This is a genomic window from Roseateles asaccharophilus (assembly GCF_031458115.1).
GTDB lineage: Bacteria > Pseudomonadota > Gammaproteobacteria > Burkholderiales > Burkholderiaceae_C > Pelomonas > Pelomonas asaccharophilus_A.
In genome coordinates, this window is sequence record NZ_JAVDXV010000001.1 from 1 (window position 1) to 112,386 (window position 112,386).

Annotated in this window: 101 protein-coding genes and 1 other RNA gene (1 of these 102 only partly in view); 69 read left to right on the forward strand and 33 right to left on the reverse strand. The window is 68.7% G+C overall.

Annotated elements, in window-relative coordinates; translation table 11 throughout:
- Window positions 1-1,214, reverse strand: a 1,214-nt coding sequence (locus J2X21_RS00005) for a CHASE domain-containing protein (protein ID WP_310323337.1), incomplete at its 3' end; no start/stop codon positions are given.
- Between the two features lie 88 nt (window positions 1,215-1,302).
- On the opposite strand from J2X21_RS00005, the gene J2X21_RS00010 reads away from it, so the two are divergent.
- On the forward strand, window positions 1,303-1,848 hold the full coding sequence (locus tag J2X21_RS00010) for a DinB family protein (protein WP_310323340.1): 546 nt from the start codon (window positions 1,303-1,305) through the stop codon (window positions 1,846-1,848).
- A 9-nt stretch (window positions 1,849-1,857) separates the two neighbouring features.
- On the opposite strand, the gene J2X21_RS00015 is transcribed toward J2X21_RS00010, so the two are convergent.
- Window positions 1,858-5,475, reverse strand: a complete 3,618-nt coding sequence (locus J2X21_RS00015) for an indolepyruvate ferredoxin oxidoreductase family protein (RefSeq protein ID WP_310323342.1) — start codon at window positions 5,473-5,475, stop codon at window positions 1,858-1,860.
- A gap of 109 nt (window positions 5,476-5,584) precedes the next feature.
- Between J2X21_RS00015 and J2X21_RS00020 the strand changes: the two genes are divergently transcribed.
- On the forward strand, window positions 5,585-6,055 hold the full coding sequence (locus J2X21_RS00020) for an Lrp/AsnC family transcriptional regulator (protein ID WP_310323346.1): 471 nt from the start codon (window positions 5,585-5,587) through the stop codon (window positions 6,053-6,055).
- 29 nt (window positions 6,056-6,084) lie between these two features.
- Complete coding sequence (locus J2X21_RS00025; RefSeq protein ID WP_310323348.1) at window positions 6,085-7,101, forward strand: sensor domain-containing diguanylate cyclase; 1,017 nt, start codon at window positions 6,085-6,087, stop codon at window positions 7,099-7,101.
- A 142-nt stretch (window positions 7,102-7,243) separates the two neighbouring features.
- Here J2X21_RS00025 and ccsB read toward each other — a convergent pair whose 3' ends face one another.
- The 3 genes from ccsB to J2X21_RS00040 all read right to left on the reverse strand — a co-directional run bounded on the left by ccsB (window position 7,244) and on the right by J2X21_RS00040 (window position 11,491).
- Window positions 7,244-8,593 carry a c-type cytochrome biogenesis protein CcsB gene (ccsB, locus tag J2X21_RS00030; protein WP_310323351.1) on the reverse strand — a complete coding sequence of 450 codons (1,350 nt, stop codon included), beginning with the start codon at window positions 8,591-8,593 and terminating at the stop codon, window positions 7,244-7,246.
- A 146-nt stretch (window positions 8,594-8,739) separates the two neighbouring features.
- Window positions 8,740-10,812 carry a cytochrome c biogenesis protein ResB gene (locus J2X21_RS00035; RefSeq protein WP_310323353.1) on the reverse strand — a complete coding sequence of 691 codons (2,073 nt, stop codon included), beginning with the start codon at window positions 10,810-10,812 and terminating at the stop codon, window positions 8,740-8,742.
- Window positions 10,813-10,870: 58 nt separating this feature from the next.
- Window positions 10,871-11,491, reverse strand: a complete 621-nt coding sequence (locus J2X21_RS00040; protein ID WP_310323355.1) for a c-type cytochrome — start codon at window positions 11,489-11,491, stop codon at window positions 10,871-10,873.
- 69 nt (window positions 11,492-11,560) lie between these two features.
- On the opposite strand from J2X21_RS00040, the gene yihA reads away from it, so the two are divergent.
- On the forward strand, window positions 11,561-12,310 hold the full coding sequence (gene yihA, locus J2X21_RS00045; protein ID WP_310323357.1) for a ribosome biogenesis GTP-binding protein YihA/YsxC: 750 nt from the start codon (window positions 11,561-11,563) through the stop codon (window positions 12,308-12,310).
- A gap of 3 nt (window positions 12,311-12,313) precedes the next feature.
- Here the strand turns inward: yihA and J2X21_RS00050 are convergent, their stop codons facing one another.
- The gene (locus J2X21_RS00050; protein ID WP_310323359.1) at window positions 12,314-14,359 is read right to left on the reverse strand and encodes a DUF1631 family protein; all 2,046 of its coding nucleotides are present in this window, start codon (window positions 14,357-14,359) and stop codon (window positions 12,314-12,316) included.
- A gap of 209 nt (window positions 14,360-14,568) precedes the next feature.
- Here J2X21_RS00050 and J2X21_RS00055 point away from each other — a divergent pair, with 209 nt between their 5' ends.
- Complete coding sequence (locus J2X21_RS00055) at window positions 14,569-15,402, forward strand: MipA/OmpV family protein (protein ID WP_310323362.1); 834 nt, start codon at window positions 14,569-14,571, stop codon at window positions 15,400-15,402.
- A 78-nt stretch (window positions 15,403-15,480) separates the two neighbouring features.
- On the opposite strand, the gene groL is transcribed toward J2X21_RS00055, so the two are convergent.
- The 3 genes from groL to J2X21_RS00070 form a co-directional block, all read right to left on the reverse strand.
- Entirely contained in the window at window positions 15,481-17,130 is a 1,650-nt protein-coding gene (groL, locus tag J2X21_RS00060) for a chaperonin GroEL (RefSeq protein WP_310323364.1), read from the reverse strand.
- A 53-nt stretch (window positions 17,131-17,183) separates the two neighbouring features.
- Window positions 17,184-17,474 carry a co-chaperone GroES gene (gene groES / locus J2X21_RS00065; RefSeq protein WP_056874394.1) on the reverse strand — a complete coding sequence of 97 codons (291 nt, stop codon included), beginning with the start codon at window positions 17,472-17,474 and terminating at the stop codon, window positions 17,184-17,186.
- Between the two features lie 238 nt (window positions 17,475-17,712).
- Window positions 17,713-18,387, reverse strand: a complete 675-nt coding sequence (locus J2X21_RS00070) for a PEP-CTERM sorting domain-containing protein (RefSeq protein WP_310323368.1) — start codon at window positions 18,385-18,387, stop codon at window positions 17,713-17,715.
- A gap of 155 nt (window positions 18,388-18,542) precedes the next feature.
- Here J2X21_RS00070 and J2X21_RS00075 point away from each other — a divergent pair, with 155 nt between their 5' ends.
- The 5 genes from J2X21_RS00075 to J2X21_RS00095 all read left to right on the forward strand — a co-directional run bounded on the left by J2X21_RS00075 (window position 18,543) and on the right by J2X21_RS00095 (window position 22,669).
- Window positions 18,543-19,460 (forward strand): LysR substrate-binding domain-containing protein, encoded by a 918-nt coding sequence (locus J2X21_RS00075; RefSeq protein WP_310325382.1) that lies wholly within the window; start codon window positions 18,543-18,545, stop codon window positions 19,458-19,460.
- Between the two features lie 108 nt (window positions 19,461-19,568).
- The gene (locus J2X21_RS00080; RefSeq protein ID WP_310323370.1) at window positions 19,569-20,453 is read left to right on the forward strand and encodes an amino acid ABC transporter substrate-binding protein; all 885 of its coding nucleotides are present in this window, start codon (window positions 19,569-19,571) and stop codon (window positions 20,451-20,453) included.
- Between the two features lie 66 nt (window positions 20,454-20,519).
- Window positions 20,520-21,257 (forward strand): amino acid ABC transporter permease, encoded by a 738-nt coding sequence (locus J2X21_RS00085; RefSeq protein ID WP_310323373.1) that lies wholly within the window; start codon window positions 20,520-20,522, stop codon window positions 21,255-21,257.
- A complete protein-coding gene (locus J2X21_RS00090; RefSeq protein ID WP_310323376.1) occupies window positions 21,257-21,925 on the forward strand; it encodes an amino acid ABC transporter permease in 669 nt (222 codons plus the stop codon). Before J2X21_RS00085 ends, J2X21_RS00090 begins: the two co-directional genes overlap by 1 nt.
- Window positions 21,926-21,934: 9 nt before the next feature.
- Window positions 21,935-22,669: an amino acid ABC transporter ATP-binding protein gene (locus J2X21_RS00095; RefSeq protein ID WP_310323379.1), complete on the forward strand. Its 735-nt coding sequence runs from the start codon at window positions 21,935-21,937 to the stop codon at window positions 22,667-22,669.
- A 61-nt stretch (window positions 22,670-22,730) separates the two neighbouring features.
- Here the strand turns inward: J2X21_RS00095 and J2X21_RS00100 are convergent, their stop codons facing one another.
- Complete coding sequence (locus J2X21_RS00100; protein ID WP_310323382.1) at window positions 22,731-23,600, reverse strand: DUF4394 domain-containing protein; 870 nt, start codon at window positions 23,598-23,600, stop codon at window positions 22,731-22,733.
- Window positions 23,601-23,677: 77 nt separating this feature from the next.
- Window positions 23,678-24,436, reverse strand: coding sequence for an SDR family NAD(P)-dependent oxidoreductase (locus tag J2X21_RS00105; protein WP_310323384.1), 759 nt, complete (start codon window positions 24,434-24,436; stop codon window positions 23,678-23,680).
- An 89-nt stretch (window positions 24,437-24,525) separates the two neighbouring features.
- Between J2X21_RS00105 and J2X21_RS00110 the strand changes: the two genes are divergently transcribed.
- Window positions 24,526-25,443: a LysR substrate-binding domain-containing protein gene (locus tag J2X21_RS00110; RefSeq protein WP_310323386.1), complete on the forward strand. Its 918-nt coding sequence runs from the start codon at window positions 24,526-24,528 to the stop codon at window positions 25,441-25,443.
- Between the two features lie 7 nt (window positions 25,444-25,450).
- Here J2X21_RS00110 and J2X21_RS00115 read toward each other — a convergent pair whose 3' ends face one another.
- The 4 genes from J2X21_RS00115 to J2X21_RS00130 are packed head-to-tail and all read right to left on the reverse strand — an operon-like array spanning window position 25,451 to window position 30,075.
- On the reverse strand, window positions 25,451-26,653 hold the full coding sequence (locus J2X21_RS00115; protein WP_310323388.1) for a toxic anion resistance protein: 1,203 nt from the start codon (window positions 26,651-26,653) through the stop codon (window positions 25,451-25,453).
- Entirely contained in the window at window positions 26,650-27,303 is a 654-nt protein-coding gene (locus J2X21_RS00120; protein WP_310323390.1) for a hypothetical protein, read from the reverse strand. The genes J2X21_RS00115 and J2X21_RS00120 overlap by 4 nt, the downstream gene beginning before the upstream one ends.
- A gap of 7 nt (window positions 27,304-27,310) precedes the next feature.
- A complete protein-coding gene (locus J2X21_RS00125; protein WP_310323392.1) occupies window positions 27,311-28,951 on the reverse strand; it encodes a substrate-binding and vWA domain-containing protein in 1,641 nt (546 codons plus the stop codon).
- Window positions 28,951-30,075, reverse strand: a complete 1,125-nt coding sequence (locus J2X21_RS00130) for a hypothetical protein (RefSeq protein WP_310323394.1) — start codon at window positions 30,073-30,075, stop codon at window positions 28,951-28,953. Before J2X21_RS00130 ends, J2X21_RS00125 begins: the two co-directional genes overlap by 1 nt.
- A 72-nt stretch (window positions 30,076-30,147) precedes the next feature.
- Between J2X21_RS00130 and pyrC the strand changes: the two genes are divergently transcribed.
- Genes pyrC through J2X21_RS00155 form a run of 5 tightly spaced genes read left to right on the forward strand, consistent with a single transcriptional unit; the run spans window position 30,148 to window position 35,144 of the window.
- The gene (gene pyrC / locus J2X21_RS00135; protein ID WP_310323396.1) at window positions 30,148-31,191 is read left to right on the forward strand and encodes a dihydroorotase; all 1,044 of its coding nucleotides are present in this window, start codon (window positions 30,148-30,150) and stop codon (window positions 31,189-31,191) included.
- Window positions 31,188-32,084, forward strand: a complete 897-nt coding sequence (locus J2X21_RS00140) for an NYN domain-containing protein (protein WP_310323398.1) — start codon at window positions 31,188-31,190, stop codon at window positions 32,082-32,084. The genes pyrC and J2X21_RS00140 overlap by 4 nt, the downstream gene beginning before the upstream one ends.
- The gene (locus J2X21_RS00145; protein ID WP_310323400.1) at window positions 32,084-32,785 is read left to right on the forward strand and encodes a DUF3025 domain-containing protein; all 702 of its coding nucleotides are present in this window, start codon (window positions 32,084-32,086) and stop codon (window positions 32,783-32,785) included. The genes J2X21_RS00140 and J2X21_RS00145 overlap by 1 nt, the downstream gene beginning before the upstream one ends.
- Before the next feature lie 11 nt (window positions 32,786-32,796).
- Window positions 32,797-34,152: a S1 family peptidase gene (locus tag J2X21_RS00150; protein WP_310323404.1), complete on the forward strand. Its 1,356-nt coding sequence runs from the start codon at window positions 32,797-32,799 to the stop codon at window positions 34,150-34,152.
- Window positions 34,153-34,160: 8 nt separating this feature from the next.
- The gene (locus tag J2X21_RS00155) at window positions 34,161-35,144 is read left to right on the forward strand and encodes an FHA domain-containing protein (RefSeq protein ID WP_310323406.1); all 984 of its coding nucleotides are present in this window, start codon (window positions 34,161-34,163) and stop codon (window positions 35,142-35,144) included.
- On the opposite strand, the gene cysK is transcribed toward J2X21_RS00155, so the two are convergent.
- Window positions 35,145-36,062, reverse strand: a complete 918-nt coding sequence (gene cysK / locus J2X21_RS00160; protein ID WP_310323408.1) for a cysteine synthase A — start codon at window positions 36,060-36,062, stop codon at window positions 35,145-35,147.
- A 40-nt stretch (window positions 36,063-36,102) separates the two neighbouring features.
- Here cysK and rnpB point away from each other — a divergent pair.
- From rnpB to J2X21_RS00180, 4 genes are all read left to right on the forward strand, one after another.
- Window positions 36,103-36,442, forward strand: an RNA gene (gene rnpB / locus J2X21_RS00165) — RNase P RNA component class A.
- Window positions 36,443-36,632: 190 nt separating this feature from the next.
- The gene (locus J2X21_RS00170) at window positions 36,633-38,204 is read left to right on the forward strand and encodes a methyl-accepting chemotaxis protein (RefSeq protein WP_310323411.1); all 1,572 of its coding nucleotides are present in this window, start codon (window positions 36,633-36,635) and stop codon (window positions 38,202-38,204) included.
- Window positions 38,205-38,305: 101 nt separating this feature from the next.
- Window positions 38,306-39,514 carry a multidrug effflux MFS transporter gene (locus J2X21_RS00175; protein WP_310323413.1) on the forward strand — a complete coding sequence of 403 codons (1,209 nt, stop codon included), beginning with the start codon at window positions 38,306-38,308 and terminating at the stop codon, window positions 39,512-39,514.
- 43 nt (window positions 39,515-39,557) lie between these two features.
- A complete protein-coding gene (locus J2X21_RS00180; RefSeq protein WP_310323416.1) occupies window positions 39,558-40,436 on the forward strand; it encodes a carbonic anhydrase in 879 nt (292 codons plus the stop codon).
- Between the two features lie 153 nt (window positions 40,437-40,589).
- On the opposite strand, the gene J2X21_RS00185 is transcribed toward J2X21_RS00180, so the two are convergent.
- Genes J2X21_RS00185 through J2X21_RS00195 form a run of 3 tightly spaced genes read right to left on the reverse strand, consistent with a single transcriptional unit; the run spans window position 40,590 to window position 45,107 of the window.
- The gene (locus J2X21_RS00185) at window positions 40,590-42,905 is read right to left on the reverse strand and encodes an ATP-binding protein (RefSeq protein WP_310323419.1); all 2,316 of its coding nucleotides are present in this window, start codon (window positions 42,903-42,905) and stop codon (window positions 40,590-40,592) included.
- 35 nt (window positions 42,906-42,940) lie between these two features.
- The gene (locus J2X21_RS00190) at window positions 42,941-43,525 is read right to left on the reverse strand and encodes a chalcone isomerase family protein (RefSeq protein ID WP_310323421.1); all 585 of its coding nucleotides are present in this window, start codon (window positions 43,523-43,525) and stop codon (window positions 42,941-42,943) included.
- A 25-nt stretch (window positions 43,526-43,550) separates the two neighbouring features.
- Window positions 43,551-45,107: a methyl-accepting chemotaxis protein gene (locus tag J2X21_RS00195; protein WP_310323423.1), complete on the reverse strand. Its 1,557-nt coding sequence runs from the start codon at window positions 45,105-45,107 to the stop codon at window positions 43,551-43,553.
- Between the two features lie 471 nt (window positions 45,108-45,578).
- Between J2X21_RS00195 and mraZ the strand changes: the two genes are divergently transcribed.
- The 15 genes from mraZ (at window position 45,579) to ftsZ (ending at window position 62,910) form a co-directional block, all read left to right on the forward strand.
- Window positions 45,579-46,010 (forward strand): division/cell wall cluster transcriptional repressor MraZ, encoded by a 432-nt coding sequence (gene mraZ / locus J2X21_RS00200; protein WP_310325385.1) that lies wholly within the window; start codon window positions 45,579-45,581, stop codon window positions 46,008-46,010.
- 8 nt (window positions 46,011-46,018) lie between these two features.
- Window positions 46,019-46,960, forward strand: coding sequence for a 16S rRNA (cytosine(1402)-N(4))-methyltransferase RsmH (rsmH, locus tag J2X21_RS00205; protein ID WP_310325387.1), 942 nt, complete (start codon window positions 46,019-46,021; stop codon window positions 46,958-46,960).
- Window positions 46,961-46,964: 4 nt separating this feature from the next.
- Window positions 46,965-47,228, forward strand: a complete 264-nt coding sequence (gene ftsL, locus J2X21_RS00210) for a cell division protein FtsL (RefSeq protein ID WP_310323425.1) — start codon at window positions 46,965-46,967, stop codon at window positions 47,226-47,228.
- Entirely contained in the window at window positions 47,225-49,009 is a 1,785-nt protein-coding gene (locus J2X21_RS00215) for a peptidoglycan D,D-transpeptidase FtsI family protein (RefSeq protein WP_310323427.1), read from the forward strand. Before ftsL ends, J2X21_RS00215 begins: the two co-directional genes overlap by 4 nt.
- Window positions 49,010-50,476, forward strand: a complete 1,467-nt coding sequence (locus J2X21_RS00220; RefSeq protein WP_310323429.1) for a UDP-N-acetylmuramoyl-L-alanyl-D-glutamate--2,6-diaminopimelate ligase — start codon at window positions 49,010-49,012, stop codon at window positions 50,474-50,476.
- Window positions 50,477-50,481: 5 nt separating this feature from the next.
- On the forward strand, window positions 50,482-51,852 hold the full coding sequence (locus J2X21_RS00225) for a UDP-N-acetylmuramoyl-tripeptide--D-alanyl-D-alanine ligase (protein WP_310325389.1): 1,371 nt from the start codon (window positions 50,482-50,484) through the stop codon (window positions 51,850-51,852).
- The gene (mraY, locus tag J2X21_RS00230; protein ID WP_310323431.1) at window positions 51,842-53,020 is read left to right on the forward strand and encodes a phospho-N-acetylmuramoyl-pentapeptide-transferase; all 1,179 of its coding nucleotides are present in this window, start codon (window positions 51,842-51,844) and stop codon (window positions 53,018-53,020) included. The genes J2X21_RS00225 and mraY overlap by 11 nt, the downstream gene beginning before the upstream one ends.
- A gap of 115 nt (window positions 53,021-53,135) precedes the next feature.
- Window positions 53,136-54,827, forward strand: coding sequence for a UDP-N-acetylmuramoyl-L-alanine--D-glutamate ligase (murD, locus tag J2X21_RS00235; protein WP_310323433.1), 1,692 nt, complete (start codon window positions 53,136-53,138; stop codon window positions 54,825-54,827).
- Window positions 54,828-54,865: 38 nt separating this feature from the next.
- Complete coding sequence (ftsW, locus tag J2X21_RS00240; protein WP_404666566.1) at window positions 54,866-56,080, forward strand: putative lipid II flippase FtsW; 1,215 nt, start codon at window positions 54,866-54,868, stop codon at window positions 56,078-56,080.
- Entirely contained in the window at window positions 56,077-57,156 is a 1,080-nt protein-coding gene (gene murG / locus J2X21_RS00245; protein WP_310323436.1) for an undecaprenyldiphospho-muramoylpentapeptide beta-N-acetylglucosaminyltransferase, read from the forward strand. Before ftsW ends, murG begins: the two co-directional genes overlap by 4 nt.
- Window positions 57,153-58,541, forward strand: coding sequence for a UDP-N-acetylmuramate--L-alanine ligase (gene murC, locus J2X21_RS00250; RefSeq protein WP_310323438.1), 1,389 nt, complete (start codon window positions 57,153-57,155; stop codon window positions 58,539-58,541). The genes murG and murC overlap by 4 nt, the downstream gene beginning before the upstream one ends.
- Window positions 58,538-59,509: a D-alanine--D-alanine ligase gene (locus J2X21_RS00255; RefSeq protein WP_310323440.1), complete on the forward strand. Its 972-nt coding sequence runs from the start codon at window positions 58,538-58,540 to the stop codon at window positions 59,507-59,509. Before murC ends, J2X21_RS00255 begins: the two co-directional genes overlap by 4 nt.
- Window positions 59,506-60,333, forward strand: coding sequence for a cell division protein FtsQ/DivIB (locus J2X21_RS00260; RefSeq protein WP_310323443.1), 828 nt, complete (start codon window positions 59,506-59,508; stop codon window positions 60,331-60,333). Before J2X21_RS00255 ends, J2X21_RS00260 begins: the two co-directional genes overlap by 4 nt.
- A gap of 8 nt (window positions 60,334-60,341) precedes the next feature.
- On the forward strand, window positions 60,342-61,571 hold the full coding sequence (gene ftsA, locus J2X21_RS00265) for a cell division protein FtsA (protein ID WP_310323445.1): 1,230 nt from the start codon (window positions 60,342-60,344) through the stop codon (window positions 61,569-61,571).
- Between the two features lie 94 nt (window positions 61,572-61,665).
- Window positions 61,666-62,910, forward strand: a complete 1,245-nt coding sequence (gene ftsZ / locus J2X21_RS00270; RefSeq protein WP_310323447.1) for a cell division protein FtsZ — start codon at window positions 61,666-61,668, stop codon at window positions 62,908-62,910.
- A gap of 61 nt (window positions 62,911-62,971) precedes the next feature.
- Here the strand turns inward: ftsZ and J2X21_RS00275 are convergent, their stop codons facing one another.
- Complete coding sequence (locus J2X21_RS00275) at window positions 62,972-63,793, reverse strand: alpha/beta fold hydrolase (protein ID WP_310323450.1); 822 nt, start codon at window positions 63,791-63,793, stop codon at window positions 62,972-62,974.
- 17 nt (window positions 63,794-63,810) lie between these two features.
- On the reverse strand, window positions 63,811-64,506 hold the full coding sequence (locus J2X21_RS00280; protein WP_310323454.1) for an SDR family oxidoreductase: 696 nt from the start codon (window positions 64,504-64,506) through the stop codon (window positions 63,811-63,813).
- 109 nt (window positions 64,507-64,615) lie between these two features.
- Between J2X21_RS00280 and J2X21_RS00285 the strand changes: the two genes are divergently transcribed.
- The 4 genes from J2X21_RS00285 (at window position 64,616) to J2X21_RS00300 (ending at window position 68,390) form a co-directional block, all read left to right on the forward strand.
- The gene (locus J2X21_RS00285) at window positions 64,616-65,179 is read left to right on the forward strand and encodes a TetR/AcrR family transcriptional regulator (RefSeq protein WP_310323456.1); all 564 of its coding nucleotides are present in this window, start codon (window positions 64,616-64,618) and stop codon (window positions 65,177-65,179) included.
- 101 nt (window positions 65,180-65,280) lie between these two features.
- Window positions 65,281-67,239 carry a sensor histidine kinase gene (locus J2X21_RS00290; protein ID WP_310323458.1) on the forward strand — a complete coding sequence of 653 codons (1,959 nt, stop codon included), beginning with the start codon at window positions 65,281-65,283 and terminating at the stop codon, window positions 67,237-67,239.
- Window positions 67,240-67,258: 19 nt separating this feature from the next.
- The gene (gene lpxC / locus J2X21_RS00295) at window positions 67,259-68,194 is read left to right on the forward strand and encodes a UDP-3-O-acyl-N-acetylglucosamine deacetylase (protein ID WP_310323460.1); all 936 of its coding nucleotides are present in this window, start codon (window positions 67,259-67,261) and stop codon (window positions 68,192-68,194) included.
- A 10-nt stretch (window positions 68,195-68,204) separates the two neighbouring features.
- Window positions 68,205-68,390, forward strand: a complete 186-nt coding sequence (locus J2X21_RS00300; RefSeq protein ID WP_310323461.1) for a hypothetical protein — start codon at window positions 68,205-68,207, stop codon at window positions 68,388-68,390.
- A gap of 243 nt (window positions 68,391-68,633) precedes the next feature.
- Here the strand turns inward: J2X21_RS00300 and J2X21_RS00305 are convergent, their stop codons facing one another.
- The gene (locus J2X21_RS00305) at window positions 68,634-70,118 is read right to left on the reverse strand and encodes a carboxypeptidase M32 (RefSeq protein WP_310323464.1); all 1,485 of its coding nucleotides are present in this window, start codon (window positions 70,116-70,118) and stop codon (window positions 68,634-68,636) included.
- The gene (locus tag J2X21_RS00310) at window positions 70,115-70,612 is read right to left on the reverse strand and encodes a YqaA family protein (protein WP_310323466.1); all 498 of its coding nucleotides are present in this window, start codon (window positions 70,610-70,612) and stop codon (window positions 70,115-70,117) included. The genes J2X21_RS00305 and J2X21_RS00310 overlap by 4 nt, the downstream gene beginning before the upstream one ends.
- Before the next feature lie 59 nt (window positions 70,613-70,671).
- Between J2X21_RS00310 and dusB the strand changes: the two genes are divergently transcribed.
- From dusB to ruvC, 11 genes are all read left to right on the forward strand, one after another.
- Window positions 70,672-71,721: a tRNA dihydrouridine synthase DusB gene (gene dusB, locus J2X21_RS00315; protein WP_310323468.1), complete on the forward strand. Its 1,050-nt coding sequence runs from the start codon at window positions 70,672-70,674 to the stop codon at window positions 71,719-71,721.
- Window positions 71,722-71,742: 21 nt separating this feature from the next.
- Window positions 71,743-71,994 (forward strand): helix-turn-helix domain-containing protein, encoded by a 252-nt coding sequence (locus J2X21_RS00320; RefSeq protein WP_310323470.1) that lies wholly within the window; start codon window positions 71,743-71,745, stop codon window positions 71,992-71,994.
- A gap of 116 nt (window positions 71,995-72,110) precedes the next feature.
- Window positions 72,111-73,688: a bifunctional phosphoribosylaminoimidazolecarboxamide formyltransferase/IMP cyclohydrolase gene (purH, locus tag J2X21_RS00325; RefSeq protein WP_310323472.1), complete on the forward strand. Its 1,578-nt coding sequence runs from the start codon at window positions 72,111-72,113 to the stop codon at window positions 73,686-73,688.
- A 113-nt stretch (window positions 73,689-73,801) separates the two neighbouring features.
- Window positions 73,802-75,211 (forward strand): coniferyl aldehyde dehydrogenase, encoded by a 1,410-nt coding sequence (locus J2X21_RS00330; RefSeq protein WP_310323474.1) that lies wholly within the window; start codon window positions 73,802-73,804, stop codon window positions 75,209-75,211.
- Window positions 75,208-76,857 (forward strand): GMC family oxidoreductase, encoded by a 1,650-nt coding sequence (locus tag J2X21_RS00335; protein WP_310323476.1) that lies wholly within the window; start codon window positions 75,208-75,210, stop codon window positions 76,855-76,857. The genes J2X21_RS00330 and J2X21_RS00335 overlap by 4 nt, the downstream gene beginning before the upstream one ends.
- Before the next feature lie 2 nt (window positions 76,858-76,859).
- Window positions 76,860-77,171, forward strand: coding sequence for an antibiotic biosynthesis monooxygenase family protein (locus J2X21_RS00340; protein ID WP_310323479.1), 312 nt, complete (start codon window positions 76,860-76,862; stop codon window positions 77,169-77,171).
- A gap of 40 nt (window positions 77,172-77,211) precedes the next feature.
- A complete protein-coding gene (locus J2X21_RS00345) occupies window positions 77,212-77,736 on the forward strand; it encodes a GNAT family N-acetyltransferase (RefSeq protein ID WP_310323481.1) in 525 nt (174 codons plus the stop codon).
- A gap of 2 nt (window positions 77,737-77,738) precedes the next feature.
- Window positions 77,739-78,125, forward strand: a complete 387-nt coding sequence (locus tag J2X21_RS00350) for a GFA family protein (protein WP_310323482.1) — start codon at window positions 77,739-77,741, stop codon at window positions 78,123-78,125.
- Between the two features lie 40 nt (window positions 78,126-78,165).
- The gene (locus J2X21_RS00355) at window positions 78,166-78,816 is read left to right on the forward strand and encodes a lysophospholipid acyltransferase family protein (protein WP_310323483.1); all 651 of its coding nucleotides are present in this window, start codon (window positions 78,166-78,168) and stop codon (window positions 78,814-78,816) included.
- A complete protein-coding gene (locus J2X21_RS00360) occupies window positions 78,816-79,811 on the forward strand; it encodes a phosphatidate cytidylyltransferase (protein WP_310323485.1) in 996 nt (331 codons plus the stop codon). Before J2X21_RS00355 ends, J2X21_RS00360 begins: the two co-directional genes overlap by 1 nt.
- A complete protein-coding gene (ruvC, locus tag J2X21_RS00365) occupies window positions 79,808-80,356 on the forward strand; it encodes a crossover junction endodeoxyribonuclease RuvC (protein WP_310323488.1) in 549 nt (182 codons plus the stop codon). Before J2X21_RS00360 ends, ruvC begins: the two co-directional genes overlap by 4 nt.
- A gap of 196 nt (window positions 80,357-80,552) precedes the next feature.
- Here ruvC and J2X21_RS00370 read toward each other — a convergent pair whose 3' ends face one another.
- Both J2X21_RS00370 and J2X21_RS00375 read right to left on the reverse strand, forming a co-directional pair.
- Window positions 80,553-81,038 carry a PEP-CTERM sorting domain-containing protein gene (locus J2X21_RS00370; RefSeq protein WP_310323491.1) on the reverse strand — a complete coding sequence of 162 codons (486 nt, stop codon included), beginning with the start codon at window positions 81,036-81,038 and terminating at the stop codon, window positions 80,553-80,555.
- An 11-nt stretch (window positions 81,039-81,049) separates the two neighbouring features.
- Window positions 81,050-84,127 carry an ExeM/NucH family extracellular endonuclease gene (locus tag J2X21_RS00375; RefSeq protein ID WP_310323493.1) on the reverse strand — a complete coding sequence of 1,026 codons (3,078 nt, stop codon included), beginning with the start codon at window positions 84,125-84,127 and terminating at the stop codon, window positions 81,050-81,052.
- 105 nt (window positions 84,128-84,232) lie between these two features.
- Here J2X21_RS00375 and J2X21_RS00380 point away from each other — a divergent pair, with 105 nt between their 5' ends.
- The 6 genes from J2X21_RS00380 to J2X21_RS00405 all read left to right on the forward strand — a co-directional run bounded on the left by J2X21_RS00380 (window position 84,233) and on the right by J2X21_RS00405 (window position 90,178).
- Complete coding sequence (locus J2X21_RS00380) at window positions 84,233-85,648, forward strand: sodium:solute symporter (RefSeq protein WP_310323495.1); 1,416 nt, start codon at window positions 84,233-84,235, stop codon at window positions 85,646-85,648.
- A gap of 6 nt (window positions 85,649-85,654) precedes the next feature.
- Entirely contained in the window at window positions 85,655-86,071 is a 417-nt protein-coding gene (locus J2X21_RS00385) for a hypothetical protein (protein WP_310323499.1), read from the forward strand.
- Between the two features lie 108 nt (window positions 86,072-86,179).
- On the forward strand, window positions 86,180-86,356 hold the full coding sequence (locus tag J2X21_RS00390; RefSeq protein WP_310323502.1) for a hypothetical protein: 177 nt from the start codon (window positions 86,180-86,182) through the stop codon (window positions 86,354-86,356).
- Window positions 86,357-86,409: 53 nt separating this feature from the next.
- Complete coding sequence (locus J2X21_RS00395) at window positions 86,410-86,613, forward strand: hypothetical protein (protein ID WP_310323504.1); 204 nt, start codon at window positions 86,410-86,412, stop codon at window positions 86,611-86,613.
- Between the two features lie 39 nt (window positions 86,614-86,652).
- Entirely contained in the window at window positions 86,653-88,428 is a 1,776-nt protein-coding gene (locus tag J2X21_RS00400) for an ABC transporter ATP-binding protein (RefSeq protein WP_310323507.1), read from the forward strand.
- A gap of 28 nt (window positions 88,429-88,456) precedes the next feature.
- The gene (locus J2X21_RS00405; protein WP_310325396.1) at window positions 88,457-90,178 is read left to right on the forward strand and encodes an ABC transporter ATP-binding protein; all 1,722 of its coding nucleotides are present in this window, start codon (window positions 88,457-88,459) and stop codon (window positions 90,176-90,178) included.
- Here J2X21_RS00405 and J2X21_RS00410 read toward each other — a convergent pair.
- Both J2X21_RS00410 and J2X21_RS00415 read right to left on the reverse strand, forming a co-directional pair.
- Window positions 90,175-91,416 (reverse strand): patatin-like phospholipase family protein, encoded by a 1,242-nt coding sequence (locus J2X21_RS00410; RefSeq protein ID WP_310323511.1) that lies wholly within the window; start codon window positions 91,414-91,416, stop codon window positions 90,175-90,177. The genes J2X21_RS00405 and J2X21_RS00410 overlap by 4 nt on opposite strands.
- Before the next feature lie 19 nt (window positions 91,417-91,435).
- Window positions 91,436-92,059 (reverse strand): phasin family protein, encoded by a 624-nt coding sequence (locus J2X21_RS00415; RefSeq protein ID WP_310323513.1) that lies wholly within the window; start codon window positions 92,057-92,059, stop codon window positions 91,436-91,438.
- A gap of 174 nt (window positions 92,060-92,233) precedes the next feature.
- Between J2X21_RS00415 and J2X21_RS00420 the strand changes: the two genes are divergently transcribed.
- The 4 genes from J2X21_RS00420 to J2X21_RS00435 all read left to right on the forward strand — a co-directional run bounded on the left by J2X21_RS00420 (window position 92,234) and on the right by J2X21_RS00435 (window position 99,778).
- Entirely contained in the window at window positions 92,234-94,225 is a 1,992-nt protein-coding gene (locus J2X21_RS00420; RefSeq protein WP_310323515.1) for an SDR family oxidoreductase, read from the forward strand.
- Window positions 94,226-94,280: 55 nt separating this feature from the next.
- On the forward strand, window positions 94,281-97,943 hold the full coding sequence (locus J2X21_RS00425; protein WP_310323518.1) for a M48 family metalloprotease: 3,663 nt from the start codon (window positions 94,281-94,283) through the stop codon (window positions 97,941-97,943).
- Window positions 97,944-98,006: 63 nt separating this feature from the next.
- Window positions 98,007-98,549: a GNAT family N-acetyltransferase gene (locus J2X21_RS00430; protein WP_310323520.1), complete on the forward strand. Its 543-nt coding sequence runs from the start codon at window positions 98,007-98,009 to the stop codon at window positions 98,547-98,549.
- Complete coding sequence (locus J2X21_RS00435) at window positions 98,546-99,778, forward strand: saccharopine dehydrogenase family protein (protein ID WP_310323522.1); 1,233 nt, start codon at window positions 98,546-98,548, stop codon at window positions 99,776-99,778. Before J2X21_RS00430 ends, J2X21_RS00435 begins: the two co-directional genes overlap by 4 nt.
- Before the next feature lie 36 nt (window positions 99,779-99,814).
- On the opposite strand, the gene J2X21_RS00440 is transcribed toward J2X21_RS00435, so the two are convergent.
- From J2X21_RS00440 to J2X21_RS00455, 4 genes are all read right to left on the reverse strand, one after another.
- Window positions 99,815-100,273, reverse strand: a complete 459-nt coding sequence (locus J2X21_RS00440) for a DUF1203 domain-containing protein (protein ID WP_310323524.1) — start codon at window positions 100,271-100,273, stop codon at window positions 99,815-99,817.
- A gap of 228 nt (window positions 100,274-100,501) precedes the next feature.
- Window positions 100,502-100,993, reverse strand: coding sequence for a hypothetical protein (locus J2X21_RS00445; protein WP_310323526.1), 492 nt, complete (start codon window positions 100,991-100,993; stop codon window positions 100,502-100,504).
- Window positions 100,994-101,045: 52 nt separating this feature from the next.
- Window positions 101,046-101,516, reverse strand: a complete 471-nt coding sequence (locus J2X21_RS00450; RefSeq protein ID WP_310323528.1) for an outer membrane lipoprotein — start codon at window positions 101,514-101,516, stop codon at window positions 101,046-101,048.
- Window positions 101,517-101,627: 111 nt separating this feature from the next.
- Window positions 101,628-102,185, reverse strand: a complete 558-nt coding sequence (locus tag J2X21_RS00455; RefSeq protein WP_310323529.1) for an HNH endonuclease — start codon at window positions 102,183-102,185, stop codon at window positions 101,628-101,630.
- A 353-nt stretch (window positions 102,186-102,538) separates the two neighbouring features.
- Between J2X21_RS00455 and J2X21_RS00460 the strand changes: the two genes are divergently transcribed.
- The 8 genes from J2X21_RS00460 (at window position 102,539) to J2X21_RS00495 (ending at window position 111,085) form a co-directional block, all read left to right on the forward strand.
- Window positions 102,539-103,261: a TetR/AcrR family transcriptional regulator gene (locus J2X21_RS00460; protein WP_404666540.1), complete on the forward strand. Its 723-nt coding sequence runs from the start codon at window positions 102,539-102,541 to the stop codon at window positions 103,259-103,261.
- A 38-nt stretch (window positions 103,262-103,299) separates the two neighbouring features.
- The gene (locus tag J2X21_RS00465; RefSeq protein WP_310323531.1) at window positions 103,300-105,090 is read left to right on the forward strand and encodes an acyl-CoA dehydrogenase C-terminal domain-containing protein; all 1,791 of its coding nucleotides are present in this window, start codon (window positions 103,300-103,302) and stop codon (window positions 105,088-105,090) included.
- A gap of 37 nt (window positions 105,091-105,127) precedes the next feature.
- The gene (locus tag J2X21_RS00470) at window positions 105,128-105,553 is read left to right on the forward strand and encodes a DUF2147 domain-containing protein (protein WP_310323534.1); all 426 of its coding nucleotides are present in this window, start codon (window positions 105,128-105,130) and stop codon (window positions 105,551-105,553) included.
- Between the two features lie 83 nt (window positions 105,554-105,636).
- Window positions 105,637-108,033 carry a 3-hydroxyacyl-CoA dehydrogenase/enoyl-CoA hydratase family protein gene (locus J2X21_RS00475; RefSeq protein ID WP_310323536.1) on the forward strand — a complete coding sequence of 799 codons (2,397 nt, stop codon included), beginning with the start codon at window positions 105,637-105,639 and terminating at the stop codon, window positions 108,031-108,033.
- A gap of 9 nt (window positions 108,034-108,042) precedes the next feature.
- A complete protein-coding gene (locus tag J2X21_RS00480; RefSeq protein WP_310323538.1) occupies window positions 108,043-108,546 on the forward strand; it encodes a DUF4442 domain-containing protein in 504 nt (167 codons plus the stop codon).
- Between the two features lie 11 nt (window positions 108,547-108,557).
- A complete protein-coding gene (locus J2X21_RS00485) occupies window positions 108,558-109,772 on the forward strand; it encodes an acetyl-CoA C-acyltransferase (protein ID WP_310323540.1) in 1,215 nt (404 codons plus the stop codon).
- 4 nt (window positions 109,773-109,776) lie between these two features.
- Entirely contained in the window at window positions 109,777-110,310 is a 534-nt protein-coding gene (locus tag J2X21_RS00490; protein WP_310323542.1) for a DUF1569 domain-containing protein, read from the forward strand.
- A 10-nt stretch (window positions 110,311-110,320) separates the two neighbouring features.
- A complete protein-coding gene (locus J2X21_RS00495) occupies window positions 110,321-111,085 on the forward strand; it encodes an enoyl-CoA hydratase (RefSeq protein WP_310323544.1) in 765 nt (254 codons plus the stop codon).
- Window positions 111,086-111,087: 2 nt separating this feature from the next.
- Here the strand turns inward: J2X21_RS00495 and J2X21_RS00500 are convergent, their stop codons facing one another.
- Window positions 111,088-111,249: a DUF1328 domain-containing protein gene (locus J2X21_RS00500; protein WP_293800107.1), complete on the reverse strand. Its 162-nt coding sequence runs from the start codon at window positions 111,247-111,249 to the stop codon at window positions 111,088-111,090.
- A gap of 135 nt (window positions 111,250-111,384) precedes the next feature.
- Here J2X21_RS00500 and J2X21_RS00505 point away from each other — a divergent pair, with 135 nt between their 5' ends.
- Window positions 111,385-112,119, forward strand: coding sequence for an SGNH/GDSL hydrolase family protein (locus J2X21_RS00505; protein ID WP_310323551.1), 735 nt, complete (start codon window positions 111,385-111,387; stop codon window positions 112,117-112,119).
- On the opposite strand, the gene J2X21_RS00510 is transcribed toward J2X21_RS00505, so the two are convergent.
- On the reverse strand, window positions 112,071-112,386 hold the 3' portion of the coding sequence (locus tag J2X21_RS00510) for an acyl-CoA thioesterase (RefSeq protein WP_310323554.1). It continues 89 nt past the right edge of the window; the window shows 316 of its 405 coding nt (coding positions 90-405); its start codon lies beyond the right edge, outside the window — the gene reads right to left on this strand; the stop codon is at window positions 112,071-112,073. The genes J2X21_RS00505 and J2X21_RS00510 overlap by 49 nt on opposite strands.

Sequence of the window (112,386 nt, forward strand, 5' to 3'; positions counted from 1 at the left end):
CCCTCGGCCCGCGTGTCGGGGGACCCCGGGTTGACGCGGTCTTGGGCCCTCCCGTTGCGGTGCTTGGTGTGGGTTTTGCCCCCCGCTTTCGGGGGGGGGCGGCCCCCCCGGCCCCCCCGCGCCAGGTCGGCCGTCATGCCGCGCGCGAGATGCTCGGCGCGCGCGCGGCCCGCGGCCAGCAGATAGACCGTCACGGCCAGCAGCAGGCTCAGCAGCGTGCCGCCTATCTGTATGCCCATGCCCGACAGGCCGATCAGCTGCCGGGCCGCGGTCTGCGACAGCGCGGCCTGCAGCTGGAACTGCCGGCCGGCGATGTCGAACAGTCGGGTGTCGGCCATGGGCGCTTCGTCCAGCGTGTAGTCGTCCACGTCGCCGGTCGGCAGCATGGCGCCGGCATGGGCCGCCAGCAGCGGCATGAACTGGCCGTCGACCTGGCGCACCGACAGCTTCAGGTCCAGCAGCGTGGCGGCCTGCGCGGCCACGCCGTCCAGCAGCTCGCTGGCCACCAGCGGCGCGTACAGCAGGCCCAGCAGCGCCGCACGGCGCTTCTCCGGCGTGCCGGGGTCGTAGCCGTCCTGGTAGACCGGCACCAGCAGCAGGAAGCCTGGCCCCTTCAGCGGGGCCTGGATCAGCGGCGTGGGACTGGACAGCGTGGTCTGCCCACTGTCGATGGCCTGCTCTATGGCCTGGCGGCGCACCGGCTCGGCGCCCGAGTCCAGCCCCCAGGCGGGCAGGTTGTTGCTGGGCGGCGCGATCTGCGAGACGACGTACAGCACCGGTTCTGACCCCGAGCCGTGCACGCGGAACTCGGTGCCGTCGTCACGGCGCTGCGCGGCGACGAAGGCCGGCAGCGCGCTGCGCTCCACGCGCTCGATGAAGCCGAAGCCGCGCACGCCGGGGAACTCGCGGGCCAGGTCGCGCGACGCCACATAGGCAGCGAACGCGCTGCGCTTGAGGCGGCCATCGGTCGCCGCCATGGCGCCGCGCGCACCCTTCAGGCCGTACACGGGCATGGACAGGCGCTTGACGAGGTCGGCCTCCAGCCGCTCGATCTGGCGGTCCTGCAGGCCGCGCGCTTCGTCGCGTGCATTGCGTTGCTGCCAGATCACGGCGCCGGCGGTCAACGCAAGGCCCAGTGACAGCACGACGGCCGCGGCCACCCACGCGGTCGGGCTGACCATCTCGGGACCGGTGTAGCCGTCTCCTATGCGCAAGCTCGTCTCTTTCTGGTGGCTGGCGTTGCGGGCCATTGAAGCATGTCCGGGCGGCCGCGTCAGCCCTGCAGCGCACAATCGGGCGGCCATGAACCTGCACCTCATCCAGGCCCGCGCCAACCGCCTCGCCAACCGCCGCCTGCTGGGGGCCGTGGCCACGTTGTCCGATGCCGACTTCCACGCGCCGCGCACCGGATTCTTTCCCAGCCTGGCGGCGACGCTGAACCACGTGCTGGCCGTGGATCACTACTACATCGCCGCGTTGCACGGCGAGGTGGACATGGTGCAGCGCTGGTCGCGCTACGAGCCGTCGACCACCGCGGCGGCGCTGGCGCGGCGCCAGGACGACAGCGATCTGCGCCTGATCGCGTTCTGCGAGGGGCTGCAGCCTCAGGATGACGAACGCGTCATCACGTTCGACCGCGGCGAAGGCCTCGCCACGGGCCCGCGCGACCCGCTGGGGCGGGTGCTGGCGCACCTGTTCATGCACCAGACCCACCACCGCGGCCAGGTGCACGCGATGCTGTCCGGCACCGCGGTGAAGCCACCTCAGCTGGACGAGTTCATCATGCTGGGCGACGCGGCGAACCGCCGCGTCGACATGGCGGCGCTGGGTTGGTCCGAGCCGGTCTGAGCCTCGGCCTCAGAGCTCGGCCACGCCCTTCACGCGCACCGGCAGCGTGACCGGCTGCGCCACCACCTCCACCGCGCGGCCGTGGAAGCGGTCCAGCAGCGTCTGCCACTGCTTCTTCACCGCCACGACGTTGGCATGCTTCACATGGCCATAGCCGCGGATCTTCTCGGGCAGACGGGCCAGCTCGACGGCGGTGTTCAGGTTGTCGGCAGTCAGTGAGGCCAGGATCTCATCGACCAGTTGTTCGTAGTCGACGATCAGCTGGCGCTCCATGCGGCGCTCGTCGGTCTTGCCGAAGAGGTCCAGCGCGCCACCGCGCAGGCCCTTGAACTTCGCCAGCCACTTGAAGGCGGTGAAGGCCCAGCTGCCCAGCTCTATCTTCTTCGCGCGGCCGTCGGCGCCGGGCTTGGCGAGCAGCGGCGGCGCGACGTGGAAGCTCAGGGACTCCCAGTTCTCGAACTGGTCCTTCATCGCGGCCATGAAGCGGCCGTCGGTGTACAGGCGCGCAACCTCGTACTCGTCCTTGATGGCCAGCAGCTTGGCGTAGTAGCGGGCGACGGCCTGGGTCAGGCGCTGGCCTTTGCCGAGCTGCGCCTCCGCGGCGCGCACACGGTCCACCAGCGCGCGGTAGCGGGCGGCGTAGGCCGAGTCCTGGTAGTCGGTCAGGAACTGAGCACGCCGCTCGATCAGGCCGTCAGGCCCGTCGAGCTGGTCGAAGTTGAAGAGCTTGACGACGTTGACGTCGCCGGCCAGCCTAGGAATGGCATCCGGCGCGGCGATGGCCAGGCGGCCCAAGGCAAAAGCAGTCTTGTTGTTCTCCACGGCTACGCCGTTCAGTTCGATGGCGCGCATCAGCGCGGCCTCGCTGACGGGGATCAGCCCGCGCTGCCAGCAGGCGCCCAGCATGATGATGTTGCTGGGCAGCGTGTCGCCCATCAGGCGCTGCGAGATGTCTTGCGCGTCGATGGTGTTTAACAAGCCCCTCGTCTGCGAGTACGCAGCCGGCCCCCCGAGGGGGCCAAGCCCTTCTTGGGAGCGGCCCGGCGAAGGGCTTGAGGCCTCCTGCTCGCCGACAGCGAACTTCATCTTGGCCAGCAGCGAGTCGCCCTGCAGCGACGCGTCCGGGTTGCGCACGAAACCGGCGGTGGGCAGCTCATGCGTGTTGGCGAGGATGACCGTGCGGCCGGCCTTCACCGTGCCCAGCGCGTCGGGTGATGCGCCCACCACCATGTCGCAGGCCAGCAGCACGTCAGCCTGCTGGGTGTCGATGCGCACCTGGTTCAGCAGGTCCAGCGTGGGTGCCACGCGCACGAAGCTCAGCACTGCGCCGCCCTTCTGCGCGAAGCCCATGAAGTCCAACACCGAGGCCTGCTTGCCCTCCAGATGGGCCGCCATCGTGACCAGCGCACCAACGGTGACGACACCCGTGCCGCCCACGCCGGTGACCAGCATGTCGAACGGGCCCGTCCAGTTCCAGGCCGCGGGTGGCCGGATGGCGGCGATCTCGCGGGCCAGGTCTTGCGCGGTGTAGCTGGCGCCGGCCTTTTTCTTCAGCACGGGCTCGTGCACCGACACGAAGCTGGGGCAGAAGCCGTTCACGCAGGAGAAGTCCTTGTTGCAGCTGGATTGCTCGATGGCGCGTTTGCGGCCCCAGTCGGTCTCCACCGGCACCACGCTCAGGCAGTTGGACGCGACGCCGCAGTCGCCACAGCCTTCGCAGACCGCCTCGTTGATGAAGATGCGCTTGGGCGGGTCGACGAATTCCTTCTTCTTGCGGCGGCGGCGCTTCTCGGCGGCGCAGGTCTGGTCGTAGATCAGCACCGTCACGCCTTCGATGTCGCGTAACTCGCGCTGCACGGCGTCCAGCTCGCTGCGGTCGTGGAAGGTCGTGCCGGCCGGGAACAGGCCGTGATGGCCGTCGTACTTGCCGATCTCGTCGGACACGACGACGAGGCGCTTCACGCCCTCGGCCTCCACCTGGCGCGCGATCTGCGGCACGCTGGTCTGGCCGTCCACCGGCTGGCCGCCGGTCATCGCGACGGCGTCGTTGTAGAGGATCTTGTAGGTGATGTTGGTGCGCGCGGCGATGGCCTGGCGGATGGCCAGGTAGCCCGAGTGGTAGTAGGTGCCGTCGCCCAGGTTCTGGAAGACGTGCTTCTCCTTCGTGAACCTGGAGTGCGCCGCCCAGTCCACGCCCTCGGCGCCCATCTGGATCAGCCCGGACGTGCCGCGCTCCATCCAGCTCGCCATGAAGTGGCAGCCGATGCCGGCCAGCGCGCGCGAGCCTTCGGGCAGCTTGGTGGACGTGTTGTGCGGGCAGCCCGAGCAGAAATAGGGCTGGCGGCGCACGGCGTCGGCGGCGTTGCTCAGCAGCTGCGGCGTCAGGAAGTCCACCACCAGATGGCGGCGGTCCAGCGCCGGGTTCAAACGCGCCAGCCAGTCGGCGACCGTGCCCATGATGCGGCTGGGGCGCAGTTCGCCCAGGGCGCTCAGCACCGCGCAGCCGTGCTCGTCCGTCTTGCCGACGACGCGCGGGCGCTGGAAGTCGGGCAGGTGGTACAGCAGCTCCTTGATCTGGCGCTCGACGACCGGGCCCTTTTCCTCGATGACCAGCACGTCGGTCAGGTTGGCGCAGAACTCGGTGATGCGCGTGGGTTCCAGCGGGAACACCAGGCCCACCTTGTAGACGCGCACGCCGGCCGCGGCCAGCGCGTTGGGGTCCAGGTCCAGCCGGCGCAGCACTTCCATGAAGTCGTAATGCGCCTTGCCCACGGTCACGATGCCCAGCGTGGCGGCCGGGCTCGTGACGATGTGCTTGTCGATGCTGTTGACCTTGGCGAAGGCCTTCACCGCCTCGATCTTGTGCGCCAAGCGCGACTCCAGTTCCAGCGACGGCAGGTCCACCGCGCGGATGTGCAGGTTGGTCGGGGCCGTGAAGTCAACGCTGTGCTCGAAGTCCAGCGCCACGGCGTCCAGGTCCACCGTCATGCCGCTCTCGACGACTTCCGAGATCGCCTTGAAGCCCACCCACGCGCCCGAGAAGCGCGACAGCGCCCAGCCGTACAGGCCGAACTCCAGGTACTCGGCCACGTTGGCCGGGTGCACCAGCGGCATGCTCCAGGCCTGCAGCGCCTGGTCGCTCTGGTGCGGTGTGCTGCTGGACACGCAGCCGTGGTCGTCGCCGCAGACGACCAGCACACCGCCTTGCGTGCTCGTGCCGTAGACGTTGCCGTGCTTCAGCGCGTCGCCGGAGCGGTCCACACCAGGCCCCTTGCCGTACCACATGGCGAACACGCCATCGACGGTGCGCTGCGGGTCCAGCGCCACGCGCTGCACGCCGAGGCAGGCGGTGGCGGCCAGGTCTTCGTTGATCGCGGGCAGGAACTCGATGTGCGCCGCGTCCAGGAACTCCTTCGCCTTCCACAGCTGCTGGTCCACCATGCCCAGCGGGCTGCCGCGGTAGCCGGACACGAAGCCGGCCGTGTTCAGCCCGGCGCGCTCGTCCTGCTTCTTCTGCGCCAGCAGCAGCCGCACCAGGGCCTGCGTGCCGGTCAGGAACACGGCGCCGCCGTCGGCCGCGAGGTTGTCGCTGAGCTGGTAGGAACGCAGGGCAGGGGTATCGGGCATCGGGGTCTCCTCGGGCGGGAAATTCTTCCCCTGTCACGACGGAAGAACTTGCCTCATTGCCGGTGAATGGCCGGTCGAATGAGATGATTCTTCTCCAAAGAGGTATTTCATGGAAATAAATGAACTCGACCGTGCCAGTCTGCAGATCCTGGAGGCGCTGCAGGCCGATGCGCGGCTGTCCACGCAGGCGCTGGCCGAGCAGGTGGGCTTGTCGGCCACGCCGGTGTGGCGGCGCGTGAAGGACATGGAGGAGCGCGGCGTCATCCGGGGCCAGGTGGTGCTGGTGGACCGCGAGAAGGTGGGCTTGTCCATCTGCGTGCTGGCCAACGTGAGCCTGGTGCGGCACAGCGAGGGCGCGGTGGAGCAGTTCGAGCGGCTGGTCGGCACGCGCCGCGAGATCATCGAATGCCATGCCATCACCGGCGAAGCCGACTACGTCATCAAGGTCGTCGCCGCCGACATGAAGGCCTACGACCTGTTCCTGCAACAGCACATCTTCAAGCTGCCCGGCGTGGCCAGCGTGCGCAGCAACGTGGTGCTGCGCGAGGTGAAGTACGAAACGGCGCTGCCGGTGGGCTAACCTTCAGCCGTCCTCACCTACTGCTGCCCATGGACTCCTTCTTTGCCCAGCTTTCCGATTCGGTCCAGAAGGCCCGCACGCTGGAAGACCTGACCCGCCCGCTGCTGGAGATGCTGGAGGCCGTCACGGGCCTGGAATCGACCTATCTGACGACGGTCGACCTCGCCGAGGGCATGCAGCACATCATCTACGCGCGCAACTCGAAGGATCTGCAGATCCCCGAAGGCCTGTCGGTGCCTTGGGGCGACACGCTGTGCAAGCGCGCGCTGGACGAGAACCGGCCGTTTACCGACGACGTCGCGGGCATCTGGGGCGACTCGGGCGCCGCGCGAGAGCTGGGCATACAGACCTATGTCAGCACGCCGGTGCGTACCGACGAGGGGCGGCTGTACGGCACGCTGTGCGCCGCCAGCTCGCGGCGCCAGCCGCTGACGACCGAGGCCCAGCATGTGCTGGGTTTGTTCGCCCGGCTCATCGAGCAGCATGTGGAGCGCGAGCGCCTCGTCGAGAAGCTGACGCGCGCCAACGACGAACTGCACCTGCTCGCACTGACGGACGTGCTGACCGGCCTGCCCAACCGCCGCGCGCTGATGCAGGAGCTGACGCGGCTGAAAGCGGTGGCCCAGCGCACCGGTTGCTGGCTGCTGGTTGGTGCCATCGACCTGGACGGCTTCAAGCAAATCAACGACGGCCATGGCCACGACGCGGGCGACGAGTTCCTGCGTGGCATTTCCGCGCGCCTGCAGGCCGCGCTGCGGGCCGGCGACGTGCTGGCGCGCATGGGCGGAGACGAATTTCTCGTCGTGGGCCTGGGCCCGCGGCTGTCGGAGGATGGGGAGTCGGCCGCCACGCTGCTGCGCCAGCGCCTGTCGACGGCCACGGTGGGCCGCTATCACACGACGCCGACCGTCATCGACTACGACGGCGCCAGCGTCGGCGTGGTCTGCCTGGATCCGCAGCGCACGGGCGCGGAGGAGGCGCTTCGCCAGTCGGATGCCGCGATGTACCGCGTCAAGCTGGAGCGTCGGAGGTCCGCCGGACACTGAGGCGTTCGGGCCGAGCGCCGGGCCGCCCCAAGCCGGCCCCTCTGGCGATGTGCGAGCGGCTCAATGCCGCGCGCATCGCCGTCCCCTTGGGGGACCGGTCAGGCGCGCCCGCGTTCAGCGTGGCGCGACTGGACGAGGGGCCTCACAACTCGCCGTAGCTGTGCAGACCGGACAGGAACATGTTGACGCCGAGGAAGGCGAACGTCGTCACCAGCAAGCCCACCAGCGACCACCAGGCCGACACGGCGCCGCGCAGGCCCTTCATCAGCCGCATGTGCAGCCAGGCCGCGTAGTTCAGCCAGACGATCAGCGCCCAGGTCTCCTTGGGGTCCCAGCTCCAGTAGCCGCCCCAGGCCTCGGCGGCCCAGAACGCGCCCAGGATGGTCGCGATCGTGAAGAACGCGAAGCCCAGCGCGATGGCCTTGTACATGAGGTCATCGAGCTGCGGCAGCTCCGGCAGCCGGGCGCTCAGCGGCTTGCGCAGCGCGACGCAAATGCCCAGGAACACCATCACGGCGGCGATCTTGCCGGCCCAGCTGTCCAGCCCGGCGACGGTCTGCGCCGTCACGTCGGCGCCCAGCCGCACGGCCACGATGAGCGCAATGATCAGCGCCGGCACGCCCACCAGGCCGATCAGCAGCGCGCGCGTGGTCGCGGTCTTCAGCAGATAGGCCAGCGCCACCATCGCGGCCAGCGCGAAGCAGCCGTAGCCGACGAAGTTGGCCGGCACGTGGATCTTCATCCACCAGCTCTGCAGCGCCGGCACCAACGGCTGGATCTCCTGGGCGCCGCGTGCGACCGTGTACCAGAGCAGGAAGCCCACCGCCGCGCTGACGACCAGCATCACGTAGGCGCCCAGCGACTTGGTCGCGAAGCGCTCTTCGTAGTACAGGTGGAACAGCGTGGTCATCCAGCAGAACAGCACGAACACTTCGTAGAGGTTGCTGACCGGGATGTGGCCGATGTCGGGTGCGATCTGGTGGCTCTCGAACCAGCGCACCAGCGTGCCCACCAGCGCCATGAAGACGCCGCCCCAGGCCAGCTTGGAGCCCGCGGCCTCGGCCACGCTGTGCCGGCCCGCGCCGGTGAAGAAGCCGCCCCAGTAGAACAGCGTGCTCATGAAGAACAGCAGACTCATCCACAGGATGGCGCTCTGGCTGGACAGCATGTACTTCAGCAGGAAAACCTGCTCGGCGGCGGCCAGGTCGGCGCCGAAGCCGTCGGTCTGCCGCGTGTACAGCGCGATGGCCAGCAGGCTGGCCGCGCCGGTGGCGAGGCTCAGCACCCGCAGTGGCTTCCAGAACCAGCCCAGCGCGATCAGCGCCGGCAGCGTGCAGCCCAGGATGGCCTGCTCATAGACGTCCATGGACGCCTGGTAGCGGCTGAACGCATAGCCGCCGCCGGCCAGCACCAGCAGCGCGAAGGCCCAGTCCAGTGCGCCGCGGCGCTGCAGCGCGTGGCGGCGCGGCAGGTCGAAGGTGGTGGTGTTCATGTGATGTCTCCAATCTGCTCAGTGCACGCGGGCCGAGCGCCGGGCCGCTCCCAAGCCTGCCCGTCTTGGCGATGCTTGCGGCTCAATGCCGCAAGCATCGCCGCCCCCTCGGGGGACCGGCCAAGGCAACCCTTGGACGAGGGGCGTCATGTCTGCTCCTTCAGCACGGCGGCCTTGAGCTGCGCGAACAGCGTGGCGTTGTCGGGCGATTCGCGCGTGCTGGACATGGCCATGCGCACCTGCGAGCCGGCCGTGTCGGTGGTGGGGGCGATCCACACCCACAGCCGGCGCTCCTTGATGTAGAGCATGGCGAACACGCCCACGATAAGCAAGATGGCGCCCAGATAGACCAGCTTCTGGCCTGGCGCGCGCGCGACCTGGAACACGCTGGCCTGCACTTGCTCGAAGCCCTCCAGCTTCAGCAGCACGGGCGCCGGGTAGTAGAGGCTGTCGGACAGCGACAGCACCGCCTGCGTCATGAAGGCCTGGGTGTCGGCATCGACGGCGGCGGGCTTCAGTCCGGCGCGTTCGCGTGCCAGCTGGTGCAGCTCGAACAGGCTGCCGTTCAGGATGCGCAGCAGCACCTCGGACACGCGGGCCCGCTCGCTCTCGGGCACGTCACGCTCGATGAACTGGGACAGCGCGGGCAGGCCGCCCTTCATGTCGTCGCCCGGCTTGACGGTGGCGCCGGAAAACAGCGTCAGCGCCCGCAGCGCGGTGGTCAGCAGCTGCTCCTGCATCTGGGGCTGGCCGGTGGGCGTGGCCGAGCGCGCATAGGCGCGCGCCGCGGCCTCGCGCATCGCGGGCTGGCCCAATGCGGCGCGCAGCCGCAGCCAGCCGGCCAGCTCGCCGTTCTCGTCGGCGGGCATGCGCAGGTAGCGGAAGTTCTCGGCCGGCGTCTCGCGCATGCCGGCCAGGAAGAGCTTGTGATCGTCCAGCGTGACCGGCAGCATGTAGTTGTTGAACTCGCGCGCCTGGCCGGCCGCGTCGCGCAGCTTGTAGCTGAACGACGGGCCCACGTTGTGCAGCACTTTCTCGCCGTCGCCCTTGGCGCCGCTGCCCAGGTGCTTGGTCAGCGTGTCGCGCAGGTCGACCTTGCGCACGTCGGCGCCGCTGGCGTCGGGCGCGCCGCCCATGTTCTCGACGTTGATGACGCGCAGGCCTTCCAGCTCCAGCGTCTGGTCGCCGAACGGCAGCCGCGTGCCCACGCGGCCCTCGAACGCGCGCGGCGTGCCGCCGTCCAGCGGCAGCGCGGTCAGCGCCAGCTTGCTGCCGCCGTCCTCGAAGCTGCTCTGGTAGATCGCGATGCCCTTGTGGATGGCCGGCTCGTTGACCTTGATCGTCGCTTCGCGCGTGCTGCCGCCATCGTGGATGACGACGTCGCTGACGAAGCTCTTGGGCATGCCCGTGGAGTAGTAGTCGACGCTGAACTTCTTCAGCTCGATGTCGAACGGCAGGTCCTGCAGCACCACGCCGCTGGGCAGGTTCAGCACCGCGATGCCCTGGCGCTGCTTCTCGGTGACCGACACGTTGCCGCGGAAGCTGGGGTTGGCGCTGCTCAACCGATGCTCGGCTTTGATGTCGGCGATGAAGCCGGAGCCGTTGTAGAGCTGCTTGTCCTGCAGCCACATGGCCAGCCGCACCATCGCGTTGCCGTCGAGCACGCCGCCGACCAGGATGAGCACGATGGCCGAGTGCGCCGCCAGGTAGCCCAGCTTGTTGGCCGCGCCGCGGCGCGCCGCGATCATGATGCCGTGCTCGCGCTGCTGCACGCGGGCGCGCCAGCCCAGGTCGGTCAGCGTCTTGCCGATCTCGGCCAGCGCCATCTGCGGGTTGCTGTGCAGCTCGGCGATGGCCTTGTGGTGGTGGGCCTGCAGCGACTGCTCGCGCACGCCTTCCTTGTAGCTCTTCAGGTCCGCAACGATCTTGGGCGTGTTGCGGGCGATGCACAGGCTGGTCGACACCACCAGAAAGGCCAGGATCACCAGGAACCACGGTGCGCTGTAGACCGTGTACAGCCCCACGGCGCCGAACACCTCGGCCCAGAACGGGCCGAACTGGTTGATGTAGTTGCCCAGCGGTTCGCTCTGGCGCAGCACCGTGCCGATGACGGATGCGATGCAGATGATGCTGAGCAGCGCGATCGCGAAGCGCATGGACGCGAGCAGGTCCAGCAGCTCGCGGGCGATGGAGGGGCGTGAGGGGGCGGTGGCGGACATGGTCAAGAAAAAAGGCCGGTGGGGTTCACCGGCCTTCTTTCAGAGGCTTGAGAGGATTTCAGCGCAGGCCGGCGATGTAGTCGGAAACGGCCTTGATTTCCTTGTCGTTCATGCGCGCGACAACGCCGGTCATGACCGCGTTGTTGCCGCGGGCGCCGGTACGGAACGCCAGCATCTGGGCCTCGATGTAGTCGCCATGCTGGCCGCCCACGCGCGGGTACTGGGCGGGCATGCCCGAACCGGCGGGGCCGTGGCAGGCGGCGCAGGCGGGGATGTTGCGCTCGGCAACGCCGCCGCGGTAGATCTTCTCGCCCAGGGCCACGGTGGCCTTGTTCTTGGCGAAGCCGGGCTTGGCCGTCTTGCTGGCGTAGAAGGCGGACACATTGCGGATGTCTTCTTCCGACAGCGGCGCCGCCATGCCTTGCATGACCGGGTTCTTGCGCTTGCCGTTCTTGAACTCGGTCAGCTGCTTGACCAGGTACTCGGCGTGCTGGCCGGCAATGATGGGATTGGCCGGGGCGCCACGCGAGCCGTCGGCCGTGTGGCAGGCCGCGCAGACCTGGGTCGAGATGGCGCCGCCCTTGGCGAGATCGGGCTTGGCCGACGCTGCAGCGGGCTCGTTGGCGTGAGCCGTGGCGGCCAGCATCAGACTCGACAGGAGGAGGGCGACAGTCTTCATGGATTTATGGGTTTCGTTGGGCGCAACCTTGAAATTTTACAATGCCGGATCACAGCGCCCGAACTGCCCATGACCAACGAAATCCCTGAGGCCCAGCCCGCGGAACCCCTGACCGAGAAGCTGGCCCTGGCCTGGACGCACACCGCGCGCTTCCTGACGACCGCCAGCCAGCTCATCCACCTGCCCACCACCGAGTTGCCGGAGATCGCCTTCGTGGGCCGCTCCAACGCAGGCAAGTCCACTGCCATCAACACGCTGGCGCAGCAGAAACGCCTGGCGTTCGCGTCCAAGACACCGGGCCGCACGCAGCACATCAACCTGTTCGAGCTGGGCCCCAAGGACGCGGCCGATGCCTTGTTCGCCGACCTGCCGGGCTATGGCTACGCCGCGGTCAACAAATCCGCCAAGCTGCGCTGGCAGAAGGTGATGGCCGACTACCTGGCCGTGCGCCGCAGCCTGTCGGGCGTCGTGCTGATGGTGGATTCGCGCCTGGGCCTGACCGACCTGGACAAGCAACTGCTCGAGTTCGTCGCGGCCCGCGTGGCCACCGGCGAGATCAAGCTGCTGGTGCTGCTGACCAAGTCCGACAAGCTCAACCGCAAGGAAGCCGACGCCGCGTTGCGCGCGACCAGCGAGTTCCTGGGCGGCATGACGACCGAGAACTCCGACGTGTCGGTCACGCTGTTCTCGGCGCTGAAGAAGAGCGGCGTGGGCGACGTGGCGCTGGCGCTGCGCGAATGGGTGGTGGCGCATCAGGTGCCCGATGCTGTGCCGGACTCCGTGCTCGCCGCCCAGCCGCCCGCGCCGGCAGAGGACTGAGCCTCAGCCTCCATCCAGGTCGCTCATCAGCGTGTCGACGGCACGCTGCACCAGGCTGTCCTCTTCCAGCGCCGTGATCAGGCCGTTGGCCAGCAGCGCCTCCAGCGCGCGGCGGGTCAGCGGCAGGCGCTCGTCGGCCTCGCGGCCCACGAACAGCACGAACTGGCGGCCTTCGCTGATCCAGGCGATCTGCGTGGTGTGCCAGTCGCCCTGGATGAAGAGGTGGAACCAGTGGCCGATCTGCAGGCCGTCTATCCAGCGCTGCAGCGCGGCGCGCGCATCCGGCGAGTCGTTCTCGTTGTAGAGCTGCACCGGCACCGTGGGCAGCTCGCCGCGGTCCACTTCGGTCTTGAGCCAGTGCGAGGGCACCTGGGAGTCGCGCTCCTCCATGAGCCGGCGCACGATCTCGTCGGCGGAAGCCGGCGCTTCGGCGGTGGCGTGGGGCTGGGGCGCGCTGCGCGGCGGCGCGGCGCGGCGCTCGGAGGGGTCCAGCGCCGGCTTGCCCTGCAGCAGCCGTGCATGCTGGCCCATCAGCTCGTGCAGCGCGGGCTCGCGCTTTGAAAGCGGCAGGCTGATGCTGTCGCAGCCGGTGGTCAGCCGTTCGATCAGCACCGGCAGGCGCATGCGCAGCGCTTCGCGGTCGGCCATGTCGCGTGGCGTGGTCAGGCTGTCCAGCACGGCGTCGATGACCTCCATGGCCGTCTGCGCCTCGATGGAGTCGCGGCCGTGGCGCACCATCGCCGTGACGATGACGTCCACCCAGGCGGTTTGCATGAAGCGCAGCATGCGCGGGCCCAGCGGCGCGTCGTAGACCTGCTGGTCGACCTGGTCGCGCACCAGGTCGCGCCAGTCGTTGCGCAGCTGCTCGCGTTCCAAAGCGGCCAGCGCGACGGCATTGCGTTCGCTGCTCTGGCGGGCCCGCTGGTCGATGCGCGCATCCACGCGGGCCAACACCTGCTGGAACAGCGCGGCGGTGGGCGTGGGCGCGTCGACCAGCAACTGGGCCTCGGCCTCCATGAAGCGCAGGAAGTCGACGAGATGCTCGTCGTCCGCGCGTTCGAAGGCCATGCCGTGGGCGGCCACGCGATTCAGCAGTGCCCAGGTCGGGTGGTCCTGGCGGCGCAGCAGCGTCGAGTCGGTGCGTGCCAGGCGCACGACGGCGATCTGTAGCCGGGCCAGCAGCGCCTTCAACGGCGGCAGCAGGCGCGGGTCGGCCAGGATCTGGTCGTACAGCCGGCTCAGCATGTCCGGGCCGGTCGAGCGCACGAAGGGGGCGGGTGAGCGCGCATCGCGCTGGATGGCACCCCCCAGGCCCTGCGGGCGGGAGTTGAGCGCGTCCACGCGCCGCGACAGGCCGTCCAGCGTGCCGTGCGCGGTGGGGCGCGCGCCCACGCCGCGGGCGGCGGCCAGGCGCTGGTGGGCCAGCGGGTCGGACTGCACATGGCCATGCGAGGCCACCATGTCGCTGATGTCCGCGGCGCGCAGCAGGCTGCAGGCGTGGCTGTAGAGGCGGTGCAAGGCCTTGGCCAGCGGGCCGGCGGCGACGCGCATCAGCTCGTATTGCGCCTGTTGAGCGAGCGGGCTGGCGGCGAGGGCATGGTGCAGCGCATGGGCGTACAACGCCGGGCGCAGCGGGTTGTCGCGTTCACGGGCCCGTGCCGTGCCGCGCAGCGCGGCGAAGAAGTTGCCGATCTGGTGCAGCTCGGAGCGGCTGGCCTCCTCGGCTGCCTGCGCCACGTGGGCGATGGCCACGTCCTGCAGCGCCTGGTGCTCGTCGACCAGGCTCAGCCCTTCCAGACCGCCCAGTTGCATGGGGGCTCGGTGCAGCGGGTCTTCACCCCGGCGGCCGGCCTGCAGCAGGTCGATGAGCCGGCCTTCGAAATCGGCGGCGAAGTGCGGCCGCGCCTTGCGCCAGCTTTCCCGCAGCGGGAAGTGCTGGGGCTGGGCGTCGAGTTCGTCCTGCACCACGTTGAGCAGTTCGCGGGCCAGCGGACCGGCCTCGGTCAGCGCGTGGTCGAGCAAGTCGTGGGGATGCAAGGCAGCAGGCATGACGGGTGGGTGACGGCTTCAGATTATCTGGCGCCATCTCGGTGCGGTCCGGCGTGTTACGCCCGCTTGCGTCCCCTGATCCACAGGGCAGAAGCCCATGTTCGGGCAGCTTTTCACGCTTTTCTGGAGTCGCGTTGTTGCAGATTCGCGGCCTGGCCGGCCCCGCAACGCGGGCATGATGCGCGCCGTCCCTGGCTCTCGTGAATGACATGAAGCATCTTGTTCTCGTCGCAGGTCTGGTCAGCGCGGGTGTCGCGCTGGCCGAAGAGGGCGCGCGCCCGCGCGTGGATCTGCCCCTGTGGGAGCTGGGTGCCGTCGCGGGTGCGGTGTCGCAGCAGGCCTACCCCGGGTCCGAGCAGCAGGCGCGCCGCGCGCTGGCGCTGCCCTACCTGATCTACCGCGGCAAGGTGCTGCGCGCCGATGCCGACGGTGCCGGGCTGCGTGCGGTGCGCACGGAGCGGTTCGAGCTGGATGTGTCCTTCGCCGGCTCGCTGAGCTCGGGCTCCGAAACGCTGCGTGCGCGTGAGGGCATGCCGCGGCTGAACACGCTGGTGGAGGCGGGGCCGGTGGCGCGCTGGTTCGTCAACGGCCGCGACGCGGGCGACCGCATCACGTTCGAGCTGCCGTTGCGCGGCGTGTTCGAGGCGAGAAACCCGAGCCGGCATCGCGGCATGAGCTTCGAGCCGCGGTTGAGCTGGCAGTACCGCCCGAGGGCGGGTGGGAACTGGGGCTACGGCCTCAGCGTCGGGGCGCTGTTTGGCGATAGCCGGCTGGGCTCGGCCTTCTACGGCGTGGCGGCCAGCGAGGCGCGGCCGGACCGACCCGCCTACGACGCGCGCGCCGGCCTGATCGCCTGGCGCGTGGGCGCCAGCGCGTCGACGCGCGTGACGCCGGACCTGCGCCTGTATGTCTTCGGCCGCCTGGAAAGCCTGGCCGGCGCCGCCAACCGTGACAGCGCGCTGGTGCGGCAGACGACGGGGGCCAGTTACGGCATCGGGCTGAGCTACACGTTGACGCGCTCGGCGGCGCGCGCCAGCGACTGAATTCCGGCGCGCCATGAAAAAAGGGGCTGCTCGCGCAGCCCCTTTGTCGTTCCAGCGAATGGATCGCCGGGCGAGGACTTACATGTCCATGCCGCCCATGCCACCCATGCCGCCCATGCCACCAGGCATGCCGCCGCCGGCCGCTTCGTCCTTGGGGGACTCGGCGACCATGGCTTCGGTTGTCAGCATCAGCGATGCGACGGACGCGGCGTTCTGCAGCGCGGTGCGGGTCACCTTGGTCGGGTCCAGGATGCCCATTTCGATCATGTCGCCATAGGTGCCGTTGGCGGCGTTGTAGCCGTAGTTGCCCTTGCCTTGCAGCACGGCGTTGACGACGACGGACGACTCTTCACCGGCGTTGTAGACGATCTCGCGCAGCGGGGCTTCGATGGCCTTCAGGATCAGCTTGATGCCGGCGTCCTGGTCGGCGTTGTCGCCCTTGATCTCGCCAGCGGCTTGCTTGGCGCGCAGCAGGGCCACGCCGCCACCGGCGACGATGCCTTCTTCAACGGCGGCACGGGTGGCGTGCAGCGCGTCTTCCACGCGGGCCTTCTTTTCCTTCATCTCGACTTCGGTGGCAGCACCGACCTTGATGACGGCGACGCCGCCGGCCAGCTTGGCCACGCGCTCTTGCAGCTTCTCGCGGTCGTAGTCGCTGGTGGCTTCCTCGATCTGGATGCGCACTTGCTTGACGCGGGCTTCGATGTCGGCAGCTGCGCCGGCGCCGTCGATGATGGTGGTGTTTTCCTTGCCCACTTCGACGCGCTTGGCCTGGCCCAGGTCGGCCAGCGTGACCTTCTCGAGCGACAGGCCCACTTCTTCGGCGATGACCTTGCCGCCCGTCAGGATGGCGATGTCTTCCAGCATGGCCTTGCGACGGTCACCGAAGCCAGGCGCCTTGACGGCGACGACCTTCAGGATGCCGCGGATGGTGTTGACCACCAGCGTCGCCAGCGCTTCGCCTTCGACTTCTTCGGCAATGATCAGCAGCGGACGGCCGGCCTTGGCGACGGCTTCCAGCGTGGGCAGCAGGTCGCGGATGTTGGACACCTTCTTGTCGTACAGAAGCACGAAGGGGTTGTCCAGGATCGCGGATTGCTTTTCCGGGTTGTTGATGAAGTAGGGCGACAGGTAGCCGCGGTCGAACTGCATGCCTTCGACGACGTCCAGCTCGTTGTTCAGGCTCTTGCCGTCTTCAACGGTGATGACGCCTTCCTTGCCAACCTTGTCCATCGCGTTGGCGATGATCTGGCCGACGTCAGCATCGCTGTTGGCCGAGATGGTGCCGACTTGAGCGATTTCCTTGGAGGTCGTGGTGGCCTTGGAGGCAGCCTTCAGCTGGGCGACCAGGGCGGCGACCGCCTTGTCGATGCCGCGCTTCAGGTCCATCGGGTTCATGCCGGCGGCCACGTACTTCATGCCTTCGCGGACGATGGCTTGAGCCAGCACCGTGGCGGTCGTGGTGCCGTCACCGGCGTTGTCAGACGTCTTGGAAGCGACTTCCTTGACCATCTGGGCGCCCATGTTCTGGAGCTTGTCCTTCAGCTCGATTTCCTTGGCCACGGACACGCCGTCCTTGGTCACGGTGGGGGCGCCGAACGAGCGCTCCAGCACCACGTTGCGGCCCTTGGGGCCCAGGGTCACCTTGACCGCGTTGGCCAGGACGTTGACGCCTTCAACCATGCGGGCGCGGGCTTCGCCGCCAAAGATCACGTCTTTTGCTGCCATTTGATTCTCCGGATATCTAAATTGGGGTCAGAGTCGATTTGTTTGCGGCCAGATTACTTCTGGACAACAGCAAACAGGTCCTCTTCGCGCATGACCAGCAGCTCTTCACCATCGACCTTGACGGTCTGGCCGGAGTACTTGCCGAACAGGACGCGGTCGCCGACGGCGACGTTCAGGGCCACGAACTCGCCCTTGTCGTTGCGCTTGCCGGGGCCGACGGCCAGGACTTCACCTTGATCGGGCTTCTCGGCGGCGTTGTCGGGGATGACGATGCCGGAGGCGGTCTTGGTTTCTTGCTCCAGACGGCGAACGATCACGCGATCGTGCAGGGGGCGCAGCTTCATGGAATCTCCTCGAGAGTTGGAACTGAGGCGGCCGCGGAACGGAGCCGCGGCACGTCGAAAGAAGGGGTCGGTGACCCGACTTGCATGCGTTAGCACTCGGCATCGCTGAGTGCTAGCAGTCAGGCATTATAGGGACGGAGTTTGTCGATTCAAGGGCTGCCTGGCCCTAGTCTTTGGGCTGAAGGCGCAAATGAAAACGACCGCCATCGGCGGTCGTGTCGTAGAGGGTGGCGGGGTGTCAGCGAGCCGAGCGGCGACGAACCCAGGCCAGGGCGCCAACGGCACTCAGCACCAGACCGACGCTGCCGGGTTCGGGCAGGGGGGCGGACGCTGCTGCGGCGGTGAAGCGCAGGTTGTCGAGCAACAGGGACTGGTCGCCGCCGGTGACCTTCAGATAGTAGGCCGTCTTGGATGCGGCGAGCGTCCGGTCGGTCGTCCAGTCGCAAAAGCGCAGCACGCCGCACGAGTCGTTGGCCGGCGCCAGGATGCCGGCGCTGCCGACACCGGTCGCGTCGCTTTCATTGACGAAGGCTTCGATCTGGACGCTTCGGCCCAGCGCGCTGAAGTCAAACACCAGTTGATCGAAACCGGCCGCAAAGTGGATCGTGAAGCTGCCAGTGCCGCTGGACGTGTCCCAGGGATTCTTGGCCAGCATCAGCGCACCGCAACTCGGGCCGGTCCAGTTCAGATTCAGGTTGAAACCGGGAAAGTCGGGGTCCGGCTTCTGGAAGCAGGCGCCACGGATGGAGCCCGTCACGAACGCATTGCCAGAGAAGTCGACGCCGTTGACGCTGGTCGCAGGATCAGCGAGCCACAACGCCGGATCCTCGAAGTTCAAGGTCACCACGTCGGCGAATGCCGGCTGCAGGGCAGCGCCCAGGGCAAGGGCCAGAAGTTTGCTCTTTGCACGCATGGTGTTTCTCCGTCCGCTGTTCGAGTTGGGTTTGTGTCGGGAACTGTAAACAAGCGCATCCGTCGCGGGCGCCCGGTCTCCCCTTCAGTTGAGGGGGCCTCGCAGACCGACCTCCGAGCTTAGGGGGGGAGGCCGGCTTGGCTAAACTGCCTCGCGTGGAAACCAAATGGCTAGAAGACTTCGTCAGCCTTGCTGAAACGCGCAGCTTCTCCCGCTCGGCCCAGTTGCGCCATGTGACCCAGCCCGCGTTCTCGCGGCGCATCCAGGCGCTGGAGGCCTGGGCGGGCGTGGATCTGGTGGATCGTTCGTCCTATCCCACGCGCCTCACCGCCGCCGGCGTGACGCTGCTGGCGCAGGCCGTTGATCTGCTGGGCAACCTGCAGTCGACGCGCAACATGCTGCGCAGCCACCAGGCGGCCGATCAGGACATGATCGAGTTCGCAGTGCCGCACTCGCTGGCGTTCTCGTTCTTCCCGCACTGGCTGATGGGGCTGCGCCGCGGCTTCGGCGCGATCAAGTGCCGGCTGAACGCGGCCAATGTGCACGACGCGATGCTGCAGCTCAGCGAAGGCAACTGCGACCTGCTGCTGGTCTACCACCACGCCAGCCAGCCGCTGCAGCTGGACCCGGAGCGCTACCAGATGGTGTCACTGGGCCACGAGACGCTGGCACCCTATGCCAAGCCCGATGCGACGGGTGAGCCGCTGTTCCGGCTGCCGGGGCGGCCGGGGCAGAAGATCCCGTTCCTGAGCTATGCGTCAGGTGCCTATCTGGGACGGCTGGTGGAGTTGATCGTCAAGGAGGCCGATTGCGCGCTGAACCTGGACGCCATCTACGAGACCGACATGGCCGAGGGCTTGAAGGCCATGGCGGTGGAGGGGCACGGTTTTGCCTTCTTGCCCGCCAGCTCGGTGCAGAAGGAACTGGCCGGCGGTCGGCTGGTACCTGCTGCGGCGACAGGCAGCTTCAGCGTCAGCATGGAGTTGCGCATCTACCGCGAGCGGCCGGAGGCGTCGCGTAGGCACAAGCCGGCGGCTCAGGCGTTGTGGGATTTCCTTACTGCCAGCGCATAAGGTCATCCCGCATCGGCATGCGTCGTATAAACCCGCATATGGGCGGCACGCGCGGCGTGATCTGCTCATGGTTGTGATCGATCTCACCATTTTGTTGTTGGAGTGTTCATGAAGAAAGTACTGCTCGTCGCGGCGCTGGCCGCCGTTGCCACGGCCGCCCAGGCGGACACGCTGAAGAAGATCAAGGACAGCGGCGCCATCACGCTGGGCGTGCGCGAGTCCTCGGGCCTCTCGTACACCATCGGCGACGGCAAGTTCGTCGGCTACCACATCGACGTCTGCACCAAGGTCGTGTCCGACCTCGAGAAGGCCGTGGGCCGCAAGCTGGAGACCAAGTACCAACCGGTCACTTCCGCCAACCGCATCCCGCTGACGGTCAACGGCACCATCGACCTGGAGTGCGGCTCCACGACCAACAACGCCGCGCGCCAGAAGGACGTTGCCTTCGCCGTGACGACCTATGTCGAGGAAGTGCGCATCGCCGTGAAGGCCAACTCCGGCATCACCTCCATCAACCAACTGGCCGGCAAGACGCTGGCCACCACCACCGGCACAACGTCGGTGCAGACGCTGCGCAAGCACGAGCGTGCTGCGGGCGTGGACTTCAAGGAAGTGTTCGGCAAGGACCATGCGGACAGCTTCCTGCTGCTGGAATCCGGCCGCGCCGACGCCTTCGTCATGGACGGCTCCATCCTGGCCAAGAACATCGCGACCTCCAAGGCGCCGAACGACTTCAAGATCGTCGGCGAAGTGCTGGCCGTCGAGCCCATCGCCATCATGCTGCGCAAGGATGACCCGGCCTTCAAGAAGGCCGTGGACGACAGCATCAAGGCGCAGATCAAGTCGGGCGACCTGGCCAAGACCTACGACAAGTGGTTCCTGCAGCCCATTCCGCCGACCAACACCAAGATCGGCCTGCCCCTGTCCGCCGCGACCAAGGACGCCTGGGCGAACCCGAACGACAAGCCGGCCGAGGATTACGCGAAGAAGTGATCGCGGGCATGTTTTGAGCTTGTAAAAGGCGGGTGCGGGTCACCCGCCTTGCCTTTAGGAGAGCCCATGAGTTGGGATTGGCAGGTGTTCTGCAAGAACACCATCGATGGTGAGGTCGTTGCGAGCTGCTTCGGCAGCGGCGGCGACATCACTTATCTGCAATGGATGCTTTCGGCCTGGGGCTGGACGCTGAGCGTGTCACTGCTGGCGCTGGTGCTGGCACTGGTGACGGGCTCATTGATGGGCATCCTTCGCACCACGCCCAGCCGCGGGCTGGTGGCGCTGGGCAATGCGTGGACGGAAGTGTTTCGCAACATCCCGCTGCTGGTGCAGATCTTCCTCTGGTACCACGTGCTGCCGTCGCTGTTCCCGGTGCTGCGTGACGTGCCCAGCTTCATCCTGGTGGTGTTCGCGCTGGGCTTCTTCACGTCCGCGCGTATCGCCGAGCAGGTGAGGGCCGGCATCCAGAGCCTGCCCAAGGGGCAGCGCTACGCCGGTCTGGCCGTGGGCTTCACGCTGCCGCAGACCTACCGCTACGTGCTGCTGCCGATGGCGTTCCGCATCGTCATTCCCCCGCTGACCAGCGAGAGCATGAACATCATCAAGAACTCGTCGGTGGCCTTTGCGGTCAGCATCGCCGAGCTGACGATGTTCTCCATCCAGGCCAGCGAGGAGACCTCGCGCAACATCGAGATCTATCTGGCCGCGACCGGCCTGTACTTCATCTCCGCATTCGCGATCAACCGGATCGCGCTCGTCATCGAGAACCGGGTGCGCGTGCCTGGCATGGTGGGGAGCAAGTGATGCTGAATCTCGACTTTGCGTTCCTGAACTGGGGCGTCATCTCCAGCTTCGTCCTGAAGGGCTTCTTCTTCTCCATCCAGCTGACGTTGATCGCGATGGTCGGCGGCATCCTGATCGGCACGCTGCTGGCGCTGATGCGCCTGTCCGGCAAGCCCTGGCTGGAGATGCCCGCCGCGGCCTACGTGAACACGCTGCGCTCCATCCCGCTGGTGATGGTGATCCTGTGGTTCTTCCTGCTGATCCCGTTGATGACCGGCAAGCCGCTGGGGGCGGAGCTTTCGGCCATCATCACGTTCACGCTGTTCGAGGCGGCCTACTACTCCGAGATCATGCGGGCCGGCATCCAGAGCGTGCCCAAGGGTCAGGTTTACGCCGGCTATGCGGTGGGCATGACTTATCGCCAGACCATGCAGCTGGTCGTGCTGCCGCAGGCCTTCCGCAACATGCTGCCGGTGCTGCTGACGCAGACCATCATCCTGTTCCAGGACACCTCGCTGGTCTATGCGATTGGCGCCTACGACCTGTGGAAGGGCCTGGAGATCGCGGGCAAGAACTTCAACCGCCCGGCCGAGACCACCCTGGTCGCTGCCGTTGCCTATTTCGTCATCTGCTTCGGCCTGTCCATGCTGGTTCGCCGGCTGCAGAAGAAGATCGCCATCATTCGCTAAGGATCAGCCGTGATCGACATCAAGAACGTTTCCAAGTGGTACGGCGCCTTCCAGGTGCTGACCGACTGCACGACGTCCATCCAGAAGGGCGAGGTCGTCGTCGTCTGCGGCCCGTCGGGCTCGGGCAAGTCCACGCTGATCAAGACGGTCAACGCGCTGGAACCCTTCCAGAAGGGCGACATCGTCGTGGACGGCGTCTCCATCGCCGACCCAAAGACCAACCTGCCCAAGCTGCGCTCGCGCGTGGGCATGGTGTTCCAGCATTTCGAGCTGTTCCCGCACCTGTCGGTGACCGAGAACCTGACCATCGCGCAGGTCAAGGTGCTGGGCCGCTCGGCGGCCGATGCCAAGACGCGCGGCCTGAAGATGCTGGATCGCGTGGGTCTGTCGGCGCACAAGGACAAGTTCCCCGGCCAGCTGTCCGGCGGCCAGCAGCAGCGCGTCGCCATCGCGCGGGCGTTGTCGATGGACCCCATCGTCATGCTGTTCGACGAACCCACGTCGGCGCTGGACCCCGAGATGGTGGGCGAGGTGCTGGACGTGATGGTGCAGCTGGCCCACGAGGGCATGACCATGATGTGCGTGACGCACGAGATGGGCTTCGCCAAGCGTGTCAGCAATCGCGTCATCTTCATGGACGCCGGCAAGATCGTGGAGGACTGCTCCAGCGCCGACTTCTTCGGCAAGCCCGAGGAGCGCTCACCGCGCGCCAAGGACTTCCTGGCGAAGATCCTTCAGCACTGATCGCATCGCCCATGAACAAAGCCCGCCGAAAGGCGGGCTTTTTCGTTGGGGAGGTGGCTGATCAGGGTTCGATCGCCGCGCCAACCACAGGCCCACCGGCGACCGTGCCGATGCGCGTGGCCCTGCCCGATGCCAGCTCGAGGCGGTACCAGGTCGACTTGCCACCGGCCGTGACGGCGGAGTACGTCGCGTTGGACAGGTCCGAGATGTCCAGCGTCGCGCGCTCGAACGGGCCTATGCCCAGCGAGCCCACCGTGTAGAGCTTGCCCGTGTTGGGCGACACCATGGGCTGCACGCCCTCCTTGGTGCCCTGGTGCACCAGCACGCCCTGGCGGCCGTCCAGCGCGTAGTTGGTGGTGATCTTGTCGTTGTCCTTGTTGTAGGTGTAGCCGGCCGCGACGACGGCGGGCGTCTTGCCGGCGTTGGCGTCGGCGGCGTCATAGGCCAGGCGGCCATCGAACTGCACGCCGGCCTCGTTGGGGTTGCCGTCCACGATGGCGCCGGTGTCCGGATGCAGGCGCAGGTTGAAGCCCGCGTCATTGGCGACGCGGATGCGATCCACCGTCGGGTTGAAGTCGAAGGCCCATTCCGTGGCGCCTTCCTTGGGCAGCGCATTGGGCGTGCCGATCGCGCTGGCCGCGCCGGTCTTGGTGTCGATCCGGTACAGCTGGCCGCTGGCGCCCAGGCCGTAGAGCTGGCCCTTGGCGACGCGGTAGTCGATGCCCAGCAGCGTGTCGCCGGCGGCCAGGCCCGTCAACGCCTTGGACGACAAGGTCTTCTGCGGCTGGCCGGCGTTGAACTGGATCAGCTGGTTGCCTGTCGTCACCGCGAAGATGTTCTCCTTGGCCGGCGGGCCCATGGGCTCGGTCGGTTCGGTGGCACAGCCGGCGAGCAGCACGGCGGCGGCGAAGGCGAGGGCATGGCGGGTCATGGCGTCTCCAACAGTTGGGGGGCGAGCGCTTTATACGCGCCGCCGGCCCCCGTGGATCGCCCCCGCCGCCTGGAGCGTCAAAGAAACATGCCGCCTGACGCTTCGATGCGTTGACCGGTGATCCATGCTGCGCCCGGGCGCATCAGCGCGGCCGCGGCGCCGCCGATGTCCTCGGGTTCGCCGGCCCGGCCCAGCGCCGTGATCGAGGCGACGAAGCGGTTCAGGTCCGCGTTGTCGCGCACCGCGCCGCCGCCGAAGTCGGTGGCGATGGCGCCCGGCGCCAGCGTGTTGACGCGGATGCCGCGCGCGGCCAGCTCCTTGGCCTGGTAGCGCGTCAGCACCTCCACGCCGCCCTTCATCGCCGCGTAGGCCGAATAGCCCGGCAGTGAGAAGCGCGCCAGCCCGCTGGAGATGTTCAGCACGCGGGCGCCGTCGGCGAGCAGCGGCAGCAGCGCCTGCGTCAGGAAGTAGGGCGCCTTCAGGTGCACGGCCACCAGCGCGTCGAACTGGGCCGGCGTCGTGTCGGCAAACGGCGCATGCACGCCCATGCCGGCGTTGTTGATGAGGCCGTCCAGCTGCGTCGCGTCCCAGGTCGCCAGGCCTTGCTTCACGCGCTCGGCAAAGGCCGGGAAGCCGTCCGCGTCGGCCACGTCCAGCGGCAACGCCAGCGCGCGGCGGCCCAGCGCGTGGATCTGCGTGACGACCGCGTCCGCGGCGCCGGCCGCCTCGCGGTAGGTCAGCACGATGTCGTGGCCGTCGCGGGCCAGGGTCAGCGCCATCTGCGCGCCCAGGCCGCGGCTGCCGCCGGTGATCAGGGTGATGGGGGTGGTGGTCATGAAGCTCTCCAGTGGGGTTGGGATGGAGAGAATTTATTGGCGCGGACAATGTAGATAAAGTGGCGTTAATTGAAATGACTGTGCTCCGAATGTCATCCAATCTAGACCTGAGCGCGCTGCGCGTCTTCCTGCAGGTGGCGGAACTGGCCCACTTCAGCCGGGCCGCCGACGAACTGGGCCTGCCCAAGGGCCGTGTCAGTCAGGTCGTGCGCGACCTGGAGGCGCGGCTGGGTACGCGGCTGTTCCAGCGCACGACGCGCCGTGTCAGCCTGACGCCCGATGGCGAGTTGCTGGCCGAGCGCGCCCGCGCGCTGCTGGCCGACGCCGGCGAGATCGAGGCGCTGTTCCAGCAGGACCAGCAGCTCACCGGCCGCCTGCGTGTGGACATGCCGGTGCGCCTGGCGCTGGACGCCGTGCTGCCCGCGCTGCCGCAGTTCCTCGCGGCACATCCCGGACTGACGGTGGAGCTGAGTTGCACCGACCGCCGCGTGGATCTGGTGGAGGAGGGCTTCGACTGCGTGCTGCGCGTGGGCGCCGTGCACGACCCGCTGCTGGTGGCGCGGCCGCTGGGGCAGATGAGCATGGTCAATGTCGCCAGCCCCGATTACCTGGCCCGGCATGGCACGCCGGCCACGCCGGACGAGTTGCTGACCGGCGGCCACCACCTGGTGCATTACAGCCAGGTCTGGGCCGATCGCCGGCCGCGCTTCGAGTGGCTGGACGCCGCGGGCCAGGAGCGCAGCCTGACGCTGCCGTCGCGCGTCACCGTCAACAACACCGACGCCTACCAGGCCGCGGTGCTGGCCGGCGCCGGCATCGCGCAGTTCCCGCTGCAGGGCGTGCGCCACCTGCTGGCCGACGGCCGCCTGGTGCGCGTGCTGGAAGGCTTCGATGCCGCACCGCTGCCGGTGCGCCTGGTCATGAGCCAGCGCCGCCACACGCCGCGGCGCGTGCGTGTGTTCATGGACTGGCTGGCCGAACGGGTGGCCGGCCGGTTGGACGGTTAGGTTTGGCCTAGAGCTTCACCGGCCCGTCGATTGCTGCCCCGCCCATCGCCGCCTTGGCCTGCTGCTGGCGCACGCGGTCGATATACGTCTCGGAGCGCGCCAGCTGCTCCTGGATGAGCTTGTTGTTGGTGCCCATCGTCGCGATGGCCTGGCTGCGGAAGCTGTCCATCGCGTCCATGGCCTGGAAGGTCTGGTCGAACATGGACTGGATCTGCTGGATGCCCAGCATGGGGTTGGACGAGAACTCGGCCGTCGCGTCCACATGCTGGTTCAGCGCCGTGCCGGTCTGGTGGATGAGATCGCCGATGGTCTTGTTGACGCCCTGCAGCATCTGCATGACCTCGATCTGGTTGCCCGTGGCGCGCGCCACGGTCTGCGCCACGGCCAGCGCGCTCATGCCGGTGGTGGCCACGCGGTCGCAGCCGATCATCATTTCGCGGCCGGTCTTTTTCAGCACATCCAGCGCCAGGTAGCCGTTCACGCAGACGGCCTGCTGGGTCTGGATGTCGGCCAGGTTCTGGCGCGCGTAGAACAGCACCTCCTGCTCCAGCGCCTTGGCCTTCAGCGGGTCGCTGGCCTTGAGCTGCTGCACGCGTTCGTCCAGCCGGCCGTCCAGCGTGCGCGCGAAGCGGGCCGCGGCGGCCAGCGCCTGCATGGCCTCCCACAGTTTGCCGCGCGTGGCCTCGATGTCGATGACGTCCTTCTGGATGTCGTCCTTGGCCGCGTAGAGCTGGGTCATGGCCGTCTGCAGCTGCGAGCTGGCCGACTCGAACTTGCGGAAGTAGGCCTCCAGCTTGTTGCCGAACGGGATGATGCCCAGCAGCTTGCGCGGCTGCAGCAGGTCGCCGTCCTTGCCGGGGTTCAGCTCGTCGAGCTGGCTGCGGATGGCAGCGATGGCCTTGTAGGCCGGCGTGTCGGCGGCGCCCACGAAGTTGCGCTGCATCAGGCTGCCCTGCATCAGGCCGGCCGCGATGCTGATCTCCTGCCTGCCGAGCTGGAAGGCGCTGTCCAGCTTGGCCTTGAAGGGCTCGCTGTGCAGGTCTTCCTTCTCCAGCGCCTCGATGAAGCGGCGCACCTGCTCGTCGACCTTGTCGGCCACCTCGGCCTTCAGCGGCACGGCCTCGACGGCCTGCACGGGCTGCACGGGCGTGATGACCTCGGGCGGCGTCAGCGTGAAAGTGGCGGGCGTGGCGGTCGTCGTCGTGTTCATGCGATGTCCTTGTTGCCGAACTTCTGTCTCAGGAATTCACTGTGGCGCAGGAAGGCCTGCGCGTCCTGCGAGGCGAGGTCGTCGCCCAGCTGGTCGACCTTGGTCTCCAGCTCGGCCAGCACGCCCTCGAAGGTGGTCTGCGCCGTCTTGCCGTTGGCCAGCAGCTTGGTGGTGGCGAACTGCTGCGGGATGCTGAGGTAGGTGTTCAGCGCCTCGGGCAGGTAGGTGATGGCGATGTGGCGTGCATGGAAGGTCTCCTGCAGGCTCAGCTGGCCCTTGCTGCGCTCCCACTGGTTGAGCAGGCCCTCCAGCCGCTCGCACAGGCGCTGGATGCGCTGCGCCAGCTGATGAGGGATGCGCTGCCCGGGGTTGTGCTCGGTCAGCCGGCGCACGCCGCTGAGCGCGCGGCCCATGGCCTCGCGGGCATCGCCCTCGTCCTCGAACTTCAGCGCCTCCCAGGCGTCTTCCTTCGTGCTGGGCCAGCCCCACCACAGCGCGCCGGCGCCCAGGCCCACGGCGTAGCCCAGTGCGGCCAGACCCAGCGCCCAGCCGCCCAGCAGGCCCAGGGCCTTCAGCACCAGCACGCCGGTCGCCACCAGCAGGCCGCACCAGTTGGCCGGTGCGTTCAACCATCGAAACAGTCCACTCATTCGTCGCTCACTGGTAGGCCCGGATGTCCTTGAACACCGCGTACAGCGGCGTCTTGCGCGCGTCGAACACCTTGCCGCCGGTGATGGTCACCAGCTCCTTCAGGTCGGCCTCGCCGGCTTCGCCGAACAACACCATGAAGACCGGGATGCCGCGCACATCCTCCGGCAACTGCTCATAGGCGCGCTTGAAGTCTTCCAGCTTGCGGCCCACGGTGTTCTTGCCGTCGGTGAAGGCAACCACCGAGTACTGGTAGTCGGGCCGGCGCTGGCGTTCTTCCAGCATGTGCTGCAGGCCGGCCAGCACCGCGTCGTACAAGGCCGTGCCGCCGGCCATCTTCAACTCGTCGGCCGTGTCGCGCACGCGCTTCAACTCGGCGAGCTTGGCTTCGGTGTCCACCTGCGGAGCCACGCCCTTGGCCACCTTGCTGCCGGCCGGGATCTCGAACGGCACCGGCGCGCGCGGCGCATTGCTGAACGGCAGGAACCACAGCCGCTCGCGGTTGGTCAGCTTGGCGACGCGGCCGGTCAGCGATGCGTCGGCGCCGGCCAGGTAGTGGATGGCCTCCACCAGCTGCTCACGCCGCTGGCCCTGCATGCTGCCGCTGGTGTCCAGCACGAAGGTGCTGGCGATGGGCTTGCGGAACTCGTTGAGATACGCGTCGATGAGGCCATCGGCCAGTTGGCGGTCGGGCGAGAACGGCAACTCCACCTGGAAGCCCAGCGGCGGCAGGAGGTCGGCCACGCGGCTTGCGACCTCGGCGCGCATGGGCCGGCGCAGCGTCTGGCGCGCCAGCCACAGTTGGGCCTCGTCGCCCTTCAGGTAGTCCACCACCTTCAGGTAGTCGGCGCGGCGCTGCTCGTTCAGCAGCATTAGCGGGTAGTCGGCCGTGGACACGCCCTCGAACGGGTAGATCAGGTGCAACGGCTCGCGCAGCTTGCCGCTGGCGTTGAGTGACAGCAGCCAGCTCTCGTAGTTGATGAAGGCGTTGGCGCGCGTGCCCTGCTGCTTGATGAACTGCTCGGCCAGATACGTGGAGTTGTCGCCGACGATCTTGTAGCCCTTCAGGAAGTCGGCAATCGCGCCACGGTCCACGTCGGCGGCGCTGAGCGCCTCGCCCTTGCCGCCGGCCGCGGCGACCACGCCCAGCAGCGCCATGAAGCCCTGGTTGCTCGTCGCCGGGTTGGACAGCGCGTACTGCAGCTGGCCAGCCTTGGCCGCGCGGGCGATGTCGGCCCAGGTCATCTTGGTGCCGGGCTTGTCCCAGCCGTGGCGGGCCGCATCGCTTTTGCTGACGCCCACGGCGATGGGCGACAGCATGATCTTCTCCTGCACCTTGACCTTGCCCTGGCCGGCCGCATCGCTGAGCAGGTACTTGGCGTTGGCGAACCAGGCTGCGTCCGCCTGCGATCCGCTCAGCACCTCCTGCGTGCTCTCCATCGTGCCGCCGAAGCGGAACTGCACGTCCACGCCGGTGGCCGCGCGGATCTTGGCGGCCAGCGGCTCGATGTCCTTCAGGTCGCTGGTGGCCAGCACCTGCAGCGCGGGCCCGGCGCTGGCGGGTGCCGGGGCGGCGGGCGAAGTGGGCTCATCCTTCTTGCCGCAGGCGGCCAGCAGGCAGAGGGCCAACAGGAATACGGTACGACGCATCACTGGTTCATCTCCCGGCTGACGATGTCGATCATTTCAAACATCAAGTCGAACCCTGGCGGGTCGATGACCTGGTTCATGCGTACATCCACGGCCAGCCCGGCCTTCTCGGCGGCGGCCGTGAACGCGGCGGTGTCGCCGGTGCGGAAACCCTGCTCCAGCGCGACGGCCTGCAGCGTCTTGTCGGCGGCGAGCCGCTCGGCCAGCAGGCGGGCACGGTCGCTCATCGCGACGAACACGATCTTGTTGATGATGGTGGGCTGCGGGTACATCAGCACCATCTCCGGCCGCACGCCACCTTTTTGCGCCTGCGCCAGCATCTGGCTCTCGTAGATGAACGTCAGCGGCGTCTTGCCCATGCCGATGGACAGGTAGTCGTCGAACGCGCCGTTGACGTAGTTCTCCTGGAAGCCCTGGCGCTTGAACAGCTCCGCCAGCTGACCCGCGTACTTCACGGCAGCGCCGCGGTCGGCCACCACGTCGCCGTGCAGCGCGGCCGACGTCAGCGCCAGGTACATCGCCGCGGAGTTGCTGCGGCGGATGTCGGTGGTGGACACCAGCACGCTGCGCGACACCGCGTAGTCGTCGCTGGCCTTCAGGTCGCGCCAGCGCTGCTTGGCCAGCATGGCGCGCGTCAGCTTCTCCATGTCCAGCGCATAGACGCGCGGCGCGCCGGGCTTGGCGATGCCGTTGGCGGCCAGGATCTTCGCGATCGGCTCCCACGAGGCCACCACCAGCGGCGTGTGGAAGGGCGAGGTCTGCGTGGCCGCCTTGCCGGCCTTGCGGGCGGCGTCGGCAATCATGTTGGCGGCGACGACGCCACTGGCGAGGAAGAAGTCCGGCTGGTCGGCGCCGCCGATGCGGGCCGCCATGTCGCGGCTGCCCACGCGGGCCACCTGCACCGGCAGCTTGGCCTGGGCCAGCGCACGGATGACCCGCTCGTCCTTGAACAGCGGCTCCATCTCCACCGTGATCATGCCCCTCAGCGGCTCGGCGCTCGCGATGGCTGCCTGCTCCTGCGCGATCAGCCGGTTTTCGTCGTTGCTGCGCAGGGCAAAGAAGAGGGCGCCGCCAAACAGCGCCAGCAGAACCAGGGTGCCGATCAGGCGTTTCGCGTTGTTCATGATGTGAGGAAGCCGTCTCCTTTTCGATCAGGTGCGGAGTGTGCATCCTTCCGGCGACGACAATCCGCCCTCATGAGTGACATCCTTACCCTCACCCGTCCTGACGACTGGCACTTGCACCTGCGCGACGAAGCGGCGCTTGCCAGCGTGCTGCCGTACAGCGCGCGCCAGTTCGCCCGCGCCATCGTCATGCCCAACCTGCGCCCGCCGGTCACGACCGCCGCGCAGGCCGTGGCCTACCGCGAGCGCATCCTGGCCGCGCTGCCTAAATCGGGTCCAGGCCTGGACTTCCAGCCGCTGATGACGATGTACCTGACGGACAACACGCCGCCGGACGAGATCAAGCGTGCCAAGGAGGCAGGCGTCATCGCGCTGAAGCTGTACCCGGCCGGCGCCACCACCAACAGCGACGCCGGCGTGACCGACCTGCGCAAGACCTACGCGACGCTGGAGGCCATGCAGCGCGAAGGCCTGCTGTTCCTCGTGCACGGCGAGGTGACCGACGCCGACATCGACCTGTTCGACCGTGAGGCCGTGTTCGTCGACCGCGTCATGGGCCCGCTGCGCGCGGCCATGCCCGAGCTGAAGATCGTCATGGAGCACCTGACGACGCGCGAAGGCGTTCAGTACGTGGCGGGCAGCGACCGCTTCACGGCCGCCACCATCACGCCGCAGCACCTGCTGTTCAACCGCAACGCCATCTTCACCGGCGGCCTGCGCCCGCACTACTACTGCCTGCCCGTGCTCAAGCGCGAGGAGCACCGCCAGGCGCTGCTGCAAGCCGTGGCCTCGGGATCCGCCAAGTTCTTCCTCGGCACCGACAGCGCGCCGCATGCGTCGCAGCTGAAGGAGGCCGCGGTCTGCGGTGCCGGCTGCTTCACGGCGCTGTCGGCGCTGGAGCTGTATGCCGAGGCCTTCGAGGGCATCGGCGCGCTGGACAAGCTCGAAGCCTTCGCCAGCCACCACGGCCCCGACTTCTACGGCCTGCCGCGCAACACCGGCACCGTCACGCTGAAGCGCGAGTCGTGGACGCTGCCCACCGCCGTGCCCTTTGGCGAGGCCCAACTGAAGCCGCTGCGCGGCGGCGAGACGCTGAACTGGAAACTGATCGCATGACCACGAACAAGAAGGTCGCCTTCCTCGTCGACTTCGACAACGTCGCCACCGACGTCATCGAGCAAGCGCTGAACGCCGTGTTCAAGGACTACGGCGCCGCCCACATCCGCCGCGCCTACTGCAACGCCGAACAGGCGCACCACAGCCAGGCTTTCATGAAGCGCCTGGGCCTGCGCGCCATCGTCAACCTGGCCATCGGCAAGAACTCCACCGACATCGCACTGGCTGCCGATGCGATGGACATCGCCATCACCGAGAAGCCCGACATCATCGTGCTGGTGTCGTCCGACAGCGACTTCGCGCCGCTGGTGCTGCGCCTGCGCGAAAAGGGTGCCTGGCTGCGCGGCTTCGGCCAGTACGGCAAGACCGGCGAGGGCGTCATCCAGATCTACGACCAGTTCAACGAGCTGGCGCACGACAGCGGCCGTTCCTCGACCAAATCTGCGCCCAAGCCGGCGGCCAAGCGCGAACGGCCGGCCCGCAAGGCCGCCGAACCCAAGCCGGCCGCCAGAAAGGTGGCCGAGGCCAAGGCGGCGGCGCCCGCGTCCAAGCCGACACCGGCACCTGCGCCCGTTGCCGTGGAGAAGCCGGCCCCGGCGCCCGCTGCCAAGCCCACGCCGGCCCCCGCCGCTGCGAAGCCGGCGCCCAAGGCCGCACCCGCGCCGGTGGATCCCAACGTCGCCGCCGCCAAGGAGATCAACGCGGTGCTGTCGCTGCTGCCCAAGCTCGCCGACGGCCAGTGGCACGACCTCGGCGCCGCCGCCAAGGTGCTGAAGGAGGCCGGCCTGCTGCCCAAGTCGGCGCCGTCCACCAAGCTGTTCCGCAAGCATCCGCAGGCCTTTCAGCTGCAGCCCGAGAAGCAGCCCAACCAGGTGCGCTTCGGGCACGGTTGATGGTCTTGCCGGACTGGGCACAGCCCTGGTTCGCGCCCTACCGCGACGTCGCCGCACCGGTCTTCGAGCGGCTGGCAGGTGGTGCGCCGGTGCACGAGGCGCTGGGTCATCAGCGTTTCGAACCCGCCGGCTCGCTGGCCCTGGGCTACGAGCAGCATGTCGCCGCCACCGGCCGCGTACCGACGCGCGACAACGCCCATGACCTGTTCAACGGGCTGGTGTGGCTGCGCAACCCTGCGTTCAAGACGGCGTTGAACCGCGCCCACGTGGCCGCGCCGCCCGCGCCGCCGGGCCAGCGTGGCCCGCTGCGCGACGCGCTGACGTTGCTGGATGAGAGCGGCCTGCTGCTCGTGGCGCCGCCCGGGCTGCGGCAGGCATTGGGTGAGCGTGACTGGGTGGCCTTGTTCCTGACGCATCGCGAGCTGTGGCGCGGCGCGCGCATGCTGGTCGTGGGCCATGCGCTGCTGGAGAAGCTGCTCGCGCCGCGCAAGCCGCTGTGTGCCCGCGTGCTGCTGGTCGACGACCTTCGGGAGCCTCGCTTGCCGGCCGCGCTGGTGCCCGCCGATCTGCCGCCGCTGCCGGTGCTGGGAATCCCTGGGTGGTGGGCGCCCAATGCGTCACGCGAGTTCTATGCTGACGACCGGGTCTTCCGCAAACCCAGGCTAGCATCGGCGCCCGCCCTGGGAGGTGTCGCTTGCTGATGAAGTCCTGTTTGAAACCGCTGCTGGGCCTGGTGCTGGCCGGCCTGGCCAGCATCGCCGGCGCGCAGCCGGCGCCGGTCGTCCAGCCCGTGTCGCCGCCCCAGGTGCAGGGTCAGCCGCAGCAGCCGCCCCCGGTATCGGCCAGCGCACGCCGGCTGTATGAGCGCAGCAAGGGCCAGCTGCTGCAGATCCGCACGCTGCTGAAGACCCAGGACAGCCAGGCCTCGGTGGGCTCGGGCTTCCTTGTCAGCGACGACGGCCACATCGTCACCAACTACCACGTCATCAGCCAGTTCGCGCTGGAGCCCGAGAGCTACCGGCTGCGCTATGCGACGACCGACGGCCAGGGCGGTGTGCTGGAGCTGCTGGACTTCGACGCCCGCCGTGACTTGGCGCTGCTGCGCGCCGTCGGCGACGGACTGAAGGGCCGCGGCGCCCTGGCGTTCCGCCCGCAGAGCCAGCCGCTGGCCAAGGGCGAGCGCATCTATTCCATGGGCAATCCGCACGACGTGGCTTTCGCCGTCGTCGAGGGCAACTACAACGGCCTGGTGGACCGCAGCTTCGACCCGCTGATCTATTACGCGGGCGGCATCAACCCCGGCATGAGCGGCGGCCCGGTGCTGGACGAGGACGGGCTGGTCGTGGGCGTCAACGTGTCGACGATGCTGTTCTCGCAGCAGGTCAGCTTCCTGGTGCCGGGCGAGTTCGCCGAGAGCCTGGTCAGGCGCAGCATCGGTGCCAAGCCCATCCGCACGGCGGCCTGGGGCCGGCTGCGCGACCAGCTGACGCGCTACCAGGACGAGTTGGTCGCCCGCTTCCTGGCGCTGCCCTGGGAGAGCGCCAACCACGACCGCTATCGCCTGCCGGTGCCCAAGCAGGATTTCATGCGCTGCTGGGGCCGCGGCACACCGGCCGACGCAAAGGGCCTGGACTTCGAGCGCTCGCAGTGCCGCATGGACCACGCGGTCTTCGTCAGCGGCAACCTGCAGACCGGCTGGCTGGACATGTCGCACGAGGCCTACGACGGCGACAAGCTGGGCACGTTGCGCTTCGCGCGGCAGTATTCGGGCAGCTTTCGCAATGAACGCCTGGGCGGCAACGACAAGACTCGCACCGCGCCGCATTGCAAGGAGCAGTTCGTCGACCGCGACGGCCTGCCGCTGCGCGCCGTCGTGTGCCTGCGCGCCTACCGCAAGCTGGAGGGCTTGCACGACCTCAGCATCCTCGTGACGACGGTGGACGCGCCCAGGCAGGGCGCTCTGGGCCGCTTCGACGCCCGCGGCGTCAGCTTCGACAACGCGCTCAAGCTCGCGGCGCATTACCTGGAGGGCTTCGCGTGGACGAACAGCAGCAAGGCCAAGAAGTGATGTCTGCCGTGCCTCCCGTCGCTGCCGTCGTCGAACTGCTGGGCCGCGATGGCCGCGCCACGCTGGTGCAGCGCGTGATGCGCTGGCCAGCCCGCATCGGCCGCTCGCCGGCCTGCGACATCGTGCTGGACGACGCCCATCTGGCCGCCGAGCACGCCGAGCTGCAGTGGCGCCCCGAGGGCGGCGCACGCCTGCAACTGCTGGACAGCCGCAACGGCGGCAGCGTGGCCGGCAAGCGACTGAAGGCCGGCGATCTGGCCGACCTGCCCGGTGGCGGCGCCTTCCACCTGGCCGGCGCGTCCCTCAGGCTGCGCACCAGCGACGACGCGCTGGCGCCGGAGCAGATGATGGTCGTGCAGCAGGCCCGCCACTGGGCGCTGCTGCCCGGTCTGCTGCTGGCCATGCTGTTCTTCCAATGGGTGGACCGCTGGAGCGCCGTCGACCCCGACGCGCGCTGGGTCGACTACGCCGCGCCGCTGCTGGGGCCGCTGGCCTTCGTGCTGGCCTGGGCGGGACTGTGGTCGCTGGCCAGCCAGATCTTCCAGCACCGCTTCCCGTTCACGGTCCATCTGCGCCGGGCGCTGCTGGTCATCGTCGCGCTGCAGGTGCTGGAGTGGGTGCTGCCAGCCATCGCCTATGCGCTGTCGTGGCCGCGCCTGATGGTGCTGGACGCGCTGGCCATGCCGGTGGGCAGTGCGGCGCTGGTGGCCTGGCATGCGCGGCTGGTCTGGCCCGGCGCGCGGCGCACGCTGAACATCGGCATCACGGCGCTGCTGCTGCTGGCCCTGGGCCTGCAGGTGGGCAGCCGCCAGGAGCAGCAGTATGTGTTCGGCCCGCCCTACCTGGCCAGCCTGCCGCCGCCGGCACTGCGCCTGGTGTCGCCCAAGCCGCCCGAGACGCTGATCGACTCGCTGAAGCCCTTGAAGGACGACCTGGCCCGCCAGGCACGCAAGGACAACGAGGGCGAGGGCGACGACGGCGGCGACGAGTGATCAGGCCGCCGGCAGGAAGCCGTCGACCGACAGGTAGCGCTCGCCGGTGTCGTAGTTGAAGCCCAGCACGCGGGCGCCCGCGGGCAGGTCAGGCAGTTTCTGTGCAATGGCGGCCAGCGTGGCGCCGCTGGAGATGCCCACCAGCAGGCCTTCCTCGCGGGCGCAGCGGCGGGCGTACTCGCGCGCCGCCTCGGCCTCGACCTGGATGACGCCGTCCAGCAGCGCGGTGTCCAGCACCGCCGGGATGAAGCCGGCACCGATGCCCTGGATGGGATGCGGGCTGGGCTGGCCACCGCTGATGACGGGCGACGCGCTGGGTTCCACCGCATAGACCTTCAGCTGCGGCCAGGCCGCCTTCAGCTCCTGCGCGCAGCCGGTGATGTGGCCGCCGGTGCCCACGCCGGTGATCAGCGCGTCCAGGCCGTCGGGGAAGTCGGCCAGGATCTCCTGCGCCGTGGCCTTCACGTGAACGGCCGGATTGGCCGGGTTCTCGAACTGCTGCGGCATCCATGAGCCCGGGTGCTGTTCCAGCAACTCGCGGGCGCGGGCGATTGCGCCCTTCATGCCCTTCTCGCGCGGCGTCAGGTCGAAGCTGGCGCCGTAGGCCAGCATCAGCCGGCGGCGCTCGACGCTCATGCTGTCGGGCATCACGAGGATGAGCCGGTAGCCCTTGACGGCCGCCACCATGGCCAGGCCCACGCCGGTGTTGCCCGAGGTGGGTTCCACGATGGTGCCGCCCGGCTTCAGCAGGCCGCGGGCCTCGGCGTCCTCGATCATGGACAGCGCGATGCGGTCCTTGATGGAGCCGCCTGGGTTGCTGCGCTCCGATTTGACCCACACCTCGGCGTCGCCGAACAGGCGCTGCAGCCGGATGTGAGGGGTGTTGCCGATGGTGTCGAGAACGCTGCGGGCCTTCATGCGGGCTCCTGTCTGGGCTTGCGGGGATAATCGCTAGTGTGAAGCAAGCCAGACCGCCGCTGGGGCAGGCGTGGAAACACGGCCCTGGAGGAAGGTCCGGACTGCATAGAGCGGCGTAGCAGCTAACGGCTGCCCGGCGAAAGCCGAGGATCAGAGCAACAGAGACGAGTCAAGTCGGGCTTCGGCCTGACTTGGGTGAAACGGGCAATCTCTACGCGCAGCAACACCAAGTAGGCCAGCGTTGATGCGGCTCGCAGAGCTGGCGGGTAGGTGGCACCGAGCCGGGCAGTGATGTCCGGCCCAGAGGAATGGCGGTCACGCCGTCCGACCCGTAAGGGAAGGGTGGTGCACAGAATCCGGCCTATCGGCTTGCTTCACTCTTTTCTTGCGCACTAGGGCCTGCCTCCGTCGTGTTGACAGGCCCTAACGCGGCGTTAGCGGCGAGATTTCACGCCGCCCTCTCCCAACCCCCTGGATTTCGGGGGGTGTGTCGCCGACATTGAATCGTGTGGTCGGCGCGCGTCTGCCCAACCGTGCCTTGGTAGTTTTTCGGGCGCACAGGGAGAAGAAATGAGATTCCAACAACTGAAGCTGAAGTCCAAGCTGATGCTGGGCTTTGCGCTGCTGGCCGCGGTGGTGCTGGTCGTGTCCGGCCTGGCGCTGACCTCGCTGAGTCGGTCCAACGACCGCTTCGCGAACTATTTGCAGGGCGTGGGCGCCCGCGAGCGGCTGGTCGTCGACATCCGTGGCGCGGCGACGCGGCGTGCCATTGCGGCGCGCAATCTGGTGCTGGTCACCGAGCCGGCGGACCGCGAGGCCGAGAAGGCCTTGGTGACCAAGGCCCATGCCGACGTGGGCCAGTCGCTGGCACGCCTGAAGGCGGTGATCGCCGCTGCCGGCGACATCTCGGCGCGTGATCGCGCGCTGGTAGCCGAGATGGACCGCGTGGAGGCCCTGTACGGCCCCATCGCGCTGGACATCGTCGGCAAGGCGCTGGACGGCCAGGGCCAGGCGGCCATCGCGAAGATGAATGCCGAGTGCCGCCCGCTGCTGGCGGCGCTGCTGAAGGCGACCAACGACTATGTGGACTACGAGCATGCCCAGGCCGACGAGCGCGTGCAGCAGGCGGCCGACGCCTATGCCGGCGACCAGATGACGATGCTGGTGGCCAGCGTCACGGCCATCCTTGCCGCCGGTCTGATGGGCTGGGCGCTGAGCAATGCCGTCACGCGGCCGCTGCTGCGCGCCGTGCGGCTGGCCGAGGCCGTCGCGTCCGGGGATCTCAGCTTCGACATTGAGGTGGACCGCCAGGATGAGTTGGGCCAGTTGCTGGCCGCCCTCAAGCGCATGAACGAGGGTCTGGTGGGCATGGTGGGGCGCGTGCGGCAGTCGGCCGACAGCATCGCTACCGCGACGCAGGAGATCGCGTCGGGCAACCACGATCTGTCCAGCCGCACCGAGCAGCAGGCCGCGGCGCTGCAGCAGACGGCGGCGTCCATGCAGCAGATGACGTCCACCGTGCAGCAGACGGCCGAAAGCTCGCGCCAGGCCAGCCAGATCGCCAGCGCCGCCACCGAGGTGGCAGGCCGCGGCGGCGACGTGGTGCAGCGCGTGGTCGAGACCATGGGCCAGATCAGCGACTCCAGCCGCAAGATCGTGGACATCATCGGCACCATCGATGGCATCGCTTTCCAGACCAACATCCTGGCGCTGAATGCGGCCGTCGAGGCGGCGCGCGCTGGCGAGCAGGGCCGCGGCTTCGCCGTGGTGGCCGGCGAGGTGCGGGCGCTGGCGCAGCGCAGCGCGCAGGCGGCCAAGGAGATCAAGTCGCTGATCGGCGCCAGCGTCGAGAAGGTGGAGACCGGCAGCCGGCTGGTGGGCGAGGCCGGCACGACGATGGGTGACATCGTCGGTCAGGTGCGTCGCATGACGGACCTGATGGCCGAGATCAACGCATCGGCCAACGAGCAGAGTTCGGGCATCGGCCAGGTCAACCAGGCGGTCGCATCCATCGACCAGGGCACGCAGCAGAACGCGGCACTGGTGGAGGAAAGCGCCGCCGCGGCCGAGAGTCTGCGGAATCAGGCGGCCGGGCTGCTGGAGGTCATTGCGCAGTTCAAGACGGCGCCGCAGCACGGCTGAGCGGCGTCAACCCCGCGACGCACGGGGTGGGGGCGGCTCGATACACTGCCCGGCGGCCGCAACCCGTGGCCGCCCCGCACGTCCACCCGACCGCTCCCCCGATGAATCCTGAAGCCAGCCGCCTGTGGCGCGCGCCCCGCTGGGCCCTGTCCGTGCTGTTGGCCTGTCTGGCCATGGTGGGGCCGTTCTCCATCGACACCTACCTGCCGGCCTTCTCCGGCATCGCGGCGGCGCTGAACGCCACGCCGGTGGAGATGCAGCAGACGCTGTCGGCCTATCTGCTGGGCTTTGCCGTGATGAACCTGTTCCACGGCGCGCTGTCGGACTGCTTCGGCCGGCGGCCCGTGGTGCTGATCGGCCTGGGCGTCTTCACGCTGGCCAGTGTGGGCTGCGCGGTGGCGGGCTCCATCGGCGAGCTGGTGTTCTGGCGCACGGTGCAGGGCATGTCGGCGGGCGCCGGCATCGTCGTGTCGCGCGCCATCATCCGCGACATGTTCCCGCCGGCGGACGCGCAGCGCGTCATGTCGCAGGTGACGCTGTTCTTCGGTGTGGCACCGGCCATCGCACCCATGGTGGGCGGCTTCCTGTTCGTGCACGCCGACTGGCACTCCATCTTCTGGTTCCTGACCTTCGTGGGCGCGGCACTGTTCGTCTCCAACTGGCGGCTGCTGCCGGAAACGCTGCACAAGGACATGGTGCAGCCCTTCAATGTGCGCGCGCTGATGCGCGAGTACGGCCGGCTGTGCAGCAGCCCGAAGTTCATGCTGCTGGTGCTGGCCAGCGGCATTCCGTTCAACGGCATGTTCCTCTACGTGCTGGCGACGCCGGTGTTCCTCGGCGACCACCTGCAGTTCGCGCCGACGCAGTTCTTCTGGTTCTTCCTGTGCACCATCGGCGGCATCATGGCCGGCGCGGCCGTCAGCGGCCGGCTGGCCGGCAAGATGTCGTCCAAGCGCCAGATCATGCGGGGCTTCCGCATCATGGTGGCGGTGTCCATCGCCAACATCGCGCTGAACCTGTTCGCGCCGCTGAGCGCTTATTGGGCGCTGCCGCTGATCGGCCTGTTCTCCTTCGGCTGGGCGCTGATGGTGCCGGTGGTCACGCTGCTGGTGCTGGACCAGGTGCCCGAGCGGCGCGGCATGGCCTCGTCACTGCAGGCCTGCATCGGCTCAGCGGCGAACGGCCTGGTGGCCGGCCTGCTGGTGCCGCTGGTCATGCACTCGACGGTGGCGCTGGCGATCACGTCGGGTGCGCTGATGCTGGTGGGCTTGGTGGCCTGGTACGGCGTCAGGCGCTCCGGCGTGTCGTGAGATCCGGCCTCAAGCGCGCCGCCCAGTTGCCGAAAAAGCCGGCATGAGGATTCGAACGCCCAGGCTCGTCGCTGCGCTGCTGTCGCTGGCCTGCGCCGCCCATGCCCAGGAGACCCAGGAGCCTGTGGAGGTGCTGCGCCAGCGGCTGTCCGAGCGGCTGGCCACGCCGGGTGCGGTCAATCCGCCCAAGCCGGTGCCGCGCGGGCGGGCGGCAGCGCCCAAGCCCGCGGCCAAGCCGCCGGTGCGCTGGGGCTATGCCGGCGACATCGGCCCGGACCGCTGGGCCGAACTGGCGCCCGAGTTCAGGCAGTGTGGCGTGGGCACGCGCCAGAGCCCCATCGACATCCGCGAAGGCGTGGCCGTTGACCAGGAGGCCATCGCGTTCGACTACAAGCCCGGCAGCTTCTCGGTGCTGGACAACGGCCACACGATCAATGTGCAGGTCGCGGCCGGCAGCGGCCTGACCATCATGGGCCGGCGCTACGAGCTGGTGGACTTCCGCTTCCACCGGCCCGGTGAGGTCCGCGTGGAAGGTCGGCAGTTCGACATGGCGGTGCATTTGATGCACCGCGACGCGCAAGGCCGGCAGGCCATCGTGGCGGTGCTGCTGGAGCGCGGCCCCGACGACCAGCCGCAGCCGCTGATCGGCCAGGTCTGGGGCAACTTGCCGCTGGAGCGCGGCGAGGCCTTGCAAGGCCAGGGAGAGCTGGACCTGAACCGTCTGCTGCCCGCCGAGCGCGGCTACTACACCTTCATGGGCTCGCTGACCACGCCGCCGTGCACCGAGGGCGTGCTGTGGATGGTCATGCGCCAGCCGGTGCGGTTGACGGCGCAGCAGATCGCGGTCTTCGCGCGCCTGTACCCGATGAACGCACGACCGCTGCAGGCCGGCTCTGGCCGGCTCATCAAGCAGTCGCAATAAGCCCCTCGCCCAGCCTTGCGTCGCTGAACGCGCGTAACTCTTGTCCGTCCCCCGCGGGGACGGCGATGCTCTCGGGGCGTGCCCCGCTCGCACATCGCCGGACGGGCCGGCTTGGGAGCGGCCCGGCGTTCGGCCCGCACACGCGGCGCGTTTTCAGCCCTTGTGCGTTCGTGCGCCTGACAGCCAGTCGTGCAGCGTCGCGAACAGCTGCTCGGCGACCACCGGCTTGGCGACATGGTCGTCCATGCCGGCGTCCAGGCAGCGCTGGCGCTCGTCGTCGAAGGCATTGGCCGTCATCGCGAGGATGGGCAGCGTGGCGCCTTGGGGCAGCCGGCGTATCGCGCGGGTGGCGTCCAGGCCGTCCATGACCGGCATCTGCACGTCCATCAGCAACAGCGCGTAGTCGCCGGACTGTGCCATGTCAACCGCTTGCTGGCCGTTCTCGGCCACGTCCACCGTCAGGCCCGCGCTGCCGATCAGCGCGACGGCGACCTCCTGGTTCACCGGGTTGTCCTCGGCCAGCAGGATGCGCAGCGTGCGGCTGTTGGCCAGCTCGGCCAGGCGTTCGCGCGCGGAATGCGAGCGGGGCGGATTGGCGGGGGCGGCGCCAGGCTGTGCGGAGGCGTCCAGGTCGATCGCGAACCAGAACGTGCTGCCCTGGCCGGCGGCGCTGTCCACGCCCACGCGCCCGCCCATCAGTTCGGCCAACCGGCGGCAGATGGCCAGGCCCAGGCCCGTGCCGCCGTAGCGCCGCGTCGTGGAGCTGTCGGCCTGCTCGAAGTCGCGGAACAGCCGTGTCTGCGCTTCGGCGTCGATGCCGATGCCGCTGTCCTGCACCTCGAAGCGCAGCGGCAGGCGGCTGCCCGTGGCAGGACCGGCGCTGCGCACGGCCAGTCGCACGAAGCCCTTGTCGGTGAACTTGACCGCATTGCCAGCGAAATTGAGCATGACCTCGGCGATGCGCTGCGGGTCGCCCAGCAGCTGGCGGCCGCGCAGCTCGGGCGCGATGTCGGTTTCGACGCGCAGCCGCTTGGCGGCGGCGGCCTGCGTGGTCATGTTGGCGATGTTGTCCAGCACCTCTTCGACCGTGAACGGGCGGCGTTCCAGCTGCAGCTTGCCCGCCTCGATCTTGGAGAAGTCCAGCACGTTGTTGATGACGCTGAGCAGATGCTCGGCCGCGTTGGCCACCTTCTGCAACCGCTGCTGCTGCTGGGGCTCAACGGTGTCGCTCTGCGCGAGATAGGTCAGGCCGATGATGGCGTTCATCGGTGTGCGGATTTCGTGGCTCATGTTGGCCAGGAAGGCGCTCTTGGCGAGGTTGGCGGCCTGCGCGGCCTGCGTGGCCTCGGCCAGTTCGGCGGTGCGGGCCTCGACCAGTTCTTCCAGGTGATGGCGGTAGCGCTCCAGCTCCAGCGCGTCGCGGCGCTGGCGCGAGATGTCGGTCAGGAAGCCGTGCCACAGCACGCTGCCGTCGGCCTCGCGCTGCGCGATGGCGTTGCCGTACATCCAGCGCTCGCTGCCGTCCGCCTGCGGCGTGCGGAACTCCTGCTGCCAGGGGCTGAGGTTGCGCGCCGACGCCAGCAGGCTGTCACGCACGGCGGCGCGGTCGTCGGGGTGGATGCGATCGAACCACGGCGCCGCGCTGTGGCTCAGCTCGGTGCTGCCCAGCAGGAAGTACTCGCGCGCCGCCTCGCTGATGTAGGCGAAGCTGAACTCGCCGTTGACCGGCAGGCGCAGCTGATAGACCACGCCAGGCACGGTCTCGGCCATGCCGCGCAGCCGCTCGATGAGCGAACGCTGCGCGTCGAACTGCTGCTGCAACGCGTCGCGCATGTGCTCCAGGTCGCCACCCAGCAGGCCGATCTCGTCCTGGCGGTTGTGCTCCAGCTTGGCGCTGAAGCGGCCCTGCGCCAGGTCATTGGCGAACACGCCCAGCTCGCGCAGCGGCCGGAACAGCCGCGAGTTCAGCAGCCACAGGATGACCGCCAGCGACACCAGCAGCTGGCCGCCCACCGTGGCGCCGTAGAGCCAGCGCTGGCGCATGACGGCCTGCGTGCTGAGATGGTCGTCGATCTCGATCTGGATGTGGCCGATGCGCGTGGCGCCACGCAGGATCTCGCGCTCGCCCACCAGCGTGCGGCCCAGGCGCCGTTCGGCCAGGTGGTTCTCGATGAAGGGCACGCCCTGCGACGCATCGCTGACGCTGACGCGCACCACCTCGGGTGACTTGACGATGGCCGACACCACCTCGCGTGCGGCCACCGTGTCCAGGTTCCACAGCAGCTCGGGCAGGCTGCTGGCCAGCACGTCCAGCTTGGCGTCCAGGTCGCGTTGCAGCGCCTGCTCGGCCACCTTGGCTTCGCGCAGGCCGATGAACAGGCCGCCCACCGCCAGCGCCGGCACCAGAAGCCCGATGCTGGCCCCGAGGGCCAGCACGGCAAACAGAGAGGAAGAAGGTTTGCGGTTCAAGATGCGGTCATGCGGGGCCCGTCAGGCGGACCGGGTCAGCTCTTGCCCAGCAGCTGCGGCTTCAGCGTGGAATCTACCGGCTTCTCGCCCAGCCAGATCTTCAGCACCGCGTTGTAGAAGGCGATGTCCTTCATCGGGTCGCCCAGGGGCTTGCCGTTGTAGGTCATGACGGTGCCGGTATCGGGCACCCAGTCCACCGTGATGATGTCGCCCTTCTTGCCCTGCGGGATGTTGACGAAGGCCTCGCCGAACTGCGCCAGCTGGTTGACGAACTTGGAGCGTTCGGCCTTGTCGGTGTTGGCCGTGATGCCGGCGATGAAGGCCTGGCCCAGTTCATCACCGGTCACCTCGCGCAGCAGCCCGAGGCTGAAGCGGCGCGGGCCGCTGCTTTCCAGCACGCCGGCGGGCGTGTCCTTCTTCTCGGGCAGGTACAGCACCAGCGCGTAGACCTTGAATCCGAAGCGCGTGCGCATGCCGGCGCCGTTGAGCTTCAAGTCCTTGCCGGCAACCTTGGCGCCGTCGTCGAACTTCAGGCCGCCCACCTCGATGGCCTGGGCGGAGCCGCCCATCGCCAGCGCAACGGTCAGGCCTGAGATCCAGCGCAGTGCTTGCTTCGTCATCATCGAGTCTCCTGTTCGGGTGATGTCAGCGCGAGGCTTCCAGCTTGAAAAGGCTGACGACTTCTTCGAGTCCCTGGGCTTGGGTGCGCAGCGAGTCGGCCGCGGCGGCTGCTTGCTCCACCAGCGCGGCGTTCTGCTGCGTGTTCTTGTCCATGTCATGGATGGTATGCGTGACGCGCTCGATGCCGGCACTCTGTTCGGCGCTGGCGTGCGTGATCTCGCCCATGATGTCCGTCATCCGTTGCACGCTCGCCACCACGCCCTGCATGGTGTTGCCGGCCTGGTCGACCAGCTGGCTGCCCTGGGCGACCTTCTCGACCGAATCGCTGATGAGGCGCTTGATCTCCTTGGCGGCGTCCGCGCTGCGGCCCGCCAGCGAGCGCACCTCGCCGGCCACGACGGCGAAGCCACGACCCTGCTCGCCCGCGCGCGCAGCTTCCACGGCCGCATTCAACGCCAGGATGTTGGTCTGGAAGGCAATACCGTCGATGACGCTGATGATGTCCACGATCTTCTTGGATGACGCGTCGATGCTGCCCATGGTCGTGACGACGCGAGACACCACGGCGCCGCCTTCGGCCGCCACCTGCGAGGCCGCCTGGGCCAGTTGGTTGGCCTGCTGCGCGTTCTGCGCGTTCTGCTGCACCGCATCGGTCAGCGTCTTCATGGCCGACAGCGTCTGCTCCAGCGACGCTGCCTGCGATTCGGTGCGCACCGACAGGTCCAGGTTGCCGCTGGCGATCTCGCTGGATGCCGACGAGATGGACTCCGTGCCCTCGCGCACGCGACCCACGATGCCCTTCAGGCTCTCGTTCATCTCGGACAGTGCCTCCAGCAGCTCGCCCGTTTCGTCGCGGCCACGCACCTCGATCTGGCTGGTCAGGTTGCCCGACGCCACCTTGCGCGCCAGCGCCACCGCGCCGCGCAGCGGCACGACGATGCCGCGCGTGATCAGCACGCCGGTCAGCACGCTGGCCGCGATGGCCGCGGCCGCCAGCGCGACCAGCATCAGCGCCGTCTTGCGGGCCACTTCGTCGGACTTGCGGCCGGCATCCTCCATCGCCGCATTGCGGTTGTCGACCAGCTTGTTCAAGGACACCATGTACTTGACCTGCGCTGCCCGCACGGAGAACTGGTACTTCAGCGGCGCGCCCTCGGTGTCGCCGGCCACCACCATCTTCACGAAGGCCTCCTGCGCCGGCATGAACTTGGCGCGCGCCTCCTTGACGGCCTTCATCTGCTCCAGGCCGGCCTCGTCGGTCAGCAGTGGCTCCAGCTCGGCCAGCGTCTTCTCGTTGGCGGCCAGCAGGGCGGCGACGTTGTCCAGCTCCTTCTTGATCTGCTCCTCGCCGGTCATGATCAGCGTGGTCATCAGGCTGCGCGACGCGTCGCCCAGTTCGCCCTTGGCCTTGTTGGCCAGCGCCACGGCCTTGTAGTCGCTGCTGAGCAGCTGGCCCACCTCGGCATTCAGCGTGCGGATGCCGAAGTAGCCCAGCGCGGCCATGCCCACGAGGCAGGCGATCACGACGGCGAAGCCGGCAGTCAGGCGTTGTCCGATACGCAGGCGGGACAGGAAGTTCATGGCTTGGCCCTGTTTTTGATGAACGGCGCTTCAAGCGACCCGCCAGCGACGTCGGGTGGGTAGCATGAAACCACCCGAAATTTCAGCAGAAACCGGTGTGATCACCGCCGTTGCGGGCGCCAGGCGTCAGGGCCCGCCGTGACTTGTGCAGCAAAACCCGGCGAGGCGTGTCGGACGGTGTTGCGCCTGGGTGCCGTCCGCCTCGCCGCCGGTGATGTTTACAGCCCGTGCTCGCCGCTACCCCCACGTATGCGGACAAACACGGTAGTTTCGCCTTCTTAGTTCAAGCAAAACTTCGCAATATTTCTCCAAGTCCTTATTTATCAAGGGAATTTTCGAGTCTGGCTGTATAAATTGACAGTCGAGCTAAGTGCTTGATTTCATTGAAAAAACTTGTGTGGAACCTTGACCCACCCTGGTGCGGGCATTAAAGTGGTGGAAAGTGTCGTTTCGTGGTGATAAGTGTCGGAAATCGTCTTTCAAGGAGCCTCCAACTTGGCGCTGGACGCCAAGGGGCGCCTGAGCGTTCCTACGCGGCACCGCGAGGTGCTGCAGCTGCTTTGCGAGGGTCGGCTGACCATCACCAAGCACCCCGACGGCTGCCTGATGCTGTTTCCGCGGCCGACCTGGGAGGCCTTCCGCGACAAGGTCGCCGCGCTGCCGATGGCGGCCGCCGGCTGGAAGCGCGTGTTCCTGGGTAACGCCCAGGACGTCGAGATCGACTCCGCCGCACGCGTGCTGATCGCGCCGGAACTTCGCAAGAGCGCCGGCCTGAAGAGCGACGTGATGCTGCTGGGCATGGGCAGCCACTTCGAGATCTGGGACACCGAGTCCCATGCCGCCCACGAGGCCGACGTGATGGCCGGCCCGTTGCCCGACGCGCTCAAGGACTTCAGCTTCTGATGGCCGCCATGGACGAGAACGCCACGTTCCGCCACACCACCGTGCTGCTGAACGAGGCGGTGGAGGGCGTGCTGGCGCGGCCGGAAGGCATCTATGTGGACGGCACCTTCGGTCGCGGCGGCCACTCGCGCCTGCTGCTGAGCAAGCTGGCGCCTGGGGGGCGGCTCATCGGCATCGACCGCGACCCCGAGGCTATTGCCGCGGCGGCAGCCATCGCCGATCCGCGCTTCTCCATCGTCCACAGCGGCTTTGCCGACATGGCCGATGCATTGGCGGATCTGGGTGTCCATCAGGTGGATGGTGTGCTCCTGGACCTGGGTGTGTCCAGCCCGCAGATCGACAACCCGGAGCGCGGCTTCAGCTTCCGCTTCGACGGGCCGCTGGACATGCGCATGGACACCACGCGCGGCGAGAGCGCGGCCGATTTCCTTGCGCAGGCGGATGAGCGCGAGATTGCACGGGTGATTCGAGACTATGGCGAAGAACGGTTTGCTGGCCAGATTGCAAAGGCGCTTGTTGCTCGCCGAGAAGCCGGTGCGCCGCTCACGCGCACCGACGAACTGCGCGAACTCGTGGCTCGCTCGGTCAAGACCCGCGAGCCCGGCCAAGACCCGGCCACGCGCACCTTTCAAGCCCTTCGGATTCATGTCAATGGCGAACTGGCCCAGTTGGAGCAGGGGCTGAATGCCGCGCTGCGGCTGCTGGCGCCCGGCGGCCGGCTGTCGGTGATCAGCTTCCACTCGCTGGAAGACCGCGTCGTCAAGCAGTTCATTGCCAGCCATAGCAAGGCCGAGGTGGACCGCCGCGCGCCGTTCGCGCCGCCGCCGCCGCTGGCGCTCAAGGCGCTGGGGCGCGTGAAGCCCAGCGAGACCGAGGTGCGCGCCAATCCGCGCTCGCGTTCGGCCGTGCTGCGCATCGCCGAGCGCACCGACGCGCCGCTGAAAGGCTAGCGGCGTGGTCAAGATCAACCTCATTCTCATCCTGGCCGTGCTGGCCAGCGGACTGGGCCTGGTGCACAACGCCTACGAGTCGCGCCGCCTGTTCACCGAGCGCGAGCGCGCCAAGGCCGAGGGCCACCGGCTGGCCGCCGACGCCGAACGCCTGAAGGCCGAGCGCCATGCGCAGGCCACCAACCTGCGCGTGGAGCAGGTGGCGCGCGAGCGCCTGGGCATGCGGCTGATCTCACCGGCGGTGGTTGCTTCGGGAGTGGCCCCGTGAGCAAGCAACCCAAGTCCGGCGCACGCCTGCTCGGCTCGGGCCGCGCGGTCAGCTACTCGACCAGCCCGCTGCTCGCGTCCAAGACGCCGCCGTGGCGCTCGCGCTTCCTCGTCGCGCTGGTGGGCCTGGCCTTCGCGGGCCTGCTGGGCCGGGCCGTGTACGTGCAGATCCTGCACACCGACTTCTTCCAGAAACAGGGCGAGGCCCGTTACGCGCACACGCTGGAGCTGCCGGCCAGCCGCGGCCGCATCAACGACCGCAGCGGCCAGGTGCTGGCCGCCAGCGTGGCCGTGCCGTCGATTTGGGCCATCCCGAAGGAAGTGGACGCCGACGCGGACAAGCGCCGCGAACTGGCCAAGGCGCTGGGCATCAGCCACAAGGAGCTGCAGGCCAAGCTGAACCCGGAGGCGCGCTTCGTCTGGCTCAAGCGGCTGTCCGACGACGACACGGCCGCCAAGGTCAAGGCGCTGAAGCTCAAGGGCGTGTTCCAGGACCGCGAGTACCGCCGCAAATACCCCGAGGGCGAGGCCGCTGCGCATGTGGTGGGCTTCACCAATGTCGAGGACAAGGGCCAGGAGGGTGTGGAGCTGGCGTTCCAGAAGGAGTTGCAGGGCCGCGATGGCTCGCGCTCCGTCGTGCGTGATCGCCTGGGCCGTGTCGTGGAAGACATCGGCGACATCGTGCCCGCCGCCAACGGCCGCGACGTGGATCTGGCCGTCGACTCCAAGGTGCAGTTCTTCGCCTACCAGCGCATCCGCGACGCGGTGGCTGCCAACAAGGCCAAGGCGGGCTCGGTGGTGGTGCTGGACGTGCAGACCGGCGAGGTGCTGGCGCTGGCCAACTTCCCGAGCTACGACCCGGGTAACCGCCAGAACCTGTCCGGCGAGCAGTTGCGCAACCGCGCGCTGACTGATGTGTTCGAGCCCGGTTCGACGATGAAACCGTTCATCGCCGGCCTGGCGATGGAGACCGGCCGCGTCACGTCGCGCACGCTGGTGGACACCGGCAACGGCCGCTACCCCTTCCAGGGTGCCGTCATCAGCGACACCAAGCCGCACGGGCTGATCTCGGTGCACGAGGTCATCCAGATGTCCAGCAACATCGGGACGACCAAGCTCGCCATGCAGATGCCGGCGCGCGAGATGCACGAGATGTTCACGGCCATCGGCCTGGGCCAGCGTCCGCAGATCAGCTTCCCCGGCGCGGTGAGCGGCAAGCTGCGCCCCTACAAGACCTGGCGGCCCATCGAGCAGGCGACGATGAGCTACGGCTACGGCCTGTCGGCGTCGCTGTTCCAGCTGGCGCGTGCCTACACGGTGTTCGCGCGCGACGGCGAGATCATCCCGGTCAGCATGCTGCGCCAGCCGCATGACCACCCGGTGGCCGGCATCCGCGTGTTCAGCCCCGAGGTCACCCGCGAGCTGCGCAGCATGCTGCAGGACGCTGCCGGCCCCGCCGGCACCGCGCGGCTGGCCCAGGTGCCCGGCTACAGCATCGGTGGCAAGAGCGGCACGGCCCACAAGCAGGAGGGCCGCGGCTACGTCAACAAGTACCGCTCGTGGTTCGTGGGTCTCGCGCCGATCAACAAGCCGCGCATCGTCGTCGCCGTCATGGTGGACGAGCCCAGCACCGGCGTCTATTACGGCGGCGCCGTGGCCGGTCCGGTGTTCAGCCAGGTCACCGCGCAGACGCTGCGCCTGATGGGCGTGGCGCCGGACCTGGACGTGAAGAGCCAGATCGTCGCCAACCAGAAGGCGGTCCCCGTGGAGGAGAGCTTCTAAATGCTGACCCGCCTGAAGTCTCCCGAAGCCGCCGCGCGCTGGCTCACCGAATGGTGCACCGGCACGCTGCGCACCGACAGCCGCCAGGTCATGCCCGGCGACGCCTTCATCGCCTGGCCCGGCTACGCACGCGACGGCCGCGAGTACGTCGCCGCGGCGCTGGCGGCGGGCGCGGCCACCTGTCTGGTGGAAGACGCCGACGTGGACCGCTTCGGCTTCACCGACGCGCGCGTGGCCTCGCTGCCCGGCCTGAAGGCCCGCACCGGCGAGATCGCCGCGACCTTCTTCGGCAACCCCACCGACAAGCTGGATGTCATCGCCGTCACCGGCACCAACGGCAAGACCTCGTCGGCCTGGTGGATCGCGCAGGCCTCGGCCGTGCTGAACAAGCGCTGCGGCGTGGTCGGCACGCTGGGCATCGGCGAGCCGCCCAAGCTGGACTACAACGGCCTGACGACGCCCGACCCCGTGCTGCTGCAGGCCGCGTTCGCGCGCATGCAGCAGGATGACTTCGCGGCCTGCGCCATCGAGGCCAGCAGCATCGGCATCGTCGAGAAGCGCCTGGCCGGCACGGCCGTGCGCGTGGCCGTGTTCACCAACTTCACGCAGGACCACCTGGACTACCACGGCGACATGGACGCCTACTGGGTGGCCAAGCGCGCGCTGTTCGGTTTCCCGGGCCTGCGCGCGGCCGTCGTCAACCTGGACGACGCCAAGGGCGCCGGCCTGGCGGCCGAACTGTCGGCGCTGGATGTGTGGACCACCGGCGTGCAGCGTCAGGACGCGCGGCTGACCGCGCGCGGCCTGCACTACACCGGCGAGGGCCTGGCCTTCACGCTGCACGAGGGCGCCGACGCCGTGCCGCTGCAGACCGGCCTCATCGGCGACTACAACGCCGCCAACCTGCTGGGCGTGGCCGGCGCGCTGCGCGCGCAAGGCCATTCGCTGGCCGACGTGGCCCGAGCGCTGGCGCGCGTGACGCCGGTGCCGGGGCGCATGCAGCGCGTGGGCAATGGCCGCGAGCTGCCGCAGGTGGTGGTGGACTACGCACACACGCCCGACGCGCTGGACAAGGCGCTGTCGGCGCTGCAGGGGCTGGCGACCGCGCGCGGCGGCGAACTGGTCTGCGTGTTTGGCTGCGGCGGCGATCGCGACCGTGGCAAGCGTCCGCAGATGGGCGCCATCGCCGCGCGGCTGGCTGGCCGCGTGGTCGTCACCACCGACAACCCGCGCACCGAGGCTGCGGCGCAGATCCTGGCCGACATCACGGCCGCGGCGCCGGCGGCCACCGTCATCGAGGCCCGCGAGGAGGCGATACGCGGGGCCATCGCCGAGGCCGGTGCGCGCGACATCGTGCTGATCGCCGGCAAGGGCCATGAGGACTACCAGGAAGTGATGGGCGTGCGCCGGCCGTTCTCCGACGTGGCCGAGGCGCGCACCGCGCTGCTGGAAAGGGCCGGGCTGTGAACTTCATGACCCTGGCCGAAGCCCAGGCGCTGCTGCCCGGCTCCACGCTGGTGGGCGACGGCGCAACCGCCTTCGCCCGCGTGCACAGCGACACCCGCACGCTGCAGCAGGGTGACCTGTTCGTCGCGCTGCGCGGCGAGCGCTTCGATGCCAACGACTTCATTGCCCAGGCCGCCCAGGCAGGCGCCGTCGCGGCGCTTGCCGAGCGTAACCTCGGCGCGCTGCCGGGCCTGCTGGTGCCCGACGCCAAGGCCGCGCTGGGCCAACTGGCCGCCGCGTGGCGCCGCCAGCAGCAGCTGCCGGTCATCGCCGTCACCGGCTCCAACGGCAAGACGACGACGACGCAGATGATCGCCAGCATCCTGCGCGCCTGGGCGGGTGACGATGCGCTGGCCACGCAGGGCAACTACAACAACGACATCGGCGTGCCGCTGACGCTGATGCGGCTGCGCCATGACGATGAGTTGAGCCACCGCGCCGCCGTCATCGAGCTGGGCATGAACCACCCCGGCGAGATCGCGCCGCTGGCCGCGATGACGGCGCCCACGGTGGCGCTGGTCAACAACGCGCAGCGCGAGCACCTGGAGTTCATGGCCACCGTCGAGGCCGTCGCACGCGAGAACGGCGCCGTGCTGCAAGCGCTGTCGCCCAGCGGCTGCGCGGTGTTTCCGGCCGACGATGCCTGCGCGCCGGTGTGGTTCCAGATGGCCGGCACGCGCCCGCATTTGACCTTCGCGCTGCACGGCGAGGCCGACGTGACCGGCGAGGCGCAATGGCAGGGCTCGCACTGGGCGCTGGAGCTGCACACGCCGGCCGGCACGGTGCCGGTCGCGCTGCAGATGGCGGGCGAGCACAACGTGCGCAACGCGCTGGCCGCCGCCGCGTCGGCGCTGGGCGCGGGGGCGCCGCTGTCGGCCATCCAGCGCGGGCTGGAGGACTTCCGCGCCGTCAAGGGCCGCAGCGAGTTGAAGCGCGATGCGCGCGGCCGCCCGCTCATCGACGACAGCTACAACGCCAACCCCGACAGCGTGCGCGCCGCCATCGCGATGCTGGCCGCGCTGCCCGGCGCCGGCTGGCTCATCCTCGGCGACATGGGCGAGGTGGGCGACCAGGGCCCGGCCTTCCACCGCGAGGTGGGCGCCTACGCAGCCGAGCTGGGCATCGCCCATCTGTGGACGGCCGGCAGTGCCGCCCGCGACGCGGCGGCGGCCTACGGCCCGAACGCCCGCGCCTTCGACGCCACGGCCGCGCTGATCGCGGCCCTCAACGAACAACCCGACGCAGCCCAGACCCTGGTCAAGGGCTCGCGCTTCATGAAGATGGAACAAGTGGTCGCCGCTCTCCAGAACAACGCCGGAGGCCCGCATGCTGCTTAGCCTCGCCCAATGGCTGCAGGGCCTGTACCCCGACCTGGGGTTTCTGCGCATCTTCCAGTACATCACTTTCCGCGCGGTGATGGCCGCGATGACGGCGTTGCTGATCGGCCTGGCCTTCGGCCCCTGGGTCATCCGCAGCCTGACGGCGATGAAGATCGGCCAGCCCGTGCGCAGCTACGGCGTGCAGGCTCACCTGGCCAAGACCGGCACGCCCACGATGGGCGGCGTGCTCATCCTGATCGGCATCGGCGTTTCGACACTGCTGTGGTTCGACTGGAGCAACCGCTTCGTCTGGGTGGTGATGATCGTCACGATGGGCTTCGGCGCCGTGGGCTGGGTGGACGACTGGCGCAAGGTGGTCGACAAGAACCCCGAAGGCATGCGCAGCCGCGAGAAGTTCTTCTGGCAAAGCCTGATCGGCCTGTTCGCGGCGCTGTACCTCGCGTTCAGCGTATCGGAGACGAGCTTCCTGGGCGTCGTGCAGCTGTTCTTCCGCTGGGTGAGCAGCGGCTTCTCGACCGAGCTGCCGCCCAAGGCCGACCTGCTGATCCCGTTCTTCAAGACCATCTCCATGCCGCTGGGCGTGTGGGGCTTCGTGGCGCTGGCCTATTTCGTCATCGTCGGCACCAGCAACGCGGTGAACTTCACCGACGGCCTGGACGGCCTGGCCATCATGCCGGTCGTGATGGTCGGTTCGGCGCTGGGCCTGTTCGCCTACCTGACCGGCTCGTCGGTGTTCTCCAAATACCTGCTGCTGCCCTACATCCCGGGTGCCGGCGAGCTGCTGATCTTCTGCGCCGCGATGGCCGGCGCAGGCCTGGCCTTCCTGTGGTTCAACGCGCACCCGGCCCAGGTGTTCATGGGCGACGTGGGTGCGCTGGCGCTGGGCGGCGGCCTGGGCACGCTGGCCGTCATCACGCGCCAGGAGATCGTGCTGGGCATCATGGGCGGCATCTTCGTCGCCGAAGTGCTGAGCGTGATGATCCAGGTCAGCTGGTTCAAGTTCACGAAGGCGAAGTTCGGCGAAGGCCGCCGCATCTTCCGCATGGCGCCGCTGCACCACCACTTCGAGAAGGGTGGCTGGAAGGAGACGCAGGTCGTCATCCGCTTCTGGATCATCACGATGCTGCTGTGCCTCGTCGGCCTGGCCAGCCTGAAGCTGCGATGACGGCCCACCCCCGATGCGCTTCGCGCCTCCCCCTCAAGGGGGCGCCCCGAGTGGCCTGGCAAAGCCAGTTCCACCGGGGCCGCTTGGCCGTGCACTCTTTCGCGAGGCTTGATTGATGCAGGTCGACCTGTCGTCGTTTGCCGGACAGCGCGTGCTTGTGCTGGGCCTCGGGGACTCCGGTCTCGCGATGGCCCGCTGGTGCGCGCGTTTTGGCGCGCAGGTCACGGTGTGGGATTCGCGCGAGCAGCCTCCGCAACTCGGTGCGCTGGGTGACGCGGCCGCCTTCATCACGGGCGAACTGACGGCCGAGGTGGTCGCGGGCTTCAACGCCGTGCTGAAGAGCCCGGGCCTGTCGCCGCTGGATGCGCGGCTCCAGGCGGTCTACGAGCACGGCCCCGCCGTGCGCGGCGAGCTGGACCTGTTCGCCGACGCGCTGGCCGCGTTGAAGACGCAGCACGGCTACGCCCCTGCGGTGCTGGCCATCACCGGCACCAACGGCAAGACGACGACGACCTGCATGACCGGCCTGCTGGTCGAGCGCGCGGCCAAGCGCGTGGCCATCGCCGGCAACATCGGCCCCACGCTGCTGGACACGCTGACAGAGGCGCTGGCCAAGGAGCCCGATCCGGCGCCACTGTTGACGCCGGAAGAGGTCGTCGCGGCCGAGATCGAGGACGAGACCGTCGAGGAAGAAGTGCCGGCGGAAGAGGCGGCCGCTGCCGTGCTGCCCGACGAAGAGACGCCGCTGCCCATAGACCCGCCGCCGCCGCGCGGGCCCGTGTTCGAGACGCTGCCCGAGGTCTGGGTGCTGGAGCTGTCCAGCTTCCAGCTCGACGGCGTGACGAGCTTCGAGCCGACCGCCGGCGCCATCCTGAACCTGACGCAGGACCACCTGGACTGGCACGGCGACATGGCCGGCTATGGCCGGGCCAAGGCGCGCATCTTCGGCCGCGAGTCCGTCATCGTCGCCAATCGCGACGACGCCGAGGTCGAAGGCCTGGTGCCGCAGCCGGTGTTCGTGAAGGGCACGCGCGGCAAGCCCGGCCGCACGGTGTCGCGCCGCGTCGTGCGTTTCGGCCTGAACCCGCCGACCGCGCCGGGCGACTTCGGCCTGACGGAAGAGGGCGGCCTGGCCTGGCTGGTGCGCGCCCGCGAGCTGGACCCGACGATCAAGAAGCGCAAGGGCGACGAAGACGAGCCACTGGTCATCCAGCGCCTGATGCCCGCCGATGCCTTGCGCGTGCGCGGCCGCCACAACGCGGCGAACGCGCTGGCCGCGCTGGCGCTGGCGACGGCCGCTGGCTGCGAGCTGGCGCCCATGCTGCACGGCCTGCGCGAGTACCGCGGCGAGCCGCATCGCGTGGAGCCGGTGGGCAGCATTGATGGCGTCGAGTTCTTCGATGACAGCAAGGGCACCAACGTCGGCGCGACGGTGGCTGCCATCTCCGGCCTGGGCGCCGACCGCGCACCGGCCAAGCTGGTGCTGATCCTCGGCGGTGATGGCAAGGGCCAGGACTTCGCGCCGCTGGCCGACGGCGTTCAACGCCATGCGCGCGCGGTCGCGCTGATCGGCCGGGACGGTCCGCAGATTGAAGCCGCGCTGGCTGGCACCGGCGTGCCCATGCAGCGCCACGACACGCTGGAAGCCGCCACCGCCTGGTGTCTCGAACAAGCCCAGGCGGGCGACAGCGTGTTGTTGTCGCCCGCCTGCGCGAGCCTGGACATGTTCAAGAACTACGCGCATCGCGCCGAGGTCTTCGTGGCCACCGTGCAGCAGCTGGCCGACGATCGCGGGGTGGCCTTGTGAACGCGGTGCTGACCGGCTTCCAGGCCAAGCTGCAGTCGCTGTGGAAGCGCGACGGCGGCGAGGACGCCAGCGTGCCGGTGCGCGACTGGGTGTCCACATCCGCCGGCCGGCCCACGCAGCTGCAGGGCTTCGACGTGACCATGGTCTGGGTCGTGCTGTCGCTGATGGCCTTCGGCCTGCTGATGGTCTATTCGGCGTCCATCGCGCTGCCCGACAACCCGCGCTTCTCCAAGTACCTGCCCACGCATTTCCTGACGCGGCACATGGTGGCCATCGGCTTTGCGCTGGTGGCGGGTCTGGTGACCGTGCAGATCCCCGTCGCCGTGTGGGAGCGCTGGGCGCCGTGGGTGTTCGTCGTCGCGCTGGTGCTGCTGGTGCTGGTGCTGATCCCCGGTGTCGGCAAGGTGGTCTATGGCGCGCGGCGCTGGATCCCGCTGGGCGTCATGAACTTCCAGCCGTCGGAGCTGGCCAAGTTCGGCATCGCGCTGTATGCGGCCAACTACATGATGCGCAAGATGGACGCGCGGGAGAACTTCTTCCAGGCCGTCACGCCGATGGCGATCTCGCTGGCCTTCGTGGGCCTGCTGCTGCTGGCCGAGCCGGACATGGGCGCCTTCATGGTCATCGCCTGCATCGCGATGGGCATCCTGTTCCTGGGCGGTGTCAACGGCCGCATGTTCCTGCTGATCACGCTGGTGCTGGTGGGCGCCTTCGTGCTGATGATCAGCTTCAGCGAGTTCCGCCGCGAGCGCATCTTTGCCTACCTCAACCCCTGGGATGAGAAGTACGCCCAGGGCAAGGCCTACCAGCTGACGCACAGCCTCATCGCGTTCGGCCGCGGCGAATGGGTGGGGCAGGGCCTGGGCAGCAGCGTCGAGAAGCTGCACTACCTGCCCGAGGCTCACACCGACTTCCTGCTGGCCGTCATCGGCGAGGAGCTGGGCTTTGTCGGCGTGGCCGTGGTCATCCTCGCGTTCTTCTGGCTGACGCGCCGCTGCTTCCTGATCGGCCGCCAGGCCATCGCGCTGGACCGCGTGTTCGCCGGGCTGTACGCGCAGGGCATAGGCATCTGGCTGGGCGGCCAGGCCTTCATCAACATGGGCGTGAACCTGGGCGCGCTGCCCACCAAGGGGCTGACGCTGCCGCTGCTGAGCTTTGGCGGCTCGGCCATCCTGATGAACTGCATTGCCCTGGCGGTGGTGTTGCGCATCGACTTGGAGAACAGGCAGATGATGCGCGGAGGGCGGTCATGAGCGCCGAGCGGCATCTCGTCGTGATGGCCGCCGGCACCGGCGGCCACGTCATTCCCGGCCTGGCCGTCGCCGAGGAAATGCAGCGCCGCGGCTGGACCGTGTCATGGATCGGCACGCCGCATGGCATGGAGAACCGGCTGGTGCCGGCGCGTGGCATCGAGCTGGACGCGCTGCCATTTGCCGGCCTGCGCGGCAAGGGGCTCAAGCACACGCTGCGCGGCATCGTCGGCTTCTTCAAGTCGCTGGGTGCGGCCAGGCGTGTCTACGAGCAGCGCCGCGCGACGGCCGTGCTGGGCATGGGCGGCTATGTCTGCGTGCCGGCCGGCCTGACGGCCGCGCTGACGGGTCGACCGCTGATGCTGGTCAATGCCGATGCGGCCATGCTGAAGAGCAACTTCGCGCTGAAGCCGTTCGCGAAGCGCATCGCGTTTGGCTTTGATGGCGCGGCGGCGGCCTCCACGTCGGGCGCGGTGGTCAGCGGCAACCCGGTGCGTGCCGAGATCGAGGCGCTGCCGTTGCCAGCCGAGCGTTTCGCCGATCGCATCGGGCCTCTGCGGCTCTTGGTGCTGGGCGGTTCACTAGGCGCGCGCGCGTTGAACCAGGCTCTGCCGCAGGCGCTGGCGCTGTGGCCGGAAGACCAACGCCCACAGGTACTGCATCAGTCGGGCCAGGACCACCTGGGCGCCGTTTGGCAGGCCTACACCGATGCGGGCCTGGCGGCCGAGGTGCGGCCCTTCATTGACGACATGGCCGCCGCGCTGGCCTGGGCCGACGTGGTGGTGTGCCGCGCGGGCGCCATCACCGTCAGCGAACTGTGCGCGGCCGGCTGCGCGGCGGTGCTGGTGCCGCTGGTGGTCAGCACCACCTCGCACCAGCGCGACAACGCGGTGTTCATGGCCCAGCACGGCGCGGCGATCCACCTGCCGCAGGCCGAGCTGACGCCGCAGAAGCTGCACGAACTGTTGAGCGGCCTGGACCGCGCATTGCTGCTGGCCATGGGCGAGAAGGCGCGCTCGCTGGCGAGGCCACGTGCGGCGGCTCGCGTGGCGGACGAGATCGAAGGAATGTTGAAGTGAAGCACGCGGTTCAACGACTGCATTTCGTGGGCATCGGCGGCGCCGGCATGAGCGGCATCGCCGAGATCCTGCACAACCTGGGCTTTGCGGTCAGCGGCTCCGATGCCGCCGAGAGCGCGACGACCGAGCGCCTGCGCGCGCTGGGCCTGCGTGTGGAGATCGGCCATGCGGCGCCGCATATCGGCGATGCACAGGCGCTGGTCACCAGCACGGCCGTCGCTGCCGACAACCCCGAGGTGCTGGCCGCTCGCGCACGACAGATCCCGGTCGTGCCGCGCGCCGTCATGCTGGCCGAGCTGATGCGGCTGCGCCGCGGCATCGCCATCGCCGGCACGCATGGCAAGACCACCACGACCTCGCTGGTCACCGCCATCCTCGTGGAAGCGGGCCTGGACCCGACCTTCGTCATCGGCGGCAAGCTGAATGCGGCCGGCGCCAACTCGCGGCTGGGCCAGGGCGAGTTCATCGTCGTGGAGGCCGACGAAAGCGATGCATCCTTCCTGAAGCTCAGCCCCGTGCTGTCCGTCGTCACCAACATTGACGAGGACCACATGGACACCTATGGCCATTCGGTCGACAAGCTGTATGCGGCCTTCGTCGAGTTTCTGCACCGCATGCCGTTCTACGGCGCGGCCGTGGTGTGCGCGGACGATGCCGGCGTGCGCGCCATCCTGGGCCGCATCGAGCGGCCAGTGGTCAGCTACGGCCTGAGCGAAGGCGTCAGCGTGCGCGCGGTCAACGTGCAGGCGTTGGCCGGCGCGCAGATGCGCTTCACCTGCCAGCGCGAGGAAGCACCCGATCTGGACGTGCTGCTGAACCTGGCCGGCGAGCACAACGTGCGCAATGCGCTGGCGGCCATCGCGATCGCGATGGAACTGGACTGCCCGGACGCGGCCATCCAGAAGGCGCTGGCCAGCTTCTCCGGCGTGGGCCGCCGCTTCGAGAAGCACGGCGAATGGCCCGCCGCCGATGGCGGTCGCTTCTCGCTGATCGACGACTACGGCCACCACCCGGTGGAGATGGCCGCGGTGCTGGCCGCCGCGCGCGGCGCCTACCCGGGCCGCCGCCTGGTGCTGGCCTTCCAGCCGCATCGCTACACGCGCACGCGTGACTGCTTCGCCGATTTCGTGCGCGTGATGAAGTGTGCCGACGTGGTGTTGCTGACCGAGGTGTACTCGGCCGGCGAGGCACCGATTGACGGTGCTACCGGCCGCGCGCTGGCCGACGCCATCGGCACGCCGCACTTCGTCAACACCGTGGCCGACATGCCCGCCGCGCTGGCGCGCATGACGCGCGACGGCGATGTCGTCATCGGCATGGGCGCCGGCTCCATGAGCAGCCTGCCGGTGCGCGTGAACCAGCATTTCCAAGGAGGCGCAGCATGACGTCGCCTGTCAACCTGAACATCGATGCCAAGTCGCTCGGCAAGGTGGCCGTGCTGTTTGGCGGCACCAGCGCCGAGCGGCCGGTGTCGCTGATGAGCGGCACCAACGTGCTGGAGGCGCTGACCTCCATCGGTGTCGATGCCCACGCCTTCGATCCCGCCGAGCGCCCGCTGCAGGCGCTGAAGGACGAGGGCTTCGAGCGCGCCTTCATCGCGCTGCACGGTCGCGGCGGCGAGGACGGCACGCTGCAGGGCGCACTCGAATGGCTGGGTATTCCGTATACCGGCTCCGGCGTGACGGCCTCCGGCGTCGCGATGGACAAGACCATGACCAAGCGCGTCTGGGGCACCGAAGGCCTGCCGACGCCGCAGTACCTGGCGCTGGCCCGCGCCGAGCTGACGCGCGAGCGCATCCGCACCATTCCCGATGAACTGGGCCTGCCCGTCATCGTGAAGCCGCCGCACGAGGGTTCCAGCATCGGCATCACCAAGGCCGCGGGCTATTCCGACATGCAGGGCGCCGTCGAGCTGGCGCTGGGCTTCGATGACGAACTGCTGTTCGAGCAATGCATCGAAGGCCCCGAGGTCACCTGCGCCGTGCTGGGCCAGGGCGACACGGCCGTCGCGCTGCCGGTCGTCGAGATCCGCGCCGAGGGCGGCGACTACAGCTATGAGAACAAGTACGTGTCCAACGACACCAAGTACCTGTTCGGCACGCTGCCCGCCGCGCTGGAGGCCGAGATCCAGCAGCTGGTGTTGAAGGCCTACCGCCTGCTGGGCTGCCGCGGCTGGGGGCGCGCGGACCTGATGCTGCGCAAGGTCGACATGAAGCCCTTCCTGCTGGAGATGAACACCAGCCCCGGCATGACCTCGCATTCGCTGGTGCCCAAGGCCGCCCAGGCCGTGGGCATCGCCTACCCGCAGCTGTGCCTGTGGCTGCTGTCGCAAGCGAGGCTGGACCGGAAGTGAACTCCGCCCTCGCCACCGCTGCATTGCCCGCCGACGTTCGCCTGATGAACGTCGTGTCGGCGCTGCTCGTCGCCGCCCTGCTGGGCACGGCGGCGTGGACGGCGGTGCGCTGGGCGGTGCGGTTGCCGGCTTTCAATCTGCGCGCCATTCACGTGGAGGGCGATGTCAGCCGCAACAGCGTTGCGTCGCTGCGCGCCAATGCGCTGCCGCGCTTGCATGGGTCCTTCCTCAGCATGAACCTGAAGGACGGCCGCGCCGCGTTCGAGGCCGTGCCCTGGGTGAGGCACGCGCAGCTGACCCGTGTCTGGCCCATGCAGCTCAAGGTCAGGCTGGAGGAGCACCGCGCCGCAGCCTACTGGGAGGCGCGGGCCGAAGGGGCCGACGCCGCGACCGAGGCGGCCGCCGAGCGCGCGCTGGTCAACAGTTTCGGCGAAGTCTTCCAGGCCAACCTGGGCGACGTGGAGGACGAAACCCTGCCCGTGCTGGCCGGCCCGGCGCATGCGGCCGCCAGCATGTTGCAGATGTGGCGCGCGCTGTCGCCCGCCGCCGAGAAGCTGGGCGAGAGCATCGAACGGCTGGACCTGTCCGGCCGCGGCTCCTGGCGGGCCACCTTTGGCAGCGGCGCCGTCGTCGAGCTGGGGCGTGGCGCCTTGCCGGAAGTCGCCGAACGCTTCGGGCGCTTCGCCCAAACCATCACGCAGGTCACGGCGAACTACCACAGCCCCTTGCTGTCCGCCGATCTGCGCCACGTCGACGGCTACGCGGTCAAGCTGCGCGGCGTGACGACCGAGATTCCGGGGAAACCCGTAAATAGAAAACGTTGAGGACGGACATGCCCAAGGAATACAAGGATCTGGTCGTCGGCCTGGATATTGGCACCGCCAAGATCATGGCCGTCGTCGCCGAGGTTTTGCCGGGCGGCGAATTGCGCATTGCCGGCTTGGGCGTGGCGCCTTCGCACGGCCTCAAGCGCGGCGTCGTCGTCAATATCGACGCGACCGTGCAGTCCATCCAGCAGGCCTTGAAAGAGGCCGAAATGATGGCCGACTGCAAAATATCCAGGGTTTACACGGGGATAACCGGTAGCCATATCCGCGGCCAGAACTCCACCGGCATGGTCATCGTGCGCGACAAGGAGGTCACGCCCGTTGATGTGACCCGCGTCGTCGAAACCGCCAAGGCCATCAATATTCCCAACGACCAGCGCCTGCTGCTGGTCGAGCCGCAGGAATTCGTCATCGACGGCCACGAGGTGAAAGAACCCATTGGCATGAGCGGCGGCCGGCTGGAGGTCAAGGTCCATATCGTGACCGGCGCCCAAAGTGCCGCGGAAAACATTGTCAAATGCGTGCGCCGCTGTGGTTTGGAGGTCGATCAGCTGGTTTTGAACCCCAGCGCGTCCAGCCATGCAGCGCTGACCGCCGACGAACGCGACCTGGGGGTGGCGCTGGTGGATATCGGCGCCGGCACCACCGATGTGGCGATATTCACCGGCGGCTCCATCCGCCATACCGCCGTCATTCCCATCGCCGGTGACCTGATCACCTCCGATATTGCGATGGCGCTGCGCACGCCGACCAAGGATGCCGAGGAAATCAAGGTCGAGCACGGCGTCGCCAAGCAGCTGCTGGCCGACCCATCCGACCAGGTGGAAGTGCCCGGTCTGGGTGACCGCAACCCCCGCATGCTGTCCAAGCAGGCGCTGGCCGGTGTCATCGAACCGCGTGTCGAGGAAATCTTTTCGCTGGTGCATCAGGTCATTCGCGAGTCTGGGTATGAGGAATTGCTTTCCAGCGGCATCGTGTTGACCGGCGGATCGGCCGTCATGCCCGGCATGGTGGAACTCGCCGAGGACATTTTTCTGAAACCCGTCCGGCGCGGGCTGCCCACCTATTCGGGGGCCCTTTACGACATGGTGGCGAATCCCCGCTCGGCCACCGTCATGGGCCTGCTTGAGGAAGCGCGGCTGTCGCGCAACCGGGGTTTCAAGGCTGCCCAGCAGGCCGGCTCGGTGCAAACCCTGCTCGGTCGGGTGAAGGACTGGTTCATGGGTAGTTTCTGAACCGTCGCACGCACCCCTAAGAAGCGTAAAAAATTCGTTGTACGTCTAGTCAATCTATCTGTGCTAAAGGCACAATTGCAGTAGGAGGTTTGATATGCCCATCGAGATGATCGAAGAGTTTGACCAAGGCACCCAAATCAAGGTGATCGGGGTCGGTGGTGGCGGTGGCAACGCCGTGGACCACATGATCGCCCAGGGCGTTCAAGGGGTTGAATTCATCTGCGCGAATACCGACGCGCAGGCGCTCAACCGCTCCAAGGCCGACCAATTGCTGCAACTCGGTTCCACCGGCCTGGGCGCCGGTGCCAAACCCGAAATGGGCAAGGCCGCCGCCGAGGAAGCCGAATCCCGCATCCGCGAATCCATCGCCGGCGCCAATATGCTGTTCATCACCGCCGGCATGGGTGGTGGTACCGGCACGGGTGCTGCGCCGGTGATCGCACGCGTGGCCAAGGAAATGGGCATCCTGACGGTGGGCGTGGTCACCAAACCCTTCGATTTCGAAGGCGGCCGCCGCGCCAAGGCGGCCGATGCCGGCCTGGCCGAGCTGGAAGCCAATGTCGACTCGCTGATCGTCGTGCTGAACGACAAGCTGCTGGATGTACTGGGCGACGACGTTACGCAGGATCAGGCCTTCGCGCACGCCAATGACGTGCTGAAGAACGCCGTTGGCGGCATTTCCGACATCATCCACATCCCGGGCCTGGTCAACGTCGACTTCGAAGACGTCAAGACCGTCATGAGCGAACCCGGCAAGGCCATGATGGGCACGGCCCAGGCCACCGGCCCGGACCGCGCCGCCAAGGCCGCTGAAGCCGCCGTCGCCTGCCCGCTGCTGGAAGGCATCGACCTGTCGGGCGCGCGTGGCGTGCTGGTGCTGATCGCCGCCGGCCGCAGCAACTTCAAGCTCAGCGAGTCGCGCAACGCAATGAACGCCATCAAGCGTTACGCGTCCGACGAAGCGCACGTCATCTTCGGCACCGCCTATGACGAGTCGCTGGGCGACGCGCTGCGCGTGACCGTCATCGCCACTGGCCTGACTGCCGGCCGCGCGCGCCAGCAGGCGCCGCTGCAAGTGGTGCAGACCCAGCAAGTGGTGCGCAACGGCACCGACGGCATGGCCATGCCGGTGCTGACCAACGCCGTCGCGATGGGTGCGCAGGCCGGCACGCAGCCGGCCAACGTGGGCGTGGGCCTGGGTGACTTTGCCAACGCCAATGTGCCCAGCGTGTGGCGCCATGGCCGTTCGGGCAGCGCGGCCGCCAAGGTCGAGGCGCTGTCGTCCAACGGCATGGACGAGATCGAGATCCCGGCCTTCCTGCGCAAGCAGGCTGACTGAAGACCAAGCCGCCCCCCGGCCCTCTCCGCTGCAAAGGCAAGCCCATCGGGCTTGCCTTTTTTCATGGCAGGTTGGGCGATGCGATGAACGCTGTGCTGCGGGCGATGACGTCCGCGTCGATCAACAGGCGGCGGTGGCCCAGGCCTGTGACGCGCTCCAGCTGCGAACCCGGCCACGCGGCATGCAGGGCCGTCGATGCGGCAAACGGCACCGTGCGGTCCTCGGCGTCGTGCACGATGAGGCCAGGGTGACGCAGGCCGGGCAGCAGCCGCTCCAGATCCACGCAGCCCATGCGCGTGCCGATGAACCCCTCCACCCAGCCGGCGAACGCGGCGGCATCCGCGGGTCCCAGGCCGTGCATGGCGGCCAGGCCCTTGACCATGGGCGTCAGCGACGACGGGCCGGCCAGATGCACGCTGCGCTGCACCCGCAGCCCATGTGCAAATGCCAGCAGCGCCGCGGCCGAGCCCATGGAATGACTGATGACGGCATGGACCTCGCCGATGTCGGCCGCGACGGCGCGCAGCGCGCGTGCGGCGTGAACGACGCTGGCTGCGTGGCCGCCCGAGTCGCCATGCCCCGGCAGGTCGAACAGCGTCACCGAGAAGCCGGCGGCGACCAGGGGTTGCACAAAGCCCAGCAGGTGGGCGCCGCGGCTGTTCCAGCCATGCACGAGGAGCACGCGTGGGCCGGCGCCCAGCGTCCAGCGTGCGAGCTTGTGGCCCTCGTGGCGCAGCGCGGGCTCGGCATCGGCGGCCAGTGCAGCACGTTCCTCGGGCCTCAGCGGCACGCGTTCGGGAGCAGAGAAGGCGTGACGGGCGGCGGCCATGCGGCCGTCACTGGCGGCGTCGGGCTGGGCTCGCAGGGGCAGGGCGGCGTTCATCGCGGACTCCTGCGCGTTCAGCCGGCGTAGGCCGGTGTCGCGCTGGACAGGCTGGCCTTGATCTGGCGGCTGACGTCGTCGGCCAGCACCTCAAAGGCGCCAGCTTCCAGCTCCGCCAGCGCCTGGCGGGCCACGGCATCGGGCGAGGACTTGGGGGCGTCCAGGCCGCGGGTCATGTCCGTGTCCATGTAGCCCACGTGCAGGCTGGTCACCTGCGTGCCCTGGCTGCGCAGTTCAGCGCGCAGGCCGTTGCTGAGCGCCCAGGCGGCGGCCTTGCTGGCGCTGTAGCCGGCCAGTCCCGGCAGCGTGACCCAGCTCAGCGCCGACAGCACGTTCAGCACGGCGCCGCCGCCATTGGCCTGCAGCACCGGCGCGAAAGCCTGCGTCAGCGACCACAGGCCGAAGAAGTTGGTGTCGAAGCTGCGGCGCGCGGCAGCGACCGCATCCGGCGCCTGCGTCGTGCCGGGCAGCGAGATGCCGGCGTTGTTGATCAGCAGCGTCACGTCGGCGCATTGCGCGACGGCAGCGGCGATGTGGGCGGGATCGGTCACGTCCAGTGCGACCGGCACGACGCCGGGCAAGGTGATGCTGGCCGGGTCGCGCGCGGCGGCGTAGACCTTGGCTGCACCCGCCGCCAGCGCGGCGCGTGCAAAGGCCAGGCCCAGGCCGCGGTTGGCACCGGTGATGAAGACGACGGCGTTGCTGATCTGCATGGTGGGTCCTTCAAGCGTTTATTCATGTCGACTGACATGATTGGGTTAAATGTCGGTCAACATATAAAATCCGTCAAGTCACCTGAACCAACAACCTGGGGAGAACGCGATGAAGGTCACCCGCGAGCAGGCCGAAGCCAACCGGGAGCGCATCCTCGACAGCGCCGCCCAACTGTTCCGCGAGCGCGGCTTCGATGGCATCGGCCTGAACGACCTGATGCAGGCTGCCGGCCTGACGCGTGGCGGCTTCTACGGCCATTTCGAGTCCAAGGACGATCTGGCGGCCCAGGCCACGCGGCGCGCGATGCAGACCAACCGCGACGAGTGGAAGAAGCAGACGGACCGCAGCCTCACCGCCTGGGTGCGAACCTATTTGTCCGACGCGCATCGCGACCATCCGGGTGCGGGCTGCAGCCTGGTGGCGCTGGCCGGCGACGCGGCGCGCGGCGGGCCGGCCGTGAAGCAGGTCTTCTCGGAAGGCGTCGAAAGGCTGCTCGCCACGCTGCAGACGCAGATGCCGGCGGCCGACGCTGCGGAGCAGCGCGAAGAGGCCTTGGTCATGCTGTCCACGCTGGTGGGGGCGCTGCTGCTGTCGCGCGCCGTGGGCGACGAGCGGCTGTCGCGCGAGCTGCGCGACGCCGCCCGCCATCACCTGCCGGCGGGCGGCGGCTGAACGGTCGCCAGCGGCCGCCGGGCGGTCGCGTCGCCGTGGGATGGCGCGATGCCCTGTGGCATGCTCGCGCCCCATGTCAGCGCTCATAAATAACCATAGCCATGCGTGACCAGGGAGTTCTGCTGCGCGTCTGGCTGCTGGCCCTCGCGTTGAGCGCCAGCCTGGCCGCCCATGCGCAGCGCCTGCCGCAACCCAGCCCGCCTGGCGGCGATGCATCGGCGGCCGCCGAGCTGGCCACGAGCAGCTGGACGCGTGCGCAGCTGGACGCCTGGTGGGGCGCGCTGCGCCGCCACGCGGTCACCGGCGGCGCCAAGCTGGACGTGCCGGCGGAGTTGCTGCCTCCCGAAGCGGATGCCGCCTGGCGCGCGCAGCGCCTGCCGGATGTGCGCAAGCGACCCGGCGCGGCGCTGATCTCGGATGCGGGCGGCTATGAGATGCGCTGGTACCGGCTGCACGTGCCGTCCGGCGGCGAGGCGATGGCGCTGTACATGCCGCGGCTGGTGACGCTGTCGGCGGCCGTGCTGGTGCGCACGCCTGATGGCTGGCAGCCGCTGCTGGACAACCAGCATGTGGAGCGTGAGCAATGGGCGCAACCCTTGTGGCTGCCGCTGCCCGGTGCGGGCGCGCAAGGGCTGGACCTGGTGGTGGCGCTGCCCGTGCCGACCGGCAGCTATCACGCGGTGTCGCGCATCTTCGTGGGGCCGCGCGACGTGCTGGAGAAGCGCTGGCAATGGCGGGTGCGCATGCAGAACGTGCTGCCGCAGGCGGTCAGCCTGACGCTGGCGGTGCTGGGCCTGTTTGCGCTGCTGCTGTGGCTGCGCCGGCCCGACGAGGCCATCTACAGCCTGTTCGGCCTAGGCGCGCTGGCCTGGTTCGTGCGCAACCTGCACTACTACGTGAATCTGCCGGCGTCACCGTGGGCGCAGGACTGGTTCTGGTGGCTCACGCATGCCTCGCTCGCCTGGGTCATGCTGACGGCGCTGCTGTACACGCTTCGCTTCGCGCGGCGGCGCTACCGCCGCCTGGAGCTGGCGTTGATGGCCTGCGTGGCGCTGGTCAGCGTGCTGAGCATGCCGCTGTGGCTGCGCCGGCTGGACATGGTGGTGCTGCAGTACGCGGTGACGGCGGCCGTCGCCGCGGTGGGCACGGGCTTCGTGTGCTGGCTGGCCTGGCGCGAGCGCCGCACCGAGCTGCGCCTGATGGCACTGGCGCTGGTCGTCGGCCTCGCGATCGGCGCGCACGACCTCGCACTGCTGGCCGGCTGGGCCTGGCCGGAGCATGTGTCGCTGATGCCGCTGGCGACGCTGATCGTCATGCTCAGCTTCCTGTACGCGGTGCAGCGTCGTTACGTGGGCACGGTCGAGCAGGTCAAGGCCGAGAACAGCCAGCTGCAGGAAGACCTGGACGAGCAGGTCTCGGTGCTGCAGATGCAGAACGCGCAGCTGCGCGAGGCCGAGCGGCAGCAGGCGCTGCTGCTGGAGCGCCAGCGCATCATGGCGGACATGCACGACGGCCTGGGCTCGTCGCTGCTGTCGGCGCTGGTGGCGGTGGAGCAGGGTTCCATGTCGCACGAGAAGGTCGTGGAAGTGCTGCGCGAATGCGTGGACGACCTGCGCCTGGTCATCGATTCCATAGAGCCGGTGGGCCACGACCTGGTGTCGCTGCTGGCGACCATGCGCTACCGCCTGGGCAAGCGGCTGCAGACCGGCGGCCTGAAGCTGGAATGGGACGTGCAGGACCTGCCGCCGCTGCCGTGGCTGGAGCCGCCCGACGCGCTGCATGTGCTGCGGCTGATGCAGGAGGCGCTGAACAACGTGCTGAAGCACGCCAGCGCCAGCCGCGTGCGCATGGTCACGCGCCACCATGGCAGCTATGTCGAGATCCGCGTGGAGGACGACGGCGCCGGTTTCGACCTGCAGAACATCCAGCACGGCCGCGGTCTGAAGAGCCAGATCAAGCGCGCCCAGCGCCTGGGCGGCAAGCTGCGCATCGATTCGCAGCCGGGGGTGGGGACCAGGCTATCGCTGCGATTGCCCGTCGAGCGCAAAGTTCAGGGCTGATCCTGGGACAATCCCTGACATGGTCAAGCAACGCACCCTGAAGTCCATCACCCGCGCCGTGGGCGTGGGCATCCACAGTGGCCAGAAGGTCGAGCTGACGCTGCGCCCGGCGCCGCTGGACACCGGCATCGTGTTCCGCCGCGTGGACCTGTGCCCGCCGGTGGACATTCCGGTGGGTGTCATGTCGGTCAGCGACACGCGCATGGCCACCACCATCAGTCCCGGCGGAGACCCGGGCGGCCCCAAGGTGCAGACCATCGAGCACCTGCTGTCCGCCTGCGCGGGCCTGGGGTTGGACAACCTCTACGTCGACATCAACGCCGACGAGGTGCCCGTGCTGGACGGCTCGGCCGCCAGTTTCGTGTTCCTGCTGCAGTCCGCCGGCATCGCGATGCAGGATGCGCCCAAGCGCTTCCTGAAGGTCAAGAAGCCGGTCGAGGTGCGCCAAGGCGAGGGCAAGAAGCTGATGTGGGCGAAGCTGGAGCCGCACCATGGCTACACGCTGAGCTTCGAGATCGAGTTCGACAACCCGGCCGTGGCGGCCACCGGCAGCCAGTTCGTGTTCGACATGGGCTCGGGCACCTACAAGAAGGAGATCGCCCGCGCGCGCACCTTCGGCATGACGGCCGACATCGACCTGATGCGCTCGCGCGGCCTGACGTTGGGCGGCTCCATGGACAACGCCATCGTCGTGGACGACTACAAGGTGTTGAATGCCGATGGCCTGCGCTACGACGACGAATTCGTGAAGCACAAGATCCTGGATGCCATCGGCGACATGCAGGTGGCCGGCATGCCGTTGCTGGCGGCCTACACGTCCTTCAAGGGAGGGCATGCGCTGAACAACAAGCTGCTGCGCGCGCTGCTGGCCGACCCCGAGGCCTACGAGATCGTCAGCTTCGACGATGCCAAGGCCGCGCCCAAGGGCTTCGCGGAACTAGCGCCGGCGTGGTGAGATCGTTTACATGCTGATCGCCCGCCTGGTCGTCGGCCTGCTGCTGTTCTCGGCGGTGGTCTGCTTCGCCTTCTCTATCGCCACGGGTCAGCCACGCTGGCGGCGATTGGGAATCGTCATCATGAAGTGGACCTTGATTGCCGGCCTGGCCTTTTTCGGCGTGCTCATCCTGGAGCGATTGGCGCTGTTGCTGTGACGACGTTCACAGCCGGTAGGGGTGCCCCCTTGGCTTGCGGGGATGCCAGTTGGGGCTGAGGTCCGCAGAATTGCATCACGGTCGCTGTTCGAGTTGCAGCGGCCCAGTCCGGTAGACCAAAGAGCGCCGGGCGCCACGCGCGGAGATGGCCGGGGGGCCGGGGAAGCGTCGTGGGTTGGAAGAGAGATCGTTGAACGCAATGAGCTTGGGCCGCTCCCGACGGGGCGGCCCTATTTTTTTGCGTCAGCCCAGATAGCGGGAGCGCAGATGCGCCTCGAAATGGGCCGGGTTCAGCGCCTCGCCGCTGGCGCGCCGCACCAGCTCCGGCGTCTCGAAGCGGCTGGCGTTCTGCCAGACGTTGGTGCGCAGCCAGTCGAACACCGGGCCCAGCTCGCCGCGGGCGATCTGCGCGTCAAGGTCGGGCTGCTGCGCACGCATGGTCGCGAACCACTGCGCCGCGTACATCGCGCCCAGCGTGTAGCAGGGGAAGTAGCCGAACAGCCCGGCCGGCCAGTGCACGTCCTGCATGGGGCCGTCCTTGAAGTTGCCGCGTGTGTCCAATCCCAGCAGCTCGGCCATCTTGGCGTCCCACAGCGCCGGGATGTCGTCCACCTCGGCGCCGCCCTCGATCAGTGCGCGCTCGATGTCGAAGCGCAGCAGGATGTGGGCGGGATAGGTCACCTCGTCGGCGTCCACGCGGATGTAGCCCGGCTGCACGCGCGTCAGCAGCTTGTGCAGGTTGTCGGGCGCGAACGCGGGCTGGTCGCCGAAGTGCTTGAGGAGCAGCGGCGACAGCAGGCCGGCGAACGCCGGATGACTGCCCAGCTGCATCTCGAAGGACAGGCTCTGGCTCTCGTGGATGCCCATGGAGCGCGCGCGGGCGATGGGCTGGCCCAGCAGTTCGCGCGGCAGGCCCTGCTCGTAGCGGCCGTGGCCGGTCTCGTGGATGACGCCCATCAGCGCGGGCAGGAAGTTGTCCTCGCGGTAGCGCGTGGTCATGCGCACGTCCTCGGGCACGCCCCCGCAGAACGGGTGGGTGCTTTCGTCCAGCCGGCCGGCCTGGAAGTCGAAGCCCATCAGCCGCATCGCGTCCAGCCCCAGCGCCTTCTGTGCCGCGGTGGGGAAGGGGCCCACGGGCTCGATGACGGTCTCGTGCGACTGCTTGGCGGTCACGTCGCGGATCAACCCGGGCAGCCATTGCCGCAGCGGCGCGAACGCCTGCTCCACGTCGGCCGAGCGCATGCCCGGCTCGTACAGATCCAGCAGCGCGTCGTACTTGGACACCCCCGCGCTCTGCGACAGCAGCTCGGCTTCCTGGCGGGCGATCTTCAGCACCTCGCGCAGGTTGGGCACGAAGCCGGCCCAGTCGTTGGCCGGGCGCTGCGTGCGCCAGGCGTGCTCGCAGCGGTTGTTGGCAAGGCTCTTGGCCTCCACAAGCGACTGCGGCAGTGCGTTGGCGGCGCGCCAGGCGCGGCCGATCTCGCGCAGGTTGGCGCGCTGCGTGTCGTCCAGCGGTTCGGCGGCGGCGCTGTCGAGCAGGCCCTTCAGCGCCGGGTCGGTGGCGAGCTGGTGCAGCAGGCCGTCCATCTCGGCCAGCGCGAGGCTGCGCGCTTCGTTGCCGTGGGCGGGCATGTTGGCGGCCTGGTCCCATTGGGCGATGGCCTGCAGGTGGGAGAGGCGGTGCAGGCGTTGCTGGCGGGCAGCGAGGTCTTGATAGGCAGTGGTCATGACAGCCAGGTCTCCGGAATGATCCAAATCAATGCGGCGGTGTAGAGAACGAAGCGCAGCAGCTTGCCCAGCGCCATCCAGCCCACGCAGGGCCAGAACGGCAGCTTGAGCCAGCCGGCCACGGCGCACAGCGGGTCGCCCACCAGGGGCAGCCAGCTCATCACGCAGGCCTTGGGGCCAAAATGCTGCAGCCAGCGCATCGCCCGCGAATGCCGGGGCTCGTGATGCTGCACCGCTTCGACGGCGCGCTCGATGCCGTAGCCCATCCACCACGACACCGCGCCACCCAGCGTGTTGCCGAGCGTGGCGATGGCGATGACGGGCCAGAACATGCCCGGATCGGCCTTGACGACGAGGAAGACGGCGGGTTCCGAGCCTAGCGGCAGCAGCGTCGCCGAGACGAAAGTGATGATGAAGACGGCGACCAGCCCCACCTGCGGCAGCGCCAGCGCGGCGAGCAGGTCGGTGATGAATTGGGCGAGCCAGGTTTCCATGGCCGGATTGTCGGTTTGCCGGCTCGTTACAATCCCGCCTCTTTTTTAAGCAGAACCTCGTGCAGATCGGTCCCCACTCCCTACCCAACGCGCTGTTCGTCGCGCCGATGGCCGGAGTCACGGACCGACCGTTCCGCCAGCTGTGCCGGCGCCTGGGTGCGGGCTATGCGGTCAGCGAGATGGTCACGTCGCGCAAGGAGCTGTGGAACAGCCTGAAGACCTCGCGCCGTGCCGACCATGCCGGCGAGCCCGGCCCCATCGCCGTGCAGATCGCCGGCACCGACGCGGCCATGATGGCCGAGGCCGCGGCCTACAACGTCGACCGCGGTGCGCAGATCATCGACATCAACATGGGCTGCCCGGCCAAGAAGGTCTGCAACAAGTGGGCGGGCTCGGCGCTGATGCGCAACGAGGCGCTGGCGCTGGAGATCGTCGAGGCGGTGGTGGCCATTGCCGCGCCGCGCGGCGTGCCGGTCACGCTGAAGATGCGCACCGGCTGGAGCGCCGATGAACGCAACGCGCTGCGGCTGGCCCGGATCTTCGAATCCGCCGGCATCGCGATGCTGACCATCCATGGCCGCACGCGCGAGCAGGGCTACAAGGGCCTGGCCGAGTACGACACCATCGCCGCGGTGAAGGCCGCGCTGGCGATTCCCGTCGTCGCCAATGGCGACATCGATTCGCCCGAGAAGGCTCGCGACGTGCTGGCCTACACCCAGGCCGACGCGCTGATGATCGGCCGCGCCGCGCAGGGCCGCCCGTGGATCTTCCGCGAGGTGTCGCACTTTCTGGCGACGGGGGAACACCTGGCCGCGCCCACTGTCACCGAGGCGCGCGACGTGCTGACCGAACACCTGCACGATCACTACGGCCTGTACGGCGAGCAGAGCGGCGTGCGCAGCGCGCGCAAGCACATCGGCTGGGCCGTGCGCGGCCTGCCGGGCGGCGAGGCATTCCGCCAGCACATGAACACCCTGGAGCGCTGCGAAGAGCAGTTGCAGGCGCTCCGCGACTGGTTCGACGAACTCGGCCAGACCCACGACCGGCTGCCGCCCACCGCGGCCGCCAACGACGAAGACGAGCAGGCCGACGAGGCCTGTGCCGCCTGAGAGAACAACAAAGCTCCTGTCATGAGTGCCCAGAAGAACACCACCCCGCCCAACCCCATCGACGCCTGCGTGCGCGACAACCTCGAAGCCTTCTTCCGTGACCTCGACGGCCAGGAGCCGCACTCGATGCACGAGATGCTGATCAAGCTGGTGGAGAAGCCGCTGTTCGAGATCGTCATGCGCGAAGCCGGCGGCAACCAGAGCAAGGCGGCGCAATGGCTGGGCATCAACCGCAACACGCTGCGCCGCAAGCTGACGGATCACAACTTGTAAGACCTTGCGGGTTGGACCTTTGAGCGCAGCGAAAAGCTCCGACCCCAACTGATTAACCCTTGCGGGTTGGACCTTCGAGCGCAGCGAGAAGCTCCGACCTCAACTGACCAAGAACCATGGCACTGACCGCACTCCTCTCCGTCTCCGACAAGACCGGCATTCTCGAATTCGCCAAGGAGCTGCACGCCCTCGGCGCCAAGCTGCTGTCCACCGGCGGCACCGCCAAGCTGCTGGCCGACGCCGGCCTGCCCGTCACCGAAGTGGCCGAGCACACCGGCTTCCCGGAAATGATGGACGGCCGCGTGAAGACGCTGCACCCCAAGATCCACGGCGGCCTGCTGGCGCGCTCCGACCTGCCCGAGCACGTGGCGGCGATGGACAAGCACGGCATCACGCGCATCGACATCCTGGCCGTCAACCTCTATCCGTTCGAGGCCACCGTGGCCAAGCCTGGCTGCACGCTGGAAGACGCCATCGAGAACATCGACATCGGCGGCCCGGCCATGGTGCGCAGCGCGGCCAAGAACTGGAAGGACGTGACGGTGCTGACCGACGCCGCCCAGTACGCCGCCGTGCTGGCCGAGCTGAAGGCCAACGGCAAGACCAGCGACAAGACCCGCTTCGCCGCGTCCGTCGCCGCGTTCAACCGCATCGCGCAGTACGACGCCGCCATCAGCAACTACCTGTCCGCGTTGAACGAAGACGGCAGCCACGCCGAGTACCCGGCGCAGATGAACTCCACCTTCGTGAAGGTGCAGGACCTGCGCTACGGCGAGAACTCGCACCAGACTGCCGCGCTGTACCGCGACCTGTTCCCGGCGCCCGGCTCTCTGGTCACGGGCAAGCAACTGCAGGGCAAGGAACTCTCGTACAACAACATCGCCGACGCCGACGCGGCCTGGGAATGCGTGAAGAGCTTTGACACGCCGGCCTGCGTCATCGTCAAGCACGCCAACCCTTGCGGCGTGGCCGTGGGCGTGAACCCGGCCGAGGCCTACAGCAAGGCCTTCAAGACCGACCCCACCAGCGCCTTCGGCGGCATCATCGCGTTCAATCGCGAGGTAGACGGCGCGGCCGCCCAGCTGGTCAGCAAGCAGTTCGTCGAAGTGCTGATGGCTCCGAGCTTCAGCGCCGAGGCGCTGGAGGTCTTCAAGGGCAAGGTCAATGTGCGCCTGCTGCAGATCGCACTGCCGCCGGGCGGTGCCCGCCCGTGGGACCAGGGCCGCAACGCTGGCGACAGCAAGCGCGTGGGCTCGGGCCTGCTGCTGCAGACCGCCGACAACCATTTCCTGAAGCGTGAAGACCTGAAGGTCGTCACCACGCTGAAGCCGACCGAGCAGCAGCTCGATGATCTGATGTTCGCGTGGACCGTGGCGCAGTACGTGAAGAGCAACGCCATCGTGTTCTGCGGCGGTGGCATGACGCTGGGCGTCGGTGCCGGCCAGATGAGCCGCCTGGACTCGGCCCGCATCGCGTCCATCAAGGCGCAGCACGCCAGCTTGAGTCTGGCCGGCTCGGCCGTCGCCAGCGACGCCTTCTTCCCGTTCCGCGACGGTCTGGACGTGCTGGCCGACGCCGGTGCCACCTGCGTCATCCAGCCGGGTGGCTCGATGCGCGACGACGAGGTCATCGCGGCGGCCAACGAGCGTGGCATTGCCATGGTTCTGACCGGCGTCCGTCATTTCCGGCATTGACCCCCTGTCGCCTGGGCGACTAGACGCAGGCCTCTAGTCCAGGGCCGCCCCGCTTGGGCGGCCCACCAGTTGCGGTTAGCCTTCCGGATCAGATCTAGATCCGGAGACAGCCCATGGACACCGCATTGCAGGAACGCCTGCACCTGGCGCTGACACTGCAGCGCCGCGCCTTCGAGGCCGAGCGCATGCCCTCGTACGAGGTGCGCCGCGACCGCCTGGAGCGGCTGCTGAAGATGACGCGCCAGCACGGTGACGCGCTCGCCGCGGCGATGGCGCAGGACTTCGGCCACCGGGCCCGCCAGGAGTCGCTGCTGGCCGACGTGTTCACCGTCGAGTCCGGCGCGCGCCATGCGCTCAAGCACCTGCGCCGCTGGATGAAGGCCAGGCGCGTCGCGACGCCGCTGCACTTCCTGCCCGGTCGCAACGTGCTGATGCGCCAACCGCTGGGTGTCGTGGGCGTCGTGTCGCCCTGGAACTATCCGTACTACCTGGCCATGGAGCCGGCCGTCGCCGCACTGGCCGCGGGCAACCGCGTGCTGATCAAGCCGTCGGAGCTGACGCCCGCGACGAGCGAGCTGATGGCCCGCATCGTCACCGAGCACTTCCGGCCCGACGAGATGCTGGTCATCACCGGCGACGCCGAGGTCGGCAAGGCCTTCACGACGCTGCCGTTCGACCACCTGTTCTTCACCGGTTCCACGGCCGTGGGTCGCCACGTGGCGCAGGCCGCGGCCAAGAACCTGACGCCGGTGACGCTGGAGCTGGGCGGCAAGTCGCCCGCCATCGTGGACCGCAGCGCGGACGTGGCGCTCACCGCGTCGCGGCTGGCCTTCGGCAAGCTCTTCAATGCGGGCCAGACCTGCGTGGCGCCCGACTACCTGCTGGTGCCGCGCGAGATGGTGGAGCCGCTGTCGCAGCAGATCCTGGACCACATGCGCCGCATGTACCCGACCATCGCCGGCAACGCCGACTACACCAGCATCGCCACGCCGCGCCATTTCGCGCGGCTGCAAGGCCTGCTGGACGACGCGAAGGACCGCGGCGCCCGCGTGTTGCGCAGCCACGAGGAACGCCCCGACGACCGCCGCCTGGTGCCCGCCGTGCTGCTGGACGTGCCGGCGGACGCCACCGTCATGCAGGAGGAGATCTTTGGCCCGCTGCTGCCCGTGGTGGCGTACGACCAGGTTGACGAAGCGCTGGCCCACGTCAACCGTGGCGACCGGCCGCTGGCGCTGTACTGGTTCGGCAGCGACGCCAGCGCGCGCGACCGCGTGATGCGCGAGACGCATGCGGGCGGCGTGACCATCAACGACTGCATCTGGCACCTGGGCCAGGAGGAGCAGCCCTTCGGTGGCGTCGGCGCCAGCGGCATGGGTGCGTACCACGGCGAATGGGGCTTTCGCACCTTCAGCAAGGAGAAGCCGCTGTTCATCCAGTCGCGCCTTGCCGGCACCAAGCTGTTCCAGCCGCCCTACGGCGCCACGTTCGAGCGCCTGCTGGGCCTGTTGAAGAAGCTGCCATGACCGACACCCCACGCTTCGACGAGACGCATGACGTCATCGTCATCGGCGGCGGCTCCTCCGGCTCGGCGCTGGCCGGCCGCCTGAGCGAAGACCCCGACACTCAGGTGCTGGTTTTGGAGGCCGGTGCCGACGTCAACAACTGGCTGGGCACCGTGCCCACGGCCGCCGTGCTGATGGTGCCCAGCAAGCTGCACAACTACGCATTCGAGACCGTGCCGCAGCCAGGCCTGAATGGCCGCCGCGGCTACGTGCCGCGCGGCAAGATGCTGGGCGGCTCGTCGGGCATCAACGCGATGGTCTACACGCGCGGCCAGCGCGAGGACTACGACGAGTGGGCCGCTTTAGGCAACTCCGGCTGGGGCTGGAACGACGTGCTGCCGTTCTTCGTCAAGAGCGAGAGCAACGACACCTTCGGCGCACCGTTGCACGGCCGTGACGGCCCGCTGAAGGTGAGCCAGCTGCGCTCCGACAACCCGCTGCAGGCGGCATGGCTGGCGGCCGGTCGCGAAGCGGGCCACATCATCACGAACGACTTCAACGGCGAGTCGCAGGAAGGCATCGGCATCTACCAGGTCACGCAGGACCGCGGCGAGCGCTGCAGCGCCGCGCGCGCCTATCTGCGGCCACACCTGGACCGACCCAACCTGCGCGTCACCGTGCAGGCGCAGGTGCAGCGCGTGCTGTTCGACGGTCGCCGCGCGGTGGGCGTGGAGGTGAAGGTGGGCGGCCAGCTGCGCCGGCTGCAGGCGCGGCGCGAGGTCGTGCTGGCCGCGGGCGCCATCCAGTCGCCGCAGCTGCTGATGCTGTCCGGCGTGGGCGATGCGGCACAGCTGCAGCAGCATGGCATCCCGGTGCTGCACCACCTGCCCGGCGTGGGCGCCAACCTGCAGGACCACCCCGACTTCGTGTTCGGCATGCGCACCAGCAGCCTGCACACCTTCGGCCTGTCGCTGCGCGGCGGCCTGGCCTTCTGGCGGGCGCTGCGCCGCTACCGCACCGAGCGCCGCGGCATGCTGACCAGCAACTTCGCCGAGGGCGGCGGCTTCCTGCGCAGCAGCGCCGCGCAGCAGCGACCCGACGTGCAGTTGCACCTCGTCGTCGCCGGCGTGGAAGACCATGCCCGCAAGCTGGGGTGGGGCCATGGCCTGTCCTGCCACATGTGCCTGCTGCGCCCGCAAAGCCGCGGCACGCTGAAGCTGGCCAGCCGCGACGTGAATGCGGCGCCGCTGATCGACCCCGCGTTCTTCCAACATCCCGACGACCTCGCGCAGATGGTGGACGGCTTCAAGCTGACCCGCGCGCTGCTGCGCCAGCCGTCGCTGCGCGCGCACTGGCAGCGCGAGATGTGGAACACCGACCTCGCGTCGGATGCCGACATCGAGGCGCTGCTGCGCCAGCGCACCGACACCATCTACCACCCGGTGGGCACCTGCAGGATGGGCAGCGACGACATGGCCGTCGTCGACGCCCGGCTGCGCGTGCATGGCCTGCTGGGGCTGCGCGTGGTGGACGCATCCATCATGCCCACGCTGATCAGCGGCAACACGAACGCGCCGGCCATGATGATCGGCGAGAAGGCCGCGCAGATGATGCGGGCCGAAGCGCACGAACCTCTGTCGGCATCCCCGCTGGCTCAGGCCGCCTGACGATGATCCTGGAGATCGCCCAGCTGCAGGTGCGGCCTGGCCAGTCGGCGGACTTCGAGGCCGCGTTTGCCGAGGCGCAGACCATCATCGCGTCCATGCCAGGCTATCTGGGGCATGAGCTGCAGTGCTGCATCGAGCGCGCCGAGCACTACATGCTTCTGGTGCGCTGGGAAAGCGTCGCGCACCACGAGCAGGGCTTCCGCCAGTCCGAGGGCTATCAGCGCTGGCGGCAGCTGCTGCACCACTTCTACGATCCCTTTCCCACCGTGCTGCACTACAAGCGGGTGGCCGGCCCCGGCTTGCACAACGATTGAGCGGTGCGAACATCGGTTCTCCGTCACCGCTGTTCCGTTCATGTCCGTCGTCATCCGTCCCGCCCTTCTCGAAGATGCACCGGCTCTGGCGCGCTTTGCCGCCCAGGCCTTCACCGACACCTACCGCGGCCTGGACGATGAGCAGGAGATCGCCGACTACGTGGCCGAGCATTTCCCGGCCGACGTGATGGCCGGCGTCATCGCCGACCCGGCCTGCACGACGTTGTTGGCCTGGGTGGGCGACGAGCTGGCCGGCTATGCGATGCTCAGCGCCCAGCCCGCGCCCGGCTGCGTGAGCGGACCGGACCCGCTGAAACTGTGGCGGCTGTACCTGGGCCAGGGCTTCATCGGGCAGGGCCTGGGTGCGCGGCTGATGGCGGCGGTGCATGCGCGGGCACATGGGCAGGGCGCGCGGACGCTGTGGTTGAGCGTCTACGACCGCAATGTGCGCGCGGTGCGCTTCTACGAGCGCTTCGGCTTTGCGCAGGTCGGCAACAGCGAGTTCCTGTTTGGCGGCCGCGTCTACATCGACCCCATCTACGCCACGGCGGTGCAAGGAGAGTGAGCATGATCGAAGGTTCCTGTCTGTGCGGCGGCGTGCGCTGGCGTTTTGACGGTCAGCCCGACGGCGCCACCGCCTGCAACTGCACGGCCTGCCGCCGCTACGGCACGCTGTGGGCCTACGACTTCGTGGACGAGGGCATCCACGTGACGGGCACCACGCAGGCCTATGTGCGCGGCCGCGCCCTGGAGTTCCACTTCTGCCCGACCTGCGGCTGCGTGACGCACTGGCGCGGCCTGCGGCTGGAGGACGGCAAGCGCCGCATTGCAGTGAATCTGCGCCTGGCGGAGCCCGAGGTCGTGGCCGCCATCCCCATCGACCATTTCGACGGCTTCGACAGCTTCGACGACCTGCCCCGCGACGGCCGCTGCGTGAAGGACTACTGGTTCTGACGGACCAGCCCGCTGCAGCGGCGTCGCGATAATCCCGACCATGACGCCAGCCGCCTTCACCGGCCAGTTGCTTGCCTTCATCGCCCGGCTCATCACGGGCGCGCAAGGCCACTGGAAGGGCTGCCCGCCACAAGCCGAGCAGCGCATCTACATCGCCAACCACCAGAGCCATTTCGACCTCGTGTTGATCTGGGCCGCCTTCCCGCACGAGCTGCGCGCGCAGACGCGTGCCATCGCGGCCAAGGACTACTGGACCAAGAGCGCGCTGCGGCGTTGGCTGACGACCGAGGTCTTCAACGCCATCTACGTCAGCCGCACCCGCGCCAACCCCGACGAAGACCCGCTGGAGCCGCTGGTCGAGGCGCTGGCCAATGGCGACTCGCTGGTCATCTTTCCCGAAGGCACGCGCTCCAGCAAGGGCAATCCGCAGCCGTTCAAGAGCGGCATCTTCCATCTGGCCCAGCAGTTCCCGCATGTGCAGCTGATCCCGACCTGGATAGACAACGTGCAGCGCGTCATGCCCAAGGGCGAAGTCGTGCCGGTGCCCATCCTGTGCACGGTGACCTTCGGTGCACCCATCCAGCTGATGGACGGCGAGAGCAAAGCCGACTTCCTGTGCCGTGCCCGCGAGGCGGTCATGGAGCAGCGCCCCGACCCCGAGTACGTTGGCCGCGAAGAGGGCGACGACTGATGCGCTGGCTCAAGTCTCTTTCCGCCAGCGAGCAGGTGGCGCTGCTGTTCGTCGTGCTGTTCGGCTTCCTGATGCTGCTGACGCTGGGCCTGTTCCTGAACTCGCTGCGCGAGCGCGCCGACGAGGACGCCCGCCGCCAGTCCGAGCTGACCTGGGCGCGCGTGCGCAGCGACCTGCGCGCCGCGTGGATAGGCGGCTGCATGTTCTGGGTCGCGTGGATCTCGGGCCCGCTGGGCGCCACGCTGCTGTTCGCGCTGTTCTCGTTCCTCGCGCTGCGCGAGTTCATCACCCTCGTGCACACGCAGCGCAGCGACCACCGCACGCTGATCGTCGCGTTCTTCGTGCTGCTGCCGGTGCAGTACATGATCTGCGGCACGCGCTTCTTCGACCTGTTCACGGTGTTCCTGCCGGTCTACGGCTTCCTCGTGCTGCCCATCGTCAGCGCGCTGGCCGACGACCCGCGTCGCTACCTGGAGCGCAACGCCAAGATCCAGTGGGGCGTCATGGTTTGCGTCTACGGCCTGTCGCATGCGCCGGCGCTGCTTCTGCTGGACTTCCCCGGCTACACCGGCCGCGGCGCCTTCCTGCTGTTTTTCCTGGTCATGGTGGTGGCCGCCTCGCAGATCGCGCAGGAGATCGCCACCCGCACCATGCGCCGCCGCCCCGTGGCGCGGCGCATCAGCCGCAGCTTCTCGATGCGTGCGTGGTGGATAGGCACGCTGACCGGCGCGCTGGCCGGCGGGCTGCTGTTCTGGATCACGCCGTTCAAGGCCGGCCAGGCGCTGGTGATGGCCTTCGTCACCGCGGCGGCTGCAGGCTTCGGCGGCCTGGTCATGAAGGCGCTGAAGAAGGATGCCGGCGTGCTGTACTGGGGCAACCGCAGCTCCATCACCGGCGCCGTGGGCCTGCTGGACCGCATCGCCGTGCTGTGCTTTGCGGCCCCGGTGCTGTTCCATTCGGTGCGCTGGTACTTCCAGCTGCCGCTGTACCGATGAGGATTCTCGGCATCGACCCGGGCCTGCAGACGACGGGCTTCGGCGTCATCGACGCCGACGGCCCGCGCCTCGCCTATGTGGCCAGCGGCACGATCAAGACCAACAGCGTCGCGGTAGGCGACCTGCCCGGGCGGCTGAAGATCCTGTACGACGGCATCCGCGAGGTCGTGTCGCGCTACCAGCCGCAGTGCGCGGCGGTGGAGATCGTGTTCGTCAACGTGAACCCGCAGTCCACGCTGCTGCTGGGCCAGGCACGCGGTGCGGCGCTGACGGCGCTGGTGTCCGCTGACCTGGCCGTCAGCGAGTACACCGCCGTGCAGATGAAGAAGGCCGTTGCCGGCCACGGGCAGGCCAAGAAGGAGGCCGTGCAGGCCATGGTGCAGCGGCTGCTGAACCTGCCGGGCGTGCCGGGCAAGGACGCGGCCGACGCGCTGGGCCTGGCCATCATGCATGCCCATGCGCGCGTCAGCTTCGAGGCGATGGGCCGCAGCACGACACTGAACCGCCGCCAGCACGCGATGTTCAAGGGCGGAAGGACTTTTTGACCCCTCGCCCAATCGCGCCGCGCTGGACGCGGGCGCGCTTGGTCGGTCCCCCGAGGGGACGGCGATGCTTGCGGCATTGAGCCGCAAGCACATCGCCAGGCGGGCCGGCTTGGGGCGGCCCGGCGCTCGGCCCGGAAGCGCGAAGACAAAAGAAACGGCCCGCTGCGAGCGGGCCGTTGAACGAGCGTGAAGGCGTTCAGGCCTGACGGCGGCGGCGCGCGAACAAGCCGCCACCCAGCGCGGCCAGCACCAGCGCGTAGCTGGCGGGTTCCGGCACCGTGGCCGCGGCGTCCAGCGTCAGCGTGCCGTAGGCCTCGCCGGCCGCGGTCAGGTGGGTGAAGTAGCTCGCGCCGAAGAAGGACTGCAGGTCCAGCGAACCGCCGGTCGTCAGCGCCACCGTGGCCACGGGCCCACTCAGCGAACCGAAATCGAACTGCACGTAGGCGCTGGAAGCGTCCGCCAGCGTGTAGGTCTGGCCCAGGAACGTGAAGTTCAGCGAGGTCAGCGTGAACGCGCCGTCGGAGCCGCCGGCAGCGACCTCGGCGTCGCTGAACGAGAAGCTGCCGGTCAGCACTTCGACCGTGGGGTCGTTGTCAAAGGTGCCGGCGATCGCGTAGGTGCCCGCGTGGGCGGAGGCGGCCAGGGCCAGGGCGGTCAGGGCGAATGCGGTGGTGCGGATCATGTTTTTCTTCCTCAGAACTTGAAGCTGGACGCGTTGATGGCGGTGCAGGACACGCCCTTGAGCTGCAAGAAGGCCTTGGGCTTGGTCGCGCCGGCGCTGCCGTCGGTGTCGATGTTGATGATGGCGCCCGCTGCGTTGGCCGTGCAGCTCACATGGCCGGTGGCCAGCGGGGCGGCGCTGCTGATACCTGCGACCGCCAGCAGGCGGGTCAGCACCAGCGTGTCGACACCGGGCTTGAAGTCGGTGATGACGTCGCCGGCGTCCAGCATGCTGCCGTAGACGAACTGGTTGCTGCCGGCGCCGCCAGTCAGCGTGTCGGCACCGGCGCCGCCCTCGATGATGTCGTCGCCGGCGGTGCCAACGATCGTGTCGCGGCCGCTGGTGCCCGACACGGCCTTGACGAGGTTCAGGCCGATCAGCATCGGGTCATGGTCGGACGCGCGGAACAGCGTGGGCTGGTACCAGTCGTTGCCGGTGGCCTTGTCCTCGGTGTTGTAGTCGGCCCATTCCGGCTCGTCGGCATTGATGTGCCAGCTGGTCGCGCCGGTCACCTTGGCGGCCACGCTGGCGGTGCCCAGGCCATGGTCCAGGCGACCGGCGTTGGCGTCGAACACATAGCTGTAGTCGGCTGGGTCGAACTTGCTCACCAGGTCCACGAGGCCGCCGGTGGTCAGCAGCTCGATGGGGTCTTCCTTCGCGTAGGCGTTGAAGTCGCCGATCAGGATGACGTCCTCGGTCGTGGCCGTGGCCTTGATGGTGGGCAGCCAGTCCAGCAGGCGCTGGGCCTGCTGCTGACGCTGCAGGTTCCAGCAGCCCTGCAGGTCGCCGGTGTCGCCGTTGGCGCCGCTGCCGCAGCTGCCCTTGGACTTCAGGTGGTTGACGGCGACGGCGAACTTCTCGCCATTGGGCGCGACGAAGCCCTGCGCGAAGGTCGGGCGGTTGTTGATGCCGTTGGTGTCGGCCATCGACGGGCCCATCAGCGCCAGCTTGCCCGGCTTGTAGATCATCGCGACGCGGATCGCGTCCGTGCCCGTGCCGCTACCGCCGGCGGAGATGACGGTGGGCAGCGGCACGGCGGCATAGGTGCCGGCGCCGAGCTGGGCGTTCAGCCCGTCCACCAGGTTCTGCACGGCGAAATTGCTGGCGTTGTTCTGGATCTCCATCAGGCCCACGACGTCGGCGTTCAGACCCGACAGCGCGGCCAGGATCTTGGTGCGCTGGCGATTGAACTCGGCCAGCGAGTTCGCGCCGCGGCAGTCGCTGCCGCAGCTGGGGCTGCCGGCCACGAAGGCGCCACCGCTGCCGCTGGTGAAGAAGTTCAGCACGTTGGCGCTGGCGACCTTGATGTTGCCGCCGACGGCCGGCGGTGCGGCCGGGCGGCCGGCAGTGCGGGCGAACACCGGCGCGGCGGCCGGGTGGATCTTGTACGACAGCGGGCCGCTGGCCGAGTCGGTGGACGGGCCGAAGTCGACGACGCCGACGACGTCGCTGACCGTGTCGCCACCGCGCACCGTGCCGTCCTGCCACAGGTAGGGCGTGGGGTTGGGGAACTTCAGCGAGCTGCCGTCGTCCAGCACGATGCTGCGCGCGAGGTTGGCGGCCTGCAGCGCGTTCGCCGCGGCGCCCGGGCGCATCACGTTGGTCGGGTTCAGCGTGCGGCCACCGGCCGACACGGTCAGCTGGCCGTAGCTGCCGACGAAGTTGGTCTGGTTGACGGTCAGCGCATCAGTGATGCGCACCAGCATGCCTTCGTAGCGCTCCATGTCGGCCTGCGCGGTGTGCGCGGCAAGACTCACGTCCACCGCCGGCGGCAGTGCGTTGCCCGAGCTCAGCACGGTGATGGCGGACACGCTGCTCAACTCGGTCAGCGGATTGGCCAGGCTGGCCGCGCTGCTGGACACCGAGTACTCCTGGACCTTGGCCGACACGGTCACGCGGTCGCCGACGGCCACGGTGGGCGCGGTGCTGGTGAAGACGAAGATGCCGTCCGACGTCGCGGCATCGCCGTCGCCGATCGGGTCCTGCAGGTAGAAGCCGTTGTTGATCAGCTGCGTGACGACGCCGCTGGTGGTCACGCTGGCGCCGTCCATCGTGCTCTTGGCGCCCGAGCCCTGGATGGCCGGGATGCTGACGATGCCGGACACTGCCAGCTTGAACGAGCAGCTGGCGGTCTGCGCCTCGTCGTTGTCCCACTTCAGGCCGAGGTTGTAGTTGCCGGCGGCCAGCGTGCTGGAGACCGTGAAGGACTGCGTCGCGGCCACGTCGTCGCCGGTGGAGGCGACGAAGCTGTCCAGCGCCACGCCCGCGGGCAGGCTGCCGACGACCGTGGCCGTCGTGATGCGGCTGTCGGCGTCCTTGGCGCTGACCGTGAAGCCGGACGCGGTGCCCGACACGGCGACCTGGTCGCCACAGCTGGTCACGATGGGAGCGTTGGGCGGTGTACCGCCGCCAGAGCAGACGGCGAAGGCGCTGGCCTTGTTGCGCGGCGCCGGCGTGCCGGTGGCGAAGTCGGCGGCGTTGTTGTCGGTGTCGGTGCAGCCGTTGGCGGCACGGAAGGCGGCCAGCGTCGTCGAGATGGTGGGCGTCGGGCCCGTGCCTTCGAAGAAGTTGGCCGTGGAGCCGAAGCCGACCAGGTCCTCGATCAGCGCCAGCTGCTCGGGGGAGCAGACGCTGCTGCCGCCGTTGCAGCCCAGCGACGTGGTCTGCTTGACCAGTGCCACCTTGCCGGCCCCTGCGGCCATCGCGATGGAGCCCGAAGCGTCGTGCGCGGGCATCGCCGCGCCCACGCTGCCGCCGGCCATGCGCACCAGGTAGAACTGCCCCGGCTCCAGCGTGCCGGACAGCGCGACCAGGTTGCCGCTGGCGCCCAGCGCGCCGGTGCCCGTCGCGCTGGCGTACTGCACCGTCCAGCCCGCAAGGTTGACGGTGCTGGCGCTGCGGTTGTGCAACTCCACGTAGTCGTGCGTCAGCAAGGCCCCGCCGTTGCCGCCGGCGCCGTAGACCTGGCTGATGACGACATTGCCTGCGGCCAGCGCGGCGGGCGCGGCAAACGCCGCGGCAAGAAGAGCTACCAGGGGTCGGAGTTGCATGACGGATTAGTAAAAATTGCCCAAAACGGGGCGCATCGTAGAGATGCTTCGTGACGATTTGATCCACCCGGTTCGTGGGGGTGGCGTGAGGCATGATCCCGGCCCATGTCGCCTGCACTGCTTTTGATCGGGGTTCTCACTTATTTCGCCCTGCTGTTGGTACTGGCGAGGTGCGTCTCGCACGGTTCCGGGGCCGAGGGTTTCTACGTGGGAGGCAGGGAAAGTCCCTGGCCGGTCGTCGCGTTCGGAATGATCGGGACGTCGCTTTCCGGCGTCACCTTCATCAGCGTGCCGGGCTCGGTGGCGGCCAACGGCTTCACCTACCTGCAGATCGTCATCGGTCAGCTGTTCGGCTATGCCGTCATCGCCTTCGTGCTGCTGCCGGCCTATCACCGGCTGAAACTGGCCTCCATCTACGGCCTGCTGGGCGAACGCCTGGGAACGGCGGCGCAGCGGCTGGGCTCGGCCTACTTCCTGCTGAGCCGCACGCTGGGCGCGACGGCGCGGCTCTACCTCGTCGTCGCCGTGCTGCACACGCTGATCCTGCAACCGCTGGGCGTGCCTTTCGCCGTCGGCGCGGCGGTGGTGCTGGTGATGATCCTGCTCTACACGGTGGAGGGCGGCGTGAAGGCGCTGGTGTGGACGGACACGCTGCAGACCGCCGGCATGCTGACGGGGCTGTTCGTCTGCATCGCGCTGCTGTGGCATACCGACGCGCTGGCCCAACTGGATGCCGCGGGCCTGAGCCGCGTCTGGGTGGGCGACGCTATGAGCCGCGACTTCTCCGTGAAGGCGCTGCTCGCCGGCATGTTCATCGCGATCGCGATGACAGGGCTGGACCAGGAAATGATGCAGAAGAGCCTGTCGGTGGCGAAGCTGCGCGACGCGCAGAAGAACCTGCTGGTGCTGGCCGTGCTCATGCTGGTGGTCGTTGGCGCCTTCCTGCTGCTGGGCGGGCTGCTGACGCTGTTCGCCCAGGCCCAGGGCCTCACCGCCAAGGGTGACGCGCTGTTCCCCACCGTCGTCATGCAGCACCTGCCGGCCTGGGTGCAGATCGTGTTCGTGCTGGCGCTGGTGTCGGCGCTGCTGCCCAGCGCCGACGGCGCGCTGACCGCGCTGACGGCCAGCACCTGCCTGGACCTGCTGCGCGTGCCGCGCGAGGACACCCGCACGCGCCAGCGCGTGCACTACGGCTTCGCGCTGCTGTTCCTCGTGCTGGTGCTGGGCTTCAAGGCGCTGGACAGCACCAGCATGATCTACCTGATCCTGAAGCTGGCCGGCTACACCTACGGCCCGCTGCTGGGTCTGTTCGCGTTCGCGATGTTCACGCCGCGGCCGGTGTCGGGCCGCGCGCTGGTGGCCGTTTGCCTGATCGCGCCGGCGCTGTGTGCGGTGCTGGACTTTGGGCAGCCCTGGGGCGGCTATCAGATCGGGCTGGAGCTGCTGTTGCTGAACGGGCTGCTGACGTGGGCGGGATTACGGCTTGCAGCGTGTGCGCACCGCACGGCCGACAGCCACTGAGCCACCATGAAAGCCTTCAGACCCGTTCCACTGGACATCAAGACGCGCGAGGGCCTGCTGCAGCAGGTCCGGATCGCAGAGCGTTTCGGCAAGGTATGGCGTCAGACCATTACAGCCTTCGCCGTTCTTGCGCTGTTGATTGGCGGCCGGTTGTTCTTCCCGGCTGGTCTGGGCGAGCCTGCCGACAGTTGGTTCGCTATTGTTGTGTTGGCTGTCGGTGCCATGCTCACGATATGTGCGATTCGCTACAACTGCCCGAACTGCAAGGTGCCGGCGTCCGGAACGGAATGGCGGTTGTTTTCAGGCAAGGCTGTCAACAAAGGGCTGCATCCGTTTCCGCGCAGGTGCAAAGCCTGTGGCGCCTACCTCTCCGTGCGGGCCTTGCGCCGAGATGCAGGCACCCTTTGGGACGACGTCGCTTGAGGGCGACGTAGCTTGCCCGAGATCCGCTCAGTAGATCCAGTTGCGTCGTGGATGGCGGTCCGTGTTCCCATGCCGTCGGCCGTTCCCCAGTCTCACACACACTCCCGCATGCTCGCCGCCTTCGTGCGCAAGCACTGGCGCGCCGACGGTGCTGCTGCGGCCATGCTCAGCGACATCTCCACACTGACCGTCTGGATCCCGCGCCCATCGGCCATGTCCGAATTCGACGCTCTCGCGGTGCAGGCTGGGCCGGTGGTTCGGCGCCAAGACGCGACTTCGCACTGACTTCACCGAGCGGGCGTACGCTGCACTGTCTCGCAGCACCCAAGGAGCCCGTCATGAAGTGGGCACAAGCAGCAGCTTCCGTCCGTCTTGCCAGCTTCGTGCTCAGCGCCGCCTGCTTCGGCCTGGCCTGGCGCATGACCGAACTGGGCGCGGCGGGGTTGGAGGACATCCCGCCGCCGTTCATCCTCGTGTCGGGCCTGGCCGGCATCGCCTGCCTGCTGGTGAGCGTCTGGGGCCGATACCCACGCCCCAGCTGACATTCCCTGGAGGCGGCCGGGCGACACTCCGCCCTTCGCATGCTGTCAGCCGCCTCCACATCCACCTCCCTCACCCGCATGCTCGGCGCCTTCGTGCGCGAGCACTGGCGCGCCTATGCGTCGGCCGCGGCCATGCTCAGCTGCATTGCGGCGCTGACCGTCTGGATCCCGCGCCAGGTGGGCCATGTCGTCGATGACCTGGTCGCCGGCGGGCTCAAGGGCGATGCGCTGCTGCGCCAGCTGGGCCTGCTGGTGCTCGCCGGTCTGATCATCTACCTGCTGCGCGTGGGCTGGCGGCTGGCGCTGTTCAAGGCGGCCTTCCACCTTGGCGCGCGGCTGCGCACGCGGCTGTTCGCGCGGCTGGCGCTGCAGGGGCCGGCCTACTTCCAGGGCCAGCGCACGGGCGACCTGATGGCGCTGGCGACCAACGACATCGACGCCGTCGAGATGGCCGCCGGCGAGGCCATGCTGGCCGGCTTCGACGGCACGCAGACGCTGCTGCTGGTGCTGGCGATGATGACCATCGCCATCGACTGGCGGCTGGGCCTGGCAGCGCTGCTGCCGTTTCCGCTGATGGCGCTGGCGTTCTGGTGGATCTCCAAGCACCTGCACGCCGCCGCGCAGGATTCGCTGACCCGCTTCGGCGACCTGAACCAGCAGGTGCAGGAAAGCTTGGCCGGCGTGCGCACGCTGCGCGCGCTGGGCCTGGTGAACCGCAGCGAACAGCGCTTCGGCGAGCTGGCCGGCCACGCGGCCGAGGCGGCCTTTCGCTCGCAGCGCTGGGAGGCCGCCTACGAGCCGGCGGTGGGCATGACACTGGGCGCGGCGACGGCCATTGCATTGGCGGTCGGCGGCTGGCTGGTGGCGCAGCGCGAGATCAGCATCGGCCAGCTGACCGCGTTCACGATGTATCTGGGCCAGCTGATCTGGCCCATGTTCGCGGCAGGCTGGGTGCTGGCGCTGCTGGAACGCGGCCGTGCCGCGTGGACGCGGCTGGCGCCGGTGCTGGACGCGCCGCTGACGCTGGCGGACGAGGGCAGGGCGACCGTGCCCGCGCAGGCCGAACTGCGCGGAGAGGGGCTGAGCTTCAGTTTCCCCGGCGCGAAGCGGCCGGCGCTGGAAGACGTTGACGTCGCGTTGAAGCCCGGCAAGACGCTGGGCATCGTCGGCGCGACCGGCGCCGGCAAATCCACCTTTGTGCGCCTGCTGCTGCGCCAGTCGGAACCCGATGCGGGACGGCTGAGTCTGGGTGGCGTGCCGCTGCCCGACCTGCCGCTGGCAAGCCTGCGCGCCCACATTGCGTGGGTGCCGCAGGAGCCTTTCCTGTTCTCGGCGTCGGTCGCCGAGAACATCGCGCTGGCAAGGCCCGGAGCGACGCCCGCCGACATCGAGGCCGCCGCGCGGCTGGCGGCCGTGCACGACGACATCCAGCGCCTGCCCAAGGGCTATGCCACCGAGGTGGGTGAACGCGGCGTGACGCTGTCCGGTGGCCAGCGCCAGCGCGTCGCCATCGCCCGCGCCTTGCTGAGCGATGCGCCGCTGTTGGTGCTGGACGACGCGCTGTCGGCCGTCGACACCGGCACCGAGACGGCCATCCTGGATCACCTGCGCGAGCTGCGTGCGGCGCGGCCTGACCGCAGCGTCATCGTCATCGCGCATCGGCTGTCGGCGGTGATGGATGCCGACGAGGTCATCGTGCTGAAGCAGGGCCATGTCATCGAGCGCGGCACGCATCAGCAGTTGCTGGAACTGGGCGGCTGGTACGCCTCGCAATGGCGCTATCAACAGATCGAGGCCAGCCTTGAAGCCGAATGAACGACCCTGGCAGAGCGTCGGGCTGCTGATGGAGTCGGCGCGGCCCGAGCGCGCTCAGCTGATCCGCGGCGGCCTGTGGCTGCTGCTGGCCGCCGGGCTGGAGGCGCTGGCACCCATTCTCGGCAAGCGCTACATCGACGAATACCTGCTGCCCGGCCACTACGACATCGGTGCGATGGCCGTGTTGCTGGCCTCGGTGCTGTTGACCGGCTGGGCGTCAAGCTGGATACGCTATGCCCAGCTGTCGCGCATGGCGGGCGTGGCGCGGCGCTCGGTGCTGCGGCTGCGCGAGCGCGTCTACGCGCATGTGCTGGCGCTGCCCATGGCCTTCTTCGACAAGGCCATCACCGGTCAGCTGGTCAGCCGCGTCACCAACGATACCGAGGCCGTGAACCAGCTCTACCGCCAGGTGCTGTACGTGATGCTGGACTCGTCCATCGTCGTCGCCGGCTCGCTGGTGGCGATGGCCTTCCTGGACTGGCGGCTGATGCTCATCGTCGCGACGCTGGTGCCGGCCATGGTGCTCATCATCCTGGGCTACCAGCGGCTGTCGGCGCCGGCGGTGGCGCGCACGCGCCAGCTGCGCAGCGACATCAACGCGCAGATGGCCGAGAGCATGGCCGGCATGGCCGTCCTGCAGGCGGCCGGCGCGGCGGGGCGCTTCGGCGCGCGCTTCGAGTCGGTCAACGCCGAGCACCGGCTGTCGCGCATCGCCGAGCTGCGCGCCAACGCGTGGCTGCTGCGCCCGGCGCTGGACCTGCTGAACGTGCTGCTGCTGGTCACTGTCATCTACGGCTTCGGCCGGCGCGAGCTGTCGGGGCTGGAGGTGGGCCTGCTGTACGCCTTCCTGGCCTACATCGCGCGCGTGGTCGAGCCGCTGATCCAGATCACGATGCAGTTCGGCCAGCTGCAGCAGTCCATGGTGGCTGCGTCGCGCGTGCGGGCGCTGCTGGAGGAAGACGAACACCGTGGGCCGCCGCAGGATGGTTCACCCGTCTCGCAGGGCGCGATCCGCATCGAGGATTTGTCTTTCGGCTACGACCCGGCGCGGCCCGTGCTGCAGCACATCGCCGTGGACATGCCCGCCGGCACGTTCACCGGCATCGTGGGTCACACGGGCAGCGGCAAGAGCACGCTGCTGTCGCTGCTGCTGCGCTTCTACACGGCGCAGGCTGGCCGCATCACCGTGGACGGCCAGCCCTTGTCCAGCGTGCCCGATGCGGCCTTCCGCGACGCCGTGGGCCTGGTGCCGCAGGAGCCTTTCCTGTTGTCGGCCAGCGTGCGCGACAACATCGCGATGGGGCGGCCGGGCATCACCGAAGCGGCCATCCAGGCCGCGGCCCGCGACGCGCGTGCACACGACTTCATCGCTGCGCTGCCGCAGGGCTACGACACGAAATTGGGCGAGGGCGGCGCCCGCGTGTCCAGCGGCCAGAAGCAGCTGCTGGCCATGGCCCGCGCGCTGGCCGGCTCGCCACGCATCCTGTTCCTCGATGAGGCCACCAGCAATGTCGACAGCGAGACCGAGGCCCGCATCAGCGCGGCGCTGGCGGCGCTGCACGGCCGCGTGACGGTCATCGCCATCGCGCACCGGCTGTCCACGATACGCGCGGCCGACCAGATCCTGGTGCTCAACCACGGCCGGCTGCAGGAGCGCGGCCGGCATGACGAGCTGATGGCCGTCGAAGGCGGGCTGTATCGCCGCCTCGTGGAACTGCAGACGCTGGAAGAGGCCGAAGACGAGGCCTAGCCGGCGCGGGCTTCCAGCACGCTGAGGGAGCCCCGCAGCGACCGCAGCGCCTGCTCCATGCGCGTCTCGCCCGGTGCGGGCAGCAGCCGGGCCTCGCGGTTGGCCAGCACGTCCTCGCGCAGCATCAGGCCGGCGCGGGCGAACTGTGGCTTCAGCGTGGCGGCGCGCTCGCGCAGCAGCTCGCGCGTGGCCTGGTAGGCGTGCTCCGCCAGGCGGCGACGCTGGCCGTAGCTGAAGGTGTTGGCCAGGAAGATCTCGGCATCGCGCGGGTCGGGCTCAAAAAGCAGGATGTCGGTCTGCGGATGGGTCAGCTCGTAGCCCTTCATGCCCAGTTCCAGCCGCGAATGGATCAGCGATCGGAAGGTCTGCGCCAGCACCAGCGGCAGGCCGCCGTCCACCAGCCGGTGGATGCGCGGCTGCAGCGCGCGCTGCGCCGGGCGGCCCAGCTTGTGGGCCAGCTTCTTTGCGCGGCGCGAGCGCGCGTCGCGCGGGCCGCGGCGGTCGCTCTCGAAGGGCACCAGCGGGTTCAGGCAGATCAGCAGGTCCAGTCCGCGGTCCAGCAGCACGGAGGCGTGCAGCGTCTTTTTCAGCGCGCCGTCCACGTAGTGCCGGCCGGCGATCTCGACGGGCGGGAACAGCCCCGGCAGCGCGGCGCTGGCCTGCACGGCCTGGGCGATGGGCACATGGTCCCAGCCCTTGCTGCCAAAGGGGATGGCTTCGCCCGTGTCCAGGTCCGTGGCCACCAGCACCAGGCGCCGGCTCAATTGCCGGAAGTCGTTGGTGCGGCCGGGCTCGGCGAACACGCGTTGCAGCGCATCGCCGAAGCGCTCGCTGCTCAGCAAACCGGTGGGCAGCACGCGGCCCAGCCGTTCGACGGCACCCAGTGTGGAGCGGCCTTCCAGCAGCACCTCGCGGGCGGCGTCGGCCAGCAGGCGCGGCAGCAGGCGCAGGCGTTCGCCGAACTCATGCCAGGCCGGCTGCAGCAGCTCGGCGGGATCGAAGTGGTCGGGCGCGGCGGCGCTGTTCTCGATGAAGGCCGCGCACAGCTGGCGCGGCGTCATGCCGTTGGCCAGGCCAGCGGCGATGAAGCCGCCGGCGCTGACGCCGATGTAGCCGTCGCAGGCGGTGAAGTCCAGGCCGTTGACGGCCTCCTCCAAAGCACAAAGGGCGCCAACTTCATAGATGGCGCCCAGTGGGCCCCCGCCGGCCAGGGCCAGGCCAATCCTGGCTTGGCGCATGGTCAGACGCTAGGAGGGATCAGGCCTGGGCCGCGGGCGCGGCGGCCTTCTTGGCGACCGGCGCCTTTTTGGCCGGGGCGGCCTTCTTCGCGACAGGCTTTGCGGCAGGCTTGGCCGCGGCCTTCCTGGCGGGCGCGGCAGCGGGCTTGGCGGCCGGCGCCTTCTTGGCCGCAGCGGCCTTCTTCGCCGCGGGCTTCTTGGCCGGTTCGGCACCGGTGGCCTTGGCCAGCGCGTCGATGCGCTTGATCAGCGCGTCGATGTCGCCCTTGGTGGGCACGCCCAGGCCTTGCAGCGCCTTGGCCACGCGAGCTTCGAAGATGGATTCCAGCTTGTCCCAGTGCTGGCCGGCCTTGGCGCCGACGTCGCCGGCCACGCCACTGACCTTGCTGGCCACCGCGCTGAGCTTTTCCTCGGCGGCGGACTGGGTCTTCTTCTGCAGCTTCAGGCCTTCGGCGACCAGCGCCTCGAAGACCTTGCCGCCTTCGCCCTGCGCCTTGGCGAACGAGGCCAGGCCGGCGGCCCAGATCTGCTGGGCGCTGTCCTTGATGTTCTGCGCCATCGCGCCGTCGAGCAGGCCTGCCGGGAAGCCGGTGGCGGCTGCGGCCTTCTTCTTGTCAGCCATCTTCTGGAGCTTCTTGACCATGGGTGTCCTTTCGAGTGTGCGAATTCGCGAGGGGCACTGTAGCCGCCGCATGCCCCATCGGCACGGGCGTTCCTAGTGGCAGCGCTCTATGCCGGCCCTCGGGAAAGTGCGCAGCGGTGCGCCTCTGACGCTGGTGAAGAATGGGGCAAACCCCCACATAAGCAGGAGACCCGCATGCAGTATTTCGTCACTGGCGCCACCGGCTTCATCGGCAAGCGGCTCGTCAAGAAGCTGCTGGCACGGCGCGGCAGCACGGTCCACTTCCTGATGCGCGAGGAGAGCGCCGACAAGCTGCCGGGCCTGCTGGCCTACTGGGGCGTCTCCAAGACCCGCGCCATCCCCGTCTACGGCGACCTCACCAGCAAGAAGCTGGGCGTGGCCAGCGACGTCATCAAGAGCCTGAAGGGCCAGATCGACCACCTGTACCACCTGGCCGCCGTCTACGACCTGGGCGCCGACGAGGAGGCGCAGGTGGCCGTCAACATCGAGGGCACGCGCTCGATGGTGGAGTTCGCGCAGGCCATCGACGCCGGCCATGTGCACCACGTGTCATCGATTGCCGCGGCCGGCCTGTACGAAGGCGTGTTCCGCGAGGACATGTTCGACGAGGCCGAGAACCTCGACCACCCGTACTTCATGACCAAGCACGAGAGCGAGAAGATCGTGCGCAAGGAGTGCAAGCGGCCGTGGACGGTCTACCGCCCCGCGCTGGTGGTGGGCGACTCCACCACCGGCGAGATGGACAAGATCGACGGGCCGTACTACTTCTTCAAGCTGATCCAGCGCATGCGCCAGATCCTGCCGCCGTGGATGCCCAGCGTGGGCCTGGAGGGTGGGCGCATCAACATCGTGCCGGTGGACTACGTCGTCGATGCGCTGGACCACATCTCGCACAAGGTCGGCAAGGGCCACGGCTGCTACCACCTCGTGGACCCCAAGGGCTACCGCGTCGGCGACGTGCTGGACATCTTCAGCAAGGCCGCGCATGCGCCCAAGATGAACCTGTTCATCAACGCGGCGCTGATGGGCTTCATCCCAAAGAGCGTCAAGAAGGGCTTGATGGCGCTGGCACCGGTGCGCCGCATCCGCAACGCGGTCATGAAGGACCTGGGCCTGCCCGAGGACATGTTCACCTTCATCAACTACCCGACGCGCTTCGACTGCCGCGACACCGAGGCCGCGCTGAAGGGCAGTGGCATCGCCTGCCCCGACCTGAACGACTACGCCTGGCGGCTGTGGGACTACTGGGAGCGCCACCTGGACCCGGCCCTCTTCATCGATCGTTCGCTGAAGGGCGCCACGGGCGGCAAGGTGGTGCTGGTGACCGGCGGCTCGTCGGGCATCGGCCTGGCCGCGGCCATCAAGTTCGCCGAGGCGGGCGCCATCACGCTGATCTGCGCGCGTGACCAGGCCAAGCTGGACGAGGCCGTCAGGGAGATCAAGGACAAGGCCGGCAAGCAGGCGCAGATCCACGCCTTCGCCTGCGACATCGCCGACGCGGAGGGCAGCGCCAACCTCATCGAGTGGTGCAACGGCTTCGGCGGCGTCGATTTCCTCATCAACAACGCCGGCCGCTCCATCCGCCGCGCCGTGGAAAGCAGCTACGACCGCTTCCACGACTACCAGCGCACGATGGACCTGAACTATTTCGGCTGCCTGCGCGTCACCATGGGGCTGCTGCCCGGCATGGTGGCCAAGAAGAAGGGCCACGTCGTCAACATCAGCTCCATCGGCGTGCTGACCAACGCGCCGCGCTTCTCGGCCTATGTGGCCAGCAAGGCGGCGCTGGACGCGTGGACGCGCTGCGCCGCCAGCGAGTTTGCCGACACCGGCGTCAGCTTCACCACCATCAACATGCCGCTGGTGCGCACGCCCATGATCGCGCCCACCAAGATCTACAACAACGTGCCCACGCTGTCGCCGGAAGAAGCCGCGGACATGATCGCCGAGGCCTGCATCAACAAGCCGGTGCGCATCGCGACGCGCCTGGGCGTGTCGGGCGAGCTGCTGCACGCGGCCGCGCCGCGCATCGCGCAGATCGTCATGAACACGTCGTTCCGCATGTTCCCGGACAGCGACGCGGCCAAGGGCGAGAAGGGCGGCAAGGGCAGCCTGTCACCGGAAGCCATCGCGCTGCAGCAGATGATGCGCGGCATCCACTTCTAGAACGAGTCACGCGCCCAAGGGCCAATCGAGCCCAGGCGCCATCAGGGAGGATCACATGCAGCAACCCGCACTGCCGGCTGTTGAGCCGGCGCCCGCGCCCCGCAGCTACCGTTTGCGCGCCTGGGGCGCCGTGGCCGCGCTGATCGGCTTTCTCGCCGCCTATTTCGGCCTGGCCGGCTGGTTCGGCTGGACAGCCTGGCGCCTGGCGCGCAGTGCCTTCGCCGGCCGTGACGATGCGCTATGGGCGTTGCTGGTCGCCGCCTGCGCGGCGCTGCTGGCGCTCTTCATGCTGAAGGCGCTGTTCTTCCGCCAGCGCCGCGGCGAGGATCATGCGCTGCCGGTCACGGCCGTGGAGCAGCCCGAGCTGTTCGCCGAACTGCACGCCATCGCCGATGCCGTCGGCGCGCCGCGTCCGCACCGGGTGCTGCTGTCGGCGCGCGTCAACGCGGCGGTGTTCTACGACCTGTCGCCGTTGAACCTGCTGTTCCCGACGAAGAAGAACCTGGAGATCGGGCTGGGCCTCGTCAACGTGCTCAACCGCAGCGAGCTGCGCGCGGTGCTGGCGCACGAGTTCGGCCACTTCGCGCAGCGGGCGATGGCAGTGGGCCGCTGGGTCTATGTGGCGCAGCAGATCGCCGCGCGGCTGGTGGCGCAGCGCGACATGCTGGACGGCTTCCTGCAGGGCCTGAGCCGCTTCGACTTCCGCGTGGCATGGATAGGCTGGATCCTGAGCCTCATCGTCTGGGCCATCCGCAGCCTGGTCGACAGCGTGTTCACCGGCGTGCAGCTGCTGCAGCGCAGCCTGGGCCGCGAGATGGAGTACGGCGCCGACGCGGTGGCCGTGGCGCTGACCGGCAGCGACGCGCTCGTGCATTCCCTCTACAAGCTGCAGACCGCCGACATCGATTGGGACCGCGCCGCCGGCCTGGCCAGCGAATGGAAGTCCAAGGAGCAGTGGGTGGGCGACCTGTTCGCTTTGCAGACCGCCATCTCCGACCGCACCGGCCGCATGCTGGACGATGCGCAATACGGCCAGGTGCCTGCGCCGCAGGGCGCCGGGCACCGGCTGTTCGACACCGCCGACAGCGCGGTGCCGCAGATGTGGCGCACCCACCCGCTCAACCACGAGCGCGAAGCCCGCGCCAAGGCCGACTACCGCGCCGGCGGCGTGGACGAGCGCAGTGCCTGGACGCTGTTTGCCGACGCGCCGGCGCTGCGCACGCAAGTCACGCGGCGGCTGTTCGAGATGCCGGAGTCCGCCCAGCCCATGGGCGAGGCCGAGCTGCAGAAGCAGCTGGACGACCGCTTCGGCGGCGAGCTGCTGCAGCCGCGCTACCGTGGTGCCTACCTGGGCCGCGCGTTGACCCGCCACGTGGCCACCCCGGCCGAGTTGGTGGGCGAGCTGCCAGATGCTGACGACGGCATCCAGCGCCTGGCCGCGCTGTACCCGGCCAGCCTGGGCGAGGCCGTGCGCCGCTGGCGCCGCATCGATGCCGACAAGGAGGCCGCCGAGCATGCGCGGCTGCTGGACGAGTTGCGCCGCCACGACCAGGTCGTGCGCCACACCCACCTCGCGCTGGCCCGCGCGCTGGGAGACGACAGTGAGGCACGCCTGCTCGCGCTGCTGGCGCAACTGCACTACGCCGAGCACAGCGTCGCCAACCTGCGTGATCTGCGCGGCGTGCTGGCCCACACGGTGCGCGTGGAGACAACGGGCCGGGTCAGTGACGCCGGCCGTCAACGCGTTGCTGATGCCGCCGGCCAGCTCTACCACGCGCTGCGTCAGGCCTATGCCGAGGCGCCCGACGTGCTGCTGGACGACGCCACGCGCAAGCGGCTGGGCGTCGAGAGCTGGTTTGCCGCTTTGGGCCAGCTGACGCTGAACCCGCCCGACCTCAACCAGCTCGGCGACTGGCTCAACGTCATCGACAGCTGGATGGATGCGGCCGAAAACGCCTTCGACCAGCTGCGCGGCGCCGTGCTGGGCGAGCTGCTGGCCGTGGAATCCCGCGTAGCCAGCCAGCAGCCCGATGCCGGCACGGCCTTGCCCGGCGTGCCGCGCAGCTACGCGACGCTGCTGGACGGCGCCGAGCGCCCGCGTGACCTGCGCCCCAGCCTCTGGGCCCGCTTCCTGGCCGCTCAAGGCCCGGCCGCAGCCACGGCGCGCATCGCCGTGGCGGGCGGCATCGTGGCTGGCGTGCTGGGTTTCGGCGGCGGCTACGGCAACATCGACGTCCAGGTGCTGAACGGCCTGGATCGCACGGTGCGCGTGCGCATCGGCGATGCCGCGGCCATCACGCTGCCGCCCTTTGGCAGCGCCGTCGTGGGCCATGCGCCGCAGGATGGCCTGACCATCCGCGCGGAGACCGAACAGGGCGAGCTGATCGAGGAGTTCAAGGAGGCGCTGGAGCCCGGACCCGGCCACCCGCTCTACAACGTGGCGGGCGCCGCACCGCTGGTTGAGTTGACCTACACCTACGGTCGCAACGCGACCGACCAGCCGCCGCGCGTGCTGGGCGCGCCGCGCTGGTCGAGCAGCGGCGCCGACATCTTCTTCGGCGATCCGCCGCACAGCGTGCAGGTCAAGGAGGGCCGTGTCGAGACGCGGCGTGTGCTCTACAGCGGTGCCGACGCCGTGCCGGGTCTGCAACTCAACCTGCTGCAGGACGACGCTGCCGCCGCTGAGCGCCTGGCGGCCCTGCACCTGAAATGGGACCGCCGCGAATCGCCCACGCGCATGGCCTGGCTGGCGCATCTGCGCGGCCAGCCGGCGCACGCCAGGCTGATGGCGGCCCTGCAGGAGCGCGAGCCCACCGGCATCGAACTGCAGCGCGAGCGTTTCGACACCTTGCCCGCCGACGAAGTGGCCGCACTGTGTGCCGAACTCGGTCAACGCGCCGCCGCGGCAGGTGCCGATGCCAACACGGTCTACCTGGCCGCCCGCTGCCGGCCCACCGACGGGCAGCGCCATGTGGCCATGCTGGCGGGCCAGCAGCGATTCCCGCAAAGCACGTGGCTGGCTTATGGCGCGGCCTGGGCCGAGGCCGGTGCCGCCAACTGGCGCGTCGCGCTGCGCCATTTCGAGCAGGCGCGCGGCGAGCCCACGCTGGCCCCGTTTGCGGCCATCGAGGCCAACCGGCTCCGTCGGCTGCTGGGCGAGGCGCAACTGCCTGCCGACGCGGAGCGCATCGGGCCGCACAGCCGGCTGCAGCAGGCGGTCGGCATGAAGACCGTGGCCGGCGTGGTGATTCAGCGGCCGGCCGCCTTTGAGAAGCTGGAAGCCGAGGCGCTGGACCAGGCGGTCGCCCTCAGTGACAGCCCGCACCTGCTGCGCCTGGCGGCCGCCTCCGAAGGAGCATCGCCCGAACTGCGTCGGCGCGCCGCCGATCTGCCGGCCGGCGCGGGACTGGACGGCGAGACCTACTGGATCACGCTGGCGCTGGCCGAACGCGAACGTCGGCCGGCGCCGCAGCTGGACGGGGCCGCTTTGCAGGGCCTCAAGCCCGAAGAGCGACCCAAGCTGGAGGCATTCCAGGCGGCATTGCGCAGCCCGGCGCTGCTGGCCGGCGCCGAGCAGCACCTGCAGGGCCTGTCGCCCGAACTGCGCGGTCAAGCCTATGCGATGGCCACGGTGCGGCTGGGCGAGGGCACGCCGGCTGGCTGGCGCGAGGGCGCGAAGCGGCTGCTGCTCAGCCACGAGCGGCCGTATTTCAGATAGCCCGCTGTCTGAACCACAATGCCCCGACCCGGCTGTGGCCGGGTCTTCTTGTTGGGAACCACCATGCTGAGAGGACAACGCGTCGGTCTGCGCCACGTGACCGAACAGGACCTGCCGTGGCTGAAGCGCGCCGTAGGCGACCCGCAGGTGTTCGGTCCGTTCGGAGGCACGCGCATGATGGCGCCGCACGAGGTGGACCAGCGCTGGAAGGAAAACGGCTTCGTCAGCGAGGACGTCGAGCGTCTGCTGATCTGCCACTTGCTCGACGGCAGCGTCATCGGTGACGTCGCGCATTTCACCGTGGCCCGCTACACGACGGCGCGCGAGATCGGCTGGACGATGGGCGATGTGGCGATGCGCGGCCAGGGGCTGGCGACCGAGGCGGCCGGGCTGCTGGTGGACTATCTGTTCGGCAACTGGCCGGTGAACCGGTTGTCCTGCGGCATGTCGGTGCACAACCATGCGTCGCGCCGCGTGGCCGAGAAATGCGGCTTCAAGCATGAAGGCGTGCAGCGCGGCATTGTCTTCGTGGACGGTGAGTATGTGGACTGCCACTCGCTGGCGCTGCTGCGCAGCGATTGGGTGGCCGCGAGGGCCAAGGCATGACGCAGGACCGCCGCGAGTTCGACCTCGTCGTCTTCGGCGCCACCGGTTTCACCGGCCGGCTGGTGGCCGAGTACCTGCATCTCAGCGGCGCGGCCGGCGTGCGCTGGGCCATCGCGGGCCGCAGCCTGGACAAGCTGGCCAAGGTGCGTGACGAGCTGCATCTGCCGCCGTCCGTCGCGCTGCTGAAGGCCGACGCGGGCGATGCGGACGTGCTCAAGCAGCTGGTGGCACGCACGCGCTGCGTCATCACGACCGTGGGGCCCTATCAGCTGCATGGCGAGCCGCTGGCGACCGCTTGTGCCGAGGGCGGCACGGACTATGTGGACCTGTGCGGCGAGCCGCTGTGGATGGCGCGCATGATCCCCCGACTGACGCCGCTGGCCGAGGCGAGCGGCGCGCGCATCGTGTTCTCCTGTGGTTTCGACTCCATCCCTTTCGACTTGGGTGTGGTCTATCTGCAGGCCGAGGCGCAGGCACGCTTCGGCGCGCCGCTGCCGGAGGTGCGCGGCCGCGTGGCCCGGCTCAAGGGCACGTTCTCCGGCGGTACCTTCGCCAGCCTGATGGAGACCGTCGAGGCCGTGCGCCGCGATCCGGCGCTGGTCAAGCAGATGGTCAACCCGTTCGCGTTGGCCGACGGTTTCAAGGGGCCCAAGCAGCCGAGCGGGCAGGAAGCGGACTTCGACGACTGGGTGGATGCCTGGTGCGGTCCCTTCGTCATGGCCACCATCAACACGAAGAACATCCACCGCAGCAACGCGCTGCGCGGCCACCCCTGGGGTCGCGACTTCATCTACAGCGAGAAGCTGCTGACCGGCAAGCCGGGGCAGGGCGACAAGGGGCGCAAGAAGGCCATCGCGCTGGCCCGTTTCACGAAACTGCAGAACCTGGCGCTGGGCTTCGGGCCCACGCGCTTCCTGCTGCGCCGCTTCGTGCTGACGCAGCCGGGCGACGGCCCCGATGCCGCCGCGCGCGAGGCCGGGCGCTACGAGGTGTGGTTCACCGGCCGCACCGACGAAGGGCAGCAGCTGCGCGCGGTCGTCAAGGGCGACCGCGATCCCGGCTACGGCTCCACCTGCAAGCTCATCAGCGAGACGGCCCTGTGCCTGCTGCAGAACGTGGGCCGCGACGCCACGCCCGGCGGCGTGTGGACGCCCGGCGCCGCGATGGGGCTGGCGCTGGTGCGTCGGCTGCAGCAGCGCGCGGGGCTGTCGTTCGAGATCGCGGCTTGAGCGTGTGGCGTCGGCGCGGGGGGGCGTGATGCTGTCTCAGTCGCGCCGGATCAGCGCCGCATAGCAGCCGCGGCGCGCGTAGTGCGCGTGAATGTAGTCGACCTCCGGTCGTGCCAGCAGCCGGGCTATGAGGGCTTCGGCCTCGTGGCCATCGGTGACGTCGGCGTCGACCATCATGCCGGCCGCGTCGAAGGCGCGCAGAGACAGCAGGCGGCGGCGCAGCGCGTCCGGCACCGTGTCGACGGCGTCGAATGCGGCGCCCGCGTGCTCGCGCACGAAGATCGCGTGGCGCGAGCGGTAGGGCGTGTCGGCGGGCTGGTGCTCGTGGTTGACCAGCAGCACGGTTTCGCTGGCGGTGGTGTCGCGCAGCTCGACGCGATCCGGCAGGCCTTCGCCATGCATGCGCAGCGCGCCGTGGCGGGCCAGCGCGGCGTCGTCCAGGCCGAACAGGTGGGCAAAGGGTTGGGCGGACAGCCCGGTGATGCGAAAAGACATGGCGTGCTCCAGGGAAGGGATGCACGCCATTCTTCTGACGCGGGCCGGCCGCGTCTGGCTGATAACGGACCTGCAGTTGCGGCCGCTTTCGGGCCGAGCGCCGGGCCGCTCCCAAGCCGGCCCGCTGTGGCGATGTGCTCGCGGCTCAATGCCGTGAGCATCGCCGTCCCCTCGGGGGACCGACCAGGCTCGCCCGCGTTCAGCGTGGCGAGACTGTGCGAGGGGTCGTCAGTCCCTGCCGGCAGGGCGCTCGAACGCGTTGTCCACCCAGGCCTCGGCGGCCGACTGGTTGAATCGGAAGTTGGCGCCGACCTTGACCTTGGCCAGCGGCTCGCCGGCGGCGTCGAACGCGGCCAGCCAGGCGTAGGGGTCGTCCTCGGCGGGCACGATCTCCAGCGTGACCTTGATCCAGTTGCCGTCGCGCGCGACGTACAGCGCCTTGTTCAGCTGCGCGTGCAGCTGCTGCTCGTGGCGGCGGATCACCTCGGAGGCCGTCTTCACCAGCGTGTTGAACGCGGCGGTGTCCAGCGGCTTGGGGTTCTTCTTGTCGCGGCCCATGGTCCAGGGGCCCACCAGCGCCGGCTCGCTCTCGCCGGCCTTGAACATCGCGACGGCCCAGCCCTCGTCGTCCTCGTTCTTGATGACCTGGGCGGTCCAGCCGTTGTCGCGCCACAGGCGGGGCTCATGCAGGGGTTCGTCAAGGTCGGCGGTATCGGACATGGAAACAGAAATGGCGGGACAGAGCCCGCCATTGTCGTTGCGCGGCAGCGAGTCAGCCGTTGGTGGCCGGCTGAACGGCCGGGGCGCGCGTGATGCGGGTCTTGCCGCCGGTGGTCACGAGGACGACGGGATCGCCGGCGTTGAAGCTCTCGGTGCCCTTGGCCTGCACGATGGAGCGGCGCTCGCCGTTGCGCAGCTGCACGATGATCTCCAGCGCGTCCTCGCGCGTGGCCGAGCGCTCGATGGCATTGCCGATGACGGCACCGGCAACGGCGCCGATCACGCCCACGATCTGGCCTTCGCGGCGGCCGCCCACCGAACTGCCGGCGATGGCGCCGGTCACGCCACCGGCCACGCCGCCGATGCCGCTCTGCGAGCCGTCCACGACGACCGGGCGGGACGACAGCACGGTGGCGTCCTGCACCTGCGCCAGGCGCTGCGCGTCACCGCGCTGGACGACGTCGGGGCTGGTCGTGGAACACGCCGACAGCGCCAACGCGGCGGCCAGGGTGAGGGAAGTCATGAGCTTGGACATTCGAATACTCCTCGTGGGCAAGACAGCCGCCCAACGTGTCCAATTGTCCTGCCGTTGACGGTCTGAGGCCCGCTGCTACAACTCTTTACGCCGAGAAGGTCAACCGTGCAGGCGGCTTGACCTCGGCACGCTGGCGAGCAGGAATTCCATCTGATCGGCCAGGATGCGGCGGCCGCGCAGGATCATGTCCTCGTGCAGGCTGGGCACATAGGGCAGGTACAGCAGGCTCATGTGCGCCTCTTCGGGCAGGCGGTTGCCCTTGCGGCCGTTGCAGGGGCGGCAGGCGGTGATGCAGTTCATCCACGTGTCGTGGCCGCCGCGCGACGTGGGCTGGATGTGCTCACGCGTCAGGTCTTCGGGCAGGCAGCGGTGGCCGCAGTAGGCGCAGACGAAGCGGTCGCGCGCGAACAGCTTGGTGTTGGAAAGCGCCGGCGCCTGCCGCCAGGCCCGGCTGGGCACGGCGCCGCGCACGGCAATGATGGCGTGCACCTCGATGCGCGATTGCCGCCCGGTGATGCGCTGCAGCCCGCCGCGCAGCACCTGGCAGGGCTCGCCCAGCGTCCACGCGACGCCGTCGCAGGCGTAGATCACGGCCGCTTCACGGGTCGTGATCCAGGCCTGGGGCCGGCCGGAGACATCGAGTTGGAGCACATCCACTGGGCTTACCTCCAGCCCGGAGCCTAGCGAGAACCGAGCCAGCGCTCAAGCGTGAGTGCATGACAGTGGCGCTTCGGCTCTGGCCGTGTGTTTGGGGCCGAGCGCCGGGCCGCTCGCAAGCCGGCCCGTCTGGCGATGTGCGTGCGGCTCAATGCCGCATGCATCGCCGTCCCCTTGGATGGGCGGCTGGGCTCGTCCGCATTCAGCGGCACGAGACCAGACGAGGGGCTAGGGTTTGCGCTAGGTTCGCGGGACTATTAGGCACAACACCCTAGGAAATCGCTGGGGCAAGCTGGCGTTGTCGCGGAAGCGACCTGCAAAATAGAACGACCGTTCGTTTTATTCTTGCCGTCGTGTCCACGCTTCCCGTCCCTGCCAAGAAAGCCGCTCCGCTGCGCGCCGCCAAGCCGGCGCGGGTGGCGCGCTCGCTGCAAAAGGGCCAGCAGACCCGTGCGGCCATCCTCGACGCTGCCCTGGGCCTGGCCTCGCACATGGGCCTGGAAGGGCTGTCCATCGGCGCGCTGGCCGATGTGACGGGCATGAGCAAGTCGGGCGTCTTCGCCCACTTCGGCTCGCGTGAGGAACTGCAGATCGCGGTCGTCACCGAGTACCACGCCAAGTTCGAAGAGGAAGTCTTCTTCACGGCCATCCGCGAGCCGCGTGGCCTGCCGCGGCTGCGCGCGATGTTCGAGCGCTGGGTGCGCCGCGTGTCGGTCGAGGTCGACTCGGGCTGCATCTACATCTCCGGCGCCGTCGAGTTCGACGACCGGCCCGGCCCCGTGCGCGATGCGCTGGTGGCCATGGTCAAAGCCTGGCATGCGGCGCTGCAGAAGGCCATCCAGCTGGCCATCGCCGAGGGCCACCTGAAGGCCGATGCCGACGTCGAGCAGATCTGCTTCGAGCTGCACGGCCTCATCCTGTCGCTGCATCACGACGCGCGCTTCATGCGCATCCCTGGCGCGCTGGCCCGCGCCGGCATCGGCTTCGAACGCACGATGCAGTACTACGCCACACCCGCCGGTCTCGACATCGAGGCCGGCCGCAAGACCCCCAAGACCGGCGCCGCGCGGCGCTGAACCGATCACCCATTCATTGACCGCCCAGGAGTATCCCGATGCCCCAGTACACCCCGCCCATGCGTGACATGCAGTTCGTCATGCACGAGCTGCTGAACGTCGTCGACGAACTGAAGATGCTGCCCGGCCACGAGGACATCGACGCCGACACGATCAATGCGGTGCTCGAGGAAGGTGGCAAGTTCGCGGCCGAGGTCATCGCCCCGATCAACCTGAGCGGCGACGCCGAGGGCTGCACGCTGGACAAGGCCACCCACGAGGTGACGCCGCCCAAGGGCTTCAAGGAGGCCTACAAGCAGTACGTTGAAGGCGGCTGGCCGGCGCTCTCCTGCGACCCGCAGTTCGGCGGCCAGGGCCTGCCGCACCTGGTGAACCAGTTCTTCTACGAGATGCTGAACTCGGCCAACCAGGCCTGGACCATGTACCCGGGCCTGTCGCACGGCGCCTACGAGGCGCTGCATGCCCACGGCACGCCCGAGCAGCAGGCCACCTACCTGCCCAAGCTGACCAGCGGCGAGTGGACCGGCACCATGTGCCTGACCGAGCCGCACTGCGGCACCGATCTCGGCATGCTGCGCACCAAGGCTGAACCGCAGGCCGACGGCACGTACAAGATCACCGGCGCCAAGATCTTCATCTCGGCCGGCGAGCACGACATGGCCGAGAACATCATCCACCTGGTACTGGCCCGCCTGCCGGACGCGCCCCAGGGCAGCAAGGGCATCTCGCTGTTCGTGGTGCCGAAGTTCAACGTGAATGCCGACGGCAGCCTGGGCAGCCGCAACAACATCTTCTGCGCCGGCCTGGAGCACAAGATGGGCATCCACGGCAACTCCACCGCGCAGATCGTGCTGGAGAACGCCGTCGGCACGATGGTGGGGCAGCCCAACAAGGGCCTGGCCGCGATGTTCGTCATGATGAATGCCGCCCGCCTGGGCGTGGGCAACCAGTCGCTGGGCCTGACCGAAGTGGCCTACCAGAACGCCGTGGCTTACGCAAAGGACCGCGTGCAGATGCGCGCGCTCTCCGGCCCCAAGGCACCGGACAAGCCGGCCGACCCCATCATCGTGCACCCCGACGTGCGCAAGATGCTGCTGACCGCCCGCGCCTTCGCCGAAGGCGGCCGCATGCTGCAGGCATACACGGTGCTGCAACTGGACAAGGCACTGAAGTGCGACGACGAGGACGAGCGCAAGGAAGCCGATGCCGAAGTCGCGCTGCTGACGCCCATCATCAAGGCCTTCATCACCGACAACGGCTGGCTGGCCACGTCGCACTGCATGCAGGTGTTCGGCGGCCACGGCTTCATCCACGAATGGGGCATGGAGCAGTTCGTGCGCGACGCGCGCATCAACATGATCTATGAAGGCACCAACACCATCCAGTCTCTGGACCTGCTGGGCCGCAAGGTGCTGGGCAACAACGGCGCCACGCTGAAGAAGTTCGGCAAGAAGATCGCCGCCTTCATCGAGGAAGAGGGCACCGTTGAGGCCATGCAGGAGTTCGTGAACCCGCTGGCCGACCTGGGCGACAAGGTCAACAAGCTGACGCAGGAAATCGGCATGAAGGCTTTCGGCAACCCCGACGAGGTGGGCGCCGCGGCCGTGGACTACCTGCGCGTGGTGGGCCACATGACCTTCGCGTTCTTCTTCGCCCAGGCCGCCAAGATCGCGCTGGCCAAGAAGGACAGCGGCGACCCGTTCTACACGGCCAAGCTGGCCACGGCGCGCTTCTACTTCGCCAAGCTGCTGCCCGAGACGGCCTCGCTGATCCGCACCTGCCGCGCCGGCCTGTCTCCGCTGATGGAGATGGAAGAAGCCCTGTTCTGAACCTGATCGATTCACTGGACGACAAGGACAACGCCCGATGAAATCCCTGTTCGCTGTTGCACTGCTGCTGCCCACGCTTGCGCTCGCGCAAACCACCCCGGTGGGCCTTTGGAAGACCATCGACGACGACGGCAAAACCGCGAAGTCGCTGGTCCGCATCAGCGAACAGGGGGGCACCCTGGTCGGCAGCATCGACAAGCTGCTGGATCCCAACGCACCGGCCGACAGCAAGTGCGACAAGTGCACCGACGACCGCAAGGACAAGCCCGTGCTGGGCCTGCAGATCATCCGCGGCGTGAAGCCGGATGGTGACGGCGTCTGGGGCGGCGGCGAGATCCTGGACCCCAATAACGGCAAGACCTACCGCACCCGCTTGAAGCCGGTGGACGGAGGCAAGAAACTGGAGATGCGCGGCTACATCGGCCCCTTCTACCGCACGCAGACGTGGATTCGCGTCGAGTGACAAATCAGTTGGGGACAGAGCAGTCGGGCAAGTCCGCCTGGTCAGTCCCGCAAGCTCAACAGAGTCTTTAGGAGTAAGAACCCATGAGTCGTTTCCAAGTCCGCAAGGTCGCCGTGCTCGGCGCCGGCGTGATGGGCGCGCAGATCGCCGCCCACCTCGTCAACTGCAAGGTGCCGGTCGTGCTGTTCGACCTGCCCGCCAAGGAAGGTGCCAAGAACGGCATCGTGACCAAGGCCGTCGACGGCCTGAAGAAGCTCAAGCCCGCGCCGCTGGGCGACTCGGCTGAAGCCGCGCTGATCCAGCAGGCCAACTACGAAGAGCACCTGGAAGTGCTGCGTGGCTGTGACCTCATCATCGAGGCCATCGCCGAGCGCATGGACTGGAAGCTCGACCTGTACACCAAGATCGCGCCCTTCGTGGCCCCGCACGCCATCGTCGCGTCCAACACGTCGGGCCTGTCGATCACCAAGCTCAGCGAAGTTCTCCCCGAAGAAATCAAGCCGCGCTTCTGCGGCATCCATTTCTTCAACCCGCCGCGCTACATGGCGCTGGTCGAGCTGATCAACACGCCGACCACGCAGCCGGAAATCCTGGACCAGCTCGAAGCCTTCGTCACCACGTCGCTGGGCAAGAGCGTCGTGCGCGCCCACGACACGCCCAACTTCGTCGCCAACCGCGTCGGCATCGCCGGCATGATGGCCACGATGATCGAGGCCGAGAAGTTCGGCCTGTCGGTCGACGTTGTCGACGACCTGACCGGCAAGAAGCTGGGCCGCGCGTCGTCGGGCACCTTCCGCACCGCGGACGTCGTCGGCCTGGACACGATGGCCCACGTCGTCAAGACGATGCAGGACAACCTGAAGGACGACCCGTTCTACAGCACGTACGCCACGCCCAAGGTGCTGGCCGGGCTGATCGAGAAGGGCGCGCTGGGTCAGAAGACCGGCGCTGGCTTCTACAAGAAGGTCGGCAAGGACATCCAGCGCCTGGACTTCGCCACGGGTGAGTACGTCGCTGGCGGCAAGAAGGCCGACGAGATCGTCGCCCGCATGCTGAAGAAGCAACCGGCCGACCGTCTGAAGCTGCTGCGCGAAAGCACCAATCCGCAGGCGCAGTTCCTGTGGGCCATCCTGCGCGACAGCTTCCACTACGCCGCCGTGCACCTGAACACCGTGGCCGACACCGCGCGCGAGATCGACTTCGCGATGCGCTGGGGCTTCGGCTCGCAACAAGGCCCGTTCGAGCTGTGGCAGGCCGCTGGCTGGAAGCAGGTCGCCGAGTGGATCTCGGCCGACATCGCCGAAGGCAAGACCCTGTCCAACGCGCCGCTGCCGGCCTGGGTCACCGAAGGCCCGGTCGCCGAAGCCGGTGGCGTGCACACGCCGCAAGGCTCGTGGAGCGCCGCTGAAGGCAAGTTCAAGCCGCGCAGCGAACTGCCGGTGTACTCGCGCCAGGCCTTCCGCGAAAGCCTGCTGGGCACCGGCGCCGCCGACCCGCTGAAGTCGGGCACCGAGCTGTTCAAGAACGACGAAGTGCGCGTCTGGACGCTGGACGGCAAGGTCGTCATCGCCTCCATCACCGCCAAGCTGCACCTGATCAGCCCGGCCGTCACCGAGGGCCTGTTGAAGGCCGTCGAGATCGCCGAAGCGGACTACCAGGGCCTGGTGATCTGGTCGCCGGACGACGTGTTCTCGGCCGGCGCCAATCTCGAGAGCCTGATGCCCGTCTTCATGAAGATGGGCAGCAAGGGCATCGCGCCGGAAGAGAAGAAGCTGCAGGACATGATGCTGCGCCTGCGCTACGCCAGCGTGCCGGTCGTCGCCGCGATGCGCGGCCTGGCGCTGGGCGGCGGCGCCGAGCTGGCCGTGCACTGCGCACGCCGCGTCGCGCACGTCGAGAGCTATGTGGGCCTCGTGGAAGTGGGCGTGGGCCTGATCCCCGGCGGTGGCGGCCTGACCTACATTGCCCGACGCGCCGCCGAGATGGCCGCGGCCGGCAATGCCGGCGCTGACATCCTGACCTTCCTGAAGGACGGCTTCCTGACGGCTGCCACGGCCAAGGTCGCGACCTCGGCGCACGAAGCCAAGAAGAACGGCTTCCTGCTGGACAGCGACGTGATCGTGCCGCACAAGGACGAACTGCTGCATGTGGCCACGGCCACCGCGCTGGGCATGGCCGAAGCCGGCTACCGCCCGCCGCACAAGGCGCTGTTCCCGGTCGCCGGCCGCAGCGGCATCGCGACGATCAAGGGCCAGGTTGCCAACATGCGTGATGGCGGCTTCGTCAGCGCGCACGACTACCACCTGGCCGCGGCGATCGCCGACGTGGTCTGCGGTGGCGAGGTCGAGGCCGGCTCCCTCGTGACGGAGGAGTACCTGATGGCGCTGGAGCGCAAGCACTTCTGCTCGCTGCTGGACAACCCCAAGACGCAGGAACGCATCATGGGGATGCTGCAGACCGGCAAGCCGGTGCGCAACTAAGCACAGGCCATGAACCGGCTTCAACGCACGCTCGCCAAGCTGGACGGCTTGCCGTCCCCGCTGCGTGGGCCTGCGCGCAACTTCGCGCTGCGGCGCGCGGTGCCCTTTACGGGCACTGCGTCGCTTGATTTTGTGGCGCTCACCCCTGAGCGCAGCGAGATCCGCGTCGCGAACAAGCGCCCCGTGCAGAACCACATCAAGGGCGTGCACGCCGCTGCCATGTCGCTGCTGGCCGAAACGGCCACCGGCATGGTGGTGGGCATGAACGTGCGCGACGACTGCCTGCCGCTGTGCAAGTCGCTGCAGGTGAACTTCCGCAAGCGCGCCACCGGCGGCCTGGTCGCCAAGGCGCACCTGACGGCCGCGCAGCGCTACGCGATGGCGAACGAAATCAAGGGTGAAGTCACCGTCGCCGTGACCGTGACCGACGAAGCCGGCATCGAGCCGATCGAGTGTGAATTTGTCTGGGCCTGGGTGCCCAAAGAGACATCTAAAAACAAGCCCCAGGCTTGAAAGGAACCAACATGAGCAAGCAAGTCCAAGACGCCTACATCGTCTCCGCCACCCGTCTGCCCATCGGCAAGAGCGGCCGCGGCTACTTCAAGAACACCCGCCCGGACGAGATGCTCGTCAAGGTCATGCAGGCCGTGCTGGCGCAAGCCCCGGGCCTGGACCCCGCCGCCATCGAAGACGCCATCGTCGGCTGCTCCTTCCCCGAAGGCGAGCAGGGCATGAACATCGCCCGCGTCGCCTCGGTGCTGGCCGGCCTGGGCCCAACCATCGGCGGCGTGACGATCAACCGCTACTGCGCGTCCGGCATCACCGCCGTGCAGATGGCCGCGGATCGCATCCGCGTCGGCGAGGCCGACGTGATGTTCGCCGGCGGCGTCGAGTCCATGTCCATGATCCCGATGGGCGGCAACAAGCCCAGCCTGTCGCCGCTGATCTTCGAGCGTGACGAAAACATCGGCATCGCCTACGGCATGGGCCTGACGGCGGAGAAGGTCGCCGAGAAGTGGAAGATCAGCCGCGAAGCGCAGGACGCCTTCTCGGTGGAATCGCACCGCCGCGCCGTGGCCGCCATGCAGGCCGGCCACTTCGACGCCGAGATGACGCCGTTCGACGTCATCGAGCGCACGCCCAACCTCGCCGACGGCACCGTCAACACCAAGACCCGCACCGTCAAGCTCGACGAAGGCGCGCGCCCCGACACGTCGCTGGAAGGCCTGGCCAAGCTCAAGCCCGTGTTCGCCGCCAAGGGCAGCGTCACCGCCGGCAACAGCTCGCAGACCTCCGACGGCTCGGGCGGCCTGCTGATCGTCAGCGAAGCCGCGCTGAAGCGCTACAACCTGACGCCGCTGGCCCGCTTCGTGTCATTCGCCGTCAAGGGCGTGCCGCCCGAGATCATGGGCATCGGCCCCATCGAAGCCATCCCGGCCGCGCTGAAGGCCGCCGGCATCTCGGCCAAGGACCTGGACTGGGTCGAGCTGAACGAAGCCTTCGCCGCACAGTCGCTGGCCGTGCTGAACGACCTTGACAGCAAGGGCATCGAACTGGACCGCGCCAAGGTCAACCCGAATGGCGGCGCCATCGCGCTGGGCCACCCGCTTGGCGCCACGGGTGCCATCCGCGCGGCCTCGGTCATCCATGGCCTGCGCCGCACCGGCGGCAAGTACGGCATGGTCACGATGTGCGTGGGCGCCGGCCAGGGCGCCGCTGGCATCTTCGAACGCCTGTAAAGCCATGAACCGCCGCCGCGCGCTCAAGACCACCACGGTGTTGCTCGCAGCGGCGCCGCTGGCCGGCTGTTCCGGCCAGCTGAAGACCTTCACGACCTGGAAGCAGGCGCAGCAGGCCGTGCTGGAGCTGCTGTTCACGCCCCAGGTGGTGCTGGGCAACCCCTGGAACCTGAGCCAGGTGTTGCAGCACCTGGCCCAGAGCATCGAGTTCTCGATGCAGGGCTTCCCGGCGCTCAAGGGCGCCTGGTTCCGCTCCTCCATCGGTTCGGCCGCGTTCGCCGTGTTCAACGCGCGCGGCCAGATGAGCCATGACCTGGCCGAGCCCATCCCTGGCGCGCCCGCGCTGGATGCATCACAGACGCTGAAGACCTCCGTGCAGCGCCTGCTGGACTCGATGGACGCGTTTGCCCGATTCAACGGTACGCTGCGGCCTCACTTCGCCTACGGCGAGCTGACCAAGCCGCAGTACGAGCGAGCCCATTTGATGCACTTGGCGAACCACTGGACCCAGTTCCACGCCAAGACTGCCACTGCCTGAGGACCGCACCATGACCATCAAGACCTACACCGTCAACGGCGTCGCGACCATCGAGATCGCGCGTCCCGAGAAGAAGAACGCGATCACGCAGGACATGTACCAGCAGATGGCCGATGCGCTGCGCGCGGCCGATGCCGCGGCCGACGTGCGTGCCCTGCTGATCACCGGCCAGCCCGGCATCTTCACGTCGGGCAACGACCTGGAGGACTTCATGGGCCGCCCGCCGCGGGGCGAGGACGCGCCGGTGTTCCAGTTCATGCACGCGATGCTGGACTGCAGCAAGCCCATCGTCGCCGCCGTGACCGGCGCGGCCATCGGCATCGGCGCGACCATGCTGCTGCACTGCGATCTGGTGTTCGTCGCCGACGATGCGCGCCTGGCCATGCCCTTCGTGGGCCTGGGCCTGGTGCCGGAGTTCGCGTCCAGCCTGGTTGTGCCGCAGCTGATGGGCAACCGCCGCGCGGCCGAGAAGCTGCTGCTGGGCGACCCGTTCACGGGCGAGCAGGCCGTGGAATGCGGCATCGCCAACGGCGTGTTGGCCGGCAGTGAGGTGTTGAACCACGCGCGCCGAGTGGCCGAGCGCTTCAACAATCTGGCGCCCGGCGCCGTGCGCCAGAGCAAGCAGTTGATCCGCGAGCCTCAGCGCGAGGCCGTAAAGGCGGCCATCGCGCGTGAGGCCGAGATCTTCAGCGCCCGGCTGCGCAGCCCGGAGGCCATGGAAGCATTCCAGGCCTTTTTCCAGAAGCGCAAGCCGGACTTCTCGAAGTTCTCCTGACGCTATCGACGGACCAGACCGATCAGCAGGCCGATGACGGCCAGGATCAGGAAGCCGTAGAACAGGATCTGGGCAAAGCCCGCCGCGGAGGCGGCGATGCCCGTGAAGCCGAACACGGCCGCGATCAGCGCGATGACGAAGAAGATGATGGCGTAACGCAGCATGGCGAACTCCTCAGGGTTGACGCCTTGACGGCGCATGCGTGCAGCGTAGGGGCGGCCCCGTTCGCGCCATGCCGGACGGCGCGGGCGTACGAAGTCGGACAGGACTGACGCTGTTACACATGAGATGACCCAACCATGCGATTGACGCTCGCCAAACTGCTGCTGGGCCCACTGTTGCTGTGGCAGGGCCGGCGCGTGCGCGCCACCGCGCTGCGGCTGCCCGAAGCGGCGGGCGACCGCGCGCTGGACGGCGGTGCGCTGCGGCTGCTCATCGTGGGCGATTCGTCGGCCGCCGGTGTGGGCGCCACCCACCAGCGCGAGGCGCTGGCCGGCCGCCTGGCCGAGGCGCTGGCCACGCGGCTGGGTCAGCCGGTGGGCTGGCAACTGGTGGCTACCAGCGGCCACGGCAGCGAGCAGGCCTTGGCTTCGCTGCAGGCCGCGCAATTGGCGCGTGCCGATGTGCTGGTGACGGCGCTGGGCGTCAACGACGTGGTGGGGCAGGTCGCGCCAGCGGTGGCGCTGGCCGCGCTGGACGGCATTCATGCGCTTGCCGCCGAGCGCGCCGGCGTGCGCCTCAGCGTGCACTGCGCGGCGCCACCGATGCAGAGCTTTCCGCTGCTGCCGCAGCCGCTGCGCTGGTTCTTCGGCCAGCAGGCGGCGCGCTTCAATGCGGCCTTGTCGGCCCAGGTGGCGGGCCAGCCCTCACGCCAGGTGTTGCACCTGCCCGCGGCCATGCAGCGCGACGCGGCGGCACTGATGGCCGTCGACGGTTTCCACCCTGGCCCGCGCGGCTACGCGCTGTGGGCAGAGGCGCTGGCGGATCAGGTCGTGATCGGCCTGGACTTGCCTTCCCGGTCAATGGCCACATAGGTCAGGTTGGCCTCGGTGACCTTCACGACGTGCAGGTTCTCGGGGTCGCGTTCGGCAAACACCTCGACGTGCACGGTGACGGACGTGCGGCCTACGCGCGTGACGGTGGCGTAGAAGCTCAGCAGGTCGCCGACCGAGACCGGCTGCTTGAAGATGAACTCGTTGACGGCCACCGTCGCGATGCGGCCCCGCGACAGGCGGGCCGGCAGGATGGAGCCGGCGATGTCCACCTGCGCCATGATCCAGCCGCCGAACACGTCGCCGTTG

Bases quoted from the DNA above. Each gene is read 5' to 3' on its own strand.
- J2X21_RS00010 (WP_310323340.1), top strand. From the start codon at position 1,303: ATGAACCTGCACCTCATCCAGGCCCGCGCCAACCGCCTCGCCAACCGC.
- J2X21_RS00015 (WP_310323342.1), bottom strand. From the start codon at position 5,475: ATGCCCGATACCCCTGCCCTGCGTTCCTACCAGCTCAGCGACAACCTC.
- J2X21_RS00020 (WP_310323346.1), top strand. From the start codon at position 5,585: ATGGAAATAAATGAACTCGACCGTGCCAGTCTGCAGATCCTGGAGGCG.
- J2X21_RS00025 (WP_310323348.1), top strand. From the start codon at position 6,085: ATGGACTCCTTCTTTGCCCAGCTTTCCGATTCGGTCCAGAAGGCCCGC.
- ccsB (WP_310323351.1), bottom strand. From the start codon at position 8,593: ATGAACACCACCACCTTCGACCTGCCGCGCCGCCACGCGCTGCAGCGC.
- J2X21_RS00035 (WP_310323353.1), bottom strand. From the start codon at position 10,812: ATGTCCGCCACCGCCCCCTCACGCCCCTCCATCGCCCGCGAGCTGCTG.
- J2X21_RS00040 (WP_310323355.1), bottom strand. From the start codon at position 11,491: ATGAAGACTGTCGCCCTCCTCCTGTCGAGTCTGATGCTGGCCGCCACG.
- yihA (WP_310323357.1), top strand. From the start codon at position 11,561: ATGACCAACGAAATCCCTGAGGCCCAGCCCGCGGAACCCCTGACCGAG.
- J2X21_RS00050 (WP_310323359.1), bottom strand. From the start codon at position 14,359: ATGCCTGCTGCCTTGCATCCCCACGACTTGCTCGACCACGCGCTGACC.
- J2X21_RS00055 (WP_310323362.1), top strand. From the start codon at position 14,569: ATGAAGCATCTTGTTCTCGTCGCAGGTCTGGTCAGCGCGGGTGTCGCG.
- groL (WP_310323364.1), bottom strand. From the start codon at position 17,130: ATGGCAGCAAAAGACGTGATCTTTGGCGGCGAAGCCCGCGCCCGCATG.
- groES (WP_056874394.1), bottom strand. From the start codon at position 17,474: ATGAAGCTGCGCCCCCTGCACGATCGCGTGATCGTTCGCCGTCTGGAG.
- J2X21_RS00070 (WP_310323368.1), bottom strand. From the start codon at position 18,387: ATGCGTGCAAAGAGCAAACTTCTGGCCCTTGCCCTGGGCGCTGCCCTG.
- J2X21_RS00080 (WP_310323370.1), top strand. From the start codon at position 19,569: ATGAAGAAAGTACTGCTCGTCGCGGCGCTGGCCGCCGTTGCCACGGCC.
- J2X21_RS00085 (WP_310323373.1), top strand. From the start codon at position 20,520: ATGAGTTGGGATTGGCAGGTGTTCTGCAAGAACACCATCGATGGTGAG.
- J2X21_RS00090 (WP_310323376.1), top strand. From the start codon at position 21,257: ATGCTGAATCTCGACTTTGCGTTCCTGAACTGGGGCGTCATCTCCAGC.
- J2X21_RS00100 (WP_310323382.1), bottom strand. From the start codon at position 23,600: ATGACCCGCCATGCCCTCGCCTTCGCCGCCGCCGTGCTGCTCGCCGGC.
- J2X21_RS00105 (WP_310323384.1), bottom strand. From the start codon at position 24,436: ATGACCACCACCCCCATCACCCTGATCACCGGCGGCAGCCGCGGCCTG.
- J2X21_RS00110 (WP_310323386.1), top strand. From the start codon at position 24,526: ATGTCATCCAATCTAGACCTGAGCGCGCTGCGCGTCTTCCTGCAGGTG.
- J2X21_RS00115 (WP_310323388.1), bottom strand. From the start codon at position 26,653: ATGAACACGACGACGACCGCCACGCCCGCCACTTTCACGCTGACGCCG.
- J2X21_RS00120 (WP_310323390.1), bottom strand. From the start codon at position 27,303: ATGAGTGGACTGTTTCGATGGTTGAACGCACCGGCCAACTGGTGCGGC.
- J2X21_RS00125 (WP_310323392.1), bottom strand. From the start codon at position 28,951: ATGCGTCGTACCGTATTCCTGTTGGCCCTCTGCCTGCTGGCCGCCTGC.
- J2X21_RS00130 (WP_310323394.1), bottom strand. From the start codon at position 30,075: ATGAACAACGCGAAACGCCTGATCGGCACCCTGGTTCTGCTGGCGCTG.
- pyrC (WP_310323396.1), top strand. From the start codon at position 30,148: ATGAGTGACATCCTTACCCTCACCCGTCCTGACGACTGGCACTTGCAC.
- J2X21_RS00140 (WP_310323398.1), top strand. From the start codon at position 31,188: ATGACCACGAACAAGAAGGTCGCCTTCCTCGTCGACTTCGACAACGTC.
- J2X21_RS00145 (WP_310323400.1), top strand. From the start codon at position 32,084: ATGGTCTTGCCGGACTGGGCACAGCCCTGGTTCGCGCCCTACCGCGAC.
- cysK (WP_310323408.1), bottom strand. From the start codon at position 36,062: ATGAAGGCCCGCAGCGTTCTCGACACCATCGGCAACACCCCTCACATC.
- J2X21_RS00170 (WP_310323411.1), top strand. From the start codon at position 36,633: ATGAGATTCCAACAACTGAAGCTGAAGTCCAAGCTGATGCTGGGCTTT.
- J2X21_RS00175 (WP_310323413.1), top strand. From the start codon at position 38,306: ATGAATCCTGAAGCCAGCCGCCTGTGGCGCGCGCCCCGCTGGGCCCTG.
- J2X21_RS00180 (WP_310323416.1), top strand. From the start codon at position 39,558: ATGAGGATTCGAACGCCCAGGCTCGTCGCTGCGCTGCTGTCGCTGGCC.
- J2X21_RS00190 (WP_310323421.1), bottom strand. From the start codon at position 43,525: ATGACGAAGCAAGCACTGCGCTGGATCTCAGGCCTGACCGTTGCGCTG.
- J2X21_RS00195 (WP_310323423.1), bottom strand. From the start codon at position 45,107: ATGAACTTCCTGTCCCGCCTGCGTATCGGACAACGCCTGACTGCCGGC.
- rsmH (WP_310325387.1), top strand. From the start codon at position 46,019: ATGGACGAGAACGCCACGTTCCGCCACACCACCGTGCTGCTGAACGAG.
- J2X21_RS00220 (WP_310323429.1), top strand. From the start codon at position 49,010: ATGCTGACCCGCCTGAAGTCTCCCGAAGCCGCCGCGCGCTGGCTCACC.
- J2X21_RS00225 (WP_310325389.1), top strand. From the start codon at position 50,482: ATGACCCTGGCCGAAGCCCAGGCGCTGCTGCCCGGCTCCACGCTGGTG.
- mraY (WP_310323431.1), top strand. From the start codon at position 51,842: ATGCTGCTTAGCCTCGCCCAATGGCTGCAGGGCCTGTACCCCGACCTG.
- murD (WP_310323433.1), top strand. From the start codon at position 53,136: ATGCAGGTCGACCTGTCGTCGTTTGCCGGACAGCGCGTGCTTGTGCTG.
- murG (WP_310323436.1), top strand. From the start codon at position 56,077: ATGAGCGCCGAGCGGCATCTCGTCGTGATGGCCGCCGGCACCGGCGGC.
- J2X21_RS00255 (WP_310323440.1), top strand. From the start codon at position 58,538: ATGACGTCGCCTGTCAACCTGAACATCGATGCCAAGTCGCTCGGCAAG.
- ftsA (WP_310323445.1), top strand. From the start codon at position 60,342: ATGCCCAAGGAATACAAGGATCTGGTCGTCGGCCTGGATATTGGCACC.
- ftsZ (WP_310323447.1), top strand. From the start codon at position 61,666: ATGCCCATCGAGATGATCGAAGAGTTTGACCAAGGCACCCAAATCAAG.
- J2X21_RS00275 (WP_310323450.1), bottom strand. From the start codon at position 63,793: ATGAACGCCGCCCTGCCCCTGCGAGCCCAGCCCGACGCCGCCAGTGAC.
- J2X21_RS00280 (WP_310323454.1), bottom strand. From the start codon at position 64,506: ATGCAGATCAGCAACGCCGTCGTCTTCATCACCGGTGCCAACCGCGGC.
- J2X21_RS00285 (WP_310323456.1), top strand. From the start codon at position 64,616: ATGAAGGTCACCCGCGAGCAGGCCGAAGCCAACCGGGAGCGCATCCTC.
- J2X21_RS00290 (WP_310323458.1), top strand. From the start codon at position 65,281: ATGCGTGACCAGGGAGTTCTGCTGCGCGTCTGGCTGCTGGCCCTCGCG.
- lpxC (WP_310323460.1), top strand. From the start codon at position 67,259: ATGGTCAAGCAACGCACCCTGAAGTCCATCACCCGCGCCGTGGGCGTG.
- J2X21_RS00300 (WP_310323461.1), top strand. From the start codon at position 68,205: ATGCTGATCGCCCGCCTGGTCGTCGGCCTGCTGCTGTTCTCGGCGGTG.
- J2X21_RS00305 (WP_310323464.1), bottom strand. From the start codon at position 70,118: ATGACCACTGCCTATCAAGACCTCGCTGCCCGCCAGCAACGCCTGCAC.
- J2X21_RS00310 (WP_310323466.1), bottom strand. From the start codon at position 70,612: ATGGAAACCTGGCTCGCCCAATTCATCACCGACCTGCTCGCCGCGCTG.
- J2X21_RS00320 (WP_310323470.1), top strand. From the start codon at position 71,743: ATGAGTGCCCAGAAGAACACCACCCCGCCCAACCCCATCGACGCCTGC.
- purH (WP_310323472.1), top strand. From the start codon at position 72,111: ATGGCACTGACCGCACTCCTCTCCGTCTCCGACAAGACCGGCATTCTC.
- J2X21_RS00330 (WP_310323474.1), top strand. From the start codon at position 73,802: ATGGACACCGCATTGCAGGAACGCCTGCACCTGGCGCTGACACTGCAG.
- J2X21_RS00335 (WP_310323476.1), top strand. From the start codon at position 75,208: ATGACCGACACCCCACGCTTCGACGAGACGCATGACGTCATCGTCATC.
- J2X21_RS00340 (WP_310323479.1), top strand. From the start codon at position 76,860: ATGATCCTGGAGATCGCCCAGCTGCAGGTGCGGCCTGGCCAGTCGGCG.
- J2X21_RS00345 (WP_310323481.1), top strand. From the start codon at position 77,212: ATGTCCGTCGTCATCCGTCCCGCCCTTCTCGAAGATGCACCGGCTCTG.
- J2X21_RS00350 (WP_310323482.1), top strand. From the start codon at position 77,739: ATGATCGAAGGTTCCTGTCTGTGCGGCGGCGTGCGCTGGCGTTTTGAC.
- J2X21_RS00355 (WP_310323483.1), top strand. From the start codon at position 78,166: ATGACGCCAGCCGCCTTCACCGGCCAGTTGCTTGCCTTCATCGCCCGG.
- J2X21_RS00360 (WP_310323485.1), top strand. From the start codon at position 78,816: ATGCGCTGGCTCAAGTCTCTTTCCGCCAGCGAGCAGGTGGCGCTGCTG.
- ruvC (WP_310323488.1), top strand. From the start codon at position 79,808: ATGAGGATTCTCGGCATCGACCCGGGCCTGCAGACGACGGGCTTCGGC.
- J2X21_RS00370 (WP_310323491.1), bottom strand. From the start codon at position 81,038: ATGATCCGCACCACCGCATTCGCCCTGACCGCCCTGGCCCTGGCCGCC.
- J2X21_RS00375 (WP_310323493.1), bottom strand. From the start codon at position 84,127: ATGCAACTCCGACCCCTGGTAGCTCTTCTTGCCGCGGCGTTTGCCGCG.
- J2X21_RS00380 (WP_310323495.1), top strand. From the start codon at position 84,233: ATGTCGCCTGCACTGCTTTTGATCGGGGTTCTCACTTATTTCGCCCTG.
- J2X21_RS00385 (WP_310323499.1), top strand. From the start codon at position 85,655: ATGAAAGCCTTCAGACCCGTTCCACTGGACATCAAGACGCGCGAGGGC.
- J2X21_RS00390 (WP_310323502.1), top strand. From the start codon at position 86,180: ATGCTCGCCGCCTTCGTGCGCAAGCACTGGCGCGCCGACGGTGCTGCT.
- J2X21_RS00395 (WP_310323504.1), top strand. From the start codon at position 86,410: ATGAAGTGGGCACAAGCAGCAGCTTCCGTCCGTCTTGCCAGCTTCGTG.
- J2X21_RS00400 (WP_310323507.1), top strand. From the start codon at position 86,653: ATGCTGTCAGCCGCCTCCACATCCACCTCCCTCACCCGCATGCTCGGC.
- J2X21_RS00405 (WP_310325396.1), top strand. From the start codon at position 88,457: ATGGAGTCGGCGCGGCCCGAGCGCGCTCAGCTGATCCGCGGCGGCCTG.
- J2X21_RS00410 (WP_310323511.1), bottom strand. From the start codon at position 91,416: ATGCGCCAAGCCAGGATTGGCCTGGCCCTGGCCGGCGGGGGCCCACTG.
- J2X21_RS00415 (WP_310323513.1), bottom strand. From the start codon at position 92,059: ATGGTCAAGAAGCTCCAGAAGATGGCTGACAAGAAGAAGGCCGCAGCC.
- J2X21_RS00420 (WP_310323515.1), top strand. From the start codon at position 92,234: ATGCAGTATTTCGTCACTGGCGCCACCGGCTTCATCGGCAAGCGGCTC.
- J2X21_RS00425 (WP_310323518.1), top strand. From the start codon at position 94,281: ATGCAGCAACCCGCACTGCCGGCTGTTGAGCCGGCGCCCGCGCCCCGC.
- J2X21_RS00430 (WP_310323520.1), top strand. From the start codon at position 98,007: ATGCTGAGAGGACAACGCGTCGGTCTGCGCCACGTGACCGAACAGGAC.
- J2X21_RS00435 (WP_310323522.1), top strand. From the start codon at position 98,546: ATGACGCAGGACCGCCGCGAGTTCGACCTCGTCGTCTTCGGCGCCACC.
- J2X21_RS00440 (WP_310323524.1), bottom strand. From the start codon at position 100,273: ATGTCTTTTCGCATCACCGGGCTGTCCGCCCAACCCTTTGCCCACCTG.
- J2X21_RS00445 (WP_310323526.1), bottom strand. From the start codon at position 100,993: ATGTCCGATACCGCCGACCTTGACGAACCCCTGCATGAGCCCCGCCTG.
- J2X21_RS00450 (WP_310323528.1), bottom strand. From the start codon at position 101,516: ATGACTTCCCTCACCCTGGCCGCCGCGTTGGCGCTGTCGGCGTGTTCC.
- J2X21_RS00465 (WP_310323531.1), top strand. From the start codon at position 103,300: ATGCCCCAGTACACCCCGCCCATGCGTGACATGCAGTTCGTCATGCAC.
- J2X21_RS00470 (WP_310323534.1), top strand. From the start codon at position 105,128: ATGAAATCCCTGTTCGCTGTTGCACTGCTGCTGCCCACGCTTGCGCTC.
- J2X21_RS00475 (WP_310323536.1), top strand. From the start codon at position 105,637: ATGAGTCGTTTCCAAGTCCGCAAGGTCGCCGTGCTCGGCGCCGGCGTG.
- J2X21_RS00480 (WP_310323538.1), top strand. From the start codon at position 108,043: ATGAACCGGCTTCAACGCACGCTCGCCAAGCTGGACGGCTTGCCGTCC.
- J2X21_RS00485 (WP_310323540.1), top strand. From the start codon at position 108,558: ATGAGCAAGCAAGTCCAAGACGCCTACATCGTCTCCGCCACCCGTCTG.
- J2X21_RS00490 (WP_310323542.1), top strand. From the start codon at position 109,777: ATGAACCGCCGCCGCGCGCTCAAGACCACCACGGTGTTGCTCGCAGCG.
- J2X21_RS00495 (WP_310323544.1), top strand. From the start codon at position 110,321: ATGACCATCAAGACCTACACCGTCAACGGCGTCGCGACCATCGAGATC.
- J2X21_RS00500 (WP_293800107.1), bottom strand. From the start codon at position 111,249: ATGCTGCGTTACGCCATCATCTTCTTCGTCATCGCGCTGATCGCGGCC.
- J2X21_RS00505 (WP_310323551.1), top strand. From the start codon at position 111,385: ATGCGATTGACGCTCGCCAAACTGCTGCTGGGCCCACTGTTGCTGTGG.